This is a genomic window from Burkholderia sp. BE12 (assembly GCF_002959955.1).
In the GTDB taxonomy this organism is placed as follows: domain Bacteria; phylum Pseudomonadota; class Gammaproteobacteria; order Burkholderiales; family Burkholderiaceae; genus Burkholderia.
The window spans coordinates 1-100,700 of the sequence record NZ_PREY01000027.1 but is presented as its reverse complement, the minus strand read 5'-3'; the positions used below and the strand labels follow the sequence as shown (position 1 = coordinate 100,700).

Genomic DNA, 100,700 nt, shown 5'->3' with positions numbered 1-100,700 from the left:
CCGGCATCCCGTGTCACGGTGGCCTGCCGCAGCACCTTGACCGAATTTTAGTTACGCTTATTCTTTCGATCATCCCGGATAATTCGAACGAGCCATGCAATCCAATGGAAAGATCGCGCGAGGAAGCCTCGACGACCTGTCCGCCTTCGCGACGGTTGCGAGGACGCGGAGTTTTACGCGCGCGGCGGCCGAGCTCGGGGTGTCGAATTCGATGCTGAGCTATACGATCAAGCGGCTCGAACGGCGGCTCGGCATCGTATTGCTCGGACGGACAAGCCGCAGCGTCGCGCCGACAGAGGCGGGCGAGAAGTTGCTGCTGACACTCGAGCCGGCGTTGCAAGCCATCGACGCCACATTGGGCGAGTTGGGCCGCGCGCGCGACCAGGTCGCCGGTACGCTGCGCATCACCGCGACAAGACAGGCTTATGAGGCCGTTATCCGGCCCGTGCTCGACACGTTCGGCAACGCGCATCCCGACGCGGTCGTGGAGGTCATCATCGACTACCGATTTCGCGATATCGTGGCAGACCGCTTCGATGCCGGCATCCGGCTCGGAGAGAAATTGCAGAAGGACATGGTCGCGCTGCCCGTCGGGCCCGCGCTCCGGATGGTGGTCGTCGCCTCACCCGCGTACCTGGCGCGGTGTCCGGCGCCGAGGACGCCGGAAGACCTTGCCACGCACCGTTGCATCAACTATCGGATGGTCTCGGCAGATACGGTGTATGCCTGGGAGTTCGAGCGGGATGGCCGGCCACTGAAGATCGCCGTTTCCGGGCCGCTCACGTTCAACGAGCCGGACCTCATGCTTCACGCCGCAGCGGATGGGCTCGGGGTCGCTTATGTCCTGGAACACGAGGCGGCGGACTGGCTTGCGTCTGGACGGCTGGTCCGTCTGCTGGACGACTGGATGGCGCCCTTTCCGGGCTTTTATCTTTACTACCCGTCCCGCAAGCAGATTTCTCCCGTGCTGGCGGCACTCCTGACGCTTTTGCGCGCGCGACGACCTTCGTAGCCTCAAGCGCATCCATGGCCCGCCTCGGTTTTGCAACGCCTGACATTTGATGATCAGGTTTCAGTCGTCGCAAGGGGGGCGCGTGAGCGCTTCGACACGGCGACGCGTGGCGTCGGGATCCGCAATCCAGTCGCGAGAGAAGCCGAACGGGCATTCGGCGACGCCATTCGCGCCATCGCCGGAATGAATCGTGCCGGTATAACCGCGATGCCTTCCAGCGCCGCTTGAGAATCACAGTCGATGCAAAAATCGCCGACCGGTCGATGCGGATCCCATTCGATCGACGAACCTAGCAGCACGTCGAGCGGATGCACTTCGGAGCCGTCCGCGTTGCGGGCCCTTCCCAGCGTCAACGCGTCGGTCGGTACCGCGGCGGTTGCATCGCTGTCGAATCCGCGAAACGACGACAGCGCACGCTTCATCTGCGTCACATACTGAACCTGGTTGAAGCTATCGAAGCACTGAAACTGGTTTACGAATGCGATCGGTGCCCGGCGCGCCGTAGTGCGCGTGCAACGTCGCCTCATCGAGGCTCTCAAGGTACGCGCGGTACTGCGCGAAGTCGGCGGGCGTCAGGCGCAGCAGCGGCCGGGAGCGGCGATCATCACGCCGAGCGCCCGATCCACATCGGCCAGGATCCACCGCGCCCTCCGGCGGATGGCTGCCGCGGCGCATCGGGGCTGGAATCGCCTGAAAGCCTTACCCAGCAACGCGCTACACGATCCGGATACATTGAAATACAAAATATCGCATGCGATTTAATCGAACACGCTTGACGTAAGCGGCCACCAAGCGGAAACTGCATCGCATGCGATCGAATCGCATCTGAAACAAACACCCAACCGACGGAGCAAACGATGAGCAAGATCGACAAAGTACTGTACACGGGCAAGACGCATACGACTTCCGGCGGCCGCGACGGCGCGGCGCGCAGTTCCGACGGTCGCCTCGACATTCAGTTGTCGTCGCCGGGAAGCGCCGGCGCCGGCACCAACCCGGAACAGCTGTTCGCGGCCGGCTGGTCGGCCTGCTTCATCGGCGCGATGCAGCTTGCGGCGCGCGCCGCGAAGGTGACGCTGCCGGCCGATCTCGCGGTCGACGCCGAAGTGGATCTCGGCACGGCGGGCAACGCGTACTTCCTGCAAGCCCGGCTGAACGTGAGCGTGCCGGGGCTCGAGCGCGACGTCGCGCAACGCATCGTCGACGCCGCGCACCAGACTTGCCCGTATTCGAAGGCGACGCGCGGCAACATCGATGTCGACATCCGGATCGCCTGAACGTTGCATCGGGTGGCCGAGCGCCGCCACCCCGAATTCCCGATTCCTTTTCCATCGAGGTGAAACATGAAAACCCAATTGATCGCTGCCCTGCTCGTCGCTGTTTCGGCTGCCGTTGCCGCTCCGGCGTTTGCCAACGAATCCACCGTGACGCGTGCGCAGGTGCGCGCCGAACTCGCGCAGCTTCAACAGGCCGGCTATCCGCTGAACCGTGCGACCGACGCCACTTATCCGAATGATCTCCAGGCCGCGCTGACGCAGATCCACGCCGACGCAGCCGTCGCGACTAACGCCGCGACTGCCGGCTACGGCAGCGACGGCGACACCGCGACGCAATCCGGCCGCCGGCATGCCGTCAGCGTGGCCGAGCGCTCGGTGTACTTCGGTCACTGAGCACCACGCCTGATACGTGAACCCTGATTCCTTTTATCCCTGATTCCATTTTGTCGAGGTGAATGATGAAAACCCGCTTGATCGCCGCCCTTCTCGTGGCTGTTGCCGCTTCCGCCGCCGCACCGGCATTTGCCGACGAAGCCGTCGTGTCCCGCGCGCAAGTCCGCGCGGAACTCGTCCAGTTGGCACAGGCCGGTTATCGGCCGGGCCGCGCGAACGATCCGCACTATCCGGACGACCTGCAAGCCGCGTTGACGCGCATTCATGGCAGCAACGCGTTGGCGGCCGATACGGCGGCATCCGGTTACGGCAACGATGCCGCTGCCGCTACACAGTCGGGCAGCCGGCCGGCGACACGAGTCGCCGAACGCTCGATCTACTTCGGTCATTGAACGAACGCGCGAGCGGCGCCGATGGCCGGCGTGCGGTGCGCCCCCCTGAATTCCCGAATCCCTGTCGAGGTGAATGATGAAGACCCAACTGATTGCCGCCCTTCTCGTTGCCGTGTCGGCCTCCGTCGCCGCACCGGCCTTTGCCGGTGAAAGCACCGTCACGCGTGCGCAGGTGCGGGCCGAACTGGCCGCGTTGCAGCAAGCCGGCTACCAGCCGAATCGCCCCAACGATCCGAACTACCCGGACAATATCCAGGCCGCGCTGAACCGGATTCGCGACGACGGCGCCGTCGCGGCCGATACGCAGGCAGCCGGTTACGGCAGCGATGCCGGCGGCGCCACGCAGTCCGGCAGCCGAAATACGGTGCGCACCGCCGAGCGCTCGATCTATTTCGGCCATTGAGCGCGGTACGGCGCATTCGGTCGCCGAAGCCCATCATATAAAGCGCATGCGATGTAATCGCGTGCGCTTTTTGTTTGCGTTGCGCTGGTCTGCGTCGCCAGCGCTACCTGTTCGCCCTGTCCGGGATTATTCTGTGCGGCACCTCATCTTTTCCCCAAGGAGCCGCCGATGCCGGACGTCATGACCGGAAACGCGACAGGCGCTACGCACGTACTGGACCGGGTCGTCTGGAATGCGCTCACGGGCAGGCAACGCCGTTTTGCGCTCGGCGAGGGTCGCGCGCTGCGGTTCCCGACGGCCATCGCGCCGTTTGCCGCGATCGACGACACAAGCCCGGCGTCGTTCGACGCACTGCGCGGGCTGATCGCCGCACACGGGCCGGCGGCGCTCGTCACGCCGGATGAGATCGAGCCGCCCGCGGGAATGTCGGTGATCCGGCGCGCGACGTTGCTTCAAATGACCTGGCAAGGGACGCTCGATGCGGCACACGAAGCGGGGCATGTTCCGCTCGCCGAAGCCGACGTGCCTGACATGCTCGCGCTGACCGCTGCCGCGCAGCCCGGCCCGTTCGGCCCGCGCACGTTCGAGCTCGGTCACTACATCGGCGTGCGCAGCGACGGCCGGCTGGCCGCGATGGCCGGTCCGCGGATGCAGGTCGATGGATATACCGAGATCAGCGCCGTCTGCGTGGATGCCGCGTTTCGGCGGCAAGGGCTGGCGGCGCGGCTGATCCGGTCGTTGATCGCGACGATCGGTGCGCGTGCGGAAACGCCCTTCCTGCACGTCCTCACGACGAACCAGGTGGCGATCGAGCGCTATCTCGCGCTCGGTTTCGTCGTCCGTCGCGAGATGCACCTGCTGGTGCTGGACGATGCGCGTGCGTGACAATGCGGCCGGCGCGATTCACGCGTCGGCCGCTTGCCGTGCCTGAGTGTTTTTATGTTTCGGTCGACCGGATCAGGTTGCCGCGCAGCGCGACGATCGCCTTCTGCACCTTGGCGAACTCGTCCGGCTTCAGCCCGGTGGCTTCGACCAGGTTCATGTCGAGCCCCTTCTCGCGCACGCGGCGACCGCTCTTCGTCAGGCTGACGAGCACCTGGCGTTCATCGGACGGATCGCGATGCCGCTCCAGATAGCCCATCGCCTCGAGCTTCTTCAGGATCGGCGTCAGCGTATTGGATTCGAGGAACAACTTCTCGCCGAGCTGGCCGACGGTCTGGTTGTCCTGCTCCCACAGCGCAATGATCGTGATGTACTGCGTATACGTGAGGCCGAGCTCGTCGAGGATCGGCTTGTATGCCTTGCCGAACGCGAGGTTCGCCGAGTAGATCGCAAAGCACAGGAACTCGGACAGCTTCGGCGTGGCGGGCGACGGGGTTTCGGTCGGTTTCATGGACTTCCTCCAGCGACGCGAATGGTCGCAGACAACCGCATTATATATCGCATGCGATCTTATCGGAAGCATGATAATCGGTGCCGACAGGCTGAGGCGTCGCGCGCTCAGCCCGGCTTGCGGCGCTTGCCGGTTTGCTGACGGCTGACCGACAGCAACGTGCACTGCACCGGATGCGCGATTTCGGTCGCGATCCCGCCCGCGGCAAACAGCAGGATCATCAGCCAGCGTTTCATGCATCCTCCACGACCGAGAGGCTTGCCCCATCGGCGACCGTCGCGTCGAGCGCATACGGATCGACGCCGTCGAGGCAGCCGAGATTGACGCGCCAGCATGCCGGGTCCTTGCGGGTCTGGTGGAACGGATAGACGCCGCACCGGCTGCAGAAATAGTGACGGGCCGTGTGCGTATTGAAGCGATAGCTCGTCAGCGCGCCCTCGCCTTCGACGATCGTCAGGTTGGCGGCGGCGAACATCGGGCTCATCAGCGCGCCGCGCCGGCGGCACAGGCTGCAGTTGCAGCGCACGGCCGGCGTAATGGCCGTGCGGACTTCGAATTTAACGGCCCCGCAATGGCAGGATCCTTTGAACCAGGTAGCAGACATGATGGACTCCAAAACGGTCATGTCTGCTTTATAGCGAACCCGCGCGCGAGCGTTGTATTGCACTGTATCGGCGATCCGCGCAGATACAGGACATTGCAAATCCGCGGCGCGCGATCAGTCCAGCACGTGCTGCATCCGCTCGATTGCCTCGCGCATTTCGCGTTCGAGCGCCGCGAACAGCTCGGCGGCCGGCAGCGCGCGAACCAGCGGCGCCGCCTGCCCCGCCCATTGCGCGCCATAGCCGAATTCGCCCTTCGCCTTCGCGGCCGCATGCAGCGCCTTGCCCGCATCGTATGCGATCGGATACGCGGGCGTGGCCGGCGCGTGCGGGTCGTCGCCGAGCGCGGTCAGCCGGTTCGCGATGCCGCGCGCGACGCGGCCCGAGATCGCGCGCGTGAACGTGGTGTGGCGCGCCGCATCGCCGAGGATCGCGCGGCGATAGCCGTCGTCGATCGACGTCTCCGGGCACGCGACGAACGCGGTGCCGAGCTGGGCGGCCTGCGCGCCGAGCGCGAGCGCGGCGGCAATGCCTGCGCCGTCCATGATGCCGCCGGCGGCAATCACGGGCAGCGCGCATTCGCGCACGATCAGGCGCGTGAGCGCGAACGTGCCGAGGCGATCGTCGTGCGCGGTCGAATCGAACACGCCGCGATGGCCGCCGGCTTCGATGCCCTGCGCGACGATCGCGTCGATGCCGGCGGCGGCGATCTGGCGGGCCTCGTCGAGATTCGTCGCAGCCGCGAACAGCGTGATGCCCGCACGCTTGAGAGCGGCGATCACGCCTGCGGACGGCAGCCCGAAATGGAAGCTGACGACCGCCGGCTTTTCCTCGACGAGCATCGCCTGCATCGCGTCGTCCGCGACGAAGCTCGTGTAGATCTCCGACAGCGACGCGGGCGGCGCCGCGCCGTACGCGCGGAACGCGGGGGCGAGCCAGTCGAGCCATGCGCGCTCGACGGCCGCGTCGGCTTGCGCCGGACGGTGGCAGAACACGTTGATGTTGAATGGCCGGTCGGTGAGCGCGCGCGTGTCGCGGATCATCTTGCGCGCGCCGGCGGCGTCGGTCGCGCCGACGCCGAGCGAGCCGAGCCCGCCCGCGTTCGAGACGGCGGCCGCCAGCGCCGGCGTGCTGACGCCGGCCATCGGCGCCTGGATGATCGGGGCGCGGATGCCGAGCGTGCGCAACAGGGTTGTCCGGTGGTCGGTGGGTTGATTCATGTCGCTTGTCTCCTGATGGCGGCCGAAGCGTCGGCCGCACGTATCGCATGTCCGGTTTCATCCCTAGAATAGCGGACGGAGAAACCGCGTCCAAGGCCGTCAGCGTGCAGCGTTCGTCGAACGCTTCGCCGACATTCAGGCGGTTTGGCCGAATAACGAACAACATCATTACAACATTCATGAAAAGAAGAACATTTCTCGCGCTGCCCGCCGTGGCGGCGTCCGGCATGCTGGCCGGCTGCGCCGATTTCGGTCCCGTCACCAAGGAATGGATGAAGGATTCGAAATACGACGAAACGTTGTCGACCTTCCTGATTACCTCCGACGGCAAGCAACTCGTCGTGCTCGGCAAGCGGTATCACTACATCTTCGAGATGCCGCCGGGTCTCGCGACCGTGCTCACCGCACCTTATCGCACGAAACTGCGCACGGCGTTCGACGATTTCGACGCGCATGGCGACACGATCACCGGTCATTACACGATGAGACTGAGTCGTTCGGATGCGCCGGTCGGCTCCGACATTCGCAACCGTGCGGTCGCCGATGGTTTCAAGGAGAACTCGGGCCACCTGGAGTCGGAAGGCACGATCAGCGGCAAGCGCTATCTGCCGAACGACGTTACGCCATCGGCGGTCCCGCAGGCGTTCAATCACGAGTATGGCGTCACGGTGACGGAGAAGCTGTCGGCCGTCGGCAAGGGCGCCAAGCTCGCCCTGTCGCCGATCGCGATGGCGGCGGACGGCGCGCTGGGGCTGCTTGGCATCGCGCTGTTCCCGATCGCGTTGACGGCCTTCATCATCGTCGCGAGCTAAGGGGGGATCCATGATGAAATCCCCTGCTCGACACCTGTTCCGGATCGGCTGCATGGCCGCTTGCCTGGCATTCGCGCAACACGCCGTCGCCGAAGACGACTGGGACGCCGCTCGTCATGTCCGCACCGACTGGGTGTTCGCCTCGATGAAGCAAAGCGACGTGCGGCCGACGCTCGATCGCGCACTGGAGGATCAGGTGCGCTGGGCCGACCTGCCCGGCAATGCACCCGATGCCGGCGCGTTCCGCTGCACGAAGCTCGCGGTGCCGCCGCCGTCGGCCGCTGCCCAGGCGGCGTTCGACGCAGCGCCGTCGTCGCGCGGTCGCGATGCCGACAAGGCGTACGCGAAAGCCGCGTCGCTCGGCTCGTGGCGCGCGGCGGCACGTCTCGTCAACAGTTCGCTCGAAGACGAGGATTGGGAAGGCGCGCAGCCGGCGGTCGCGTGGCTGCTTGCGCATCACGTGCCGGCCGGATACAACAAGCTCGCGGACGTGATGCAGGCGATGTCGGGCTACGACGGCGACACGCCCGGCGAACGCATGAGGGGAATGATCGCGTCGTTGCGCTGGCGCGCGGCGCGTGAGGGCGACCCGGTCGCGCAGATGGAGATGGCCGATCTGTTCGAGAAGGTCGGCCACGACGAGCGCGTTGCCGCGCTGCGCGCGTGTGCGACGCAGCAGAATCCGGAACTGAAATGACGCGCGCACCGGTACGCCGCCGGTGACGGCCGGCGTACCGGTGCGCGACAGGTTCGTCGTGTTCTCCCGGAACACGATTTCAGCGGTGCTGCGCAAAGCGATCCGACGACACGAGCCTCATGGTTTTCCCGGCCCGGCCGGCTGCGCGCGAGCACATCGTGTCCGGCGCGCCACTCTCCGCCATGCAGGCTGCAACGGCCTGTCGCGCGAAGTCGGACTGTCGCGCGCGCCCCACCCTTTCTGCTCAGGAAAGGATGCTTGAAAGATCCGCAATTATCACGTGCCGCCGATTTGCCCACCATGTGTCGGACGATCGGCGCTGCCCGCATGGCCGGCTCTTGCACGAGCCCGGCGATGCCTGTCCCGCCGCGTCGAGCGGCCGACGCGTTACGCCGGCCGCGACCGGCCGGGCCCCGCGCCACCGCCTATCGATAATCAGGAGACACGATGAACAGCCAATCCCTCGACCTCGGCGACCATGCCGGCGGATCCGAATCCGCCCGGCCACCGGCCGCCTCCGCAGGCGCCGGCGCTGATGCGGCGGCCCTTCCCGGCCGCTGCGTCACGCTCGGCGATTTCATGGACGATCTGCCGGTCGGTGCGTTGCATCGATTCGTCGTCTGGGTGATCGGCATCGGGTTGTTCTTCGACATGTACGAGATCTTTCTCGTCAGTACGATCGGCTCCGCGTTGCAGCACGAATACGGGCTGAGCCGGCAAAGCGCCGATTTCAAGCTATTGCTGGCGTCCGCGTTCATCGGCATGTTCGTCGGCGCGATGTGCCTGGGCAGCCTCGCCGACCGTATCGGCCGGCGCAAGGCGTTCCTGCTTACCCTCGGCTGGTACAGCGCGTTCTCGCTGGCCGGTGCGTTTTCGGTGAACGCCGACATGCTCGTCGCGTGCCGGTTCCTGACCGGCATCGGCGTCGGCGCGATCTATCCGGTCGCCGACAGCTTCCTGTCCGAAATCCTGCCGAAGGACAAGCGCGGACGGCTCGCCGCGTGGGCCTATACGACTTCGTATGTCGCGGTGCCGCTCGTCGGCTTTCTCGCGCTGTGGCTGAACCCGCTGCAGGTGGCGGGCGTGGCCGGCTGGCGCATCATCCTCGCGATCGGCAGCCTCGGCGCCGTGTACGTGCTGCTCGTCCAGCACCGGCTGCCGGAAAGCCCGCGCTGGCTGCTCGCGCAAGGCCGCACGGCCGACGCGCACGCGGCGCTGCGGCGTTTCGCGGAAAGTGCGGGCGTGCGCGTGCCCGAACACTTCGCGGAACCGGTCGAGCCACAGCGGCCGCTCGGGCTCGGCGAGCGCATCGCGCTACTGCGCCGCCAACCGTATGGCGCACGCTACCTGATGCTGGCGATCTTTCACCTGCTCCAGGGGTTCGGTTATTACGGGTTCGGCACGCTGGCCGGCACGGTCGTGAAGAGCCGCGGTTTCGACGTGACGGACAGCACGCTGTTCATTGCGTTGTCGTTCGTCGGGTATCCGATCGGGTCGCTGCTGTCGATTCCGCTGCTCAACTGGATCGAGCGCCGCACGCTCGTGATCGTGTCGATCCTGTCGATCGCGGTGTTCGGGCTGTGCTTCGCGTATTCGGGCAATACCGTGCTGATCGTCGGCTTTGGATTCCTGACGACGTGCGCGTCGAACGTGTTCAGCAATGCATATCACGTGTACCAGGCCGAGATCTTCCCGGCGCGCGTGCGCTCGACGGCGATCGGCAGTACCTATGCGCTGTCGCGCATCGTCAGCGGCGCGCTGCCGTTCGTGTTGCTGCCGGTGCTCGGCAACTACGGCGCGGGCGCGATGTTCGGCGTGATTTCGGTCGCGCTCGGCATCGTCGCCGTCACGCTGCGCGTGCTCGGGCCGCTGACCACGCGGCGCAGCCAGGACGACATCAATCCGGTGTAACGCGGCGATCGGCGCGGAGCGCATGAAAGGCGTGCGCGACGCATCGCGTTTTAGCGCACTTACCGCGCGGACATGAAATCGAACAGCTTCGCGACGTCGGTCGTCAGCACCGTGCCCGCCTTCACGCCGACCCACAGCGTGCGCGTCGCCCACGCGTCGTCGAGCGTCACGACACCGAGCCGGGCCGCCCGCTCGCCGGTCACCGCATCGCGCGGCAGCACGCCGATGCCGAGGCCGGCTTCGATCATCCGGCTCACGCCGTCGAAATTCGATACCTGGATCCGCAGCTTCAGCGAGCGCTCGGCCGCGAACGCAGCGTCGGTCATGCGCGTGAGCAGCGAGCTGCCGTCGCTCAAGCCCACGTAGTCCTCGTCGAGCGTATCCGCGAAGCGGATGCTGTCGTGCGCGGCGAACCGGTGCGTGCGCGGCACGAGCAGCACGAGTTCGTCGCGCCGGTACAGGCGCCGTTCGATGCCGGGCGCCGGCACGTTGTCGGCGAATACGCCGAGATCGGCCTTGCCCGACGCGAGCGCGTCGACGATCTCGTGGCTCAGCCGCTCCTCGAGACTGACCTTGATGCCGGGATTGTCGGTGAGGAACGCGGCGAGATCGGCGGGCAGGAACTGGACGATCGCCGACGTGTTGGTCCATACGTGGATGTGGCCGCGCACGCCGGCGACGTAGTCGCTCATCTCGTGCGCCATCCGGTTGACCTGCTCGATCACCTTCGCCGCATGATCGAGCAGCGCGCGGCCCGCGGGCGTCAGCTCGACGCCGCGCGCATGCCGGACGAACAGCGCGCTGCCGGTCACGCTTTCGAGTTCGGCAATGCGCTTGCTGACCGCGGACAGCGTGAGCTGGCCGTGTTCGGCCGCCTTCGTCAGGCTGCCGTGCTCGGCGACGAGCGCGAACACGCGCAGCGACTGCAGATCGAAATGAAGCGGGTTCACCATGTCGAGGTCCTGGAAGGCCGTGCGGGGGACGCGGTCGGCGCGCCGGCCTGACGCCGATCATACGCCGCGCCAGGCGCGTGCGATATGGCGCGGCTAGCGCGGCGCGACGGCGTGCAATGCGGCGAGCATCGCGCCGTCCGGCGTCGCGAGATCGTCGAGCACCGCGAAGTGCTGCATGCCGGGCAGCCACGCGCGGGCGATCCGCTCGCCGGCGGCTTCGCACGCCGTCGCGTATTCGTCTGCTTGCCGGATGAGTTCGGGTAGTTCGGCGTCGCCGACCGCAACGACGGTCGGCGCGCCGCGCCCGATGTGATGCAACGGACTGCATGCGTCGACTTCGTGCGCGGTGAGCTGCAGTTTGTCGTTCAGGCAGCACAGCGCGATCGGTTCGAGATCGACGAGCGGACTGATCGCGAGCGCCGACACGACGGCCGGATGCGCGCGATGCATGGCCGTCAGGTGGCCGCCCGCCGAATGGCCGCTCAGGTGGATCGGCCGTCCCGAGATACCGAGGCCGGCGGGGTCGGCCGCGAGATGGTCGAGCAGCGCGCCGATCTCGCCGACGATATCGGTCATCGTCGCGACCGGCGCGAGCGTGTATTCGGCGAGCACGACGTCGTAGCCGCGTGCGAGCGGCCCGCTCGCCGCATACGCGAAATCCTCTTTCGTGCAGTGCTGCCAGTAGCCGCCGTGGATGAACACGAACAGCGGCGCGTCGGGCCGCCCGCACGGCAGCCAGTCGAAGCGCTGCGCGGGTTGCGCGCCGTAACGCAGGTCGCGGCGGCCGGGCGTCGCCGCGTACAGCGCCGCGCTGCGCGCCTGACAAGACGCGAGCAGCGCCGGGAAATCGGGAACAACCTTCGTGTTCAGGTACGCGGCGTCGAGCGCCGCGCGGTCCATGCCGCGATAGAGGATCGTCATTCGGGAAGCGCCTGGATCGGGTTGCGGATGCGCGGCGGGTTTGTCCGGTGCGCGCGGCGAAGGCGGCGGCCGGGCCGACGCCGTTGCGCCATTATCCGCAGCGCGGCCGCGCACGGCTATCCGGAATCGGCGGGCGCGGCGCCCGCCTGTCCGCTTTCGGCGAAGGACTGTCGCGCCGTGCGCGCAGCGTGCCGGTGCTCGGGCGGGCGGCCGAACCGTGTTCGTCAGATCAGCTCGGAGATTTCGATCAGGTTCAGGTCCGGGTCGCGCACGTAGACGGAGCGGATCTTCTGCGTCGCGCCCGTGCGTTCGACCGGCCCTTCGATGATCGGCCAATCGAAGCGCCGAAGGTGCGCGATCACGTTGTCGAGCGGGACCGACGCGATGAAGCACAGATCGAGCGCGCCGGGTACCGGCACATGCGCTTTCGGCTCGAATTCCGCGCCGCGCACGTGCAGGTTGATCTTCTGGTTGCCGAAACGGAACGCGAGCCGGCCCGCGCCGAAGGTTTCGAGCTGCATCTGCAGCACCTCGGTGTAGAAATGCTTCGTCCGTTCCGGATCGACGCAGGTCAGCACGAGATGATCGAGACGGTCAATCAGCGCCATGGAATTCGCTCCTGTTCCCGTTCATGTTCAGAAAGCGCGTTGCGCGGACATGTCGCCGGCGTCGGCACGCGGCGGCGGATGAAGGTCCGAGCGGCGCCCGGCCTTCAGGATCTGGCTCGGCACGTCATGCCCGATCAGCGCGGGCAGCCGTGCCGACACGGCGAGCACCGCCGCGAGATCGACGCCCGTATCGTAGCCGTCGAGTTCGAGCATGTGCACGAGTTCCTCCGTGCAGGCGTTGCCGGTCGCGCCCGGCGCATAGGGGCAGCCGCCGAGCCCGCCGAGCGACGCGTCGAAACGGTCGATGCCGGCGTCGAGCGCGGCGAGCGTGTTCGCGAGCGCCATCCCGCGCGTGTTGTGGAAGTGCAGCGTGAGCTGCAATGCGCCGAAGCGCTCGCGTGCGCGGCGGGACAATTCGCGCACCTGCGACGGAAACGCCATGCCCGTCGTGTCGCACAGCGTGAAGCCGTGCACGCCGAGATCCGCGAAGCGCTGCATCCACGCGAGCACCGTTTCGGCCGGCACGTCGCCCTCCATCGGGCAACCCATCGCGGTCGACAGCGACACGTTGATCGCGACGCCCGTGCCGCGCACCGCGTCGATCACGTCGCGCAACTGCGCGAACGACTGCTCGCGCGTCATCCGCAGGTTCGCGCGGTTGTGGCTCTCGCTCGCCGACATCACGAGGTTCACTTCGTCGACGCCGCACGACAGCGCGCGCTCGGCGCCGCGCACGTTCGGCACGAGCACCGTATAGACGACGCCCGGCGCGCGCGCGATGCCGTGCATCACGGCCTCCGCGTCGCGCAGCGCGGGAATCGCCTTCGGCGACGTGAACGACGTGACCTCGATCTTCGCGTAGCCGCAGGCGCTCAGCGCGTCGACGAGCGCAATCTTGTCGTCGGTGTCGACGAACGCCGCTTCGTTCTGGAAACCGTCGCGGGTCGCGACTTCGTGGAGATGGATTCGTTGCGGAGGGTGGGTCATGGCTTCGTCCCGGTGGCTGTTTCAGATCACGCCGCGCGTGCGCCAGTCGTCGCGCGTCGCCGCATCGATGCCGATCGATTCGAGCACCGCATCGGTATCCGCGCCGAGCGCGGGCGCCGGCCGCTCGATGCGTCCGGGCGTGGCGTCGAGTTTCGGCACGATACCCGGCACGAGCACGGGGGTGCCGTCGGGCAGCGCAGCGTCGACGATCATGTCGCGCGCACGGTAGTGCGGATCGGCCGCGATGTCGGCCACGTCGTAGATGCGCCCGGACGGAATGCGCGCGTCGTTCAGCGCGGCGAGCACGTCGTCGAGGTCGTGGCGGGCGCTCCATTCGCCGATTGCCGCATCGATGCGCGCGACCTGCGCGACGCGCCCGTCGTTGTGCGCGAGCGCCGGATCGTTGCCGAGATCGGGCCGGCCGATGAGTTCCATCAGGCGCCGGAAGATGCTGTCGCCGTTGCCGGCGATCAGCGCGTACCTGCCGTCGCGGCAGCGGTATGCGTTGGTCGGTGCGATGCCCGGCAGGCTGCTGCCGGCCGGCTCGCGCACCGCGCCGAACGCCGCATATTCGGGCAGCAGGCTTTCCATCATGTTGAATACCGATTCGTACAGCGCGACGTCGACGACCTGCCCGTTGCCGCCCTGCCGTTCGCGATGCCGCAACGCGAGCAGTACGCCGATCACGCCGTGGAGCGCCGACAGCGAATCGCCGAGCGAGATGCCGACGCGCACCGGCGTGCGGCCCGGCTCGCCGGTGAGGTGGCGCAGGCCGCCCATCGCCTCGGCGATCACGCCGAAGCCGGGGCGGTCGCGATACGGGCCCGTCTGCCCGAAGCCCGACACGCGCAGCATCACGAGCCCCGGGTTGATCGCGGACAGCGCGTCCCAGCCGAGCCCCCAGCCTTCGAGCGTGCCGGGCCGGAAGTTTTCGATCAGCACGTCGGTTTCGGCGACGAGGCGGCGTACGACGTCCTGCCCTTCGGGCGTGCGCAGGTTGAGCGTGAGCGAGGTCTTGTTGCGCGATTGCGCGGCCCACCAGACCGACGTGCCGTCGTGCAGCAGCCGCCATTTGCGCAGCGGATCGCCGGTGCCGGGCGGCTCGACCTTGATGACGTCCGCGCCGAATTCGGCGAGCATCCGGCCCGCGAACGGTCCGGCGATCAATTGGCCGAGTTCAAGCACGCGGATGCCGTCCAGGGGGCGTGTCATGACTGTCTCCGATGAAATCGTGTTGTCGATGACGGCGATCATGACGGCGTTCGCTCACGGCGAAAATCGATCGATGGTCAACCAGCCTTTCCGAAACGGAAAAGGTGTGCGACGACGCGAGCGCGACGTCGGCGGCGAGCCGCGGCATGTCGTATGACACGTACAAACAGAACGGCCCCGCTCGATTGCTCGAAGCGGGGCCGACCGAAGGCGGGGCTGTTGAATGCGGGGCTGCTTACGCCAGCGACTCGGCACGTAACGGGTTCGTGCATCCGTCCTGTGTTGCGGCCGGCCCCGGATACCTGATGGACGCTACGTCAAGCATTCGGACCGGCGGTGACGCGGAGCAAGTCCGAACAGCGGAAAAGCCGCTCAGTAAGCGGACATCTCGACGCAAGGATCGACCTTGGACGGCGAGCAGATGACCGAGTACTTGGCGCTCTCGCGCATCAGCGCTTCGCCTTCGTGCAGCGCGATCTTGATCTCGGGGTGACGCTCGTACGCGAGGAAGGCCGAGCACACGACGGCGGACATCACGACGACGGAAAACACAAATTTTTCAAGGGCTTGGAAACGTTCAGGCATGATTTGACCTTTCTCTCAGCCTGTGATTATACCTTGAGATAAGGGTTTTCCCTATAACCCTGCCCGCATACCGAGGATGCATTCAAACGAGATAGGCGCGGTGCTCGCGCCCTTTTTTATCGGAAAAATGCGGCGGTGCGGCCGGCGAGGCCGATGCCGTCGATCCGGGAGAAAGGAACGAAGGCTTACCGTCCGCGCATCACTGCGGCACCGACGCGCCGCTTGCCGCATTGCCCGGCCACGCCTTGCCGATATGGTCGATCAGCGACTTCGCGGTGCCCGTCACGAGCGCCGCGTCGACGCCCGACGTCTGCCACGAGCCGTCGGCCGCCTTCACGAAGGTCAGGTTCGCGCGCGACGGCGAGTAATCGGCGTTGCGCCACGTGACCACGACGTCGCACGAATACGTGCGATCGCCGAGTTTCTTGCAGTCGCCGTCGGGTTTCGCCGAGACGACGTCGGCCGACACGGGCAGCGGCTGGCCGAACAGCGCGTTCAGGCCGCCGTGGTTTTCCGCTTCGAGCGCGCGGCGCACGGCGGCATCGACGTCGCTCGATCCGGGACCGTCGTGGAGCAGGTTGCAGGCGGCCAGCAGCGTCGAGGCGCCGGCGAGTGTCAGCAGCGTTTGAAACTTCATGGATATCCGTCGATCGGGTGAACGCCGCGTAGTCTGCAACGTCCGCGTGTCATGCGCGGTATCCATTTGTAACCAATTGCACGCTGCCTGGCGACCTCGTGCGATCGTACGACGCCCTCGCCTCGCCTACTGCCGCTCCTGCTTCACGCGGCTCACAAGCTGGGTCGGACTGACGAACTGCAGCGCGATCACGACCCACACGAGCGTGATGGCCATGTAGATCATCGCCATCGCGTCGATCGACTGCGGCGCGCGCACGCCGGTCGAGAACACCGCGTAATACAGCGCGACGACGAGCGTCTGCGTGCTCGGGCCGGCGGTGAAGAACGTCAGCTCGAACATCCCGATCGTGCGCACCAGCACGAGCAGCCCGGCCGCGAGCATGCCCGGCACCAGCAGCGGCAGCAGCACGTAACGGAAATAGCGCCACGTGTTGGCGCCGAAGATGCGCGCGGCGGCTTCGAGGTTCGGATCGATCTGCTCGATGAACGGCGTCATCACGAGGATCACGAACGGCAGCGCCGGCACGAGGTTCGCGAGGATCACGCCCGGCAGCGTACCCGCGAGCCCGATCTTGTACATCACGGTCGCCATCGGGATCCCGTACGTGACGGGCGGCACCATCAGCGGCAGCAGGAACACCAGCAGCGCGAAGCGCTTGCCGCGGAACTGCACGCGCGCGAGCGCATACGCGGCGGGCACGCCGAGCGCGATCGACAGCAGCACGACCGCGCCGACCACCTCGACGGTCACCCACAGCACGCTCGCGAGCTGGAAGTCTTCCCACGCTTTCGCATACCAGTGCAGCGTGAAGCCCTGCGGCAACGGCGTGCCGAACCAGCGCGTCGCGACCGAGTTCACCGCGACGGTCGCGATCAGCAGCATCACGTTCAGCAGGAAGAACGCCATCAGCGCCCAGACGAGCGCCTTCCACGCGCGGCCGGCGAGGTTGCTTCTCATCCGGTGCGGCTTCCCCGTATCGACGGGCCGCGCGTCGGGTGCGTCGTGCTTCGGCGGCCACGTGCGAGCGGCATGATTGTCGGTCGCCATCAGCCCTTGCCTCCCGTCACCGCGCCCGTATAGAAGAAGCGGCGCGCGCCGAGCATCGACGCGACCACCAGCAACTGCACGAAGCCCATCACGATCGCGATCGCCGACGCGAGCGAATAGTCGTAGCTTTCGAACGCGGCTTCGGCGGCCGCGATCGAGATCACGCGCGTCGGGCCGGCCGGCGCGCCGAGCAGCACGGCCGACGGAAACACCGAGAACGCCTGCACGAACGACAGGCACGCGGCCATCGTGAGCCCCGGCACGAGCAGCGGCAGGTAGATCTGGCGAAACTGCTGCCACGGGTTCGCGCCGAGCGTCGCGGCCGCGCGCGCGAGCGTCGGGTCGATGCCGCTGATGTACGACAGCATCAGCAGGAACGCGAACGGAAACCCGGACACGATCAGCGACAGCAGCACGCCCCAGTAGTTGTGCGTGAGGCGCACTTCGTCCGTGTACAGGTGCAGCCCCTGCAGCGCCTGCGGAAACCAGCCGTTCGGCCCGAAATACGTGAGCATCCCGTCGGCGACGAGCACTGTGCCGAGCGTGACGGGAATCACGAGCAGCGTCGTGACGAACTTCTGGTACGGCGAATTGCGGCGCAGCGCGAACGCGACCGGCACCGCGATGCCGACGTTGAGCAGCGTCGCCGGCACCGCGAGCTTCAGCGTGACGAGCACGGTCGGCCACATCGCGGTGTCGGTGAAGAACTGCACGTAGTTCGCGAGCGCACCGCCGCCGTTCATCGGCTGGAACGACAGCACGAGGCCGTACGCGAACGGATAGATGAACAGCGCGGCGATGAATGCGAGCGCCGGCGTGACGAGCCAGGCTTTCGCGTCGCGCGGCGCGCCGCCGGTCGCGAGCGTGCTCATGCGGCCTCCGGGCGGGACGCCCACGTGCATGCCCCCTGGCGCAGCCCGTTCATCGCACGTCTCCCGCATAGACCAGCGTACGTGCCGGCGCCACGCGCAGCCGCAGCGGTTCACCTTCGGTGAACTCGCCGGCCATACAGGCCCAGATCGCGCCGAACGGAGTGACCGCGCGGATCAGCGAGTCGCGGCCGCCGTACTCGACCGTCTCGACGGTCGCGTCGAACGCATTGTCGGCGCCTTCTTCCGCGCGCTCGATGTCGTCGGGGCGCAGCGCGACCACGACGTCCTTCGCGTCGAAGCCGGCCATCGGCACGCCTGCGAGGCGCACGCCGCCCGACGCGACGCTCACGTGATCGCCGGCCATTCCTTCGAGCGTAAATGGCAGCACGTTGCGATAGCCCATGAAGCGCGCGACATGCAGGTTGTGCGGGCGCGTGTACACGTCCTTCGGCGACGCGACTTGCTGCACGACGCCCTCCTTCATCACGACGATGCGGTCGGCCATCGACAGCGCCTCGTCCTGGTCGTGCGTCACGTAGATCGTCGCGCGTTCGAGCTGCGTGTGGATGCGGCGGATCTCCGCGCGCATCTCGATGCGCAGTTTCGTGTCGAGGTTCGACAGCGGCTCGTCCATCAGCACGAGCGGCGGCTCGATCACGATCGCGCGCGCGATCGCGACGCGCTGCTGCTGCCCGCCCGACAGTTGCCCGGGCAGCTTGCCTTCGTGACCGACGAGCTGCACGAGCTCGAGCGCCTGCTGCGCGCGCCGCCGCGTTTCCTGCCTCGGCACGCCGCGCATCTTGAGGCCGAAGCCGACGTTGTCGAGCACCGACATGTGCGGAAACAGCGCGTAGTTCTGGAACACCATCCCGAAGCCGCGACGCTCGGGCGGCAGCACGTCGATGCGCGTATCGTCGAGCCAGATGCCGCCGCTCGTGAGCGGCTGCAACCCGGCGATGCAGTTCAGCGCGGTCGATTTGCCGCAGCCCGACGGGCCCAGCAGCGCGATGAACTCGCCGCGCCGGATCTCGAGGTCGAGCCCGTTCAGCGCGGCGACCTGCGCGCCTTGCGCATTGGTGAAACTGCGGCACACGCCGTCGAGCCGCAACCGTTCGAAACTGTGCTTCATTCCACGAACTCCATCGACGCGGGCGCCGCGGCGCCCGCCGGTTCAGGCGTCACTTCGACTTCTGCGAACCGATCTCGCGATCCCACTTCTGGAACGCGGCGACCATCGCCTGCGCGCTGAGCGGCTGCACGTGCGGGCGATCGGCGAGCAGCTTCGCGTATTCGGGGCGGCCGAATTTGTGCACGACTTCCTGGCTGTGCGCGGGCGCCATCTCGAGCGTCACGCCCTTCACCGCCGGGCCCGGATAGAAGTACCCGTCGTCGTAGGTCATCGCCTGCTGCGCCGGCTCCAGCAGGAAATTCATCAGCTTGTACAGCACGTCGAGCTTTTCCTTCGGCACGCCCTTCGGGATCACCATGTAGTGCGCGTCGTTGACCCAGGTCATGTTGTCGAACGCCTGGATCTTGAATTCGGCCGGCACGATGCCGAGCGCGCGCGGGTTGAGGTCCCAGCCCGTGACGGTCACGGTCATGTCGCGCGTGCCTTCGCCGAGCTCCTTCATCACCGCCGACGTGCCGCCCGGGTAATACGGCACGCAGTCGTTCAGCGCCTTCAGGAACGCCCAGGTCTTGTCCCAGCCGTTGATCGGATCCTGCGGATTCTTGTCGCCGAGCACGTACGGCAGCCCCATCAGGAACGTGCGGCCCGGGCCCGAGTTCGCCGGGCGCGCATAGATCAGCTTGTTCGGGTGCGCCTTGCACCACGCGAGCAGTTGATCGGGCGTCTTCGGCGGATTGCTGACCTTCGCCGGGTTGTATTCGAGGAGCGGGCCGGCCGGCATGTAAGTGACTTCGAGGCCGTAGCCCTGCGCGAGATCCTGCATCTTGCGCGGGCCCGGCGCGTACTTGTCGAGTACGCCGGGGAACGCGGCCGCGTTGTCGGGCAGGAGCTTCTGCCACAGGTTCTGCTCGATGCCGGCGGCGAGCGCGTCGGTGCCCGTCAGCACGAGGTCGATGTCGGAGCGCCCCGCCCCCTGCATCGCCTTGATCTTGCCCGGCAATTGCGGCGCGGGTGCGTTCGTGAACGTGACGTTCGCGACGAGATTCGGGTTCTTCTCCTTGAACGCCTCGATGGCCTTCTGCGTGAGCTGCAGGTTGCCTGCGACGTCGACGATGTTCAGCGATACGGGGGCTGCAACGGCCGCGGCGGCCGACAGCGCGAAGCCCAGTGCGAGTGCAATCCGGCGGACACGGCGAGCGATCGGGGTGGTGTTCATGTCTCCTCACTTCGGTCGGTGGATGGGACCTTTCTTGTCAGGAAATCATGACGGCGTTATACGATGTCGGTCAACAAAAAACCGCGGAAGGTGGGGCGGGACTTTCCCTGACAAAAGGCTTCCGTTTGTTGATGAATTGCGTGACGACTTGATTGAGTCGGGGTCGGGGAGCCGTTTGCGGAGCGTGTTAGGACGTCGTATCTCGATGCAAGACGAAAACGCATCGGACCGTATGCGGCCGTCAGCCGACGGAGACGCGTTGCTCGCCCGTGGCTTGCGGCACCCATCGTGAGCGGCGCCGAGCACGGCTATCACGCTGAGCGGCCGGTGCCGACCGTCGCCTGCATCGATTTCCCGGATCGGCTACAGTGGGCGCTTTCGGCGCGCTCCGCCCCGCCGCCGCGCCGCGAACCGTGCGCGAGCGCGGCGGCACGGGCGGGCGCGGATCATTCACTTCGACGAGCGAACCTTCATGCCCGACCTGTCCGCCTTTCCGATCACGCAAAAGTGGCCGGCCCAGCACCCCGACCGTCTCCAGCTCTACTCGCTGCCGACGCCGAACGGCGTCAAGGTGTCGATCATGCTCGAGGAAACCGGCCTGCCGTACGAGCCGCACCTCGTGCGCTTCGACACGAACGACCAGTTGTCGCCCGAATTCCTGTCGCTGAATCCGAACAACAAGATCCCGGCGATCATCGATCCGAACGGCCCCGACGGCAAGCCGCTGCCGCTGTTCGAATCGGGCGCGATCCTGATCTATCTGGCGGACAAGACGGGCCAGCTGAATCCGCAGGATCTCGCGGGCCGCTACGAGACGATCCAGTGGGTGATGTTCCAGATGGGCGGCATCGGGCCGATGTTCGGCCAGGTCGGCTTCTTCCACAAGTTCGCCGGCCGCGACTACGAGGACAAGCGTCCGCGCGAGCGCTACGTCGCCGAATCGAAGCGCCTGCTCGGCGTGCTCGACGCGCATCTCGCGAACCGCGAGTGGGTGATGGGCGACGCCTACACGATCGCCGACATCGCGATCTTCCCGTGGGTGCGCAACCTGATCGGCTTCTACGAAGCAGGCGATCTGGTCGGCTTCAGCGAATTCCGGCACGTGGCGCGCGCGCTCGACGCGTTCGTCGCCCGTCCGGCTGTCGCGCGCGGGCTCAATATCCCGGCGCGCGGTTAAGACCGGGCAGCAACGCGGGCTCGCTGTGTGGGGCCCGCGCGCGGCTCGAGCCGGCCCGCCCCATTGCGCGGCGGGCAGTTTTTTGCCCGCGCGGTGCGCCGACGTCACGCATCCGGCGGCGCTACTTTCCGTCAGGCGCTTCCGGCGCAGGATTTTCCAGCCCCGCCAGCAGCTTTTCCGGCAGTTGCGACAACTGCGCCTGTTCCAGCCGACAACGGCCAGCAGCGCTCGCCAGCATCTCGCGGACCTGACGCCCGCATGGGTCGCGATGGCGTGCCTGTGTGTCGCGCTATTCGCGCTGGCCGCAGGGTTTGCGCCGAAGCTGGCGCGGCACGCGGCGCGGATCTGAGCGACGCCGCGGGCCGGGCGCTGGCGCGTTCAGCCCGCGCTCGCGTACAGCGTCGAATCCGCGAACCCTTCGGCGTCGAGCACGCGCCCGATCAGGATCAGCGCGGTGCGCTCGATCTGCGTGCCCTGCACCTTGCCGACGATGTCGGCCAGCGTGCCCGTCACGCGTTCCTCGTCGGGCCAGCTCGCGCGATAGATCACCGCCACCGGGCAATCGGCGCCGTAATGCGGCAGCACTTCGTCGACGATGCGCGCGAGATGGCGCACGCCGAGATGGATCGCGAGCGTCGCGCGATGCGCGGCGAGCGCGCCGAGCGCTTCGCCTTCCGGCATCGTCGTCTTGCCCGCGAAGCGCGTGAGGATCACCGTCTGCGCGACGCCGGGCAGCGTCAGTTCGACGCCGAGCGTCGCCGCGCACGCGGCCGTGGCCGTCACGCCCGGCACGATTTCGTATGGAATCCCGAGCGCTTTCAGGCGGCGGATCTGTTCGCCGATCGCGCCGTACAGCGACGGATCGCCCGAATGCACGCGCGCGACGTCCTGCCCTTTCGCATGCGCGGCGGCGAGCAGCGCGACGATCGCATCGAGATCGAGTTCGGCCGTGTTGACGACCTGCTCGGCGCAATGACCGTCGAGCACGGCGGCCGGCACGAGCGAGCCCGCATACAGGATCACCGGACACGTGCGCACGAGGCGCTGGCCCTTCACCGTGATCAGCTCCGGGTCGCCGGGGCCCGCGCCGATGAAATACACCGTCATCGAAATTTCTCCGTCAATTCGTGGGATGACCGCTGCGTCGCGTCAGACGCGCGCGGCCGGATCGAGTGCGTCGACGAGCGCCGTGACCGAGTCGAACGCGCGATCGGCATCGGGCAGCGGCGGCCGGCGCAGCATCACGACCGGCAGCCTGCGTTCGCGCGCGACCTCGAGCTTGGCCTCGGTGGCCGCGCCGCCGCTGTTCTTGCTGACGACGACGTCGATACCCGCCAGCGCGAACAGCGCGCGCTCGCCGTCGGGCGTGAACGGCCCGCGCGCCGCAACGACCTGCGCGCGGGCATTGCCGGGGTGGGCATCGAGGCAGCGCACGAGCCAGAACTGGTGCGGCGGAATCGCATCGAGATGCGCGAGCGGTTCGCGGCCGAGCGTGAACAGCGGCCGTTTGAACGGGGCAAGCGCGGCCTCGATGCCGGCCCAGTCGTCGACCATGCGCCAGTCGTCGCCCGGTTGCGGCGTCCACGGCGCACGGCGCAGCGCCCATAGCGGCACGCCTGCATCGCGCGTGGCCGCCGCCGCGTTCGCGCTGATTTGCGCGGCGTACGGATGCGTTGCGTCGAGCACGAGGCCGATGCCGGCGTCGCGAAGATATGCGGTCAGCCCCGCCGCACCGCCGAAACCGCCGACGCGCACGTCGCAGCGCAAGTCGTCGGGCGCCTTGCCGAGGCCGGCGAGACTATAGACATGATGCGGACCAAGCGCGCGCGCGATTTTCAGCGCATCGCCGGTGCCGCCGAGCAGCAGGATGCGCGGGCTCATCGCGCCTCCCCGACGAAGCGGCCCTGCCGGTCGATCGCGAACATCTCGACCGCGACCGACGGCGGCACGATGTCGCGCGCCACCTGCAACGCGTGCGCGCAAACGAGATCGCCGAGCGGCACTCCGTCGGCCCGCGCCAGTTTCAACGCTTCCTGGCTCGTGTTCGCGGCGCGCATCGCGGCCTGCAGCGCATCGCTCGCGCCGGCTTCGGCCGCCCACTGCGCGAGCAGCGGCAGGTCGATGCTCGAATGGCGGCTGTGCAGGTCGAGATGGCCGGCCGCGAGCTTGCTCAGCTTGCCGAAGCCGCCGCACATCGACAGGCGCGCGACCGGCGCGCGCCGCAGGTGCTTGAGCACCGCGCCCGCGAAATCGCCCATCTCGATCAGCGCCATGTCGGGCAGACCGTAGTGCGCGCGCATCGCGTCCTCGCTCGCGTTGCCCGTGCAGGCGGCGATGTGCGCGATGCCGTTCGCCCGCGCGACGTCGATGCCCTGATGAATCGACGCGATATAGGCCGAACACGAAAACGGCCGCACGATGCCGGTCGTGCCGAGGATCGACAGCCCGCCGACGATGCCCAGGCGCGGGTTCATCGTCTTCAGCGCGAGCGCCTCGCCGCCCTCGACGCCGATCGTTACGTCGAAACCGCCCGCGTAGCCCTGCTCGGCGGCGAGCGCTTCCAGGTGCGTGGTCATCATCTGGCGCGGCACCGGGTTGATCGCCGGGTCGCCGACCGGCAGCGTCAGGCCCGCGCGCGTGACCGTGCCGACGCCCGGCCCCGCATGAAAGCGCACGCCGGGCGCCGCCGCGAGCGCGACGCGCGCGAAGATCAGCGCGCCGTGCGTGACGTCCGGGTCGTCGCCGGCATCCTTGATCGTGCCGGCTTCGGCGCCGTCGGCCGTGGCGCGGCAGAATTCGAGCCGCATCATCACGCGTTGTCCCTTCGGCAGCACGATCTCGACCGCGTCGTCTGTGCGGCCCGTGAGCAGCAGCCGCGCAGCAGCGAGCGACGTCGCGGTCGCGCAGCTGCCGGTCGTGTAGCCGAAGCGCAGCGGCGCGGGCCGTTCGGGGGTTTCGTCGCGCATCACGCGTCCATTGGGTTCGTTGCGTTCGACGGATTCGACATGGTCGACGAGTCGGCCGCATCGGGCTTGCGCACGTCGTACAGCGTGACCGGCAACGGCTGTCGCCACGTGTCGAAGCGGCCGAGCGGTTCGGCATGCGCGAGCGACACGCGCGTGAGCGTGCCGCCATGCGCATCGCGCCACGCGGCGAGCGCCGTTTCTCCCTGCAGCGTGACCGCGTTCGCGACCAGCCGCCCGCCGGGTTTCAGCGACGCCCAGCAGGCGTCGAGCACGCCGGGCGCCGTCGCGCCGCCGCCGATGAAGATCGCGTCGGGCGTGGCGAGCCCCGCAAGCGCATCGGGCGCCCGGCCCGCGACGAGTTGCAGGCCCGGCACGCCGAGCGTATCGCGGTTGTGTTCGATGAAGCGTTGCCGCTCCGCATGCGCTTCGATCGCGATCGCCTGGCACGATGGATGCGCGCGCATCCATTCGATGCCGATCGAGCCGCTGCCCGCGCCGACGTCCCACAGCAGTTCGCCGGGCGCGGGTGCGAGGCGCCCGAGCGTCATCGCGCGCAGGTCGCGCTTGGTGAGCTGGCCGTCGTGGCGGTACGCGTCGTCGGGCAGGCCGGGCGTGAGCGCGCGGCGCGGCGCGTCCGGGGCCGCCCGGCAGTCGAGCGCGACGAGATTGAGCGCGGCCGTTTCGGCGACGCTCCAGTCTTGCGCGAGGCCATCGATCCGTCGTTCGAGCGGGCCGCCGAGGTGTTCGAACACGCTGACGCGCGTCGGCCCGAAGCCGCGAGCGGCGAGTTCGGCCGCGACGGCGGCCGGCGTGCGGCCGTCGGCGCTCAGCACGAACAGGCGCCGGCCCGGCAGCAGGTGGCGGGCCAGCATCGCGAGCGGACGCCCGACGAGCGACACGGCGCCGACGTCCTGCAGCGCCCAGCCGAGGCGTGCGGCCGCGAGCGACAGCGACGACGGCGCGGGCAGCACGCGCCATTCGTCGGGAGAAAGCGCGCGGGCGAGCGTCGCGCCGACGCCGAACAGCATCGGGTCGCCGCTCGCGAGCACGCACACGGGCGCGCCGCGGCGCGCGAGCAGCCCCGACAGGTCGAACGGCGACGGCCATGCTTCGCGCGTCGCCCTCAGCCGCGCGGGCAGCATGTCGAGATGCCGTTTCGCGCCGACCACGTGCGTCGCGTCGAGCAGCGCGCGCCGCGCGTGGCGTCCGAGCCCCGCGTAACCGTCGTCGCCGATGCCCACTACCGTCAGCCACGCCGTCATGCATCCTTCCCCATCGTTCGATTTCATCGTGTCGCCGCTCGGCCGTGAAAGCGCCGATGCGGCCAGCGCCGATGCGGTCGTCCGCATTGCAAAAAACGGCATGGTACCGTGTTCCACCCCGCGTTTCATCTGCCCGCCCGTTCGCGCCCGACCGTTGCCGGCTTCGCCCGCCGCGAACCGCCAGCCGATCGCGAATCGTGGCCGAAATCGGGTATCCTACGGCCGTTCGTTCGCCGGTGCCCTTCGGGGCCGAAGAGGGAACACAGGGCGCCTCGCGCGCCGCTGTGGCTGCCCCCGCAACTGTAGACAGCGAGCCGATCCCCCTCATGCCACTGGTTTCACCGGGAAGGCCGGGAGCCGGCGCCGACCTGTCAGCCAGGAGACCTGCCGGCCAGAAAGTGCGTGCGTGCCAGTCGGCGTCGGGCGGGGTGTACCGATGCGTTGGCCGCGGCGCCACACTGTTCCGGTATCCCGTTGAGTTCCGCTCCCGATTCGATTCCTGCGTCGCCCGTCGTGCGCCCGTCGGCCTGCCCGGGGCTCGCGCGCGTGGTCGCGGCCGCCGATGGCGGACTGTGCCGGATCAAGCTGCCAGGCGGCCGGCTCCACGCGCGCCAGGCGCGCGCGATCGCCGCCGCCGCGCGCCTGTACGGGTCCGGCGCGATCGATGCGACCAATCGCGCGAATCTCCAGCTGCGCGGCATTCGCGACGGCGTGGCCGATGCGCTGATGCGCGCGTTGCTCGATGCGGGGCTCGGCCCGCGCACAAGCGCTGACGACGCCACGGCCGATGCGGTCGACACGGCCTCGCTCGCAGCGAGCGACGACGTCCGCAACGTGATGGTGAGCCCGCTTGCCGGGCACGACCCCGCCGCCCTCGTCGATAGCTACGCGCTCGCCGTGCCGCTGCTCGACATGCTGGCGAGCGAGCCGCGCCGCGGCGAATTGTCACCGAAATTCTCGATCCAGCTCGACGGCGGCGAAACGGTCGCGGCGCTCGATCATCCGCACGACATCTGGCTGGCCGCGTGGCGCCGCGGCGACGGCGCGGTACGCCTCGCGGCGGGGCTGGCCGGCTGTCCGCCGATGGCGCGCGGCGACCGGCCCGCTTCGGTCGACGTGTCGGCCGATCAGGGCGTGGCACTGGTTCGCGCGCTGCTGCTCGCGTTCCTCGATCTCGCGCCGGCCGACGTCACGCGGATGCGCGCATTGCTTGCGACGTGCGGCGAACGCGCGCTGCTCGAGCGCGCCCGGCACTACCTGCCCTTCCCGCTCGCGGCCGATCCGGCGCTTGCCGCGTGGCGGCGCACGCGTGTCGACCCTGCGTTGCGTTTCGGCGCGCACCCGTCGCGCGATACGGCGCGTTGCAGCATCGGCGCGCAATTCGCGCTCGGGCGGCTCGACGCGGCGCAACTGGCGCAGCTCGCCGCACTGGCCGAAGCCGACGGCGACGGCACGCTGTCGATGACGCCGTGGCAAGGCGTGTTCATGCACGGCGTGCCGAACGCGCGCGCGGCCGCGACGCGCGAAGCACTCGCGTCGCTCGGCCTCGTGTGCACCTCGACCGACCCGCTGGCGACGCTCGTCGCCTGCACCGGCAGCACGGGCTGCGCGAAAGCGCGCGCCGACACGAAACACGACGCGCGCGCGCTCGCCGCGCGCGTCGGCCATCCGCTCGACGTGCATCTGACCGGATGCGAGCGCCATTGCGCGCTGCCGCACCCGGCCGCACATACGCTCGTCGCGGTGGCGCCCGCGCATTACGACCTTTACCGGCGCGACGCGGCCGCGGGCCTCGGCGCCCCCCTCGCGCGCCATCTGACGATTGACCAGGTCGCGGTCCGACTCATGGACGCGCGGCACAGCCAGGACACCACCGATGCTTGACTACATTCGCGACGGGCAGGAAATCTACCGCCAGTCGTTCGCGACGATTCGCGCCGAGGCCGACCTGTCGCGGGTTCCGCCCGATCTCGAGAAACTCGCGGTGCGCGTGATCCACGCGTGCGGGATGGTCGACGTCGTGTACGACCTGCGCTTCTCGGACGGTGCCGGCACGGCCGGCCGCGCGGCGCTCGCGGCCGGCGCGCCGATCCTGTGCGACGCGAGGATGGTCGCCGAAGGCATCACGCGCGCGCGGCTGCCTGCGGCCAACCGCGTGATCTGCACGCTCGGCGAGCCGGAGGTGCCCGATCTCGCGCGACACCTCGGCACCACGCGTTCGGCCGCCGCGCTCGAACTGTGGCGCCCGCATCTCGCGGGCAGCGTCGTCGTGATCGGCAATGCGCCGACCGCGCTGTTCCATCTGCTCGACATGATCGACGCCGGCGCGCCGCGCCCCGCGCTGATCGTCGGGTTCCCGGTCGGCTTCATCGGCGCGGCCGAATCGAAGGCGATGCTCGATGCCGACAGCCGCGGCGTGCCGTACGTCGCGCTGCTCGGCCGGCGCGGCGGCAGTGCGATGGCCGCCGCGGCGGTCAATGCGCTGGCAACGGAGGTCGAATGACGAGCGCGCGCGGACGGCTGTTCGGCGTCGGGGTCGGCCCCGGCGATCCCGAACTGATGACGATCAAGGCGCTACGCGTGCTGCAGGCGGCGCCCGTGGTCGCGTATTTCGTCGCGAAGGGCAAGAAAGGCAACGCGTACGGCATCGTCGAGGCGCACCTGCTCGACGGGCAGACGCAACTGCCGCTCGTCTATCCGGTGACGACCGAGGCGCTGCCGCCGCCGCTGTGCTACGAGACCGTGATCGCCGATTTCTACGACACCGCGGCCGAGATCGTCGCGGCGCACCTCGATGCAGGCCGCGACGTCGCGGTGATCTGCGAAGGCGATCCGTTCTTCTACGGCTCGTACATGTACCTGCACGACCGCCTCGCGCCGCGTTACGACACCGAGGTGATCCCGGGCGTGTGCGCGATGCTCGGCGGCACGGCCGTGCTCGGCCAGCCGCTCGTCTATCGCAACCAGAGCCTGTCGGTGCTGTCGGGCGTGCTGCCCGAGCACGAACTGCGCGAGCGGCTCGCGCGGGCCGATGCAGCGGTCGTGATGAAACTCGGCCGCAATTTCGACAAGGTGCGGCGCGTGCTCGACGAACTCGGGCTCGCGAAGCGCACGCTGTACGTCGAGCGCGCGACGATGGCGAACCAGCGCATCGTGCCGCTCGACGAGGTCGATCCGATGGCGTCGCCGTATTTCTCGCTGCTCGTCGTGCCGGGGGAAAAATGGCAAGGATGACGACACCGCCCGCGATCGTGATTCTCGGCGCGGGCGCGCTCGATACCGCGCGACGGATCCAGGCGCGTTACCCGGGCGCCCGTGTGCACGGCCTCGCATCGCGCGTCGACGCCGACGTGCCGTTCGACGAACTCGGCGCGCACCTGCGCGAACTCTATGCGCGCGGCTTGCCGATCGTCGCGCTGTGCGCGGCCGGCATCGTGATCCGCTGCCTCGCGCCCGCACTCGCCGACAAGGGCGTCGAGCCGCCGGTGCTCGCGGTCGCGGAGGACGGTTCGGCCGTCGTGCCGCTGCTCGGCGGGCTGACGGGCGTCAACGCGATCGCGCGCGACATTGCCGAATGCGTCGGCGTCGCGCCGTCGATCACGACGAGCGGCGAACTGCGCTTCGGCGCGTGCGTGCTCAATCCGCCGGAAGGCTATGCGCTCGCCGATCTCGCGCAGGGCAAGCGCTTCGTGTCCGACCTGCTCGCGGGCGCGTCGACGCGCATCGACGGCGCCGCGCCTTGGCTCGACGCGGTTGCGCTGCCGCGCGATGCCGCGGCGGCGCACGCGATTCGCGTGACGCCCGACGCGTGGCGCGGCGCGCGCGACGAACTCGTGATTCATCCGCGCAGCGTGGTGGTCGGCGTCGCCGCGGATGCCGTGCATGCCGACGACGCGCTGGCCGTGCGCATCGCAGCCGCGCTCGACGCGCAGGGTCTCGCGCGGCTGGCGCTCGCGGCCATCGTCGCGCCGGCGTCGGCGATCGGCGACCCCGCACTGGAAGAAGCGGCGAGCACGCTCGACGTGCCGCTGCGTTTCATCGATGGCGATAGCGACCACGACGCGGCCGCCGATGCCGACGCCGCCACGCTGCTCGGCCGCGCGTTGCGCGTCACCTACACGATGCGTGCGGCATCGCACGGTCTCGCGTGCGCGGTCGCGTCGCATCCGGTCGACCCGGCCACGCTCGGCCGCGCACGCGGCCGCCTGACGGTGCTCGGTCTCGGCCCGGGCGGGGCCGCATGGCTCACGCCGGCCGCGCGCACGGCGCTCGCGGACGCGACCGACATCCTCGGCTATACGACCTACGTGAACATGGCCGGCCCGTTTCGGGCGGACCAGCGCGTGCACGGCACCGACAATCGCGAGGAAATGCAGCGCGCGCGCCATGCGTTCGAACTGGCGGCCGAGGGCCGGCGCGTCGCGGTCGTATCGTCGGGCGACCCCGGCGTATTTGCAATGGCCGCGGCCGTGCTCGAAGCGCTCGACGAAGCGCGCGACCCGCAATGGGCCGCGGTCGACCTGCGCGTGGAGCCCGGCATCTCGGCGTCGCTCGCGACGGCCGCACAGGCCGGCGCGCCGCTCGGCCACGACTTCTGCGCGATCTCGCTGTCGGACAACCTGAAGCCGTGGGACGTGATCGAGACACGCTTGCGGCATGCGGCGCAAGCCGATCTCGTGATGGCCTTCTACAACCCGATTTCGCGCGCGCGGCCGTGGCAGCTCGACCGCGCGCTCGATATCGTGCGCACGCATCGTGCGGCCGACACGGTGGTCGTGCTCGGCCGCGACATCGGCCGGCCGGGCGCGACGCTTTCGACGACGACCCTCGGCGCGCTACGCGGCGACCAGGTCGACATGCGCACGATGGTGATCGTCGGCTCGTCGACGACGCGGCGCTTCGCGATCGGCAACGCTCGCGAATGGGTCTACACGCCGCGCTGGTATCGCTGAATGCCGCCGCGCCGGGCGCGGCGCGCATACCGCATCCGGCGGCGCTCTCGCGTGAATGCGAATACGCGCGCACCGGTCATCGGCATGCCGGCGCGTCGCCGGTTCGCTGGAACCGGTCCATGCGCACCGCGTCGCGCAATCGGTCGGAAAAAGTGCCCGCCTGCGTTTCGAAATACGACCGAATCGGCAAATTCGTTACGTATCCGGAATCGAATAACAAAAAGAAGAACACCTAAATTCCCTATTCGCCGCGAATCCTCCAAGATAGGCACGCCGCCGACGGGGCACGTGCCTGCCCCGTCGGCGGCGATACGCAGGCCAGCGTATCCCTCTTCCATTTGGAGAACACAGAATGAACAACAATGTGTTGCCGCATTTCGTTCCGCGTGCGTTTGCCGCGGGTTGTCTGCTCGCGATGGCGAGCGTGTCGCAAGGTGCCGGCGTCTATGCGCCCTATGTCGACGTGACGCTTTATCCGACACCGCTGGTCGATCAGATCGGCGTGCGGCAGGGCATCCAGCAGTTCACGCTCGCGTTCGTGGTCGCGGGCAACGGCTGCGCGCCGTCGTGGGGCGGCGTGCAGCCGATCGGCAACGGCGCGAGCGGCGGCCTGCTGACCGCACTGTCCACGTCGATCGCGAGCTACCGCGCGAAAGGCGGCGAAGTCGCCGTGTCGTTCGGCGGTGCGAACGGCACGCCGCTGATGCAGGCGTGCTCGACGGTCCCCGCGCTGAAAACCGCATACCAGACGGTGATCGATACGTACGGCCTCACCCATATCGACTTCGACATCGAGGGCGCGTCGCAGCAGGACACGGCGGCGGTCGTGCGCAACTTCCAGGCCGTCGCGCAACTGCAGGCCGACTACGCGGCGAAGGGCAAGCCGCTGCACGTGACGCTGACGCTGCCGACGATGCCGACCGGGCTCACGCAGGACGGCGTGAACGTCGTCAACGCGGCCATCGCGAACAAGACCGCGTTCGATGCGGTCAACGTGATGGCGATGGATTACGGCCCGGCGAACCTCGACATGGGCGCCGCGGCGATCAGCGCCGCGCAGGCGCTCTACTCGCAGCTCGACACGGCGTTCAAGTCGGCCGGCCAGCCGAAAACCAATGCGCAGCTGTGGCAGATGGTCGGCGTCACGCCGATGATCGGCGCAAACGACGTGCAGGGCGAAACGTTCACGCTCGCGAATGCGCAGACCGTGCTGAACGCGGCAGTCGCGAACGGCTACGGTTTCTTCGGCAACTGGTCGGTCGGCCGCGATCAGGCGTGCCCGTCCGGCGGCACGTATGCGTCGCCGACCTGCTCGGGCGTCGCGCAGCAGCCGTACGCGTTCGCGGCGATCTTCAAGAAGCTCGATGGCAAGTGGGGAGCGGGCGTGACGCAGGATCCGAACTACGGCGGCGGCTCGGACGGCGGCACGCCGCAGCCGGGCGCACCGTGGGCGGCCGGTCAGGTCTATACGGCCGGCGCGACGGTCACCTACCAGGGCACGACGTATCAGGCGCAATGGTGGACGCAGGGCGACGTGCCCGGCCAGGCGGCCGTGTGGAAGCCGGTCGGCGGCGGCACGCCCACGTGGTCGGCGACGACCGCCTACTCGGGCGGCACGTGCGTGACGTATCAGGGCGCGAAGTATTGCGCGAAATGGTGGACGCAGGGCGACAACCCGAGCGCGGGCGGCGTGTGGGTGAAGTCGTGACGTCGTAACGGGCTGGCGCGTGACGCGCGGCGGGTCGTTTTCGGCGTGGCAGGACCGCACGCCGGCGGCGGCCCGCTGCCGTCTTCGGCGGGCGCCGCTGCCCTACCCGCGCGCGTGCTCGGCCAGCAGCCGCGCCTTCGCGTCGACGAGCAGCGCCGCATGCGTGTCGCGATGCTGGCGAATCCGCTCGGTCGGCCCGACGACCGACAGCCCGTACCAGTCGCCGTCGAGCGTCAGCGCGACCGCGATCGCCGACAGCTCGGGCGCGCTCTCGCCGAAGTTCTCCGCCCAGCCGAGTTCGCGAAACCGCGCGGTCTGCGCGACGAGCGCCGGCAGGTCGGCCACCGTCGCGTCGGTGAAGCGTTCGAACGGCAGTTGCGCGCCGAGCGCCTGCTGCGCATCGCTTGCGAGTTCCGCGAAGATCGCCTTGCCGATCGAGTTCGCATGCAGCGGGCGCAGCTCGCCCGGCTGGCGCGTATAACGGATCGCCTGCTCGGATTCGACGACGTCGAGGTACGTGACCGACGCGCCCTGGATCTTGCCGAGTACGGCGGTTTCGCGGCTCGCGTCGCGCAGCGCGACGAGGTGCGGATGGACGATGTCGACGACCGGATCGGTCGCGTCGATCGCGGCGGCGACCGTCTGCAGGCGCCGCGTCGGATAGTAGCCGCCGCGCTTGCGCACTTCGTACAGATAGCCGCGGCTCACGAGCGTGCGCGCCATCGCGAGGCAGCTCGACGCCGGCACATTGAGCAGGCGCGCGAGTTCGGTCAGCGGCAGCGGCCGCTGTTCGGCGGCGAACAGCTCGAACAGGTCGAGCGTGCGGGCAACGAGTTTGACGTCCATGACGAGCGCTTGATTCGGAACGGGAAACCGCGCGCGGGGCGAGCCGCCGCGCATCAGTACGACTTCGGCAGCCCGAGCACCTTCTCCGCGATGTAGCACAGGATCAGTTGAGGACTCACGGGCGCGAGCCTCGGAATCATACACTCGCGCAGGTAGCGCTCGACATGGTATTCCTTCGCATACCCCATCCCGCCGTGCGTCGCGATCGCCGTCTGGCAGGCCTGGAACGCGGCTTCCGCGCCGAGGTATTTCGCCGCGTTCGCCTCCGCGCCGCACGATTGGCCCGTGTCGTAGCGCGTCGCGGCCTTCATCACCATCAGCCACGCGGCCTCGAGCTGCATCCACGCCTGCGCGAGCGGATGCTGGATCGACTGGTTCTGCCCGATCGGCCGGCCGAATACGACGCGCTCGCACGCATACTGCGTCGCGCGGCGCAGCGCGGCCTGCCCCAGCCCGATCGCCTCGGCGGCGATCAGGATCCGTTCGGGGTTCAGGCCGTGCAGCAGATAGCGGAAGCCGTCGCCTTCGTTGCCGATCAGGTCGTCGCGCGACACGCGCAGGTTGTCGACGAACAGCATGTTCGAATCCACCGCCTTGCGGCCCATCTTCTCGATTTCGCGCACTTCGATGCACGAACGGTCGAGGTCGGTATAGAACAGGCTCAGCCCGTCGGTCGGCTTCGCGACCTGGTCGAGCGGCGTCGTGCGCGCGATGATCAGCATCTTGTTCGCCACCTGCGCGGTCGAGATCCAGATCTTGCGCCCGCTCAGCACGTAGTGGTCGCCGTCGCGGCGCGCCTGCGTGGTCAGGTGCGTGGTGTCGAGGCCCGCGTCGGGCTCGGTCACCGCGAAGCACGCCTTGTCGCGTCCGGCGATCAGCGGCGGCAGGAAGCGGGCCTTCTGCGCGTCGTTGCCGAACACCTGCACCGGGTTCAGCCCGAAGATGTTCATATGGACGGCCGACGCCCCCGACAGGCCGGCGCCCGATGCGCTGATCGTGCGCATCATCAGCGCCGCCTCGGTCATCCCGAGCCCGGCGCCGCCGTAGGCCGGATCCATCGCGATGCCGAGCCATCCGGCGTCGGCGAGCGCCGCGTGGAAATCGGCCGGAAACCCGCCCGCGCGATCGCGTTCGAGCCAGTAGTCGTCGCCGAAGCGCTCGCAGATTTTCTCGATCGCGCTTTCGATCGCGCGCTGGTCGTCGGTCAGGTCGAACTGCATGGACTGCTCTCCCGGCAAGCGTGAACGGCCGCGCCGCTCACAATGGAAACACGCCCGTCGCGACCGCGGCGAATACCATCAGCACGGTGGCGGCGAACAGGAACGGAATCGTGAATTTCTGATGCTCGGCGAGCTCGACGCCGGTCAGGCCGACGATCAGGAACGTCGCGGGCGTGAGCGGGCTTACCGGAAAGCCCGTGGTCATCTGGCCGAGCAGCGCGGCCTGCGCCATCTGGATCGGCGGCACGCCGAGCAGCTTGCCGCTTTCCGCGAGCACGGGCAGCACGCCGAAGTAGAACGAATCGGGATCGAACAGCAGGCTGAGCGGCATCGACAGCAGCCCGAGCACGAACGGCATGTGGCGCGCATGCTCGACCGGCACGTGCGCGACGACGACCTCGGCCATCGCCTTCAGCATCCCGGTGCCGGACATGATGCCCGTGAACGCACCGGCCGCGAGCAGTACGCTCGCCATCATCAGCGCGGCCTTCGCATGCGCGTCGATCCGCTCGCGCTGCGCCTGTACGTCCGGGTAATTGATCACGAGCGCGGCAACCGTGCCGAGCATGAACATCACCATCGGGTCGACGATGCCCGACACCAGCGTGACGAGCACGACGAGCGTCAGCGCGACGTTGATCCCGAATCGTCCCGGCCGGCGCAACGCGCGTTCGGCGTCGGTCAGCTCGCGCGGCGCGATCGCGAGCGACGCCGCGCCGGCACGGTCGAGCCCGAGCCGTTTCGCCTCGCGCACGCCGAGCACGTAGGCGGTGCCGAACACGAACGCGAGCCCGACGATCTGCACCGGAATCATCGGCGTGAAAATCGCCGAACCCGGAATGTGCAGCGCGGCCGACGCGCGCAGCATCGGCCCGACCCACGGCAGGAAGTTGACGCCGGCCGCCATCGACGCGACGCACGCGAGGATGCGGCGATCCATCCCGAGACGCGTATAGAGCGGCATCATCGCGGGCAGCGTGACGAGGAACGTGACCGCGCCCGAACCGTCGAGATGGATCAGCAGCGCGAGTAGGGCCGATCCCATCACGATGCGCGGCGGATGGCAGCCGATCACGCGCAGCACGCCGGCGATGATCGGGTCGAGCATCCCCGCGTCGGTGAGGATTCCGAAAAATAGAATTGCAAAAACGAACATCCCGGCGATCGGACCGATGTTCTGTACGCCGTGCACGACGAACTTGCCGGTCTGCAGCCCGAAACCGGCCGCGAGCGACGCGGCCACCGGCACGACGATCAGCGCGACGAGCGGCGACAGCCGCTTCGTGATGATCAGGCCGAACAGCGCGACGATGGCGACCGCGCCGATCCATGCGAGCATGATGCGTCTCCTCTTCAGCCGGTGCGCAAGTCGGTGCGTGTCGACGCGCGGGCCGGCGTGATGTGCGAATGATGATGTGTCGGCGCGCACGGCCATGCGCCGCGGTGCGGCGCGGCCGGCAGCCGCGATGCCGGTCAGGTCCGGCGGTCGTCGTCGTTGTCGTTGCCTTTTTCGTCCGCAAACACCTGCGCCGCATGTTCGTTCAGCGCAGGCGGCGGACGCCGGTACGTGGCCGGCGTGCGGCCGAGCTTGATCGGCGACGCGATGCCGCGATGCCGGCCCAGCTCGACCTTCATCCGCCGATGCGCGACATGCGGGTGGTCGAGCGCCGCATCGAGCCCGAGCACCGGCGCGCACGGCACGCCGCGGCGCATCAGTTGCTCGGCGAGCGCGGCGCCGTCGTGCGCGGCCAGCGCCGTTTCGAGCAGCGTGCGCAGCGCGGCGCGGTTCTGGCTGCGCGCGCGGTTGTCCGCGAAACGCGGATCGTCGAGCCACTCGCGTGTGCCGAGCACGTCGCACAGCGCGGCGAACTGCCCGTTGTTGCCGACCGCCAGAAAGATATCGACGCCCGCCGTCGGAAAGCTGTCGTACGGCGTGATGTTCGGATGCGCGTTGCCGGTGCGCACGGGCGCCTTGCCGGAATGGAAGAAGTTCGGCGTATGCGGATGGAGGATCGACAGCGCGCAGTCGAACAGCGTCGATTCGACGAACTGGCCGCGGCCGCTGACGTCGCGTTCGCGCAGCGCCATCAGCACGCCGAGCGCCGCGTTCAGCCCCGTGACGAGATCGACGATCGGCACGCCCACGCGCAGCGGCGCACCGCCGGCTTCGCCGTTGACGCTCATCAGCCCCGCGAGCGCCTGCACGGCCGCGTCGTAGCCCGGCAGCCCGCCGAGCGGGCCGTCCGCGCCGAAACCCGACACGCGGCAATGGACGAGGCGCGGAAACTGCGCATGCAGCGCGTCGAACCCGAGCCCCCAGCGCTCCATCGTGCCGATCTTGAAGTTCTCGACCAGCGCGTCCGCGTGTTCGAGCAGCCCGAGCAGCCGCTCGCGATCGGCCGGCTGCGTCAGGTCGAGCGCGATGCCGAGCTTGTTGCGGTTCACGCCGAGGAAGTACGACGCGGTGTCGCCGTCGAACGGCGGGCCCCACGTGCGCGTCTCGTCGCCGGACGGCGGTTCGATCTTGATCACTTCCGCGCCGTGATCGGCGAGGATCTGGGTCGCGTACGGCCCGCCCAGCACCCGCGACAGATCGATGATGCGCAATCCCGCCAGCGCGCCCTGCTGCTCGTGTTCCGCCATGCGTCTCGCTCCTGGTTCCGGTTGATCGGACTGCCGGTTCCGGCGGCCCGGCGCTTGCGGCGCGGCTGCTCCGGATTCGGTGAATAATTCTTGTGCGTGAATTTATATTCACACTCAGGAATTATGTTGTCAAGCCCGGATGGACCCGGCTGCCGCGCCGACCACATCGGCATGCGCAAGTGGCACACACCGAACGCACGCCGGTTGCGGTCGCGCCCCGCCGTTGGCTAAGCTGGCGGGCAATATTCATCCTCACCAATACAAGGCGGAATTTTCATGAAACGGTTATGGCTGGCGGCCTTCGTGCTGGCGTCGACGCTGGGCGTCGCGCACGCGCAAAACCAGACTTTCCACTTCGGCGAAGGACAAACCGGCATGCCGGGCGCGGCGCCACACGCTGCCGCGCCGGCGGCTCGGCCCGCGCCCGCACGCCGGCACGTCACAGCGCCGTCTCCTCATCACCGGCGTGCGGTTCACAAGCGCCGCCATTCGCGCCGCGCGAAGCCGGCGCGCAGCGGGATCTACACGCAAGCGTGAGCTGTCGTCCGTGGCGCGGCCAAGTGCACGCGACTGTCACGAACGGCAGGTAACATCGGCGCGGCGGCTTGCATGCCGTCGCCGCCTGCTGCCGGACCCCGCGCCGCCGACGTGTCTTTCCTCCACGATTCAGCACCTGTTTTGCCAGAACATGAGCACCGGGCCGGATACCCTCGCCGTCATCAAGGAACGCGCCACGATCGTGTGCCGCCAGCGCGGCAGCGTGCTGCTGGTCGCGCGCACCGCGGCGCGCTGGTCGCTGCCGGGCGGCACGATCCGGCGCGGCGAGACGCCGCTCGAAGCGGCGCAGCGGGAACTCGCGGAGGAAACCCGGCTGGAGGGGCTTGCGCTCGACTACGCGGTGCAGTTCGGCGGGCTGACGAAGCTGCATCACGTGTTCGTGGCCGACGTGCCGGCGTACCTGACGCCGCGCGCGAGCAACGAGATCGCCCGCTGCAAGTGGTTCACCGTCGACCGGCTCGACACGCTGCGAGCCAGCGTGCCGACGCGCAAGATCATCGAGTTGCTGCGGCTCGACTGTTTTTCCGCGTTCGTGAGCGGGCCGCTTCGCTGAGGTCGACGCCGGCTCGGGTTCCGAACGCGGCGATTACGCGCGCAGGAACGGGCCGGCCTTGCGTTCGAGCAGCGCGACGAGTTCGGGTTGCATGAACGCGTAGCGGTCGGGGATGTCGAGGCAGACGATCTTCCGGTGCTTCAGATGCGCGCCGAATTGCGCCGACAGGCGCGCCTTGTGCGCGTGCTCCATCACGAACACGATTTCCGCCCAGTCGAGTTGCTCGACGGACAGCCGTACGTCCGCGTCGGGCGCGAGGCCCGCGGAGTCGGTTTCGATGCCGGGCCACGCGGCGAACACCGCTTCGGCCGTCGGGCTGCGTAGCCGGTTGCGGCTGCAGATGAACAGTGCCCGTGTCATGTCGCTTCGCGGCCGCCCGAGCGGCCGGGTCAGCCTTGCGGAATCGTGCCCGGCCGGACGTACGCGAGCATGTGCGGCACGTAATCGGCCTTGCCGAGCTCGACGCCGTGATGGCGCAGGATCGCGTATGCAGCGATCGCGTGGAAGTAGAACTGCGGGAGCGCCCAGTCGCGCACGTACTGTTCGCCCGTCATGTCGAACGCGATCCCGTTCGGCAGTTCGAGCGTGATCGGCAGCGCTGCGCCGCCGTCGAGCGCATCCGGCGCGAGTTCGCCGAGAAAGGCAAGCGTGCCGGCGATGATCGCCTGCGCATCGTCCGGCGAACCGGGTTGCGCATCGGCGTTCCAGCCCGCTTCGCGCAAGGCCAGCAACGCCGCCGGCAGCGGCTCGCCGCGCAGCCGGTGGACCGGCTCCATCGCCTGGAAACACGAGAAGCGCACCTGGGCGGCGAGCGGATACATGTCGGGCGCCAGCCTCAGCGTCATCACCGCGTCGGGTTCGCCGCCGGCGGACTGCCGGTGCGCGACGGCCTTGTCGAGCCACGCGGACTGCGCGCGCAGCATCTGGGTGTAGGTCGGAACGAGAAGTTGGGTCGGTGACACGCGTGCGCTCCTGTTCTGGGGTTCGCGCAACACGATAGCAGCGTCGGCGCGAACCTGCATCCTGGCCGGGCGCCGCCGTGTGCCGTCACGGCTTGCCGTGACGCGCCACGAACCGGTCGAATTGCGATGCGAACGCCTTGCCGTCGCGCGCGCTGAACGGCGCCGGCCCGCCCGTGTCGATGCCCGCGCTGCGCAACTGGTCCATCATCGCGCGCGTCGACAGGCGTTCCTCGATGTTCTCGCGGCTGAACCAGTTGCCGCGCGGGTCGAGCGCATGCGCGCCCTTGTCGAGAACGGCGGCGGCCAGCGGGATGTCGGCCGTGATCACGAGATCGCCGGGTTCAGCCAGCTCGACGATGCGCGCATCGGCCACGTCGAAGCCGGCCGGCACCTGCACGGCCTTGATGAACGGCGACGGCGGCGTGCGCAGAAACTGATTCGCGACCAGCGTCACGTGGATCTCGGCGCGACGCGCGGCGCGAAACAGCATGTCCTTGATGACGGCGGGACACGCGTCGGCATCGACCAGTACTTGCATGGCGGGGGTTTCCAGTGGGCAGAAGCGGGAGCAGAAGCGGCGATCATAGCGCACCGCCCGCCGGCCATCAGCCGGCGAGATCCATGCGAAGCGCGTCGGCCGTCACCCACTGCGCGCCCCACGCCGCGGCGAGCCGCACGCCCTGCCCGATCGGCACGGCCGCATCGTCAAAGTCGACGAACACGACGTGATCGGCCGCCGCGGGTTTGGCCGGCGTGTCGCGTGTGCGCCCGTCGGACAGCACCCACAGCCAGCGCGCTTTGCCGGGCTCGCGCCGGGCCGCGCGGGCGAGCAACTGCGCGACGGCCGCGATGCCGTCCGCGAGCGGCGTGCCGCCGCCGCCGTCGACCGGCTCGAGCCAGCGCGCATTCCACCAGCGCGGCACGGCCGGGCCGAAGCGCCGCGCGGCGCCGTTGCCGCCGAAGCAGACCAACGCGGTTTCGACGCGCGCGCGCGCGGCCTGGTCGAAATACGCGACGATCAGCCCCTTCGCGAGCGCGAGCCGGTCGCGCGACAGCATCGACGCCGAACAGTCGAGCACGAAGCAATGCAGCGCGTGCGGCGTGCCCGCGCGTTTGCCATAGCGCAGATGATCGCGATGCAGCGGGCCGCCGCGCTTCGCGGCGAGCGTCGCCGGCCATGCAATGGCAGTGCCCGCGCGCACCGTGCCCGGCACACGCGCCGCTGCGCCTGACTGCCATCGAGGACCGCGAATCGCGTTCGCGGCGGCGCCGGCTCGATGGCTCAGCGTTTTTTTAGCGGCAGCGGCACCACGCTTTTCACGTCGCGCAGCCCGACCGGTTCGGGCGGCAGGTAGCCCCAGTCGCCCTGCGATGCCGACGCGTCGGCCTTCGTGTGGCCCGTTTCGGGCGGTCGGTCGTCGGGCCGCTGGCGCGGCTCCGGCGGCGAACGGTCGTCGCGTTCGCGATCGTGTTGCGACGACTGGTGCGACGGCGGCGGTCCCGCGTGGCGCCGGTGCCGCAGCACGGCTTCGGCCACGCGCTCCACGTGCGACACCGTCACCGCCGCGGCCTGTTCCAGCGCGGCCAGCGCACGCGCGGCGCGCAGCATCACGAGATCGGCACGCAACCCGTCGACGGCCGCGTCGATGCACAGCGCGCTGACGCGCGCATGGACCGCATCGTCGAAATCCAGCGCCGGCAGCCGGGCGCGCGCCGCGTGAATCCGCTCCGCGAGTTCGCGCTGAGCGGACGTGTGATGCGCGCGAAACGCGTCGGGATCGAGATCGAACGCGAGTCGCGCCTTCACGATCCGCTCACGCTGCACGGCGTCGAAGCAGTTCTCCAGTTCGACCATCAGCCCGAAGCGGTCGAGCAACTGCGGGCGCAGCTCGCCCTCCTCGGGATTCATCGTGCCGACCAGCACGAAGCGCGCGTCGTGCGCGTGCGACACGCCATCGCGCTCGACGATGTTCACGCCGCTCGCGGCGACGTCGAGCAGCGTGTCGACGAGCCCGTCGGCGAGCAGGTTCACTTCGTCGACATACAGCACGCCGAGATGCGCGCGCGCCAGCAGGCCAGGCCGGAAGCGCACGCCGTTTTCGGCGAGCGCATGCGCGAGATCGAGCGTGCCCGTCACCTGCTCGTCGCTCGCCGACAACGGCAGCGTGACGAACTGCCCTTCCGGCAGCAGCTCGGCGAGGCCGCGCGCGGCGGTCGATTTGGCGGTGCCGCGCGGCCCGCTGACGAGCACGCCGCCGAGCGACGGGTCGATCGCGGCAAGCAGCAGCGCCTGCTGCAACGCGCCCTGCGCGACGAGCGCCGCAAACGGAAAAACCGCGCGGGCGCGGTGCGTCGTCGGATCGGTCATCGCCGTCCCCCTTCCTGGAGTTGTTCGCTCTCGAGCCAGACCGATTCGATCCGTTCGCGATAGTCGCCCGGCTGCTGCCACAGGCCGCGCTGCATCGCCTCGACGAACCGTTCGCAGATGCCGTGCAGCGCCTTCGGATTGTGCCGTTCGAGGAATGCGCGCGTGTCGTCGTCGAACAGGTACGCGTCGGCGACGAGCGCGTACTGGTGATCGGACAGCACGCGTGCGGTCGCGTCATAGCCGTACAGGTAGTCGACGGTCGCGGCCAGCTCGGCCGCGCCCTTGTAGCCGTGGCGTTTCACGCCGTCGAGCCATTTCGGGTTGACGACGCGCGAGCGGATCACGCGCGCGATTTCCTCGCGCAGCGTGCGCATCTTCGGCGCGGCCGGGTTCGCATGGTCGCCGTGGTAGAGGCTCGGCTGCTGTCCGGACAGGTGGCGCACCGCCGCCGTCATCCCGCCCTGGAACTGGTAGTAGTCGTTCGAATCGAGGATGTCGTGCTCGCGACTGTCCTGGTTCTGCACGACGACGTCGATCGCGGCCAGCCGTTCGCCGAACACGTCGGGCGCGGCGTCGCCCGCGCTGTTCTGCGCGTACGCATGGCCGCCCCATTGACGGTAGGCGTCCGCGAGATCGGCGTCGGTCTGCCAGCGGCGCTGGTCGATCAGGTCCTGCAGGCCCGCGCCGTAGCTGCCCGGCCGCGCGCCGAACACGCGCCAGCCGGCGCGGCGCCGCGCTTCGTCGGGCGCCACGCCCTGCGCGATCCATTTCGCGCGTTCGCGCTCGATGCGCGCGCGGATCGGGTTCAACGCCTCGGGCTCGTCGAGCGCGGCGACGGCCTGCACGGCCGCGTCGAACAGGTGCATCAGGTTCGGGAACGCATCGCGGAAGAAACCCGACACGCGCAGCGTCACGTCGATGCGCGGCCGGTCGAAAATCTCGATCGGCAGGATCTCGAAGTCGGTCACGCGATGGCTGCCGTGCGCCCATTTCGGCCGCACGCCGATCAGCGCGAATGCCTGCGCGATGTCGTCGCCGCCGGTGCGCATCGTGGCCGTCCCCCAGACCGACAGCCCGATCGCGCGCGGATAGTCGCCGTGATCCTGCAGATGGCGCTCGATCAGTTGCTGCGCGGATTTCAGGCCGAGCGACCACGCAGCCTGGGTGGGCACCGCGCGCGTATCGACCGAGTAGAAGTTGCGGCCCGTCGGCAGCACGTCGGGACGGCCGCGCGACGGCGAGCCGCTCGGCCCCGGCGGCACGAAACGGCCGTCGAGCCCGCGCAGCAGCTGACGCATTTCCTCGCCGCCGCAGGCGTCGAGCGCGGGCAACAGCATCGTGCGCACGCGTTCGATCACCGCGAGCGTATGCGGCCATTCGCCGGGCGGCGTCGTATCGGTACCGCGATTGCCGCCAGTGGCCGCACACAGCCCGTCCAGCCATTGCTGCGCAAGCCGTTCGAGCCGCTCGCGCGTATCGCCCGCATGGCGCCACGGCGACGCGTCGAGCGCTTGCAGAACGGTGGGCCGCGGCCCCGTCCACGGCGCGGCCCAGTCGGCCGCGAGCGGGTCGAAATCGTCGCCGAGCGCGAGGTCGCGCGCGAGCGCGCCGATCAGCCCGGCCCGTTCGCCCTTGCCGTCGCCGACCGGAAAACGGGCGAGCGCGAGCAGCGTGTCGCGCCGCTGACGCTCGACCGGCGACGCGCCGAACACGTGCAGCCCGTCGCGAATCTGTGCTTCCTTCAACTCGCACAGCCATGCATCGACCCGCGTGAGTAGCGCATCCTCGTCGCCCGCGTCGCGCGGCGGCGACACGCTCAGCTCGTCGTGCAGTCGATGCTCGGCGATCGTCGCGAGGATCGTCTTGCGCAGCAGCTTCGCGCGCCGCGCATCGACCATCAGCGCTTCGTAGTATTCGTCGACCTGCCGTTCGAGATCCTGCAGCGGGCCGTAGTTTTCCGCGCGCGTGAGCGGCGGCATCAGGTGATCGACGATCACGGCCTGCGCGCGGCGCTTCGCCTGGCTGCCCTCGCCCGGATCGTTGACGATGAACGGATACAGGTGCGGCAGCGGCCCGAGCGTGAGGTCGGGCCAGCACGCGTCGGACAGCGCGACGCTCTTGCCCGGCAGCCATTCGAGATTGCCGTGCTTGCCGAGATGGATGACCGCGTCGACGCGATACGCATCGCGCAGCCAGAAATAGAACACGAGATACGCATGCGGCGGCACGAGCTCCGCATCGTGGTAGCTCGCGTAGTCGTTGTCGTCGCGCGAGCGCGACGGCTGAATGCCGACGAACACGTTGCTCGCGCGCCAGCCGGCGATCGTGAAACGCCCTTGCCGCAGCGTCGGATCGGCTTCGGGCGGCCCCCAGCGCGCGTTCAGCGCGTCGCGCACGGCCGCCGGCAGCCGCGCGAAATGCGCGACGTAGTCGGCCAGCGGGAAGCTCTGGAACGACGGTCGCAACGCATGCACGGCCGCGTCGTTGGTCACGCCTTCGGTGAGCCGCGCGATCAGCGCGTCGCCGTCGGGCGGCAGGTCGGCCACCGTATAGCCCGCGTCGCGCAGCGCCGCGAGCACGCGCAGCGCGGAGGCCGGCGTGTCGAGCCCGACGCCGTTGCCGATGCGGCCTTCGCTTTGCGGATAGTTCGCGAGAATCAGCGCGATGCGCTTGTCGGCATTTTCCAGCGTGCGCAGCCTGCACCAGCCGCGCGCGAGCGCCGCGACGAACGCGATCCGCTCGGCATCCGGCTGGTAGCGCACGACGTCGACCTCGGTATGCGGGCAGCGATACGCGAGCCCCTTGAAGCTCACCGCGCGCGTGACGATGCGCCCGTCGACTTCGGGCAGCGCGATATGCATCGCGATGTCGCGTGCGTGCAGGCCCTGGTTGTCGGCCACCCACGCGTCGCGATTGCCGCCGGACAGGATCACTTGCAGCACCGGGGCGTCGCCGGCGAGCACGTCCGGCTCGGCAGCGTCGATAGCGCCCGCGGCGAACGCCGTCGTATTCAGCACGAGCGCGACGTCGTGCGTGTCGCAGAGTTGCGTGATGACCTCGCGGCTCACCGCGTCCTTCAGCGACGTCACCGCGATCGGCAGCGGATTCAGTCCTTCGCCGATCAGCGCGTCGGCCAGCGCGTCGAACACGGCCGTGTTCGCGGCCTGCCAGTGCGCGCGATAGAACAGGATCGCGACGACCGGCGCGCCGGGCGTCCAGCGCGGCCGCCAGTCGTCGACGCTCGCGCGGTCGCGCGCCGGGTGATACAGCGCGGCGGCCGGCAGCGGGCGCGGCGGTTCGGGCTCGTCGCCGAACCCGAGCGTGTGAAACGCGATGCTGCGCAGCAGTGCGTCGGCGTTGTGCACGCCGCCTTCGCGCAGATAGCGCCACCATAGCCGGCAAAGGTCGGCCCCGACCGTGCTCTTCGCGACGAGGTTCGGGTCCTCCTGCAGGTCGCCCGAGAACATCGCGAGCCGTTGTCCGCGCTTCGACGCGAGCGACACGGCTTGCTCGATGCCGTACGGCCAGTACGCTTCGCCGCCGAGATGATCGATCACGACCGTCTTCGCGTGACACAGCACGTCGTCGACGTAGAAATCGACCGACGCCGGCTGCCGCAGGAACGTGACGTTCGCGAGCCGCACGCTCGGGAACCCGGCCGGCAAGTGCGGCACGACGCTCGCGAGCAGCGACAGCGTCGTGTCGGCCGAACTCAGGATCACGATGTCGGCCGGTTGCTGATCGATCCGGACGACGCCCTGCGTATCGTCGACGAAGCCGCCCGGCGTGGTGCGCAGCAGATGCATCGTGCGTTACGCCTGTTGCGGCTCGGCCGCGCACGCGGCGTCGAACGCGCGTTGCAGCGCGGCCGCGTCGAGATCCTCGCCGATCAGCACGAAGCGGCTCGCGCGCGTTTCGCCGTCCTGCCAGCGGCGATCGAAATAGCTGTCGAAGCGGCGGCCGACGCCCTGGATCACGAGCCGCATCGGCGCGCCGGGCAGCGCGGCGAAGCCTTTCGCGCGGTAGATCGTGTGCGCTTCGACCACACGCTGCAGCGCGGCGATCGTCGCTTCGCGCGTGCCGGCGTCGCCCGACACGACCACCGAATCGAAATCGTCGTGATGGTGATCGTGATCGCCGTCGTCGGCCGAGCCTACGCCGGCCGCACCATGATGGTCGTGACGCAGGTGGATCGTTTCCTCCGACGCCGATTCGAGGCCGAGCAGCATCGCGAGGTCGAGCTCGCCGCGCGTCGCGCGCACGATCTTCACCTGCGGCGGAATCTCGTCGCGGATCGCGGTTTCGATCCGCGCGAATTCGGCGTCGCCGACGAGGTCGGCCTTGTTCACGATCACGAGATCGGCGGACGACAGTTGATCGGCGAACAGTTCGTGCAGCGGCGATTCGTGGTCGAGGTTCGGATCGGCGCGGCGCTGCGCGTCGACGGCCTGCGGGTTTTCCGCGAACTGGCCGCTCGCGGCGGCAGGCCCGTCGACGACGGTCACGACCGCGTCGACCGTGAAGCTGTTGCGGATCGTCGGCCAGTTGAACGCCTGCACGAGCGGCTTCGGCAGCGCGAGGCCCGACGTCTCGATCAGCACGTGGTCGATGTCCGCGCGGCGCTCGACGAGCGCTTCCATCACCGGATAGAACTCTTCCTGCACGGTGCAGCACAGGCAGCCGTTCGCGAGTTCGTACAACTGGCCCGATGCCTCGCCCGGTGCATCGTCGCAGCCGATGCCGCAGCCCTTGAGGATTTCGCCGTCGATGCCGAGCTCGCCGAATTCGTTGACGATCACCGCGATGCGGCGGCCTTCGGCGTGCTGCAGGATATGGCGCATCAGCGTCGTCTTGCCGCTGCCGAGAAAGCCCGTGACGATCGTGACGGGAAGCTTGCGTAGGGTCATGGTAGGTCCTGTGACGGAAATGGAATCAGGCCGGGATCGTCGCGTCGGGGGCGGCGCGGCCATTCATGAGGCGGGACGCGGGAAGGTCGCCGCGCAGTCCGGCCGGACAGCCGCAGGACGAGCGGGACAACGAATCGGGCATGGTGCTTCCTTGCGAACGGTCGACATCGTGAATGCCAACACGGCTGCCGCCGGCCCCGCCCGCGCCGCCTGCCGTTCGCCGCGCCGGCCGGGCACGTGCGCGGCGGCGGATGGGCGAAGGAAGCGTCGAACACCGGGCGTCGGGCCTGCTGCGGCCGTGGACGATGCGCCGCCTCCCCGCGGCGCTGAACCCCAACGTTTAGGCCGGTATCCGGGCTGACGAACACGCCGCTTCGCCTTCCCGGATACGCGCGGCATCCAGTGGCGGTCGTCCGCATGCGCACGGCATGCGGCGAAGCGGCGCTGTATCGCGCTGCGCGCGACACGTTCGCTTACCGTTGCGGGGGCAGCACAGGTTGGCTCGACTGCGGCGCAGGCAGGCTCCCTGTTTCCCGTTTAACTGCGTGCGCCGGAGCGGCGCGCGCGAGCACCAAAACGCGTGCGAGTGTAGGCGGCGGTGCGGGGAGCGTCAAGGCGAGCGTCCGGCGGCGAACGCGAATGATTGTCGTTTTCAATTGCGTGAGATAAACTTCGCCCGACAACGACGCCAACAAACGCGCAACGGTCATGTGAGGCAATCACTCAGTTATCCTTAAATTCTCATGTCGAAACGACAGATATCGGGGCGGCGTTTTCCTTTGCTTGCCCTGTCGCTGTGCTCGATCGCCGGCGTTGCTGCCTGCCCTGCCGCGGCGGCCGAGTTCGACGACGAACTGCCCGCGCTCGAGGTGCGCAGCCGACGCCATCCGAACGATCCGCGCGTCGAAAGCGTGACCACGGCGACCCGCACCGCGAGCGATCCGCGTGACGTACCGCAAACCATCGACAGCGTCCCGGTCGAGGAAACGCTGTCCTATGGCGGCCGCACGCTTGCCGACGCGCTGGCCGGCGTGCCGGGTGTGTCCAATACGTCGGATACGCGCTTCGATTCGTTCCGCATTCGCGGCTTTTCCGCCGCGGGCGACCTGCTGCTCGACGGCATGCGAGACGACGCGCAATACGTGCGCAGTCTCGGCAATATCGAACGCGTCGAAGTGCTGAAGGGGCCGGCGGCGGTGCTGTACGGGCGCGGCAGCGGCGGCGGCGTCATCAACCGGATCACCAAGCAGCCGTTGCCGGAAAACTTCGGACATGTCTCGGCGGCAACCGGCAGTTATGGACGGCTCGGCGCCTCGGTCGATCTCAACCGGATGCTGTCGAGCGCATGGAGCATGCGGCTCAATGCAGGGCGCGAACACGCAGGCAGCTTCCGCGACCACGTCGACGGCACGCGCCAGTACGTCGCGCCGTCGATCAAATGGCAGGACGCGCGGCGAAGCTGGCTGCTGCAGTTCGAATACGACACGTACGAACGCGTGCCCGATCGCGGCATGCCGGCGCCGGTCGCCGCGGTCGACGCGGCCGGCAGGCCGTTCGCGTTCTCGCTGCCGTCCGCGCCGCGCGCGACCTTCTTCGGTACGGCGGGCCGCGACACCATCCGCGACCAGAACATGAACTGGCGCTCGGTCTTCACGCACGTGCTCGACGGCGACTGGAAACTGCGCCATACGCTGGGCGTGCTGGACTTGCGCAGCACCTTCGACAATACCTACGTCACGCAAAGCTATGTCACGAAGCCGCGCGACTACCGGCACGTGCAACGTGCGCGCTACCTGCAGGACATGACGCATCTCAACGTGCAGACCGGCATTGAACTGAGCGGCAAAGTCGCGACCGGCCCCGGCTTGCATCATCTGCTGTTCGGCATCGAATACGGCTGGCAGAAACGCTCCCCGACGCTCTGGCAGGCCGGCGCGGCGCCGGTCCCGATTACCGGACCGGACCGTCTCGCACCGGTCGGTTCGCCGCCGCGCCCGTATGCGATGAATCGCCATCGCGTGAGCGACTACGCGATCTTCGCGCAGGATCGCATCGACCTCGGGCGAGCGTGGAAACTGCTCGGCGGCCTGCGCGGAGAACGCTTCGACGTCGATTCGACCAATGCGCTGAACGCGCTGCATGCGCGGCGCACGACGACGGCATGGAGCCCGCGGCTCGGCGTCGTATGGTCGCCGGCCGGCGCGCACAGCGTGTATGCGTCGTACAGCAAGAGCTTCGCGCCGGTCGGCGGCGATCTGATCGGCATCACGCCGGACGCGCGCGGCAACACCAACGATCTCGGCCCGCAATACAACCGCCAATACGAGATCGGCGTGAAAAGCGACTGGCGCGATGGTGCGCTGAGCACGACACTCGCGCTGTTTCAGCTCGATCTGTACAACCGCCGCGTCGCCGATCCAGTTCGGCCAGGCTTTTTCGACCTCAACGGCCTCGAGCGCAATCGCGGCCTGGAACTGGGCGTCGCCGGCCGGCTCACGGGCGACTGGTTCGTCCGCGGCGGCATCGGCTGGCAACACGCGCGGGTGGTCGACGCCGAGCCGAAGTACGCGGGCAAGCGCTCGGCGGGCGTGTCCGGGTCGAACGGCAGCTTGTTCGTGAGCCATGCGCCGCTGCGCGGGTTTTTCGCCGAACTCGGGCTGGTGTACGAGGGAGCGCGTTACGCCGATCGCGACAACCTGCTCGAACTGCCCGCATACGTCCGCTGGGACGGCAAGGCCGGATATCGCACGCGCGACTTCGAGGTGACGCTGGCGGTCGTCAATCTCACCGATCGCGACTACTACGCGAATGCGACGGGCCTCGCGCAGATCATGCCCGGTTCGCCACGCACGTTCACGCTGACGGCGGCGTACAAGTTCTGACCTCGCGGGCCGCGCCGGCGCCCCGCGCAAGCGGCCGGCCGGGCGGTTCGTGCGTTGCACGCCTGTGCTATCGTATGCGCCGCGTTCGGTGCTCGCATGCGCATTCCGTGCATGCAGTTAAACGGGAAACAGGAGGCGGATATCCGCCCGGCCTGTGCTGTCCCCGCAACGGTACGCCGCCCGCGCAACGCGCTTTCCCGCGCGTGCGCCCAGACCGCCCGCGATGCCACTGCCCTTGAACCGGGCGGGAAGGCTGCGGCCTGGCAAGCGGCCAGCCCGGATACCGGCCGACGCAAGGGGCGAGCGCGATGCTCGCCGAACGCCCGATCCGCGGGGGACGGATGGGGTGCGCATTCCACCCGCGTTCGCGCGGGTTTCGCCCGATCCGTCATGCACTGCCAGCCCGCCGGCCGCCGATGTGCCGCCCGCCTTCCCCGTTCCACCGCTTCGACACGGTGCGCGCCGTGCCGCGCGCGATGAGCCGCGCATGGCTCGTCGGCGCCGGCCCCGGCGACGCCGACCTGCTGACGCTCAGGGCCGTGCGCGCGATCGGCGCGGCCGACGTGCTGCTCGTCGACGACCTCGTGAACCCCGACGTGCTGCGCCATGCGCGCGCCGATGCGCTGATCGAGCACGTCGGCAAGCGTGGCGGCCATGCGTCGACGCCCCAGGAAGCGATCGTCGCCGCGATGCTCGCGCATCTGCGCGCGGGCCGCAGCGTCGCGCGGCTCAAGGGCGGCGATCCGTTCGTGTTCGGCCGCGGCGGTGAGGAACTGGTCGCGCTCGGCGCGGCGGGCTTTCCGGTGGAAGTCGTCAACGGCATCACCGCGGGCATCGCCGCGCCGGCCGCGCTCGGCATCCCGGTCACGCACCGGGGCGACGCGCAGGGCGTGATCTTCGTCACCGGGCACGGCGCGGGAGCCGACGAGCCCGACTGGCACGCGCTAGCGGCGACGCGCATGACGCTCGTGATCTACATGGGCATCCGCCGGCTCGACGCGATTGCCGCGGCGCTGCGCGACGGCGGCCTGCCCGGCGCTACGCCGTGCGCGGCAATCGAGAACGCCACGCGCCCCGAACAGCGCCACGTGCTCGCGACGCTCGATACGCTCGTCGAGCGCGTCGGCGCGGCCGGTATCGGTTCGCCGGCGATCGTCGTCATCGGCCGCGTCGCGGCGCTCGCCGACGATCCGGCGGTGCGTGCGGCGCTCGGCGGTCGCGCATGATGCGCGTCGCGCTCGGCGTCGGCTTTCGCGCTGGCGTCACGGCCGCGCAACTCGATGCCGCGATCCGCGCCGCACTCGCGCGCTATCCGGCCGCCGAACCGGCGCTCGTCGCGACGCTCGCGGACAAGGCACTCGCCCTTGCGCTGCGCACGCTGTGCGCGCGCCGTGGCTGGCCGCTCGTCGCGTTCGATGCGGCGCAACTCGCGAGCCGTCCGGAACTGGCCGCGAGCGGCCCGTCGCACGCCGCGCTGGCCCGCTTCGGCATCGCGGGCGTGGCCGAGCCGTGTGCGCAGCTCGCGGCGCCGCGCGGCCGGCTGCTCGGCCCCAAATCCATCCGGGACGGCGTGACGGTCGCGCTCGCCGGCCCGCTCTGAACCCATTGTTTCGCTTTCGACAGGACGATTCCCGATGAAGACCGATTCCGAATCCCATCAGCGGATGGCCGAACGCCGCCGCGCCGGCCACGAGAAGAAGCAGGCCGCCGCCACTCAGGAAAAGGGCCTGCTGATCGTTCATACCGGCAACGGCAAGGGCAAGAGCACGGCCGCGTTCGGGATGGCCGTGCGCGTGCTCGGCCACGGCATGCGGCTCGGCGTCGTGCAGTTCATCAAGGGGGCGCTGCACACGTCCGAGCGCGACTTCCTCGGCGCGGTCGCGGAATGCGATTTCGTGACGATGGGCGACGGCTATACGTGGAACACGCAGAACCGCGACGCCGACGTCGCGACCGCCCGCAAGGGCTGGGACGAGGCGCGCCGGATGATCGAAAGCGGCGACTACCGGATGGTGATCCTCGACGAGCTGAACACCGTGCTGAAATACGAATACCTGCCGCTCGACGAAGTGCTCGCGACGCTCGTCGCGCGTCCGGAGTCGGTACACGTCGTGGTCACCGGGCGCCACGCGCCCGATGCGCTGATCGATGCGGCCGATCTCGTCACCGAAATGCGGCTCGTCAAGCACCCGTACAAGGAGCAAGGCGTGAAGGCGCAGCGCGGCGTGGAGTTCTGAGCATGCCGGCCTGCCCCGCGCTGTTCGTCAGCGCGCCCGCGTCGGGCCAGGGCAAGACGTCGGTGACGGCCGGCCTCGCGCGGCTGCACCGCCGGCTCGGCCGCCGCGTGCGCGTGTTCAAGACCGGGCCCGATTTTCTCGATCCGATGCTGCTCGAACGCGCGAGCGGGGCGAGCGTGCATGCGCTCGACCTCGGGATGGTCGGCGAGGCCGGGTGCCGCGCACTGCTCGCCGAAGCCGCGCGCGACGCGGACCTGATCCTGATCGAAGGCGTGATGGGGTTGTTCGACGGCACGCCGAGCAGCGCCGATCTCGCGGCCGCGTTCGGCGTGCCGGTCGTCGCGGTGATTTCGGCGAAGGCGATGGCGCAGACGTTCGCGGCGATCGCATTCGGGCTCGCGCGGTTCCGGCCGGGGTTGCCGTTTCACGGCGTGCTGGCCAACCGCGTCGGCTCGGCACGGCACGCGGAATTGCTGCAACAGGCGTTGCCCGACGAACTACGCTGGCTCGGACACGTGCCGGCCGATGCGGGCATCGCGCTGCCGGAGCGGCATCTCGGCCTGCATCAGCCGGCCGATATCGACGATCTCGACGCGCGGCTCGATCGCGCGGCCGATGTGCTCGCGCGGACGGCGCTGGCCGATTTGCCGCCGGCCGTCGCGTTCGCGGAACCGGACGTGGCCGTGCCGCTGCCGCGCGCGCTCGCCGGCAAGCGGATCGCGGTGGCGCGCGATGCGGCGTTTTCGTTCATCTATCCGGCTAATCTCGCGCTGCTCGATGCGCTCGGTGCGGCGCTGCGATTTTTCTCGCCGCTCGCCGACGAACCCGTGCCCGACGATTGCGATGCGCTGTTTTTGCCGGGCGGCTATCCGGAACTGCATGCGGCAACGCTTGCGGGAAGTGCAACGACCGTGCGGACGATTCGCGCCCATGCGGCAGCCGGCCGGCCGATCGTCGCGGAATGCGGGGGGATGGTGTATCTGTGCGAGTCGCTGACCGATGCGGACGGCTCGACGACGCCGATGCTCGGCCTGCTGCCGGGGCATGCGACGATGCAGCGCCGGTTCGCGGCGCTCGGCATGCAGCAGCTCGATACGCGCACCGGGCCGATGCGCGGTCATACGTTCCACTATTCGCGGCTCGCGACGCCGCTGGAACCGGTCGCGAGCGCCGCGCGCCCCGACGGCGCGCGGGGCAGCGGCGAAGCCGTCTATCGCAGCGGCGCGATCGTCGCGACGTACATGCACATGTACTGGCCGTCGAATCCGGATGCGGTCGTGGCGTTGTTCAGCGGCGATGCGTTCTAGATAGTTCGATGCGGCGCGCGGATCGAGGCCGCACAAGTCATACCGGGATGGTGGGCCGCTTTGCGACGATCGCACCGCTCGACGTGTGCGGCTACGGATGTCGTTCGATGTCCATCCGCTGATGCAGGACCCGAAGCATATCGATCGTGTCATTCGTTTCACGATAGAACACGACGTGAGCGCCAACGGCATACCGGACATACCCATCCCGAACAATGCAGGTCCGCGCATTCGGCCGCTCCGGCAACCTCGTCTCCGTTACACGAGGAACGCCTCCGCCAGCTTGACCCAGTACGACGCGCCGGTCGGCAGCACCGCATCGTTGAAATCGTAGCCGGGGTTGTGCACCATGCAGCCGCCCTCCCCGTCACCGTTGCCGATGATCAGGTAGCACCCCGGCCGTTTTTCAAGCAGGAATGCGAAATCCTCGCTGCCGGTGAGCGGCACCATCGCGTCGATCAGATTGGCTTCGCCGACCCATTCGCGTGCGACGCCGCGCGCGAACGCCGTCATCTGCGCATCGTTCACGAGCACCGGGTAGCGGCGCTGGTAGTCGATCGTCGCACTCGCGCCGAACACGGCCGCCTGCGCATGCACGACCTCGTTGATGCGCGTTTCGAGCAGGTCGCGCACCTCGGGCTTCAGCGCACGCACCGACAGGCGCATCTGCGCGCGATCGGGAATCACGTTCGGCGCCTCGCCCGCATGGATCGCGCCGACCGTGATGATCGCCATGTCGAGCGGCGACACGTTGCGCGATACGATCGTCTGCAGCGCGACGACGATGTGCGCGCACACGACGACCGGATCGATTGCCCGGTGGGGCACCGCGCCGTGACCGCCGCGGCCCTGCACGTCGATGACGACGGTATCCGACGACGCCATGAACGACCCGGGCAGGAAACCGAATTTGCCGGTCGGGAAGCCCGGCATGTTGTGCATCGCGAAGATCGCGTCACACGGAAATTGCTCGAACAGCCCTTCGTCGAGCATCTTCTTGGCGCCGCCGAGCCCTTCCTCGGCCGGCTGGAAAATCAGGTTCAGCGTGCCCGAGAAGCGGCGTTCGCGCGCGAGGTGTTTCGCGGCTGCGAGCAGCATCGCCGTGTGGCCGTCGTGGCCGCATGCGTGCATCTTGCCCGCGATCGTGCTCTGGTACGGCAGGCCCGTCGCTTCGTGGATCGGCAGCGCGTCCATGTCAGCACGCAGGCCGAGGCGTTGCTTGCCGTCGCCGACTTTCAACTGGGCGACGACGCCGGTACCGCCGAGCCCGCGATGCACGGTGTAGCCCCACGACTGCAATTGCTGCGCGACGAGATCGCTCGTCGCGAATTCCTCGAATCCCAGTTCGGGGTGGGCGTGGATGCGATGCCGAATCTCGATCATTTCGTCGGCAAGGCCTGCGGGGATCACGCTGTGCGTCACGGTGTCGTCTCCTGATGTGCGATGGGGAACATGCAGGCAACGATAGTCGATTCGGCAGCAACCGGGCAGACGGAAAGTCGTCGCGGTAGCAACTGATGGTTGCTATATGGCCATAAGGCTTACGGTACGGGGGGCCCGGCCGTCCGGACGAGTGCCGCGGACGATCCGGGCGCGCGAAACTGTGCGTTCACCGAGATTTTTCGTGCGGGAGTGCGTGGTCGTGGTCGTTCGTGTACCGGAAATACTGCCTTTACCTCAGTGGCTTATGAGATTTTGTTCACTCTTTGACGATTGTACATTTTTTGTGTACGCTGATAAAAAAGTGAACAAGCGATCCTCGTCGATGCCCAGGAATACCACTCTCCCGATGTCGGAACAGCAGGTGCTCGACGAAGCGTGCGCCGCGTTCGGCCGCGTAACCCGGCGCGTCAGTGCGCGGCCCGTGCGCGTGCCGGCGCCATACCGCGCGCGTGCCGACGCGATGATCCGCTTCGACGTGGCAGGACAGGTCGTGGAGATGCCGGTCGCCGTGAGCCTTCGTGTCGAATCGCTGGCGGACGCGCTCGCGGAACTGCGTCGCCGCGGCGGCGGGACCGCACACGCCTCCGGCGAGCGGCCGCTGATGCTGGTCGCGCCCTACCTTTCCGCCGAACTGGCCGCCAGCCTGATCGACCAGGGTATCCCGTTTCTCGACACCGCCGGCAACGTATGCCTGATCCAGCCGGAAGCGACCGTCATGATCGCGGGCCGGCCGAAACCTGCCCGCGCGCCGCGCCGGCAGGCGTCACGCGCGACGACGCCGAAGGGGCTCGCCATGATGTTCGCGCTTGCGACGCAGCCGGGCCTCGTTGCGCAGCCGTATCGGGGGATTGCGGCCGCGTCGGGCGTCGCGCTCGGCACGGTCAATCTCGCGATGGACGATCTGATCGCGCGCGGCCTCGTCGGGCAACGCCGCAACGGCGAGCGCCTGATTCCCGACTGGCCGCGCTTCGTACAGGAATGGGTCGCGCTGTACCCGAGCCGCTTGCGCGCGAAGCTGTCGAGTCGCCGGTTTGCCGGCCTCGCGCCCGACTGGTGGCGCGGCTTCGATTTCGCGGCTTTCGATGCGCAACTCGGCGGCGAGCCGGCGGCCGATCTGCTGACGCATGATCTGAAGCCGGCCGCGATCACCGTCTATACGCACGGCGCCGTGCCGAACCGCCTGCTGCTGCAGGGCCGCCTGCGTCCCGACGCGCGCGGAGACGTCGAAATTCTCGAAGCGTTCTGGCCGCGCTCGCCGGCGCTCGACTGGCGCGAGCAAGATGTGCCGCTCGTGCCGCCGCTCCTGATCTATGCGGATCTCGTCTCGTCCGGAGACAGCCGCAATCTTGCCGCCGCCGAACACATCCATGACCGATACCTCGCCCACCCGCCCGCTTGAAGTCGATGCGAGCCGGCCGCTCGAGCCGGCGGCCGTGGCGCTGCTGCAGTCGGTCGGCGCGGCCTGCGCGCAACTGGACGCGGCATTCGTCGTGGCCGGCGCGACCGCACGCGACATCCTGATGTGGCATGTCCACGGCATCCGGCCGGTGCGTGCGACGCGGGACGTCGACGTCGCGGTGTGCGCGATCAGCTGGCCGTTCCATGCACGGCTCGTCGATGCGCTCGTCGCGACCGGACGATTCGCCCGCGCGCCGAAGCATCAGCAAAAACTGCTGTTCGACAGCGGTACGCAGGGGTTTCGCACGGAACTCGACCTGGTGCCGTTCGGGCCGCTCGAAGCGCCGCCCGGCGAAATCGCATGGCCGCCCGGCGGCGATTTCGTGCTGAACGTGCTGGGTTTTCAGGAGGCGGTCGATACCGCGCTGACCGTGTCGATCGGTGCCGGCATCACGGTGCCGGTGGCGAGCCTGCCGGCGCTCGCGCTGCTGAAGCTGCTCGCGTGGAAGGACCGGCGCGCCCGCCAGAACAGCGACGCGTACGACTTGCTGTTCCTCCTCACGCATTTTCACGATGCGGGCAATCGCGAACGCATCTGGGACGTCGCGCCCGACCTGCTCGAACGATACGGCTTTCAGCCGGAGCTGGCGGCAGCGGCGCTGCTCGCGCGCGATGCGAAGCGAGCCGCGTCGCCGCACACGCACGATGCGGTCCGCGCGCTGTTGTCCGACGAGGCGACTTACGCGACGCTCGGGCAGGACTTGCAGGCCCGCGCGTTCGCGCTGTTGCCGGGTGAATTCAATGACGACGCCGACCGGTATCTCGATGCGTTCCGCAGTGGCTTCCTCGCGGATCCGCCCGTTCGTCGGGCATGACACGCCGCCGCGCGACAGCAATACCATCGTGCATTCACTGCGTCAGGCCGACGCCGCCCAGTCTTCGAGCGGCAACCCCGCGACACGACTGAATTCGCGACTATTGTTTGTGACGAGCACCGCACCGGCTGCAATCGCGTGGCCGGCGATCGATGCATCGTTCGCGCCGATCGGCGTGCCACGTGCGGCAAGGTCGGCGCGAATCGCGGTCGTTGCATCGATCGCCGCGGTATCCCACGACAGCACGCCGTCCAGCCGCGCGACAAAGCTCGTCACGAGTTCCGCATGCTTCGGTGATGCCTTTCTGCCGACCGCACCGAACCGCATTTCGGCATAGGTCACGGCCGACACGACGATCCGGTGCTGTGCGTTGACGCACGACTGCAACCGCGACAGCACCACGGGCGGCCGCTCGCGCATGATGAACGAACAGATGTTCGTATCGAGCATGTAGAGCGTGGTCACCGGCTGGACTCCGTCGGCGCATCGGCGTCGCCGGACAGGTCGAAGCGACCGGACTCGATGACGGCCGGGCGTTCGGCAAGGAAATCGGCATCGGCCAGCGGTTCGTTCGCGAACGACAGCCACGTGGGACGTACCGGCCGCAACAGCAGCGTATCGCCCTCGCGGCGGATCTCGAGTTCCGTGACGCCCTCGAACTCCATGTCCTTCGGGATGCGGATTGCCTGGTTACGGGCGTTCTTGAAAATGGAAACGGTGCGCATGAGCCACTCCATGGGAGTACGATGCGCCCATTGTAGACATATGCTGGCATATGTCAATTTAGCGGGATGCGAATCTGCCGCTGCGTCCCACGTTGCCGAGGATGTCTGATTCATGCTGCCAGCCTGTCGTCGAGGAGAGGAGCGATCCATTCTTCATGACGCAGGCCGCGCCGTCCATATACCGGACGGCCAACGCATGTGCATCGCAAGGCCGCGCACACCGTCGTCGCACCGACGCTGCGCGCCGCCCCCGTCATGGCAACCGGAAAGTGTCAAAGAACGTGTCGCGCTCGATCACGGTGAGCGCCGCGCGCTTGTGCGGGAAATCGAACTCCTTCAGCGTGTAGAACCCGAGTCGATGCATGTACGCGATATGCCGCACGTGGTCGACGCGCGGCTCGCCGACGAGCCGCTGCGTGCGCGGTTCGTCGACGAACATGTAGTGCAGCACCCCGCTCCACCACGCATGCAGCTTGCCGGCGCTCTGGAAACGCGAGTCGCCGATCAGCAGGTGCAGCCCGCGATCGTAGTCGTGCGCATCGTAGAACGGCGCGAGGCGGTCCTCCTTCGCCCAGTAGAACTCGAAATAGCCGAACGGCGTGTCGTCGAAATAGCCGATCGTCGGGTGCATGTGCGGATCGGCCAGCCGTTCGGCGAGATACGCCGCATGCTCGTCGCGCGTGCCGCGCTGGTCCCAGAAATGCGCGACACGGTCGAGGTTCATCCAGTGGCTGAACAGGTCCGCGTGTGCGTCGACGTCGACGGTGCGCAGGCTGAACGTCATGCCGACCTGCGGCATGGCGCGGGCGTAAATCTCGCCGGCCGGCGACGGCGGCCGCACCGGATGCCGGTGGCCGTTCGTGATCGCGTAGCGCAGCGGCATCCCGCCCGACGCAGGCGCCTTCAGCCACGGCCGCGGATTCTGCCAGAACGTCGTGCGCGACACGGTGAGCCGCAGCGTGTCGCCCGCGACCTGCGCGCCGTCGATCACGCCTTCGCGCACCGCTCGCGCCACGTATGACGCGACGGCCCCCGCACTGGCGCCACGGAGCGGCACCGAGATCGTTGCCGCGTCGTACCGCGTGTCGGTGTTGAACAACGGGACGAACGCCGCGAGCAGCCCGTCCGGCGAGTCGTCGGGGCGCCATGCGTCGAGCGTGTGCTCCGCAACCTGCGTCGCCTGGTCATGGGCGGCACCATCGAGCGCCGCGGCCACTTCACCTTCGACGGCGTCGGCTGCGCCGGCCGGTTTCGTCAGCGTGTCTTGCATCACAGTGCTCCCGCGTCGTGGCGATCGGCGAGCACGTGCAGCCCGCGTTCGAGCGCCGGAAACAGGCTGCGCTGGAAGTTGTTCCAGCGCAGTTCGAGAATCGTGTCGTCCGGCGCGATCGGCGTGTCGAGCACGTCGCAGATCACCTCGCCGGAATCGATACCGTTGTCGACGTAGTGGAACGACGCGCCCGTCATCGTCACGGGCTCGACGGACGACGTCGCGCCGGTGGCCCAGTCGACCCGTTCGCCACGTGCGCCGTGCAGCGCGTCGAGCGTCGCCCACGCGCCGCGCCGCTGGTACGGCGAATCGTCGGCCGTGATGCCCGGATGGATGTTCGCGATGCGCCGGTGAAAGCGCGCGCCCGGCCGCACGAGTTCGTCGAGGATCACGAGCAGCCCGTCGAGCACGACGATGTCGGCGTCGAGTTCGAGCAGGCGCTCGAGCAGGCGGCGCTCGAATGCCTGTTTGCCGGCCACGCGCTCACGTGCATCGCGCGGCAGCCGCCGGTACGTCGACGCAATCGTGCAGAACAGTTCGTCGACGGGGCGGCCTTGCACCGTCAAGCCTTCCGGCAGAATCCACGGGCGGCCCGGCGTGCGCGCGAACCCGTAATCGGCCACTTTCGCGCGGTCGGCCGGCGACCCGTCGTCGTCGTCGACGATCACGCCCTGGAGCGTGTAGCGTTCGCCGAGCGGCGAATCGTTCAGGCGCTCGACGAGGAATTCGAGCGGCGCCTTCATGTAGCGCGTGCCGCCGCGATAAGCGACCGGCTGGCCGGCACGATCGGCCGCGCCGTTGCGCAGCGACTGGATGTAGACGAGATTTTTCTTCGGCATGGATGCGTCGTGGAAAAAAGCGGACGAAGGCGCCGCGGCCGGCCCGCGCCGGCCACGAAGGCCGGCCGGCGCGCCGCGGCGCGCGACGTCACCAGTTGTATTTCGCGGTCGCGATCACCGTGCGGTCGGTCCCGAAAATGCAGACGTTCATCGACTGGCAACCGCTGATGTAATGGCGGTTGAACAGGTTCGTCCCGTTCACGGCGAAGCGCCAGTTGCGCGTGTCGTAATGCAGGCCCGCGTCGAACAGCGTGACGCTCGATACCGTGAGCGAGTTGTCGGCCGCACCGGCCGACGCGCTCTGGTAACGAATGCCGCCACCGAGGCCGAAGCCGGCGAGCGGCCCCGTGTGCCACGTCCAGTCGGTCCACAGCGACGCCATCTGGCGCGGACGCGGAATGTCGACCGGCCAGTTGTTCACCGTACCGTCGTTGGCCTGTACGTTCTTCACGTCCTGATAGACGTACGACGCGATCACCGACAGGTTCCGCGTGACCTTGCCGGTCGCGCTCAACTCGATCCCGCGCGAACGCACCTCGCCCGTCTGCACCGACTTCGTGCCGGTATTGTCCTGGCTCGGCAGCGCCGGCGTGAGCACGTTGGTCTGGTTGATCTGGTAGATCGCCGCGTTCAGCATCAGGTTCTTGCCGGGCGGCTGCCAGCGCAGGCCGGCCTCGATCTGCTTGCCGCGCGTCGGCTGCGGCAGCCCGCCGCCGAGCAGGTTCACACCGATCAGCGGATTGAACGACGTGGCGTAGCTGATGTACGGCGACAGCCCGTAATCGCCCTGATACGTGAGGCCGACGCGGCCGGTGAACGCCGTGACGTCCGCTTTCGTCGACGTACCGGCCGCGCGGTCGTCCATCCGCATGTTGACCCAGTCCTCGCGGCCGCCGAGCGTCAGCGTCCAGCGGTTCCATTTGATCTGGTCCTGCGCGTACAGGCCGAACGTGTTCATCGTCGTGTACGTGTTGGTGCGGAACGTGGAGTCGGGCGTGAACACCGCCGTCGTGACGGGCGTGTACACCGGGTTGTAGAGGTTCAGCGTCGGCGCGGCGGCCAGCCATTCGCTGTCGGTCGCGGTCTGGCGGTTGTACTGGAAGCCGAGCAGCAGCGTGTGCTGGAGCGGCCCCGTCGCGAAGCGGCCCTCGAGGTTGTTGTCGATGTCGAAGCGGCTGTAGTTCATCTGGAACACGCCGGCCCAGCGCGACACGTCGGTCGTGCTGCCGTCGACGAAGCCGTTGCCGAACACCGAACCGTTGTCGAGCGACAGATGCATCAGGCGCGTGTTCTGACGGAACGTCCAGGCCGGCGTCAGGTTGCGCTCGAACTGGTAACCGACCGACCACTGCTTCTTGCGGTAGTAGTTGAAGTCGCCGTCGCCTTCGTAGATGTCCTTGTTGATCTGCCCGTTCGGGTTCGGCAGCACCGTGCCCTGCGCGGGCAGGAAGTTCGACGAGATGTCGCCCCAGTCCTGCAGGTACGTCGCGGACAGCGTCAGCGACGTATCCGCGTCCGGGCGCCAGCGGAACGACGGCGCGAGCGCGACGCGCTGGTCGTTGTTCGGGCCGGTCAGTGCGTTGCCGTCGCGCGCGACGCCGACGAACCGGTACGCATACTTGCCGTCCGGATCGAGCTTGTCGCCGACGTCGATCATGAACTGCTTGCGCGCATAGTTGCCGATCTGCACACCGGCTTCGCGCACGCGCTCGCCGTCGGCGAGCTTGGTGTGCACGTCGATGATCGCGCCCGGATCGCCCGCGCCGTACAGCACCGAGGTCGGCCCGCGCAGCACGCTGATGCTGTCGATCATGTACGGATCGACGCGCCAGCTCGCCAGGTTGATCGTGTTCGGCACCTGCAGCCCGTTCACGTACGCGGTCGGCGTGAAGCCGCGCAGCGCCGCGTACCAGTCGGAGCGGTTGTCCGACCCGTACGACGAGAAGCCCGGCACGTAGCGCAGCGCCGCGTTCACGTCGGTGGCGCCGGTCATCTCGATCTGCTGCGCGGTGACGACGTTGATCGTCTGCGGGATCTCGTTGAGCGGCGTATCGGTCTTGGTGCCGGTCGTGCTGCGCTTCGCGACGAGCCCGACCGTGCCGTCTCCTGCCGAGGCCGCGTTGACGGTGATCGCCGGCAGCGTGCCGTTTTGCGCGCCGGTCGACGTATTCGCCGTCGCACCGTCTTGCGCACTGCTGGCCGGCGCCGCGGCGCCTGCGTTCACGGCCGGCGCCGTCTGGGCGTAAGCGTGCCCTGCCGCCGCCGTACCGAACGCCACGCTTGCCGCGGCTGCGATCGCACGCAAACGCGTGCCTGTTGCCCACTCCATCTTCTTCTGCTCCACTTTTTTCATGCGGTCTCCGACCGCGCCTTTGTCAAAGAGCGAAAGCCATCCGGCCCGCGCTCACCCCGTTGTTCGGTCGTTTTTCATGCGTTGCCCGGGCCGCGCCTTCGTCATGCGCGGGCGCGATCCCGTCTTCGAGCGACGCGCAGATTTCGTCCGCGCGGCGCGCCAGTACCGACAGCAGCGTGTCGGACAGGCCGTGGCTGTCTTCGCAGCAGCCTTGCAGATAGATGCGCGGCGCGAAGTGCTCGGGCGTCGCGAGCAGGTAGTCGCGCGTCACGTCGCCGCGCGTGAGCGCATCGCCCAGATGCGGCGCGAGGCCTTCGAGCAGCGCCGAATGCGTGTCGCGGCGGTAGCCGGTCGCGAGCACGAGCGCGTCGAAGCGCTCGACGCGCGTGGCGCCGCTCAACCGGTCGCGCAACGTCAACTCGATGCGGCCGTCGGCGGTGCGCACCGCGGCCTCGATCGCGCTGTTTGCGAGCAGCGCATGACGCGGCGTGCCGTCGATGCGCTGCAGGTAAAGCATTTCGTAGATCTGCTCGATCAGCGGCCGGTCGACCACCGCGTAGTTCGTGTCGCGATAACGCTCGAGCAGCGCGCGGCGCGCGTCGTGTGGCTGCGCATAGACGACGTCGGTGAATTCGGGGCTGAAGATTTCGTTGACGAACGGGCTGTCGTCGGCCGGCTTCAGGGCGCCCGCGCGCATCACGAGGCTTGCGTCGACGTGCGGGAAGCGGCGCGCGAGGTCGATGAACACCTCGGCCGCGCTCTGCCCCGCCCCGATCACCGCGACGCGGCGGCGCTCGCCGTCGGGCGATGCGACGAGCCGGTCGATATCGGTCAGGTAAGACGACGAATGGATCACGCGGTCGCGGCCGAGCGCGGCGAACGCATCCGGAATCGCCGGCGTGCCGCCGACGCCGACCGACAGCGCCCGCGTGACGCGCTGGCGCTCGTGGCCGGCCGCGTCGCGCGACAGCACGCGCAGTGCGTCGATTCTCGCGCCATCGCCGCGCACGGGCTCGATTCCCAGCACGGTCTCGCTGTAATGGACGCGATCGTCGAACGCCTCGGCAACCCAGCTCAGGTAGTCGTGGAATTCGACGCGGGTCGGATAGAAGTTCTTCAGGTTGACGAATTCGTTCAGCCGGCCGCGTTCGAACAGGTAGTTGATGAACGTGTAGCGGCTTTTCGGATCGCGCATCGTGACGAGATCCTTCAGAAACGAGATCTGCATCCGGCAGTCGTCGAGCAGCATCCCGCGATGCCAGCCGAACTCCGGCTGGCGCTCGACGAAGCAATGGGCCAGCGTGTGCGCACCGCCGCGCTCCGCGAGGCGCACGGCCAGCGCCAGATTCGACGGCCCGAAGCCCACGCCGATCAGGTCGAATACGGTTTCTCTCTGCATGTCTCAGCTCCCTTGTCGATGAATCCGGCCCGTCAGACGTGACGGCCGGAGAAGAACGTCTCGCGCAGCGTGCGCATCCACAGCGGCTGCGCATCGGCCAGCGCGAGGCGGCGCTGCCGCGCGAAGCCGTGCCGCGCGAGATGGTCGGCAACCCGCGTGTGGCCGGCCGGAACGGCACAGCCGACCGCTTCGGTACGCAGGTCGTCGAGAAACAGGTAATGCACGACGGACGGCAGCCAGCCGGCCACGCGGTGCGGGCCGCGCCAGCGCGGCTCGCCGACCAGCATCCGCAGCCCGCGGTCGTAGTCGCACGCCGCGACGTGCGGCGCGAGCGCGTCCTCTTTCAGCCAGAACGCTTCGAAATACGCGAACGGCTCGCCGTCGAAACAGCCGACGAGCGGCGTGACGTGCGGATCGGCTTCCTGCGGGCCTTGCACGCCGCATCGCGCGGGTCGTGCGGCCGGCCAGCCATCGCGTACACGCGGCTCGTCGAACCAGCGCGCGAGCCGCTCGGCGTCCTCCGCCGGCTGCCAGCCGCGCAGCGTGAAGCGCACGCCGAGCGCCGGCAGATCGCGCGCGTAGACGTCGCCGCGCGGTGCGGGCGGCCGGCGCGGATGACGTCGGCCGTCGGTGATCGTCGGCAGCGTCGCGCACGGCAGAGGCGCGCCGATGAGCCACAGATCGGCCTGTTGCGCCCAGCCGTCGCGCACGCAGCGGCCGCCGTCGGCGAGGACGCCGCTCGCGCGCAGCGCGTCGAGCGCGACCGCCGGCCACGCGGCCGGGTCGAGCCGGATCGCGGCGTGGCGCGCGCTGTCCGAAAACGCCGCGGCCAGTGCGGCCAGCAGCGCCCGCCGCTGGTCGGCCGGCGCCGCGCGATGGTTGTAGGCGACGAGGCGCAGCGCGCCGTCGTCCGCGAGTTGCGCGCGCAGCAACTGCGCGCCGATCCCGTCGCCCTGCGCGACGCGGATCTGCGCGCCGTCGCGCACGGCGAACAGGCCGTCCGCGAACGCGAGGCGGTAGGTATCGAGCATCGTGAATCCGTCCGGACGCACCTCAGCCAGCATGGCGCGCCTCCTGTCCCGTTTTCGTTTTCGCTTGCGCATCGAGCCGCGCGCCGAGCGCCGCGAGCGTCGGCGCCGCGAACACGTCGGCGACCGTCAGCGTGTGACCGGAACGGCTTGCGGCGTCGACGAAGCGCACGACGTCGAACGATGTCACACCGGCTTCGAACAGGTCCGTATCGGGCTCGGGAGCGGCCGTCGCGAACGTGTCCGACCACAGCGCGGCGAGCACGGCGGCGGCATGCGACGGCATTGCGTGGGGCCGTGTTGCGCCGCTGGCGCGTGCGTTGAACGCAGCGTGCGTGTCGGCGCGCGCATCGGGCGCGCCGAGCGCGGCTTCCGACGCACCGGCGAAACGCGCGACTTCGTCGTGATACAGATCGACGAGTACGTCGACGAAATCGCGCGCGAGCAGTTCGTCCGCATACGAGAACGCGGCGCTCACGCGGCCGTCCGGATGCTCGACGACGTCCAGCTCCAGCGTGAACACGACGCGATGGCGCACGTCGTCGAATTCGGCCAGCGACAGGCCGGCCCAGTCGCGCGCGGCCGCACCGGTCGGGCGCAGGTAGTTGAACATCACCTGGAACAGCGGATTGGCCTGCGCGGCACGCGGCGCGCGCAACGCGGCCACGACGTCGGCGAACGGCACGTCGGCATGCGCATACGCGGCGAGCGCCGTGTCGCGCACTTGCGCGAGCACGTCCGCGCGACGCGCGGCCGGGTCGATCCGCGTACGCACGACGACCGAGTTGATGAACAGGCCAAGCGCCGCGCGGGCCGCGTCGCCCGTAAGCTCGCGCGTCGATGCAAGCACGCCGACCGGCTGGTCGGCCGCGCCCGTCGTGCGGAACAGCGCGGTGTTGAGCGCCGCGTGCAGCAGCATCGGCAGCGTGGCGTGCGCGGCCGACGCGGCGTCGCGTGCGGCGCGAATCAGTTGCGCATCGAATTCGAACGCGATGCGGGCCGCGCGCCATTGCGGCAGGGCCGGCGCGTCCGCGCGCTGCGGCAGCACGCGCGACGGCAGATCGGCCAGTGCGTCACGCCAGTACGCGACTCGGGCCGGATGGCACGGCGCGGGCAGCACGAGTGGCACGGCCGGTTGAGCGGCTTCGTCGACCGGTGCTACGTCGCCGCGCACACGGGCGACGTAGCGGGCGCGCACCGCGTCGAGCCACAGCTCGATCGATTCGCCATCCGACACGATGTGGTGAATCGTCACCGACAGTACGTGATCGTCCGCACCGAGCCGCAACACGCGGGCACGCCACAGCGGCGCGTCGGCCGCGAGATCGAACGGCGCGAGCGCATCCGCGTCGGTCAGCGCGACCGCGCGGGCCAGCGCATCGTCTTGGGCCGACAAATCGATCATCGGCAGATCGACGGCGATGTCTGCCTCGATCCGCTGGCCCGGCAGCGTACCGTCGCGAGCGACGAGCCGCGCGCGCAGCGCCGGATGCACGGCCGCCGCATCCGAGAACGCCGCGCGTAGCGCATCGACGTCGAGCGGACCGCGCACGCGCAGCGCGACCGGAATGTTGTATGCGGCGCTGTCCGGCTGCGCGCGCCACAGGAACCACAGGCCGAGTTGCGCGGGCGACAGCGGCCACACGCCGTGCGCATCGGGTTTGGCGACCGCGACGCCCGGCGCCGCGGCACCGGCATGTGCCGCACGTGGCGCGTCGGCCACCTGCAGTGCGTACTGCGCGAGCACCGGCGCCTCGAGCAGCGCGCGCACCGGCACGTCGCGGCCGAGCCGTTCGGCCACCCGCGTCGCGACGCGCACGGCGGCGAGCGAATGGCCGCCGAGATCGAAGAAGTGATCGCCGCGGCCGACGCGCTCGAGATTCAGCACGTCGCACCAGATCGCCGCGAGCGCGGCTTCGTCACCGTCGTGCGGCGCCTCATATGCCCGTTCGACACGCACGGGCGCCGGCAGCCGCGCGCGGTCGACCTTGCTGTTCGCGTTGCGCGGCAGCGCGTCGAGCACGATCAGTTGCGCGGGCACCATGTAGTCGGGCAGCGTGCGGCGCAGGTGCGCGTCGAGCGTCGCGGCTTCGACCGGCTGCGCGGCTGCCTGCGCCTCGGCGGTCAGTTCGACGTACGCGACGAGCTGCGCGAGCGCGCCCTGCCCGTGCACGACCGCGCATGCTTCGCGTACCGCGTCGTGCGCGGCGAGCTGCGCTTCGATTTCGCCGAGTTCGATGCGCAGGCCGCGCAGCTTCACCTGGTGATCGACGCGGCCGATGAAATCGAATACGCCGTCCGCGCGACGCCGCACGAGGTCGCCGGTACGGTACAGTCGCGCGCCCGGCGCGCCGTACGGATCGGGTACGAAGCGCTCGGCCGTCAGCGCGGGGCGGTCGAGGTAGCCGCGTGCGACGCCGATCCCCTCGCCGCCCAGATACAGTTCGCCGATCACGCCGACCGGCAGCGGATGCAGCCGCGCGTCGAGCACGTGCGCGGTGCGCGCGCCGACCAGCGTGCCGATCGGCAGATACGCGGCGTCGCCGAGCTTCGCGAGATCGTCGCCGGGACGGAACATCCACAGCGTCGGCGTGATGACCGTTTCGGTCGGGCCGTAGCCGTTGACCACGCGCACGTTCGGCAGCGCACGGCGCAACATCGCGAACGCCTCGCGCGACGTCGCCTCGCCGCCGACGGTCAGCGAACGCAGCGTCGGCGGCGCGCCGTGCGCGAGCGCCCATTCGGCGAGCTGTGCCGCGCAGCCGGGCGGCACGTAGGTCATCGTCACGCCGTCGCGGATCATCATCGCGCAGGTCTGCGCGGGCGGCCACAGTACGTCGGCCGTCACCGACACGGCGGCGCCCGACATGTATTGCGAAAACCAGCCCTCGTGCGCGCCGTCGAAATTGACCGACTGAAACAGCAGGAACACGTCGTTCTCGCCCGCGCCATAACGCTCGGCGATCGCCGCGCAATGCAGCGCGAACGACGCATGGTCGACGATCACGCCTTTCGGCTTGCCGGTCGAGCCCGACGTGTAGATCGCGTAGGCTGCATGGCCCGGCAGCACGTCGGGCAGCGCGACACCCGCGGCTTCGTCGAGTGCATCGATTTCGTCGGCGCGCCACACGCGCAGTTCCGGCAGCTCGGGCAGCGACGCGGCGCTCGCGGCGTCGGTCAGGACGTGCACGATGTTCGCGTCGCCGACGATCTGCGCGAGCCGTTCGCGCGGATGAGCCGGGTCGAGCGGCACGAACGCGGCGCCCGACTTCAGCACCGCGATCAGCGCGACGAGCAGGTCGACCGAGCGCTGCAGCGCGACGCCCACACGCATCTCGGGGCGCACGCCGGCCGCCACCAGATGGCGCGCCAGGCGAGCCGCGCGTGCATCGACTTCGCCGCGCGTCAATGCGCGATCGATATCGGCGACGCCGCGTGCATCGGGCCGCGCGCGTGCATGCGCCGCGATGCGTGCATGCACCGGAACGAACGGCTCGGCAGCGCTCGCGCCGGCCGGCGCGTTCCACGCGAAGAGCTGTGCGCGCTCGTCGGCAGGCAGCCAGTCGAGATCGCCGATCGACTGATCCGGGCGCGCGAGCGCATCGGTCAGCAGCGTGACGAAGCGCGCGGCCAGCCGGGCGATCGCATCCGCGTCGAACAGGTCGAGCGCGTAGATGAAGGCGGCGTCGAAGGTGCCGTCCGGTGTCGCTTCGACGGACAGCGTCAGGTCAAATTTCGCGGACGGCGTACCCGACGGCAGCAACACGGCCGACGCCGCGCCGAGTGCCGGCAGCGCGCGGCGTTCGCCGTACGCGGCCATCACCTGGAACAGCGGATGGTGGCTGGCGCTGCGCGGCACGCCGAGGGCGTCGACCACCTGCTCGAACGGCACGTCCTGGTGCATCTGGGCGTCGACGAGCGCGCGCTGCGTACGCGCGACCAGCGACGAGAAATCGCCGTTCGCGGGCACGTCGACGTCGATCGCCAGCGTGTTGACGAAGAAGCCGATCAGGCCGGCGACTTCCGCGCGCTCGCGGTTCGCGGCCGGCACGCCGACGCAGATCCGTGCGTCGCCGGTCGCGCGCGCCAGCAGCGCGTCGAGCGCCGCGAGCAGCACCGCGAACGGCGTCGCGCCGGACGCGGCCGCGAATGCGCGCAACTGCGCACCGAGGCGCGCGTCGAGTGAAAACACATGACGCGCGCCGCGCGCACTGCGCCGCGCCGGCCGTGCAGTCGCGCCCGGCAGCGTCAGCACGCCGCGCTGCGGATCGAGCCGCTCGCGCCAGAACGCGAGCTGACGGTCGCGCTCGCCGGCGTCGAGCCAGCGGCGCTGCCACAGCGCATAGTCGGCGTACTGGATCGGCAGCGGCGCGAGCGGCACCGGCTCGCCCGACGCATACGCGCGATAGAACGCCGCGAGTTCGGACAGCATCACGCCCGACGACCAGCCGTCCGACACGATGTGATGCACGGTCAGTGCGAGCCAGTGATGCGTCGCGTCGAAGCGAATCAGATGCGCGCGCACGAGCGGCGCCGTGCCGAGATCGAACGGTTCGGCTTCGTCGGCCATTGCGACCGCTTCCGCGCCCGGCACGCGCTGCGCATCCGGCAATGCGTCGAGATCGGTTTCGCGCCACGGGCAGCGCAACGGCGCGTGGATCGTTTGCGTGACGCCGTCCTGCGCTTCGTCGAAGGTCGTGCGCAGCGCTTCGTGGCGCGCGATCAGCGCATCGCATGCAAGGCGAAGCGCATGCGCGTCGAGCGGTCCCGTCAGCGCCAGGCGCTCGGTGATGTGATAGGCGTCGGGCGTATCGATCAGCCGCGCGTGCAGCCACAGCCGCGTCTGCGCGAACGCCGCCGGCACGCGGTCGCCGCGCGCCGTGCGCGGCGGGATCGGCAGTACGCGGAAGTCGATGCCGGCCGCGCCGAGCTTGTCGATGAAGACCGCGCGCTGCGCGTCGGGCAGTTGCGCGAAACGCGTCGCGAGCGCGAGCCAGTCGGGTTGAACCTTCGTCATCCGTCGTCCTTATTGGGTTTCCAGTTCGCCGAGCAGCGCATCGATCGCGCTCGCCGCATCGGTCGCGCCGCGTGCCGCGCAGGCCGCGTCGATCGCTTGCGCGCAGCGCGCCAGCGTGCGCGTGTCGAACAGCGTGCGCAGCGGCAGCGCGAGCCCCCAGTGCAGATTGGCCTGCGCGTGGGCCTGCGTCGCGAGCAGCGAGTGGCCGCCGAGCAGGAAGAAATCGCCGTCGCGGCCGATCGCGTCCACGTGCAGCACGCGCTGCCAGATTTCGGCGAGCGCCCGCTCGGTATCGGTCGCGAGTTCGACGGCTTCGGTCGCTTCACGCACCGGCGCGGGCAGCGCATGGCGGTCGCACTTGCCGTTCGGCGTGACGGGCAATGCATCGAGTTCGATCAGCTGCGACGGCACCATGTACGCCGGCAGCTGCGCACGCAGTGCGTCGAGCAGCGCCGCGCGGTCGAGCGGGCCTGCGTCGCCTCGGGAGACATAGCCGACCAGTTGCTCGTCGCGCACGATCACGACCGCATCGTTGACGCCCGGCGCCGCGCGCAGCAGCGCCTCGATCTCGCCCGGCTCGATTCGCTGGCCGCGCAGCTTCACCTGCGTGTCGACCCGGCCGAGGTAGTCGAGCGCGCCGTCCGCGCGGCGGCGCGCGAGGTCGCCGGTGCGGTACATGCGTGCGCCCGGCACGAACGGATCGGGTACGAAGCGCTCGGCCGTCAGCGCCGGACGGCCGAGATAGCCGCGTGCGAGGCCCGCGCCCGCCAGATACAGTTCGCCGGTCGCGCCGGCCGGCACCGGCTGCCACGCGGCATCGAGCACGTGCAGTTGCAGGTTCGCGATCGGATGGCCGATCGGCACCGCGACCGCGTGCGCGTCGTCGGGGCCGCAGGTCCAGTGCGACACGTCGATCGCGGCTTCGGTCGGCCCGTACAGGTTCACGAGCGTCGCGTTCGGCAAGAGGCGGGCCATCTTCGCGACGAGTTCGGGCGCCAGCGCCTCCCCGCTCGCGACGACCAGGCGCACGCTGTCGCATTGCGCGGCGGCCGGGAAATCGTCGAGATGGGCGGCGAACGCGGCGAGCATCGACGGCACGAAATGCAGCACCGTCACGCCGTGCGCATGGATCGCGGCCGCGAGACGCGCCGGATCGCGATGGTCGCCCGGCGCGGCGATCGCGAGCTTCGCGCCGATCGCGAGCGGCCACACGAATTCCCACACCGACACGTCGAAGCCGAACGGCGTCTTGTGCAGCACGACGTCGTCGCGCGTCAGCCGGTATGCGTGCTGCATCCACGCGATCCGGTTCGCGAGCGCGCCGTGCGTGTTGCCGGCGCCCTTCGGCTTGCCGGTCGAGCCGGACGTGTAGATCAGGTACGCGAGCTGGGCGTCGTCGATCGTAGTGGCTGCATCGTCCACATCGCCCGCTTCGTCGGCCAGCAGATCCGCCACCGTCAGCAGTTGCGTCTCGGCACCCTCGCCCAGCGCGGCCTCGACCTGCTCGCGCAGATGCGCCTGCGTGATCGCGACGGCCGGCTGCGCGTCGCGCAGCAGGTAAGCGATGCGCTCGGCCGGATAGTCGGGGTCGACCGGCAGGTACGCGGCGCCGGCCTTCAGCACGCCGACGAGCGCCATCACCATGTCGAACGAGCGCTCGACGCACAGCGCGACCGGCGTGTCGGGCTGCACGCCGTGCCGGCGCAGCGCGGCGGCGATGCGCGACGTGCCGGCGTCGAGTTCGCGATAGGTCGCGCGCTGCACGCGGCCTTGAGCGTCCGCATATTCGAGCGCGATCGCGTCGGGCGTCGCGCGTGCCGCGTCGACGAATTGCAGGTGCAGCGGCTGCCGTCGTTCCATCGGCCAGGTACGCGCGGTGTCCTGCGCGCGCAGCAGCGCATCGCGGGCCGCATCGTCGGCGATCGACAGCGTGCCGAGCCGCACGTCCGGCGTACGGGCCAGCGCATCGAGCGCGCAGGCGAAGGCGCGGTGCCAGGTCTCGACCTGATGCGCGTCGATGCGCGCGGTGTCGTAGCCGTAGTCGATCGTCAGTTCGGCGCCGCTTTCGATCACGAGCGTCAGCGCGAAATCGGTCGATTCGATGCTGCGGATGTCGCTCAACGCCAGCGCACGCGGATCGCCATCACGCGCGGTGTCGTCCACCGGATAGTTCTCGAATACGACCAGCGTATCGAACAGTGCGCCGCCCGCCCCGCGCGCCCAGCGCTGGATGTCGGCCAACGGCGTGTGTGCGTGTTCGGCGGCGGCCGCGTTCTCGCGCTGCAGCGTTTGCAGCCAGTCGGCCGCACGTTGCTGCGGCGCCGGCGCGGTGATCACCGGCAGCGTGTTGATGAAAAGACCGAGCACCGAGTCGACGTCCGCGAGCGCATCGGGACGGCCCGCGACGGTTGCGCCGAACGCGACGGCCGGCTGGTGCGTCATCCGCTGCAGCGCAAGCGCCCATGCGCCCTGCACCAGCGTGTTGACGGTCAGTTTCAGCACGCGGGCCGTCTGCGCGACACGTGTCATCGTGTCGGCATCGAGCGTCGCGCGCCACGTGACCATCTCGGCGTCCGCGCGGTCGGCCGTGCGTTCCGCAATCAGCGTGGGCGCGTCGAGCCGTGCCAGGCGCCCGGTCCAGAAGCGCTCGTCGGCGTCGCGCTCGCGCGTGCCGAGCCATGCGATGAAGTCGCGATAGCGCAGCGCCGGACGGCTCGCGAACGGCGACACGGCATCGGGGTCGCGGTAGTCGCGCAGCACGTCGGCGAGCAGGCGAGCGGTGCTCCAGCCGTCGAGCAGCACGTGGTGACGCGTCCATACGACACGCCATGCGTCGTCCGTCACGCGGATCAGCGTGAGCCGCATCAGCGGCGGCTCGCGCCAGTCGAAGCCGCGCGCGCGGTCGGCCGCGAGCCACGCGTCGAAATCGGTGTCGAGCGTGTCGCCGCGCGTGCGCCAGTCGAACTGCTCGACCCGCATTTGCGCGTGGCGATGCACGCACTGCAGCGGCGCGGCTTCGTCCGGCATCACGCTCGTGCGCAGGATGTCGTGACGCGCGACGGACGCATCGAACGCGGCCGCGAGCCGGTCAGCGTCGAGCGCCGTGGCGGTCGCGACGAGCTGGTTCACGTAGCTCGCGTGGCCGGGCGCGAACAGCGCATGGAACAGGATGCCCTGCTGCATCGGCGACAGCGGATACACGTCGTCGATCGTGCGCCAGTCGAGCGGCGCGCGTTCGATCGCGGCCTGCGTGAGACCGGCGGCCTGCGCGAGCGGGAAATCGCCCGGCGTCGCGCCGGCGCCGCGATGCGCGACGCGCGACGCGCATGCATCGACGAGTTCGCGCAGCGCGGCCGCGAAGCGTTCGGCGAACGCGTCGATCGTCGCGCGTTCGAATTGCAGCGCACCGTAGACCCAGTGAACCTTCAGCGTGCGCGCGCCGTCGCCGTCCGTGTCGAGGTACGCATGGATCGCGAGCGTATTGCCGAGCGGGCCTTGGGGATCGCGCTCGACGCCGGTGCCGCCGAAACGCGGGACGAGCGTTGCATCGCGCGGCGCGTCGAACTGGCCGAGATAGTTGAACGTGACGCGCGGGCGCGGCACGGCGGCCAGCGTCGCGCGCGTCGCCGCATCGCCGTAGCATGCGAGCACGCCGAAGCCGAGTCCCTTGTGCGGCACCGCGCGCAGCGTGTCCTTGACCGCGCACAGCGTGTCGCGAACCGTCGCTTCGACCGGCAGCGTCACCGGGTAATGGCTCGTCAGCCAGCCGATCGTGCGGCTGGCATCCGCGTCGTCGAACAGCGCCTCGCGGCCGTGCCCTTCCAGTTCGACCCGACACGATGCGGCGCCGCGCGCGCCGGCCAGCGCCAGCGCGAGCGCCGCGCCGAGCAGCTCGATCGTCTGCGTGCGATAGGCCGCGTGCGCGTCGGTCAGTGCGGCGCGGGTCAATGCCGCGTCGATCGTCTGCACGACGACGGCCGCATCGGCGTTCGTCGCCGCTGCGTCCGGGTGATCGGGCACGATGTCGCTGCCGTGCGCCATGCCGGCCCAGTAGGCGGCTTCGGCGGCGAACGGCGACGCCGGCTCCGTTGCGGCGCGGGCAAGCCGTGCGGCCCATGCGTCCGCGCGCAGGCCCGGTTGCGACAGGCGGATCGACGTGCGCTCGCATGTGGCGCGGTAGGCCGTGTCGAGGTCGTCGAGCAGGATCCGCCACGACACGCCGTCGACGATCGCATGGTGAATCGCGAGATAAAGTCGCGTCGAACCGTCCGGCAACCGTGCCGCGCACGCGCAGGCGAGCGGCCCGCTGCCGAGATCGAGACGGCGCTGCAGCGCATCGAAGCGCGCCAGCGCGTCGGCTTCGTCGCGTGCGGCGACTTCGACGAACGGCAGCGCGTCGTACGGCTTCGCCGCATCGCTCGCGTGCCACGTGCCGTCCGCGCCGCGTACGAAGCGCTGACGGAATGCGTCGTGATGTGTGAGCAACGCGTCGAATGCGCGTGCGAACGCATCCGCGTCGAACGCGCCGCGCACATCGAAAGACACCGACTGGTTCCAGTGGCCGCGGCGCGGGATATCGAGCGCGAAGAAGCGCTGTTGCGCGGGCGTCAGGATCGGCGTGGCAGCCGGCGCGGCAACGGCAGGCGCGACTGCGCCTGCAAGCTGCACGGCGACGGCCGTGTCGTCCGTTTTCGCGATGCGAGCGAGTTCGGCGACGGTCGGCCCGTCGAACAGTTGCTTCGGCGTGAAGCGCACGCCGCGCTTGCGCGCACGGGCGATCACCTGCAGCACGAGGATCGAATCGCCGCCGAGTTCGAAGAAATTGTCGTCGCGGCCGACCTTCGGCGCCTTCAGCACGGCCTGCCAGACGTCGGCGAGGACCGTCTCGACCGCGCCCCGCGGCGCATCGCCTGACGCGACCGCGACCGGCACGGCCGCCAATTCGCGCAAGGCCGCGCGGTCGATCTTGCCGTTCGCCGTCACCGGCAGGCGCGCCAGGGCGACGAATTGCGCGGGCACCATGTAGTCGGGCAGCTTGGCGGCGAGCGCGGCGCGCACCGCGGCTTCGTCGAATGCCGTGCCGTCGCGCATCACGACGAACGTCGCGAGCCGCAAGCGGCCATCTTGCTCGATCGCGAGCGTTTCGGCCTGCGCGATCGGGCCGGCCGCACGCACGGCCGCACTCACCTCGCCCGGTTCGACGCGGTAACCGCGGATCTTCACCTGGTCGTCGATCCGGCCGAGGAATGCGAGACGGCCGTCCGCGCGCAACCGCACGCGGTCGCCCGTGCGATACAGCCGTGCGCCGGGCGTGAACGGATCGGGCACGAAGCGCTCGGCGGTTTGCGCCGGACGCCCGAGATAGCCGCGCGCGATGCCCGGCCCACCCAGATACAGCTCGCCCGTCGCGCCGGCCGGCACGCAGGCGCCGAACGCGTCGAGCACCAGCGCGCGCGCATTCGGCAGCGGCAGGCCGAGCGGCACGCCGCTCGCGGGGTCGCGCGCGTCGGCGGCAATCGACGCCGTGTTGCACGCGATCGCGCCGACCGTCGCTTCGGTCGGCCCGTAATGGTTGATCACGCGGCAGGCCGGCGCGAGCGCGGCCAGCCGTGCGACGAGGGCCCACGTGAGTGTTTCGCCGCCCGTGACGAGCGCGTGGCGCGGCAGCACGTCGGCCGGCACGCGCGCATCGAGCAGCGCCTGCAGGTGGCTCGGCACGATCTTCAGCACGCCGACGTCGCGACCCCGCATTTCGTCGGCGAACCGATCCGGATCGAATGCGCACGCGGCCGGCAGCAGATGCAGCGTGCGGCCCGCGCACAACGCGCCGAACAGCGTCGTGTGGCCGAGATCGGCGGCGACGGTCGAGACCATCGCGAACGACGCGTCGGGTGCGAACGCGAGTTCGTCGAGCATCCCCTGCACGTAGTCGGCCAGCGCGCCGTGCGAGACGACGACGCCCTTCGGCGTGCCGGTCGACCCCGACGTATAGATCAGGTACGCGCCCTGTTGCGGGTGCGGCACGACGCGTACGCCGGCCGCATGGGCGAGCGTCGCGTCCTGCGCGAGCGCGTCGACGTCGAGCGGCTGTGCGTCGAGGCCGGCCGGCCATGCGACCGGCTCCGCGACGAGCGCCCAGCGCGCGCCGCAGTCCGCAGCCGCCGCGGCGAGTCGCGCGGCCGGCTGCGCGGGGTCGAGCAGCACGGCCAGCGCGCCGGCTTTCAGCGCGCCGAGCAGGCCGACGACGAAACGCGCCGAACGCTCGATGCAGACGACGACCGCCGCTTCGGCAGCCACGCCGCGTTGCGCCAGCGCCCGCGCGATGCGGTTCGATGCGTCGTCCAGTTCGGCGAACGTCAGCGAAGTCGATGCGTCGGAAAGCGCGATGCGATGCGGATACGCGGCCGCCTGCCGTGCAAATGCGGCGACGATGTCGGCATGCTCGATACGCAGCGCACGGCCGTCGCGCGGCTGGCGCGACGCAGCCGATGCATCGCACGGCAGCGCGGCCGTCGTGTGCCGCGGATCGCGCGCGGCCGCGCCGACGAGCGCCGCATAGCTGTCGAGCCACGCACGCGCGGTATCGGCATCGATGCAGTCGGTCGCATAGGCCGCGACCAGTTCGATCCCGTTCGCGTCGTCGGTGAAATCGAGCGCGAAATCGAAGCGTGCGGCGAGATCGGGCCCCGGCGTCGCGACCGCCGTGGCGCCCGGCAGCACGCTGTCGTGCCGCGCGTCGAACTGCTGCGCGAACTTCACTCGCAGCCATTCGTCGCCGCGCTTGACGGGCGGCTTCACCGCGTCCACGACGCGCTCGAACGGCACGTCCTGGTGCGCGACCGCGTCGAGCGCCGCGGTACGCGCCGCGTCGACGAGCGCGCGGAACGGCAGCGTCGGCGCCACGCGTACGCGCAGCGCGACCGTATTCAGGAAAAGACCCAGCAACGCGCGCGTTTCGGGGCGCTGGCGATGCGCGACCGGCACCGCGACGACCACGTCCGTTTCGCCGGTCAGGCGCGACAGCCACGCGTCGAGCGCGGCCAGCAGCACCGTGAAGACAGTGGCCTGTGCGTCGCGTGCAAGTTGCCGCACGTCGGCCGCGACCGCATCGGGCAGGCGCACCGACACGCGTGCGCCGTGCAGCGTGCGTACCGCGCCCGGCTGGCGGTCGACCGGCAGCGCGAGCGGGCCCGGCACGTCGCGCAGCGCGCCGCGCCAGTAGTCGAGCTGGCGCTCGCCCTCGCCGCCGGCCAGCACGTCACGCTGCCAGTCCGCGTAGTCCGCGTACTGGATCGGCAATTCGGGCAGCGACGGTTCGCGGCCTTCGGCATACGCGCGGTACGCAGCCGACAGTTCGTCGAACGCGCAGCGCGAACTCCAGCCGTCGGTGATTGCGTGATGCGCGGTCAGCAGCAGGCGGTGACGATCGTCGGCGAGCGCGATCAGCGTCGCGCGCAGCAGCGGGCCGCGCGCGAGGTCGAACGGCTCGGCCGCATCGCGCTCGGCGAGACGGGCGGCTTGCGCGTCGCGGGCGGCGGGCGGCTGGTCGCGCAGGTCGACCGCGGTGATCGGCACCGGCAGATGCGCATGAATCCGCTGCATCACGACACCGTCGTCGTTGTCGACGAGCGTCGTGCGCCATGCCTCGTGACGGCCGATCACGTGATCGAGCGCACGCTGCAGCGCGTCGCGGTCGAGCACGCCGTCGATCGTCCAGTGTGCGGCGATGTGATACGCGGCGCTTGCGTCGCGCGTTTGCGCGAGCACCCAGAAGCGTTGCTGTGCGAGCGATGCTGCACGGTCGATGTGCGGCGCACCCGATGTGGCCGCATCGGCCGGCGCACGGCGCGCGGCAATCGCGGCCAGCGATTCGCCGGTCTCGGGTTCCGCACGGTCGACCGTTTCGGCCAGTTCGGCGAGCGCTGGATCCGCGAACAGCGTATCGAGCCGCAGATTCACGCGCACGGCGGCACGGATCGCGGCCTGCAACTGCATCGCGGCGAGCGAATCGGCGCCCAGCGCGAAGAAGCGATCGTCGCGCGACGGCGTGACGTCGAGGCCCAGCAGCGTCTGCCAGAGGCCCGCGATCCGCTGTTCGGTCGGCGTGCGCGGCGCATCGCCGGCAGCTTGCGTCGCGTCGCGCGCGGCGGCGATCCGCTCGCGCAGCGCGGTACGGTCGAGCTTGCCGTTCAGCGTGTACGGCAGCGCATCGCAACGCACGAACCGGTGCGGTTGCCACGCGGCCGGCAATTGCGCGGCCACGTGCGTCTTCAATGCGGCATCGTCGGCCGGCGCGCGCAGCGCGACGCACGCAATCAGCCGCGTCGGCCCGTGGGCGGTGTCGGCTACCACGGCCGCGTCGGCCACGGCCGGGTGCGAGCGCAGGCATGCGGCGATTTCCGCCGGCTCCACGCGCACGCCGCGCACCTGAACCTGATCGTCGAGGCGGCCGAGATAGTCGAACGCGCCGTCGTCGCGCACGCGTGCGAGGTCGCCGGTGCGATAGACGCGCGCGCCGGGTTCGCCGTGCGCATCGGGAATGAAACGTTCGGCCGTGAGCGCCGCGCGACCGTGATAACCACGGGCGACGCAGACGCCGCCGAGCAGCAGCTCGCCCACCCCGTCGGCTTCGGCGCCGCCGATGCGGGCGACACGCGGGCCGATCACGCGGCCGATCGGCAGCGACGCATACGCGTCGTCCGCGGCCAGCAGCGGCGTTTCGCCCGGCTCGACCGGCCACAGCATCGGCGAGATCACGGCCTCGGTCGGCCCGTAACCGTTGATCAGGCGGACTGCCGGGAACGTGCGGCGCACGAATTCGAACGCCTGCTGCGGCAGCGCTTCGCCGCCGAACGCGAGTACGCGCAATGCCGGCGGCACGCCGTCGCGTGCGGCGACGGCTGCGAACTCGCGCAGGTAAGCCGGCGGAAATGCCGCGACGCTGACCGCTTCGCGCACCATCAGCGCATGCGCGGCGTCCGGCGCGAACGGCTGCGGCGGCGCGACGACGATGCCGGCGCCGACCGCGAGCGGCGCGAGCCAGCATTCGTGCGCGGCGTCGAAATTGACCGACGCGAAATGCAGCAGACGGTCGCCCGCCTCGATCGGCAGCGCGGCCGCGAGCGCGTCGCAATGCGCGGCGAGCGGCCCGTGCTCGACGACCACCGCCTTCGGCGTGCCGGTCGAGCCCGACGTATAGATCATGTATGCGGCCGAACGCGGATGCACGGCCACGGTGTCGTCATCGAACGCATCATCCTGCGCGACGCCCGATGCATCGGCCGTCGCATCGAACGCGTGTTCGAACGGCGTGCCGAGCGCCGCCCGGCCGGCCGCGTCGACGATGCCGTGCCGCAGTTGCGCGTCCTGCACGATCCAGTCGAGGCGTGCGCTCGGATGGCGCGGATCGAGCGGCACGAATACGCCGCCCGCCTTGAGCACGGCCAGCAGCGCGACGAACAGTTCGCACGAACGTTCGACACACACGCCGACCCGCACTTCGGCGCCGACGCCGGCCGCGCGCAGTTGCCGGGCGAGTTGCGATGCACGTGCGTCGAGCGCGCCGCGCGACAGGCGCAGGTCGTTCTGGAAAGGCACCGCGATGGCGGGTGCGTCGGGCGCGAGGCGCGCCAGTTCGCGGATTCGGTGATGCAGCGCAGTCGGGAAACTCGTCATGTGCGTGAAGTCCTTCGGTCCGGCCGCTTCGGCCAAGTCTCGGGGCCGCTTGGGGCGGCTTCACTGGTGTGACGAACGGCGCGGCCGATTTTTTACCGTTTTGCACGCAAAGTGCGTGCGGTCGATTTTTTTGACGATGGGGCTAAATATTTGCGCGGCCCGTTCGTCTATCAGGGAGGAAAGCCGCAACGGCGCCCGTTCCGCCCGCGGCTTTCGCGTCAGATTTTTCGCTTCCCGCGTTATTACCCGCCTTCCCTTTACCGACGTTGCCGATGACAGCCGCCCACGAGCCTTCTTCCCCGCCGTCCCTCGACGCTTCCCCCGGCCGCCCCGCGGCGCGCCTGATCCTTGCGCTGCTGCGCGAAAGCCGCGTGTCGCTCACGCTGGCGCTCACCGCATGCGTGCTGAACGGCGTCGCGAGCGTGCTGCTCGTCGCGACGCTGAACCGCGCGCTGTCGCAACCGGGCGCGGCCGATGCGTCGCTCGCGTGGCGCTTCGCCCTGTGCGCGGTGATCGCGCTCGTCACGCGGATCGTGTCGGGCACGCTGTTTGCCCGCCTGTCGCAGGACACGATGGCGCGGCTGCGCGTGCATCTGGCGCGGCGCGTCGGCGCGGCCGAATTGCGCGACATCGAACGAATCGGCGCCGCGCCCGTGCAGTCGGTGCTGACCGACGACGCGACCAACGTGTCGATGCTGTTCTTCGCGTTGCCGAACCTGGTCATGCACGGCTCGATCGTGTTCGGCTGCCTCGGCTATCTGGCGTGGCTGTCCTGGCCCGTGTGCGTGCTGGCGCTGGCCGCGATCGTCGCCGGCTCGCTCGGCTATCACACCGGCGACCGCCGCGCGATCGCGTCGCTCGAAGCCGCCGGCCAGGCGCAGGACCGCCTGTTCGGCTATCTCGGCTCGCTGTTCTCCGGCGCGAAGGAGCTGAAGCTGCACGATGCGCGCGCCCGCCAGTTCGTCGACGGCCAGCTCGGCGCCGCGATCGGCGAAGTGCGCGACCACCGCCGCCGCGCGTTCAGCGCGTATGCGGTCGGGGTCGGCTGGATCATCTTCCTGTTCTACGTGTTCCTTGGCGTCGCGTCGTTCTGGCCGCAGCTCGGCGTGCATGCCGACCCGGCCACGGCCGCCGGCTACGTCGTCGTGTTCCTGTTCATGCTCGTGCCGCTCGACGGACTACTGAACAACCTGCCGACCGTCAACGCGGCGCGCGTGTCGCTCACGCGGATCGAAGGCGTGATGGCCGAATTCGGCGCGCTGCGCACGGTGCCGCCCGCGGCCGATGCGCCCGACGTGCCGCCGGCCGGCGCGGTCACGCTGCGCGGCGTCACGCACGCGTATTTCCACGAGCGCGACGAACGGATGTTCAGCATCGGGCCGATCGACCTGACGATCAAGCCGGGCGAGCTCGTATTCATCGTCGGCGGCAACGGCAGCGGCAAGACGACGCTCGCCAAGGTGCTGACAGGGCTTTACGAGCCCGAGCAAGGCACGATCGAGGTCGACGGCCGCACGATCGGCTGGCGCGAGCGCGCGGCCTATCGGCAGCGCTTCAGCGCGGTGTTCAACGATTTCCACCTGTTCGATGCGCTGCTCGGCATCGTCGACCCGGACGATCCGTCGCGCGCGCAGGCCGATGCGCGGGCGAACGCGCTCGTCGCGAAACTCGCGCTCGACCACAAGGTGAAGGTGGTCGACGGCGCGTTCTCGACACGCGCGCTGTCGACCGGGCAGCGCAAGCGGCTCGCGCTCGTCGTCGCGTACCTGGAGGATCGTCCGTTCTATCTGTTCGACGAATGGGCGGCCGACCAGGATCCGTCGTTCAAGGCCGTGTTCTACGAGCAACTGTTGCCCGAGCTGCGCGCGCGCGGCAAGGCCGTGATCGTGATCACGCACGACGACCGCTACTTCGACCTCGCCGACCGTCTGCTGAAGCTCGACAACGGGCGCATCGTCAGCGACACGCAACCGGCGCGCCTGCGTGCGCAGGATGGCGTTGATGCGCTGAGCGCATAAAGCAACAGTCGATCGAAAAATCGCCGACACGCTGCACTGGCAGTGTGTCGGCGATCGTCGTTTCGGCGGGGAATCGGGCTGACGTGCGGCGAAAAGGAAAACGCAAGTCACTCGTCGCCAAGCGAGCACAACGCCTTGCCGGTTAGCGCGGCGTCCTCCAGCGGCATCCTCCGCGCACTCAGCGCACGGACGGCAGCTTCAACATCGTGTCGGTCATCACGTCGGCCAGCTTCAGCGCCGACATCGGTCCGCCGAAGCCCCAGATGTTGCGCTCGATCAGGGCGATCCGGTGCGCCTTCAGCGCGGGCACGAAACGCCACACCGGCGAATCGAGTTTCGTCGACAACGGCACGTCCATCCCCGACGCGGTCACGAACAGCACGGCGAGATCGCGCTGCCGCAGTAGATCGGCCGACGTCACGTACAGCGTGCCTTCCCGCGTCGGCTTCTTCGGCCACGGGTCGAGCCCGAGCGCCCGCGCGAGGCCCGCGGACGTGCTGTTGCCCGTATAGGCCCAGTAACGATCGGGCAAGCCGAGATCCTGCAGCAGCGCGACGCGCTCGCCGTTGCGGCCCGCGGCCGCGAGCCGCGCCGCATTGCGCGCGATGCCGGCGTCGAGTTGCGCTTCGACGGCCTGCGCGCGCGCGTCGCGCCCCGTGACCGCGCCGATCGTCCGGAAGATCTGCCGCATCCAGTCGAGCTGCGTGACGAGCACGCCGCCTTCCGACACGTTAGGGCTGAACTGGAACAGGATCGTCGGCGCGATCCGGTCGAGCGCATCGAAGATCGGCGCATGCCGGAAACCGACACCGATGACGAGATCCGGCTTGACCGCCGCGATCGCCTCGAGCCCCGGCTCCTGCCGCGAGCCGATGTCGGTCACGTGCGCGAGCTGCTCGCTCCGGTAGCCGAGCCAGCCCGGGTAGAACGCCGTATCGGCCATCCCGACCGGCACGATGTCGAGCGCGATCACGCTTTCCGCGAACATGAAGTCGAGCGCGACCACGCGCCGCGGCCGCACGGGCATCGTCGCGCTGGCCTGCGACACGACGGGATTGCCGGCCAGCGACACGGCGCGTTGCGTGCCGCCGGCGACCGAGGTCGCGGAAACGGCCGCCGCCGATGCTGAGAACGCGCCGCAGCACGCGGCCCCGAGTGCACCAAGCGCGCCGAGTGTACCGAGCGCGTGCCGCCGGCCGATGCGCGTCACCGGATCGCGTCCTGCTCGGCCAGCGCCGCGTCGTCCATCGTCAGTAGCAGGGGGCAGCTTCCACACAGTTGCGTTTCTCCAGGGATTTCGTAGCGCAGGCAGCACACGCGGCGCGCGCGAAACGGCGTCGGCAGCAGCGGCGAGCGCGGCACCGCGTCGCGCACCGGCATGCGCAGCGGATTCGGCTCGCCGTGCACGCAGGTCGAACCGAACAGCCAGTTCGCGTCGCCGACGGGATCGGCCGCGCACGACAGCGAACGGCAGGTAGCGAGCAGATAGTCGAGCAGATTGCCCGCGTTGCTCCACAGCACGCGCGGCGTGACGCGCCCCATCGCCGCGAGCAGATCGATCACCGCGCCGAGATGCGCGATGAGCCCGGCATAGCGCGGCTCGGGATCGTCGCACGGCGCACCGAGCGCATCGTTCGCGAAATACAGCGCGGCCGGCATCCCGTCGTCGAGCGCGACGAACGTGCGCTCGGGTGTCATGTCGAGCGGCCGGCCGAGCGTCAGCGCGGCGACGACACCGGCCGGCACCGCGCGGCCGAAATAATATTTGCTCCATTGCGACATCAGCGCCCGCGCGTGCTGCGTCGGATCACCGCCGTAATGGTCGACCATCGCGCCGAGCACGGCATCGCGATGCGCGGGCAACGCGCTGACGGGCACGACGATGCGGCCCGACGCGTGCGCATCGTCGGGCATGCCGAGCCACACGACGTCGAGGTGTTCGGCGAACGGCTGCGGCGCGAATGCCGAAAAGCGCGTGGCACGCGCGCCGTCGAGCGACGGCGTCATCGCCCCGCGCGCCGGGCGCGGCGCCCCTCGAGAATCAGCAGCCCGAGCAGGTACGGCGCGCCGATCAGCGCGGTCAGCACGCCGGCCGGCACTTCGCGCGGCGCGACGACGGTGCGCGCCGCGAGATCCGCGACGCCGAGGATCAACGCGCCGCACGCCGCCGCGAGCCACAGCCGCGTGCGATGCCGGCGCGCGCCGAGCATCGTCGCGACGTGCGGCGCCATCAGCCCGATGAAGCCGACCGGCCCGACCGCCGCGACCGCCGCACACGCGGCGAGCGTCGCGATCGTCAGCGCGAGCGGTCGCAGCGCCGCCACCGGCAGACCAAGCGCGGCCGCCTGATCGTCGCCGAGCGCGAGCATGTCGAGCGGTTTCGCGAGCCACGCGAACACCGGCACCGCGAGCACGCACCATGGCAACAGCATCGATACCTCGCCCCAACCGCGGCCATACGTGCCGCCGACGAGCCATACGACGAAGCGCGCGGGCTGCACGCTCTCCTGCGTGATCAGCCATTGCGCGAGCGTGGTCCACAACGCGCCGATCACGATGCCGGTCAGCGCGACCGCGAGCGGCGCGTAGCGATGCCGGTGATTCAGCGCGAGCGTGATCGCGAGCGACAGCCCGCCGCCGATCAACGCCGCGGCGGCAAGCGTCACGTGGCCCATCAGCGGCCACGTCGACAACGCGAACAGCGTGACGAGCCCCGCGCCCTGCGTGACGCCGAGCACTTCGGGGCCAGCGAGCGGATTGCGCACGACGCTCTGCATCGCGACACCGCTGACGGCCAGCAACGCGCCGGCAAGCAGCGCGCACAGCAGGCGCGGCATGCGCAGGTCGATCAGCATGCGCGCGAGCGCATCGTGATCGGACAGCGCGGCCGACCAGCGCGCGGGCGACAGCCATTCGGGGCCGGCCGACACCCCGACAAACACCACGAGCGCGGCGGCAACGACGAACAGCGCCGTGCGCAGCGGCCAGCCGAGCCGTTCGAGCCAGCCGACGAGCCGCGTCGATCCGCCGCCCGCCGCGCGTTCGGCATCCGCGTGCAGCACGCCCGACCACGCGGCTCCGCGCCGGATCATCGCGAGCATCAGCGGCGTACCGACCAGCGCGATCGCGACGCCGGTCGACAGCGTCGCGTCGAGGCCCGACGCGAGCACCGCGCTGTCGGTGACGAGCACGAGCGCGCCGCCGGCGAGCGCCGACAGCGGCACCAGCACGCCGAGCCGCGCCGCGCGCGCGCCGCGCACCTGGCGCAGCAGGTTCGGCGCGACGAGGCCGACGTACGACAGCGGGCCGGCGATGCTGACGGCCACGCTCGTGAACGCGACCGCGACGACAGTCGCGGCGAGTCGCGCCGCATCGACGCGCACGCCGGCCGCGGCCGCCGCATCATCGCCGAGCATGAGCGGATTCAGCGGCCGGATCACGAACGGCAGCGCGACCAGCGGCACGACAAGCCAGCGCGCGGCGAGCGCGAGGCCCGTCGCGCCCGGCTGGTACAGGCTGCCGTTGGTCCACAGCGCGGCGCCCGCGATGTTCTGCTCGAAGAACGCGAGCACGAGCGTCGACAGTGCCGCGAACAGCAGCATGCACACGCTGCCCGCGAGCACGAGCCGCAACGGCGTCGCACGCCAGCCGCCCGCCGCGACGATCGCGCACGCGGCGGCGGCGAGCCCGCACACGAACAGCAGCGGCACCGACGCGACGCCCGCCAGCGCCGGCACGAGCATCGCCGCGAGCAGGCCGAGTTGGGCCCCACCCGTCACGCCGAGCAGGTCGGGCGACGCGAGCGGATTGCGCGTGAGCGACTGGAACAGCGCGCCGGCGATGCCGAGGCAAGCACCCGCGACGAGCGCGGCCGCGACACGTGGCAGATTGAGGTCGAACAGGAATACGTGCGCGAGCGACGCAGCATCGCTGCCGGGCGCCGCATCCCACCACACGCGCAGATCGGGGGCAATCCGCAGCGCCGCGAGCAGCGCGATCAACGCGACGAGGCCGAACGCGATCGCACCGGCCCGCCCCGTCGTCGCCCCGTTGCCCGTCGCCGCGAGGCGCTTGCGCATCGCGAACGTCGTCATACGGCTAGATCCCGATCGAAGACGCCGGCCGCCTGCGGCGCGCCGTCGGTCGACGGCCCGTAGGCCGGCACGCACATCGGTGCGCCCGTGCGCGGGTGCGCGAGCTTCAGCATCTCGACGCCGAACGCCGCGCGCAGCCTCGCCGGATCGAGCATCGCGTCGGGCGTGCCCTGCGCGACGAGGCGGCCCGCGCGCATCAGCACGATCTCGTCGCTGTATGCGGCCGCCTGGTTCAGGTCGTGCAGCACCCACACGATCGTCAGCCCGCGCGTACGGTTCAGCGCACGCAGCGCATCGAGGATGTCGAGCTGGTGATGAATGTCGAGATAGGTCGTCGGTTCGTCGAGCAGCACGATCGGCGCCTGCTGCGCGAGCGCCATCGCGATCCACGCGCGCTGACGTTCGCCGCCCGACAGCGCGCCGACGTCGCGCTCCGCATCGTCGGCGAGGCCGCTCGTCTGGAGCGCCTCGTCGATGGCCGCATGATCGATCCGCGACAGGCCGCGCAGGAAGCCGCCGTACGCATAGCGCCCATACGCGACGAGCTCGCGCACCGTGAGGCCCGACGGAATCTGGTTGAACTGCGCGAGCATCGTCAGCTCGCGCGCGAGCGCGCGACGGCGAAACGACGCGAGCGGCTTGCCGTTCACTTCGACATGGCCGGCGCGCGCGGGCTGCAGGCCCGCCAGCGTGCGCAGCAGCGTGCTCTTGCCGCAGCCGTTCGGTCCGCACAGCGCGGTGACGCGGCCGGCCGCGATCGACAGGTCCAGCCCGTCGATCACGACATGGTCGCGATATCCCACCGACAGCCCGCGCGCGGCAAGCGCGGCGGTACTACGCGTCATCAATCCTCCGTTCGGTCGCGCGGGACCGTGTAACTCCGCGCCATCGCGACGACGACCTTGCGCGGCCCCTCGAACGGGTCGCGTGCATGCGCGGTCAGCATGTTGTCGAGCATCAGCACGTCGCCGGTGCGCCACGGGAATACGATGCGCTGCTGGTCGAGCACGCCGCGGATCTCCGCGAGCGCGTCGGCCTCGAGCGGTTCGCCGTCGCCGTAATACACGTTGCGCGGCACGTTCTCGAGCCCGACCGCGTCGACGAGCGCTTCCTGCATGTCGTCGTCAAGCGCCGACAGGTGAAACAGGTTCGCCTGGTTGAACCATACGCGCTCACCCGTATGCGGATGGCGCGCGACCGCCTGGCAGCGCTCACGCGTGCGCAGCAGCAACTCGCCGTCATCGTCGGTGCGCCACGCGCATTCGATGCCGCGCGCCGCGCACATCCGCTCGACGTCGGCCGGCTCGTCGGTGCCGAACGACTGCTGCCACGGCAGATCGAGCCCCTGCCCGAAATTGCGCACGTACAGCAGCTCGCGCTTCTCGAAGCGCGCGACGAGCGCCGGATCGAGTGCGCGGTACACGGCACGGCTGTCCGCGATCGGCGTCGCGCCGCCCTTCGGCGCGGCGAGCGCGCAGTGGAACCAGATCCGCAGCGGCCATTCGCGCGTGTACGACTGCTCGTTGTGCAGCGGAATCGCGCGGTGCGGCGGGTATTCGGTCGACGTGTAGACAGCGCCTTCCACCTGGGTGCGCGGCGTCGATGCGTATTCATAGCCGATCAGCGGATCGCCGAACGATGCCGCGAATTGCTGGAACGCGTCGATCGACGGCACGCGAAAGCCCGTGAACAGCACGCCGCCCGCCCGTTCGAGCGTGTCGGCCGCGATCTCGCGCGCCAGCGGCGCGACGTCGTCGATCGACATTCCGTCGTTGCCGCGCGGCGACACGACGGTGGGCAGCCCCGGCTCGATACGCAGGTCGTCGAGCGTCGGCAACGAAAGCAAGGTCATGCAACGTCCTCTTCAGGTGGCGCGCCGCACCCGCGGCGCTGCAGGTCACGACGCGCGCGTCGCGCGCTCGCCGTCCATCGCGCGGCGCAGGCTCGCCGGGCGCATGTCGGTCCAGACGGCCTCGATGTGCGCGAGACAGTCGGCCTTCGGGCCGCTCACGCCCACTTCGCGCCAGCCGGCGGGCACGGGCCTGAACGTCGGCCAGATCGAATACTGTTCTTCGTCGTTGATGACGACCGTATAGACGAGATCGTCGGTGTCGGCGGAAGGCGTCGGGGCTTGCGTCATGATCGGAAATCGCTGGGCGGTTGAAGGAGGCGAAGCGGCGGATGCGGCCGCTCCTGTCTGATAGACGGTTGGCCGGCGCGTTTTTTTACCGTCGCCGCGCGCGCCCGCCCAGGAACACCGGGCATGCGACGCCGCGATGGCATGCGTCCAGGCATTCCGCGCAGTGGCGTTCCGCATCGCGCACCATGAAATGCACGAGCGTCTGCGACACGTTCAGCGCGCGCGCCGCGGTCTGCAGCGTCTCCTCGCGCAGCCGCACCATCTCGAATGCCGCACGGCTGCGCGCCGGCAGGTCGTCGAGCGCGGCCCACACGCGCCGCAGCGTGTCGCGCGTCATCAGCGCGGCTTCCGGCGTCGGCTCGGGCGACGGCACGTCGAAGCCGTCGTCCTCTTCCGTGTGATAGACGTTTTCCAGGCTCTGCCGGCGGCATGCGTCGATCGACGCGTTGCGCACCATCCGCGTCACGTACGCGACCGGCTGGCGTACCGCGTCCTGGTTCGGGAATTCGACGAGCTTCACGAACACGTCGTGCACGACGTCCTCCGCGCGGCTCGCGCAACCGACGAAGCCGCGCGCGACGTTGACGAGCATCGCGCGATGCGAGATCAGCACGTCGAGCAGCGCGCCCTGCGCACGAGGCTCGGACGCCCGGCGCGCACGCGGCGCGGCGCGCGGCGGCAGATCCGGATAACTGCCGAGGAACGGGTTTGCCGCTGTCGCCGCCCGTCGGTCGAGCACTTCCGCCATGGCCATCGATCTGCTCCGTCAAATTCCGAGATAACGGAATTTAACGTAAACGCAAATCATTCTCAATCTGATTACCAGATACCCATTCCAGCTGTCAGGATTTGTCTGAATAATTGACGGGATCGGGGTTCGGGCAACCGTGATCGTGCGATGCCGGCCGCGACATCCCATAAGCTTTCGACATGAAAGGCGCCCGGCAATGCCGGATCGCCCGGCGGACGGCTTGCGACCGACTGTCGGCGCCGGCCGCCCATGCATGCGTCAATAGATGAACAACCGGATCGTCGCCGTCGCATCGAACCGTCCGATCTTCGGTGGCCCGAAAGACTTCAGCACCGCGTCCATCAGCACGCTCTGATTCATTACGTTGGACGGGAATTGCGCCAGCGTGAACTGTTCGTTGAACGGAATCGACTTGCCCGCGCTGTCTTCGATCCCGATACCGAAGTTGCTGTCCTTCGCGGGCACCAGCAAGCCGTTCCGAACCGGATAGCTCGTTTCGAAGTACCCGTCGACCCGTACCGCGACGTTGCATTTCTTCGTCAGCGACAACGAGAACCGCTTGCGCGGCACGGCCGGCAGGAACCCGTTGCCGACCGCCTGCACCTGGCCGAAATTGACGATGCCCGGTTCAGGCGTCACGAGCACGTCGACGAAGCACGGCGTCGGCTTGAGGTTGCGCAGGCCGCTCAGCCGGTACTGGAAGCTCGGGCTGTACGCGTTCAGCCCGAACTCGCCGTCGAACTGGAACACCGTATAGATATCGCTCGGCGGCTGGACCCAGTTGCCCTTCTTGCGGACTACAACCTGGTAGTCGATGCTGATGCGCGTCTGCTGGCACCGCCCGCGATCGAAGTCGTACTTGCTGCACGGCGGCACCGCATACCCGGTGAATACCCCGCCGCCGCGATTGCTGGTCTTGTCGAAATAGTCGATGCCCTTGTAGCGGATACCGATCTCGAGCCCCCATGCGGCGGGGTTCGTGCGATTCGGGTTCGCGTAAAAGTAAATATTGTCGACCACCTTCAGGCTGCCGGCGTCGCCCAGGTCCTTGTAGCAGTACCCCGACGTCGTACGCACCGGCGAGACCCAGATCACGTAGCCATCGGGCGCATCGGTCGGATACGACGCAACCCCGCCGATCGGCTCGGTCAGCGAAGTCGCACCGCTGTTGGTCAGGCAGCGCAATGCCCAGGCGGGCTGCACGGCCACGATCAGCAGCGCGAGTACGGCCCAGCGCAGCCACTCCACTGGCAACCCCCGTTGACGCACTGCCCCGCTCATTTCTTCACGCTCTTGCACACACCCGCGTCGCACGCATACTCGACCGCCACCTGGCCGCCGTAATCGTCGATATGCGTGACGAACAGCGTCGACGGCGTCGCCGCCTTGAACGGCACGTCGGCCGTGCTCATCGGGCTCACCATCACCGGGTCGATCGGCACCGGCGCTTTTTGCGCGCCCGTGTTCACGGCGACCACCGTCACGTGGTACGGCGTCGGGTTGTCGAACACCAGCGTGTGCGCGGCCGCATCCACCCGCAGCGTCATCGGCAGCGTCCAGTCCTCGTCGCGCGCGGGCTGCACGGCCTTCGGCCGATAGAACAGCTTCATCTGCGTGTGCAGCGCGATCTGCAGCGTGTTCGGCGTATCGGTCTTCGGCGGCACTTCGCGGATGTTCAGGTAGAACACCGTTTCGCGATCGGCCGGCAACTGCGCACCCGGCAGCTTCGCGATCCGCAGCACGTTGCGCTCGTTCGCCTCGACCCGCTGCAGCGGCGGCACGACCATCAGCGGCGACGTGATCTTGTTGCCCTTCGCGTCCTCGAGCCACGACTGCACGAGATACGGATACGTCGTGCTCTTGTTGGTGATCGTGACGATCGCGGCCTGCTCGCCTTCGTTGAAGATCACGCGCGTGCGGTCGGGCACGATCGCGGCATGCGCCGCGCCTGCCAGCACCGCTCCGACGGCCGCGAACACGCACAGCGCGCGCCGCGGGAAAGAAAGGGAGAAAACGTTCTTCATCGCTGGATCCATGGAAATCAACGTTCGACCCGCGCGGCCGCCGCATGCGACTCGCCGGGTGTCCGGCACGTCATCGGAATCGGCGTGCCTTCGAGTTGGAGTTGGTTCGGCAGTGCGTCGATCGTGCAGAGCGTGCGTTCGCCCGCCCGCACCGCCAGCGTGGATTTCGGCTGAACCTGGGTCAGGAACGCCGCACCGCCTTCGCCGACGATGCCGAGTTCCCTGCCGTTCGCCGCGTCCTGCACCGACGCACCGAACGGCAGCGGCTTGCCGGCCGCGTCGGTCAGCGTCAGGTACAGGTTGCTGCCGCGCGCGGCGGAAAACTTCACGAAGCCGATCGCGCCGTCGGTCAGCACCATGCGCTGGATCGGGTTCGTCACCTGCACTTCGAGCGGCAGCTTCTCGACGTTGACGGTCGCCTCGTACACGTTGTACGGCGAGATGCCGTCGAGCACCGCATAGCCGCGCGAATCGGTATGCGTGAGCGTGCCGGACAGCGGCACGTCGGGCACGCCGTCGGTCGACACCAGCAGCCGCGTATCGCCCGCATTGCCGTTCGCGTGCGCGGACACGCCGTACTGCGTCGCGACGAACGAGCCGTCGACTTCGAGCGACGCGGCCGCATACGCATTGGCGAGCGTCGACGCCTGCGCGGTGAGCTGGTACGCCGAGGTGCGCTGGCGGTAGCTCGCGTTCGCCGATGCGCGGCCGTCGGTTGTGCCCGCATTGACCTGGTACGCGCGGCCGGCCGGATCGTCGTAGATGTAGCCGGCGTTCACGCTGGTGCTGCCGCCGCCCGTCGTCAGGTTCGACGTGACGGTGTGACGGCCGCCGATCGGCAGCGTCGCGGTGACCGAGAACTGGTTGCCGCTCGCGCCCGCACTCTGCGTGCGGAATGCCGACACGCTGACGTTCAGGTTGCGCAGCGTGCCGATCGAGAACGCGCGCGTGAGCGTCAGGCCCACGCGCTGCTCGGACGAGCGTGCCCAGTAGGTCGTCTGGTCGTACGAGAAATAGGTCGACGTATCGCCGAAGCGCTTCGACAGCGTCGCCGAATAGCGCTGCTTGCTGTTGGCGAGGCCGTACGCGGTGGGGTCGCCCGAGAATTGCGCGAAGTTGGTGTACTCGCGCTCGGAGAAGCGATAGCCGAAAAAGCGCACGTCCGCGTCGAGCCCGTCGAAGTGCTTCGAATAGTTGATGCGATACGAGTTGCCGTTGCGTGTCGCGCCGTTCCACCACAGGCGTGCCCGCGCGTGCGTGACGTCGGCCGACACCGCGCCGAAGGTGCCGAAATCGCGGCCGACGCCGAGCGCGACCGACGTGTAGCCCGACGCCGCGATGAAGCCGCCATAGGCGGTGACGTCGAACGGCAGGCCGTACGCGATTTCGCCGAAGCCGAAGAACGGCGTGATGCCGGCGCCGCCGAACAGGCGCGGCTTGCCGACCGCGGCCTTGTAGCGCAACTGGCCGGTGCGCGCGAGGAACGGCACGGCGGCCGTCGTCACCTGGAAGCGCTGCACGCTGCCGTCCTCTTCCTCGACCGCCACGTCGAGCGTGCCCTGCACGCTCGTATTGATGTTCTGCAGCGCGAACGCGCCCGGCGACACGCGCGTCACGTACAGCACGCGGCCGGCCTGCGACACGGTCACGGTCGCGTTGGTGCGCGCCACGCCCGAGATCAGCGGCGCATAGCCGCGCAGCGACGGCGGCAGCATGCGGTCGTCGCTGCGGATCGACGCGCCCGTGAGCGCGAACGTGTCGAAAATGTCGGAGCTTAGATAGTCGTCGCCGAACGTCACCGTCGACTGGATCGACGGCAGCGCGCGAAAGGCATAAAGCCGGCTGAAGCGGAACGTGCGGTCCGCGTACGCCGTATTGCCCACGTTCGATTGCGCCTGGTAGTCGCCGCGAAAACGCCACGCATCCCAGTTCGCGCCGACCGTCCCGTAGGCCTGGATCGAATTCGTCTGCCCGCCGCTCGCGCCGAAGTTGCGATTCGTGTTCGCGATCACGCGATAGTCGAGCATCGCGCCGGGAATCCCTTCGGACCAGTGGTCCGGCGGCAGGTAAGTCGAATCGGTGAATTCGAGCGCGGCCTGCGGAATCGTGATCTTGAGCCGCCCGTCGCTTTTCAGGTAACGCACGGTCGCCCCTTCGATCGCAGCCAGGTCGACGCAACTGCCGCCCCGGAAGCGCGGCAGGTCCTTGACCAGCGACGGCTTCAGGCCGAACCGCGCGACGAGCTCCGCTCGCAGGCACGGCTTGCCCGCGCCCGTCGCATCGACGGCCACGAATTCGATCGGCTGCAGTCCGAGGTACAGGTCGTTGACCTGCACGTCGAGCATGTACTCGCCGGGCAACGTGAAGTCCGGCTGCGAGAACTGCGACAGGTCGACGTTGCTCGTTCCGTCGATGTCGAGGAACGACGAATTGAATTCCGTCGCATGGCTCTGGCTGCCGACGACCAGCACGGAGACGCAAAGGAAGGAATGTCTGATTCGCACGCGGCGCTACCGGGAGTCCGAGGAGAAGAAAGGAAGGGAAAATGAACGAGGAAGGGTGCGTGCACCCTTCCCCGGTGCGGCGGCTTACTGGTAACGGACAGTGAAGTTCGCGACGCCGTCGGCGGTACCCGGCGTCACGCCGGCTGCCGTCGCTTCGTACATCGCCGCGAAGCGCGCGGTGTTCGTGCCGTTCTGCAGCAGCGTCGGCGCCTTCTGCTCGGCGCCGTTGTCGAGGTATTCGCCCGACGCGGCCTGCAGGCGGATGCCGACATTGCTTGCCGAACCGATCGTGGCGAGCAGCTTCGGCTGGCCGGCGCTCGACGTGCCCGTGAACGTGAAGTACGCGTTCTGCGCGATGCTGGTGTCGCAGTCGGTCAGCTTGATGTCGAACGACACCGGATCCGACTTGTCGCCGGCTTGCTTGAACTTGTTGGTGGGCACCTTGCCGAGCTGCACGGTCTGGTTGACCGAGTTCGAATCGATGCCGCATGCGCCCGCGACGATCTCGCCCGTGAAGTTGATCGTGCCGGTGCCCGCCGCGAAGGCCGAGGTGGACAGGGCCGCGAGTGCGACAGCGCTCAGGATGGATTTTTTCATGACGTTTCCCGTAAGGAGTGCAAATGGAATGGATGACGTGGCGGACACAAACGGCAGCGTGTGGTGGCTCCCGTCCGACACGAGGCGGCATTATCGAGATAACCGTGAAAGATTTCTGTAAATCATTGTCAAATGCATCTGACAATGTTCGATTTACCCCTCTAGAACCTCATTATTTCCTTTCCATTTTCAATTGCGAACTTTTTATCCGCAGTCCTTTTTGATTTTCAGGAACCGATTGAAGATTAAGGGAATTTCTTGCCGATAATCGTCTCCACCGTGCCCCTCTTTGTTGGCAGAGGCTTGCGCCAAACCTCCGCTCAAAGGACAAAACATTGTCCAGTACCGCCATCGTTGTCCGATCGCAACGCGGATATCGAATCATTTTCAACTGACAGGAAATTAACGACGGCATTTCACCAATACGGATTTATCGCGCAAACGATTGCGAAAAAATACAAACGTTTTACTGCGACACTTTGCCGCCACCATTGATTCCAATTCATTGATTAATTCGGTCGTCAATTACCGATCGGGAATCGCCCGCCTGCGCGGCCGCCGGAACACGCGTGGCATGCCGGATAGGATGAGATGGAAAAGGAAGAGACGCAGCACACGTGTGCGCCGCGGGCGACACGATTGGTCTATGGATGCGGGCGGCGGCGGAAGCAGCTCTTGCTCCTGCCTGGAGATGAAAGCGAAGCCTGGACCAGTGAAAGGAAGCGCCGATGAAGATCGGCAGTACCGCGGGCAGCGCGCCCTGCAGAAGCGGCGGCCGCACGTCGAATCGTACGGCCGCCGTCAGGTCGCCCGACACGCCGCGGTGTCAGGCGACCAATCGCACATCACGCGGAAGCCGCGGCCTCCGCCGATGCCGGCGCCCAGCCGCCGCCGAGCGCACGGTACAGCGCGATCGCGTTCGCGAGCCTGAGCTGCCTGAGCCGGATCAGCTCCTGCCCCGACTCGTACGTGCTGCGCTGCGCGTCGAGCAGTTCGAGATAGGTGGCGACGCCGCCCGCATAGCGACGCTCCGCGAGCTTCAGCCGCGCGCCGTCCGCCGCATACACGTCCTGCTGCGCGGCAAGCTGCCGGTCGATCCAGTCGCGCGCGGCGAACGCATCGGCCACTTCGCGAAACGCGGTCTGCACCGCCTTCTCGTATTCGGCGACCGCGATGTCCTTGCGCGCGTGCGCGACGTCGAGGTTCGCGCGATTGCGTCCGCCCGCGAAAATCGGCAGCGTGATACGCGGCGCGAACGTCCATACACTCGTGCCGGCCGCGAACAGGTTCGAGAACGCGTCGCTCACGGAACCGTAGTCGGTCGTCAACGCGATGCGCGGGAAGAACGCCGCGCGCGCCGCGCCGATGTTGGCGTTCGCAGCCTTCAGCCGCGCCTCGGCCTGCCGGATGTCCGGCCGCCGTTCGAGCAATTCGCTCGGTGCGCCCGGCGCCACGGGTGCGATCGACAGCGTGTCGAGCGCGGTCGCGTCGTCGGGCACGTTGCGCGCGAAATCGCCCGCCAGCAATTGCAGCGCCCGTACGGCCTGCGCATGCTCGCGCTGCAGCGCGGCCTGCGACGCGCGCGCGGACGCCACCAGCATCTCGGCCGAGCGCAGCTCGATCGCGTCGCTCGTGCCGGCGGCATAGCGGCGTTGCGTGAGCGCGGCCATCCGCTCGCGCGCATCGAGCGTGCGCTGCGCCAGCGCACGTTGCTCGTGCAGCGACCGCTCCGATACGTACGCGCCCGCCACTTCGGCGATCACGCCGATGCGGACCGTGCGCTGCGCGTCGGCCGTCGCGAAATATTCCGCGAGCGCCGCGTCGGACAGGTTGCGCACGCGGCCGAACAGGTCGAGCTCGTACGCGCTGACGCCGACGCCCGCGCGATACAGCCCGCTGATCGCGCTTTCGCGCACGACGGGATCGTACTGGCGCGCGCGCTCATACCCGAGCTGCGCATCGACCGACGGCATCAGGTCCGCGCGCTGCACGCCGTACAGCGCGCGCGCTTCCTCGAGCCGGCCGGCCGCGATCCGCAGGTCGCGGTTGTTCGCGAGCGCCGCGTCGATCCACGCCTGCAGCGCCGGATCGGTGAAATACACATGCCAGTCGTCGAGCAACGCGGCATCCTGCGCGGCGGCCGGTTCGGCCGCCGGCACGGTATTGCCGTCGCCCGGCGCATAGCTCGCCGGCACCGGCGCCGCCGGGCGCTCGTAACGCGGCGCGAGCGAGCACCCGGCGAGCGCGAGCGCGGCCGCCAGCACGACCTGAACCCGCCGCGCGGCGCGTACGTTCAGCGCAAACATCATGGTTGCGAACCCTCCATCGTCGCCGGCCGCGACCCGCCGCGCCGGCGCGGGCCGACGTCGAACAGGCGGCCGACGATCACGAAAAACAGCGGGACGAGAAACACCGCGAGCACAGTCGCCGTGATCACGCCGCCGAGCACGCCAGTGCCGATCGCCATCTGCGCGCCGGACGCGGCGCCCGACGCGAACGCGAGCGGCAGCACGCCGACGCCGAACGCGAGCGACGTCATCACGATCGGCCGCAGTCGCAGGCGCGCGGCCTCGAGCGCGGCGTCGACGAGCGACATGCGCTGCGCCACGAGATCCTTCGCGACTTCGACGATCAGGATCGCGTTCTTCGCGGACAGCCCGATCGTCGCGATCAGCCCCACCTTGAAATAGATGTCGTTCGGCATCCCGCGCAGCGTCACGCCGAGCACCGCGCCGATCACGCCGAGCGGGACGACCAGCATCACCGCGAACGGAATCGACCAGCTCTCGTAGAGCGCCGCGAGCGCGAGGAACACGACGAGCACCGACAGCGCGAACAGCATCGGCGCCTGCGCGCCCGACAGCCGCTCCTCGAACGACTGCCCCGACCACGCATGGCCGATGCCGGCCGGCAGCGTCGCGGCGATCCGCTCGATCGCGCTCATCGCCTCGCCGCTGCTGTGGCCCGCCGCGGCCGAGCCGTTGATCGTGAACGACGGATAGCCGTTGTAGCGCGTGAGCTGCGGCGGCCCGAGCGTCCAGTGCAGCGTCGTGAACGCCGCGAGCGGCACCATCTCGCCGCGCGCGTTGCGCACGCGCAGCTTCCTCACGTCGTCCGGATCGAGCCGGTGCAGCCCGTCGGCCTGCACCATCACGCGCCGCACCTGCGTGCCGTGCATGAAGTCGCCGATATAGTCCGAGCCGAACATCACCGCGAGCGTCGTGTTGATCTCGTCCATCGACACGCCGAGCGCGGACGCCTTCGCGCGATCGATGTCGAGCTTCAGTTGCGGTGCGTCCTGCGTGCCCGCGAACATCAGGTCGGTGAGCACGCGATCCTTGCCGCCCGCCGCGAGCAGTTGCTCGCGCGCGGCACTGAACGTCGCGTAGTCGAGCCCGCCGCGATTCTGCAGCCGGAAGTCGAAGCCGCTCGACGAACCGAGATCGGGCAGCGCCGGCGAGTTCATCGCGAACACCGTCGTGTTCGGCGTACCCGCGAAGCGCTCGTTGATGCGCGCGACGATCGACTGCACGTGATCGAGCGCGGCCTTGCGCTCCTTCCAGTTCTTCAGCGTGACGAAGATCATCCCGCCGTTCGGCCCTTCGCCGTACAGGTTGAAGCCGCCGAGCGCATACGTATAGGCGGCCGGCTCGTCGCGGCGGATGCTCGACTCGACCCGGCGCACGCTCTGCATCGTTTCCGCGAGCGGCGTGCCTTGCGGGCGAATCACCATCACCATGAAGTTGCCCTGGTCCTCGTCCGGCAGGAACGCGGTCGGCAACTGCGTGAGCATCAGCGCGGCGGCCGCGGTCAGCGCGCCGTACACGACGAGCCAGCGCAGCGGCTTCTTCAGCATCGTGCCGACCCGCGTCGCGTAGCGCTGCGTCGCGCGCGCGACGAAACGGTTGAACCAGCCGAAGAAGCCGCGCTTCTCGTGATGGCCGCCGGACACCGGCTTGAGCAGCGTCGCGCACAGCGCGGGCGTCAGCGACAACGCGAGGAAGGCCGAGAAGCCGATCGATACCGCGAGCGACAGCGCGAACTGCCGGTAGATGTTGCCCACCGCGCCGCCGAAGAACGCCATCGGCACGAATACCGACGTCAGCACCACGGTGATCCCGACGATCGCGCCGCTGATCTGCTTCATCGCCTTGACGGTCGCGTCGTAGGGCTGGAGCCCTTCCTCGACCATCAGCCGCTCGACGTTCTCGACGACGACGATCGCGTCGTCGACGAGGATGCCGATCGCGAGCACCATCCCGAACATCGTCAGCACGTTGATCGAAAAACCGGCCGCATACATCACGCCGAACGTGCCCGCGAGCGCGACCGGCACGACGAGCGTCGGAATCAGCGTCGCGCGCAGGTTCTGCATGAACAGGAACATCACGAGGAACACCAGCACGCCGGCCTCGATCAGCGTCGTGACGACCTTGTTCATCGACACGCGCACGAACGACGACGTCTCGTATGGGATCTGGTATTTCACGCCCGGCGGGAAGTACGCGGACAGCTCGTCCATCGTCGCGCGCACGCGCTTCTCGGTGGCCACCGCGTTCGAGCCAGGCGCCAGCTTGATGCCCATCCCGGTCGCGACCTTGCCGTTCACGTACGACGGATAGTTGTAGTCGTTGCCGCCGAATTCGACGCGCGCGACGTCGCGCAGGAACAGCGCGGAGCCGTCGGCCCGCGCGCGCAGCGCGATCGCACCGAAATCGGCCGGTGTCTTCAGCGGCGCGTCCGCGAATACGGTCGCCGCGATCGGCGCGCTGTCCGGCACCGCGCTGCGGCCGATGTCGCCGATGGTCACGCGCGCGTTGTGCGCCCGCACGGCCGACGCGATGTCCGATGCGGTGAGGCCGTGCCCGGCCAGCTTCACCGGGTCGGGCCAGATCCGCATCGCATATTCGGCGCCCCAGAACTGCACCTTGCCGATACCCTCGACGCGGCGCAGCGCCTGCACGACGTTCGCCGACGCGTATTCGCCGAGCTGCACGGCGCTCATCCGGCCATCGTCGGACGTCAGCGATACGACGAGCTGAATGTTGTCGGCGGCCTTCTCGACCTGGATGCCGTCGCGGCGTACGGGCTCGGGCAGGCGCGCATCGACCGTCTTCAGCCGGTTCTGCACTTCGACGGCCGCGAGATCGGCGTTCACGCCCTGCTTGAACGTCAGGTACAGCGACGCGGCCCCCGCGCTGCTCGTCGCGGACGTGTACAGCAATCCCGGCGCGCCGTTCATCTCGCGCTCGATCAGCGCGGTCACCGATTCCTCGACGACCTGCGCGGACGCGCCCGGGTACGTCGCATAAATGCTGACGACGGGCGGCGCGATGTCCGGGTACTGCGCCACGGGCAGCGCGCGGATCGCGAACAGGCCGCCCAGCATGATGAAGATGGCGATCACCCACGCGAAGACGGGGCGATCGATGAAGAAACGTGCCATGTTGGTTTGAACCGGTCAGGTTTGACGGGCGGCCGCCTGCGAAGCGGCCGCTGCCGGCGCCGCCTTCGACGGCGGCGCCTTCTCGACGGGCTTGACGACCGTATCGGGTGCGAACTGCGCGGCGTCGTCGACGATCACGCGCTCGCCGCCCGCGAGGCCGCGCGTGATGCGCCAGTCATGGCCGCTCATCCGGTCGGCCGTGACTTCGACGTCCTTGACCTTGCCGTTCGCGTCCACCACGCGCACCGACGTACGGTCGGTCGTGCGCAGCAGCGCGTCGCGCGGCACGAGGATCGCCCGCTGGTCGACCGCCGTGTCGAGTGCGATCCGCACATACGCGCCGGGCAGCAGCTCGCGCTCCGGGTTCGGGAACAGCGCGCGCATCGCGACGGTATCGGTGGTCGGATCGACCGCGAGATCGCTGAACAGCAGCTTGCCCTTCAGCGAATATGCGGTGCCGTCGGCACGCAGTAGCGTGACCGCGACGTCGTGCTGCGCGATGCCCGTCGCGCGCCCGCTCTTCACCGCGCGACGCAATGCGTCGACGTCGGCGGCCGGCTGCGAGAAGTTCACGTAGATCGGATCGAGCTGCTCGACGGTCGTGAGCGGCGTCGCCTGGTCCTGGCCGACGAGCGCGCCCTCGGTCACGAGCGCGCGCCGTGCGCGGCCCGCGATCGGCGCGGTGACGGTCGCGTAGTCGAGCTGCAGTTGGGCCCGCGCGAGTTCGGCCTTCGCCGATGCGACCTCGGCCTTCGCCTGCGCATCGGCCGCGACGGCCTCGGTGTGGTCGCGCTCGCTCACCGCGCGATCGCGCACGAGATCGTCGTAACGGCGGCGCTTGTCGACCGCCGCGAGCGCGGCGGCCTGCGCCTTCGCGAGCGCGCCCTGCGCGGCGTCGCGCGCGGCCTTCAGCGGCGCGGGATCGATGCGGAACAGCACCGCGCCCTGCTTCACTTCCTGGCCTTCCTCGTAAGTACGTGCGGTGACGATGCCCGCGACCCGCGCGCGGACCTCCGCCTGCCGGTATGCGTCGAGCCGGCCCGGCAGTTCGACGGTCATCGGCACGGCCGTCGGGCGTACCGTCACGACGGTGGCCTGCTTCGCGGTCTCGGGCGCCGCGCCCTTGTCGCTCTTTCCGCATCCGGCCACGGCCAGCAAGGCCGCGAGCGCGAACGGCGCCAGCCGCATGCGGCGCCACAGGGTGCGTTTGTTATTCATGTTCTGACCTCGGATCATGCGCCGCCGATACAATGCGGCGGCTCAGGGTGGCCGATTATAATCAGTCACGACTGATTAAATACATGCCGCTTCAATCCGGCCCCCGCATTGTCTCAATAAAACGACAGCGAACTGTAAGGAACTTCACGACATGGCCCGCAAGACCCGGGAAGAATCGCTCGCCATCAAGCACCGGATCCTCGACGCCGCCGAGCTCGTGCTGCTCGAGCGAGGCGTCGCGCAAACCGCGATGGCGGACCTCGCCGAGGCCGCCGGGATGTCGCGGGGCGCCGTCTACGGCCACTACCGCAACAAGATGGAAGTGTGTCTGGCGATGTGCGATCGCGCGTTCGCGCGCACCTCGGAAGGTTTCGATGCGGGCGACGGCCTGCCGCCGTTCGCGACGCTGCGGCGCGCCGCGTCGCACTACCTGCAGGAATGCGGCGAGCCGGGCCCCATGCAGCGCGTGCTCGTGATTCTCTATACGAAGTGCGAGCAGAGCGAGGAAAACGGCGCGCTGCAACGGCGCCGCATGCTGCTCGAGCTGCAGATGCTGCGCATCACCAAGGCGCTGCTGCGTCGCGCGATCGCGGCCGGCGAAGTCGCCGCCGATCTCGACGTGCATCTGGCCGCCGTCTATCTCGTGTCGCTGCTCGAAGGCGTGTTCGCGTCGATGATCTGGACCAACCGGCTGCGCGGCAACCTGTGGAACGACGCGGAGGCGATGCTCGACGCCGGTTTCGACGCCGTCCGCACCTCCGCCGCCCTGCGCCGACGCGCGCAAAAATTGCCGGCTTGACGAAAATCGTCGTAACAAATGCTGATTTAACCCAACTTACCGCACTGCGAAACGAATGAGCTGACCCCCTTTAAAATTTTTAACGTTTCGCGGAACATCGGTAGACTGACGCTGTCATCTTTCTTTAGCGTCTTCGTGATAACCGGGTTCGACCCGGTATGCACGCCGCCGTTCGAAGCGGGCCCGCCCCGCGCGTTGGGTCGAACGGAAACGACACAGGCCCCTGGCGGGGCCTGTTTTGTTGCACGCCCGCCGCC

84 protein-coding genes, 2 pseudogenes and 3 riboswitches are annotated in these 100,700 nt (G+C 69.1%); of the genes and pseudogenes, 29 read left to right on the top strand and 57 right to left on the bottom strand.

Going from position 1 to position 100,700, the window contains the following annotated elements:
- Positions 1–94: 94 nt before the first annotated feature.
- Positions 95–1,012: a LysR family transcriptional regulator gene (locus C4B30_RS26200; RefSeq protein ID WP_230469134.1), complete on the top strand. Its 918-nt coding sequence runs from the start codon at positions 95–97 to the stop codon at positions 1,010–1,012.
- 60 nt (positions 1,013–1,072) lie between these two features.
- Here C4B30_RS26200 and amiE read toward each other — a convergent pair.
- A pseudogene (gene amiE, locus C4B30_RS35920) lies at positions 1,073–1,222 on the bottom strand (aliphatic amidase); the annotation flags it as partial.
- Positions 1,223–1,869: 647 nt separating this feature from the next.
- On the opposite strand from amiE, the gene C4B30_RS26185 reads away from it, so the two are divergent.
- The 5 genes from C4B30_RS26185 to C4B30_RS26165 all read left to right on the top strand — a co-directional run bounded on the left by C4B30_RS26185 (position 1,870) and on the right by C4B30_RS26165 (position 4,362).
- Complete coding sequence (locus C4B30_RS26185; protein ID WP_027784477.1) at positions 1,870–2,289, top strand: organic hydroperoxide resistance protein; 420 nt, start codon at positions 1,870–1,872, stop codon at positions 2,287–2,289.
- A gap of 66 nt (positions 2,290–2,355) precedes the next feature.
- Complete coding sequence (locus tag C4B30_RS26180; protein WP_027784476.1) at positions 2,356–2,682, top strand: DUF4148 domain-containing protein; 327 nt, start codon at positions 2,356–2,358, stop codon at positions 2,680–2,682.
- Between the two features lie 65 nt (positions 2,683–2,747).
- The gene (locus tag C4B30_RS26175; protein WP_027784475.1) at positions 2,748–3,074 is read left to right on the top strand and encodes a DUF4148 domain-containing protein; all 327 of its coding nucleotides are present in this window, start codon (positions 2,748–2,750) and stop codon (positions 3,072–3,074) included.
- A 73-nt stretch (positions 3,075–3,147) separates the two neighbouring features.
- Positions 3,148–3,477: a DUF4148 domain-containing protein gene (locus C4B30_RS26170; RefSeq protein WP_034185417.1), complete on the top strand. Its 330-nt coding sequence runs from the start codon at positions 3,148–3,150 to the stop codon at positions 3,475–3,477.
- A 168-nt stretch (positions 3,478–3,645) separates the two neighbouring features.
- A complete protein-coding gene (locus C4B30_RS26165) occupies positions 3,646–4,362 on the top strand; it encodes a GNAT family N-acetyltransferase (protein WP_027784473.1) in 717 nt (238 codons plus the stop codon).
- 52 nt (positions 4,363–4,414) lie between these two features.
- On the opposite strand, the gene C4B30_RS26160 is transcribed toward C4B30_RS26165, so the two are convergent.
- The 4 genes from C4B30_RS26160 to C4B30_RS26150 all read right to left on the bottom strand — a co-directional run bounded on the left by C4B30_RS26160 (position 4,415) and on the right by C4B30_RS26150 (position 6,692).
- The gene (locus tag C4B30_RS26160) at positions 4,415–4,870 is read right to left on the bottom strand and encodes a MarR family winged helix-turn-helix transcriptional regulator (RefSeq protein WP_089500189.1); all 456 of its coding nucleotides are present in this window, start codon (positions 4,868–4,870) and stop codon (positions 4,415–4,417) included.
- A gap of 107 nt (positions 4,871–4,977) precedes the next feature.
- Entirely contained in the window at positions 4,978–5,106 is a 129-nt protein-coding gene (locus tag C4B30_RS36115; protein WP_267896641.1) for a hypothetical protein, read from the bottom strand.
- Positions 5,103–5,474 (bottom strand): GFA family protein, encoded by a 372-nt coding sequence (locus tag C4B30_RS26155; RefSeq protein ID WP_027784471.1) that lies wholly within the window; start codon positions 5,472–5,474, stop codon positions 5,103–5,105. The genes C4B30_RS36115 and C4B30_RS26155 overlap by 4 nt, the downstream gene beginning before the upstream one ends.
- A gap of 114 nt (positions 5,475–5,588) precedes the next feature.
- Entirely contained in the window at positions 5,589–6,692 is a 1,104-nt protein-coding gene (locus C4B30_RS26150) for an NAD(P)H-dependent flavin oxidoreductase (protein ID WP_027784470.1), read from the bottom strand.
- Positions 6,693–6,739: 47 nt separating this feature from the next.
- On the opposite strand from C4B30_RS26150, the gene C4B30_RS26145 reads away from it, so the two are divergent.
- The 3 genes from C4B30_RS26145 (at position 6,740) to C4B30_RS26135 (ending at position 10,112) form a co-directional block, all read left to right on the top strand.
- Entirely contained in the window at positions 6,740–7,504 is a 765-nt protein-coding gene (locus C4B30_RS26145; RefSeq protein WP_234015462.1) for a 5-formyltetrahydrofolate cyclo-ligase, read from the top strand.
- Positions 7,505–7,514: 10 nt separating this feature from the next.
- The gene (locus tag C4B30_RS26140) at positions 7,515–8,201 is read left to right on the top strand and encodes a hypothetical protein (RefSeq protein WP_230469132.1); all 687 of its coding nucleotides are present in this window, start codon (positions 7,515–7,517) and stop codon (positions 8,199–8,201) included.
- A 447-nt stretch (positions 8,202–8,648) separates the two neighbouring features.
- Positions 8,649–10,112: an MFS transporter gene (locus C4B30_RS26135; RefSeq protein WP_027784467.1), complete on the top strand. Its 1,464-nt coding sequence runs from the start codon at positions 8,649–8,651 to the stop codon at positions 10,110–10,112.
- 59 nt (positions 10,113–10,171) lie between these two features.
- Here C4B30_RS26135 and C4B30_RS26130 read toward each other — a convergent pair whose 3' ends face one another.
- The 5 genes from C4B30_RS26130 to C4B30_RS26110 form a co-directional block, all read right to left on the bottom strand.
- A complete protein-coding gene (locus C4B30_RS26130; protein ID WP_027784466.1) occupies positions 10,172–11,065 on the bottom strand; it encodes a LysR family transcriptional regulator in 894 nt (297 codons plus the stop codon).
- Positions 11,066–11,158: 93 nt separating this feature from the next.
- The gene (locus C4B30_RS26125; protein ID WP_027784465.1) at positions 11,159–11,986 is read right to left on the bottom strand and encodes an alpha/beta hydrolase; all 828 of its coding nucleotides are present in this window, start codon (positions 11,984–11,986) and stop codon (positions 11,159–11,161) included.
- 224 nt (positions 11,987–12,210) lie between these two features.
- The gene (locus C4B30_RS26120) at positions 12,211–12,594 is read right to left on the bottom strand and encodes a VOC family protein (protein WP_027784464.1); all 384 of its coding nucleotides are present in this window, start codon (positions 12,592–12,594) and stop codon (positions 12,211–12,213) included.
- A gap of 27 nt (positions 12,595–12,621) precedes the next feature.
- Entirely contained in the window at positions 12,622–13,581 is a 960-nt protein-coding gene (locus C4B30_RS26115) for a hydroxymethylglutaryl-CoA lyase (protein WP_027784463.1), read from the bottom strand.
- Positions 13,582–13,602: 21 nt separating this feature from the next.
- On the bottom strand, positions 13,603–14,793 hold the full coding sequence (locus tag C4B30_RS26110) for a CaiB/BaiF CoA transferase family protein (protein WP_027784462.1): 1,191 nt from the start codon (positions 14,791–14,793) through the stop codon (positions 13,603–13,605).
- Between C4B30_RS26110 and C4B30_RS35420 the strand changes: the two genes are divergently transcribed.
- Positions 14,792–14,950 (top strand): hypothetical protein, encoded by a 159-nt coding sequence (locus C4B30_RS35420; RefSeq protein ID WP_155257358.1) that lies wholly within the window; start codon positions 14,792–14,794, stop codon positions 14,948–14,950. The two genes, C4B30_RS26110 and C4B30_RS35420, sit on opposite strands and share 2 nt — an antisense overlap.
- A gap of 215 nt (positions 14,951–15,165) precedes the next feature.
- Here C4B30_RS35420 and C4B30_RS26105 read toward each other — a convergent pair whose 3' ends face one another.
- The 6 genes from C4B30_RS26105 to C4B30_RS26080 all read right to left on the bottom strand — a co-directional run bounded on the left by C4B30_RS26105 (position 15,166) and on the right by C4B30_RS26080 (position 20,282).
- A complete protein-coding gene (locus tag C4B30_RS26105; protein WP_027784461.1) occupies positions 15,166–15,378 on the bottom strand; it encodes a hypothetical protein in 213 nt (70 codons plus the stop codon).
- Between the two features lie 199 nt (positions 15,379–15,577).
- Positions 15,578–16,015, bottom strand: a complete 438-nt coding sequence (locus C4B30_RS26100) for a hypothetical protein (protein WP_027784460.1) — start codon at positions 16,013–16,015, stop codon at positions 15,578–15,580.
- A gap of 126 nt (positions 16,016–16,141) precedes the next feature.
- Positions 16,142–17,065: an ABC transporter permease gene (locus C4B30_RS26095; RefSeq protein WP_027784459.1), complete on the bottom strand. Its 924-nt coding sequence runs from the start codon at positions 17,063–17,065 to the stop codon at positions 16,142–16,144.
- On the bottom strand, positions 17,065–17,937 hold the full coding sequence (locus tag C4B30_RS26090) for an ABC transporter permease (RefSeq protein WP_027784458.1): 873 nt from the start codon (positions 17,935–17,937) through the stop codon (positions 17,065–17,067). Before C4B30_RS26090 ends, C4B30_RS26095 begins: the two co-directional genes overlap by 1 nt.
- A 49-nt stretch (positions 17,938–17,986) precedes the next feature.
- A complete protein-coding gene (locus C4B30_RS26085) occupies positions 17,987–19,066 on the bottom strand; it encodes an ABC transporter ATP-binding protein (protein ID WP_027784457.1) in 1,080 nt (359 codons plus the stop codon).
- Positions 19,067–19,115: 49 nt separating this feature from the next.
- Positions 19,116–20,282, bottom strand: coding sequence for an ABC transporter substrate-binding protein (locus C4B30_RS26080; protein WP_027784456.1), 1,167 nt, complete (start codon positions 20,280–20,282; stop codon positions 19,116–19,118).
- A gap of 472 nt (positions 20,283–20,754) precedes the next feature.
- Here C4B30_RS26080 and C4B30_RS26075 point away from each other — a divergent pair, with 472 nt between their 5' ends.
- A complete protein-coding gene (locus C4B30_RS26075) occupies positions 20,755–21,459 on the top strand; it encodes a glutathione S-transferase N-terminal domain-containing protein (RefSeq protein WP_105133129.1) in 705 nt (234 codons plus the stop codon).
- A 223-nt stretch (positions 21,460–21,682) separates the two neighbouring features.
- Positions 21,683–21,808, top strand: a pseudogene (locus tag C4B30_RS26070) (MFS transporter); the annotation flags it as partial.
- Positions 21,809–21,837: 29 nt separating this feature from the next.
- Here C4B30_RS26070 and cobM read toward each other — a convergent pair.
- The 4 genes from cobM to C4B30_RS26050 are packed head-to-tail and all read right to left on the bottom strand — an operon-like array spanning position 21,838 to position 25,687.
- Positions 21,838–22,566: a precorrin-4 C(11)-methyltransferase gene (cobM, locus tag C4B30_RS26065; RefSeq protein WP_027784454.1), complete on the bottom strand. Its 729-nt coding sequence runs from the start codon at positions 22,564–22,566 to the stop codon at positions 21,838–21,840.
- A gap of 42 nt (positions 22,567–22,608) precedes the next feature.
- Positions 22,609–23,340 carry a cobalt-precorrin-6A reductase gene (locus tag C4B30_RS26060; RefSeq protein WP_027784453.1) on the bottom strand — a complete coding sequence of 244 codons (732 nt, stop codon included), beginning with the start codon at positions 23,338–23,340 and terminating at the stop codon, positions 22,609–22,611.
- Complete coding sequence (locus C4B30_RS26055) at positions 23,337–24,425, bottom strand: cobalt-precorrin-5B (C(1))-methyltransferase (protein WP_027784452.1); 1,089 nt, start codon at positions 24,423–24,425, stop codon at positions 23,337–23,339. Before C4B30_RS26055 ends, C4B30_RS26060 begins: the two co-directional genes overlap by 4 nt.
- Complete coding sequence (locus C4B30_RS26050) at positions 24,425–25,687, bottom strand: bifunctional cobalt-precorrin-7 (C(5))-methyltransferase/cobalt-precorrin-6B (C(15))-methyltransferase (protein WP_027784451.1); 1,263 nt, start codon at positions 25,685–25,687, stop codon at positions 24,425–24,427. The genes C4B30_RS26055 and C4B30_RS26050 overlap by 1 nt, the downstream gene beginning before the upstream one ends.
- A gap of 217 nt (positions 25,688–25,904) precedes the next feature.
- Positions 25,905–26,093: riboswitch (cobalamin riboswitch) on the top strand.
- A gap of 107 nt (positions 26,094–26,200) precedes the next feature.
- Between C4B30_RS26050 and cobG the strand changes: the two genes are divergently transcribed.
- From cobG to C4B30_RS26020, 6 genes are all read left to right on the top strand, one after another.
- On the top strand, positions 26,201–27,571 hold the full coding sequence (gene cobG / locus C4B30_RS26045) for a precorrin-3B synthase (RefSeq protein ID WP_027784450.1): 1,371 nt from the start codon (positions 26,201–26,203) through the stop codon (positions 27,569–27,571).
- On the top strand, positions 27,564–28,190 hold the full coding sequence (locus tag C4B30_RS26040) for a precorrin-8X methylmutase (RefSeq protein ID WP_027784449.1): 627 nt from the start codon (positions 27,564–27,566) through the stop codon (positions 28,188–28,190). The genes cobG and C4B30_RS26040 overlap by 8 nt, the downstream gene beginning before the upstream one ends.
- Entirely contained in the window at positions 28,187–28,921 is a 735-nt protein-coding gene (locus C4B30_RS26035) for a precorrin-2 C(20)-methyltransferase (protein ID WP_027784448.1), read from the top strand. The genes C4B30_RS26040 and C4B30_RS26035 overlap by 4 nt, the downstream gene beginning before the upstream one ends.
- A complete protein-coding gene (gene cobJ / locus C4B30_RS26030; protein WP_027784447.1) occupies positions 28,918–30,639 on the top strand; it encodes a precorrin-3B C(17)-methyltransferase in 1,722 nt (573 codons plus the stop codon). The genes C4B30_RS26035 and cobJ overlap by 4 nt, the downstream gene beginning before the upstream one ends.
- Entirely contained in the window at positions 30,609–30,875 is a 267-nt protein-coding gene (locus C4B30_RS26025) for a hypothetical protein (RefSeq protein WP_027784446.1), read from the top strand. Before cobJ ends, C4B30_RS26025 begins: the two co-directional genes overlap by 31 nt.
- A 116-nt stretch (positions 30,876–30,991) precedes the next feature.
- Positions 30,992–32,347: a chitinase gene (locus C4B30_RS26020; RefSeq protein ID WP_027784445.1), complete on the top strand. Its 1,356-nt coding sequence runs from the start codon at positions 30,992–30,994 to the stop codon at positions 32,345–32,347.
- Between the two features lie 102 nt (positions 32,348–32,449).
- On the opposite strand, the gene C4B30_RS26015 is transcribed toward C4B30_RS26020, so the two are convergent.
- From C4B30_RS26015 to C4B30_RS26000, 4 genes are all read right to left on the bottom strand, one after another.
- Complete coding sequence (locus tag C4B30_RS26015; protein ID WP_027784444.1) at positions 32,450–33,193, bottom strand: IclR family transcriptional regulator; 744 nt, start codon at positions 33,191–33,193, stop codon at positions 32,450–32,452.
- Positions 33,194–33,246: 53 nt separating this feature from the next.
- A complete protein-coding gene (locus C4B30_RS26010) occupies positions 33,247–34,413 on the bottom strand; it encodes an acyl-CoA dehydrogenase family protein (protein WP_027784443.1) in 1,167 nt (388 codons plus the stop codon).
- A gap of 37 nt (positions 34,414–34,450) precedes the next feature.
- Complete coding sequence (locus tag C4B30_RS26005; RefSeq protein WP_027784442.1) at positions 34,451–35,752, bottom strand: CitMHS family transporter; 1,302 nt, start codon at positions 35,750–35,752, stop codon at positions 34,451–34,453.
- A gap of 134 nt (positions 35,753–35,886) precedes the next feature.
- Positions 35,887–37,056: a CaiB/BaiF CoA transferase family protein gene (locus tag C4B30_RS26000; RefSeq protein ID WP_027784441.1), complete on the bottom strand. Its 1,170-nt coding sequence runs from the start codon at positions 37,054–37,056 to the stop codon at positions 35,887–35,889.
- 276 nt (positions 37,057–37,332) lie between these two features.
- Between C4B30_RS26000 and C4B30_RS25995 the strand changes: the two genes are divergently transcribed.
- Both C4B30_RS25995 and C4B30_RS25990 read left to right on the top strand, forming a co-directional pair.
- Positions 37,333–37,593, top strand: a complete 261-nt coding sequence (locus C4B30_RS25995; protein ID WP_027784440.1) for a hypothetical protein — start codon at positions 37,333–37,335, stop codon at positions 37,591–37,593.
- A 151-nt stretch (positions 37,594–37,744) separates the two neighbouring features.
- Complete coding sequence (locus tag C4B30_RS25990) at positions 37,745–38,167, top strand: NUDIX hydrolase (RefSeq protein WP_027784439.1); 423 nt, start codon at positions 37,745–37,747, stop codon at positions 38,165–38,167.
- Between the two features lie 33 nt (positions 38,168–38,200).
- Here C4B30_RS25990 and C4B30_RS25985 read toward each other — a convergent pair whose 3' ends face one another.
- From C4B30_RS25985 to cobW, 7 genes are all read right to left on the bottom strand, one after another.
- Positions 38,201–38,527, bottom strand: a complete 327-nt coding sequence (locus C4B30_RS25985; protein WP_027784438.1) for a low molecular weight protein tyrosine phosphatase family protein — start codon at positions 38,525–38,527, stop codon at positions 38,201–38,203.
- Between the two features lie 29 nt (positions 38,528–38,556).
- Positions 38,557–39,189 (bottom strand): DUF1993 domain-containing protein, encoded by a 633-nt coding sequence (locus C4B30_RS25980; protein WP_034185416.1) that lies wholly within the window; start codon positions 39,187–39,189, stop codon positions 38,557–38,559.
- A gap of 25 nt (positions 39,190–39,214) precedes the next feature.
- On the bottom strand, positions 39,215–39,667 hold the full coding sequence (locus C4B30_RS25975; RefSeq protein WP_027784436.1) for a YaiI/YqxD family protein: 453 nt from the start codon (positions 39,665–39,667) through the stop codon (positions 39,215–39,217).
- Between the two features lie 67 nt (positions 39,668–39,734).
- Positions 39,735–40,343 carry a vWA domain-containing protein gene (locus C4B30_RS25970; RefSeq protein ID WP_027784435.1) on the bottom strand — a complete coding sequence of 203 codons (609 nt, stop codon included), beginning with the start codon at positions 40,341–40,343 and terminating at the stop codon, positions 39,735–39,737.
- A gap of 68 nt (positions 40,344–40,411) precedes the next feature.
- Complete coding sequence (locus tag C4B30_RS25965) at positions 40,412–41,497, bottom strand: ATP-binding protein (RefSeq protein ID WP_027784434.1); 1,086 nt, start codon at positions 41,495–41,497, stop codon at positions 40,412–40,414.
- A complete protein-coding gene (gene cobN, locus C4B30_RS25960) occupies positions 41,494–45,303 on the bottom strand; it encodes a cobaltochelatase subunit CobN (RefSeq protein ID WP_027784433.1) in 3,810 nt (1,269 codons plus the stop codon). The genes C4B30_RS25965 and cobN overlap by 4 nt, the downstream gene beginning before the upstream one ends.
- A 6-nt stretch (positions 45,304–45,309) precedes the next feature.
- Positions 45,310–46,404 (bottom strand): cobalamin biosynthesis protein CobW, encoded by a 1,095-nt coding sequence (cobW, locus tag C4B30_RS25955; RefSeq protein WP_027784432.1) that lies wholly within the window; start codon positions 46,402–46,404, stop codon positions 45,310–45,312.
- 326 nt (positions 46,405–46,730) lie between these two features.
- A riboswitch (cobalamin riboswitch) is annotated at positions 46,731–46,995 on the bottom strand.
- Positions 46,996–47,147: 152 nt separating this feature from the next.
- Here cobW and C4B30_RS25950 point away from each other — a divergent pair.
- From C4B30_RS25950 to C4B30_RS25930, 5 genes are all read left to right on the top strand, one after another.
- A complete protein-coding gene (locus tag C4B30_RS25950; protein ID WP_027784431.1) occupies positions 47,148–49,286 on the top strand; it encodes a TonB-dependent receptor in 2,139 nt (712 codons plus the stop codon).
- A 68-nt stretch (positions 49,287–49,354) separates the two neighbouring features.
- Positions 49,355–49,592, top strand: a riboswitch (cobalamin riboswitch).
- Between the two features lie 110 nt (positions 49,593–49,702).
- Positions 49,703–50,512 carry a uroporphyrinogen-III C-methyltransferase gene (gene cobA, locus C4B30_RS25945; protein WP_175888550.1) on the top strand — a complete coding sequence of 270 codons (810 nt, stop codon included), beginning with the start codon at positions 49,703–49,705 and terminating at the stop codon, positions 50,510–50,512.
- Complete coding sequence (locus tag C4B30_RS25940) at positions 50,509–50,886, top strand: cobalamin biosynthesis protein (RefSeq protein WP_027784429.1); 378 nt, start codon at positions 50,509–50,511, stop codon at positions 50,884–50,886. Before cobA ends, C4B30_RS25940 begins: the two co-directional genes overlap by 4 nt.
- A gap of 34 nt (positions 50,887–50,920) precedes the next feature.
- On the top strand, positions 50,921–51,523 hold the full coding sequence (cobO, locus tag C4B30_RS25935) for a cob(I)yrinic acid a,c-diamide adenosyltransferase (RefSeq protein ID WP_027784428.1): 603 nt from the start codon (positions 50,921–50,923) through the stop codon (positions 51,521–51,523).
- 2 nt (positions 51,524–51,525) lie between these two features.
- A complete protein-coding gene (locus C4B30_RS25930; RefSeq protein WP_027784427.1) occupies positions 51,526–52,830 on the top strand; it encodes a cobyrinate a,c-diamide synthase in 1,305 nt (434 codons plus the stop codon).
- A gap of 91 nt (positions 52,831–52,921) precedes the next feature.
- Here the strand turns inward: C4B30_RS25930 and C4B30_RS35915 are convergent, their stop codons facing one another.
- Positions 52,922–53,077: a type II toxin-antitoxin system RelE/ParE family toxin gene (locus C4B30_RS35915; protein ID WP_230469130.1), complete on the bottom strand. Its 156-nt coding sequence runs from the start codon at positions 53,075–53,077 to the stop codon at positions 52,922–52,924.
- 11 nt (positions 53,078–53,088) lie between these two features.
- Complete coding sequence (locus C4B30_RS25920) at positions 53,089–54,252, bottom strand: M20 aminoacylase family protein (RefSeq protein WP_105133127.1); 1,164 nt, start codon at positions 54,250–54,252, stop codon at positions 53,089–53,091.
- A gap of 343 nt (positions 54,253–54,595) precedes the next feature.
- Here C4B30_RS25920 and C4B30_RS25915 point away from each other — a divergent pair, with 343 nt between their 5' ends.
- Together C4B30_RS25915 and C4B30_RS25910 are read left to right on the top strand one after the other, a co-directional pair.
- Positions 54,596–55,672, top strand: a complete 1,077-nt coding sequence (locus tag C4B30_RS25915; protein ID WP_027784425.1) for a type IV toxin-antitoxin system AbiEi family antitoxin — start codon at positions 54,596–54,598, stop codon at positions 55,670–55,672.
- A complete protein-coding gene (locus tag C4B30_RS25910) occupies positions 55,641–56,546 on the top strand; it encodes a nucleotidyl transferase AbiEii/AbiGii toxin family protein (protein ID WP_027784424.1) in 906 nt (301 codons plus the stop codon). Before C4B30_RS25915 ends, C4B30_RS25910 begins: the two co-directional genes overlap by 32 nt.
- A gap of 42 nt (positions 56,547–56,588) precedes the next feature.
- On the opposite strand, the gene C4B30_RS25905 is transcribed toward C4B30_RS25910, so the two are convergent.
- The 9 genes from C4B30_RS25905 to C4B30_RS25865 all read right to left on the bottom strand — a co-directional run bounded on the left by C4B30_RS25905 (position 56,589) and on the right by C4B30_RS25865 (position 78,852).
- Positions 56,589–57,011 carry a PIN domain-containing protein gene (locus tag C4B30_RS25905; RefSeq protein WP_027784423.1) on the bottom strand — a complete coding sequence of 141 codons (423 nt, stop codon included), beginning with the start codon at positions 57,009–57,011 and terminating at the stop codon, positions 56,589–56,591.
- Positions 57,008–57,271, bottom strand: coding sequence for a type II toxin-antitoxin system VapB family antitoxin (gene vapB, locus C4B30_RS25900; protein ID WP_051421414.1), 264 nt, complete (start codon positions 57,269–57,271; stop codon positions 57,008–57,010). The genes C4B30_RS25905 and vapB overlap by 4 nt, the downstream gene beginning before the upstream one ends.
- 253 nt (positions 57,272–57,524) lie before the next feature.
- A complete protein-coding gene (locus C4B30_RS25895) occupies positions 57,525–58,541 on the bottom strand; it encodes a GNAT family N-acetyltransferase (RefSeq protein WP_027784422.1) in 1,017 nt (338 codons plus the stop codon).
- On the bottom strand, positions 58,541–59,380 hold the full coding sequence (locus tag C4B30_RS25890) for a N(5)-hydroxyornithine transformylase PvdF (RefSeq protein ID WP_027784421.1): 840 nt from the start codon (positions 59,378–59,380) through the stop codon (positions 58,541–58,543). Before C4B30_RS25890 ends, C4B30_RS25895 begins: the two co-directional genes overlap by 1 nt.
- An 88-nt stretch (positions 59,381–59,468) precedes the next feature.
- Complete coding sequence (locus tag C4B30_RS25885; RefSeq protein WP_027784420.1) at positions 59,469–61,733, bottom strand: TonB-dependent siderophore receptor; 2,265 nt, start codon at positions 61,731–61,733, stop codon at positions 59,469–59,471.
- A gap of 22 nt (positions 61,734–61,755) precedes the next feature.
- Positions 61,756–63,132 carry a lysine N(6)-hydroxylase/L-ornithine N(5)-oxygenase family protein gene (locus C4B30_RS25880; protein ID WP_027784419.1) on the bottom strand — a complete coding sequence of 459 codons (1,377 nt, stop codon included), beginning with the start codon at positions 63,130–63,132 and terminating at the stop codon, positions 61,756–61,758.
- 32 nt (positions 63,133–63,164) lie between these two features.
- Positions 63,165–64,196, bottom strand: a complete 1,032-nt coding sequence (locus C4B30_RS25875) for a GNAT family N-acetyltransferase (RefSeq protein ID WP_027784418.1) — start codon at positions 64,194–64,196, stop codon at positions 63,165–63,167.
- A complete protein-coding gene (locus tag C4B30_RS25870; RefSeq protein WP_027784417.1) occupies positions 64,186–69,177 on the bottom strand; it encodes a non-ribosomal peptide synthetase in 4,992 nt (1,663 codons plus the stop codon). Before C4B30_RS25870 ends, C4B30_RS25875 begins: the two co-directional genes overlap by 11 nt.
- A gap of 9 nt (positions 69,178–69,186) precedes the next feature.
- The gene (locus C4B30_RS25865; protein WP_027784416.1) at positions 69,187–78,852 is read right to left on the bottom strand and encodes a non-ribosomal peptide synthetase; all 9,666 of its coding nucleotides are present in this window, start codon (positions 78,850–78,852) and stop codon (positions 69,187–69,189) included.
- 272 nt (positions 78,853–79,124) lie between these two features.
- Between C4B30_RS25865 and C4B30_RS25860 the strand changes: the two genes are divergently transcribed.
- The gene (locus C4B30_RS25860; RefSeq protein WP_027784415.1) at positions 79,125–80,870 is read left to right on the top strand and encodes a cyclic peptide export ABC transporter; all 1,746 of its coding nucleotides are present in this window, start codon (positions 79,125–79,127) and stop codon (positions 80,868–80,870) included.
- Between the two features lie 178 nt (positions 80,871–81,048).
- Here the strand turns inward: C4B30_RS25860 and C4B30_RS25855 are convergent, their stop codons facing one another.
- From C4B30_RS25855 to C4B30_RS25785, 14 genes are all read right to left on the bottom strand, one after another.
- Positions 81,049–82,080, bottom strand: coding sequence for an ABC transporter substrate-binding protein (locus tag C4B30_RS25855; protein ID WP_027784414.1), 1,032 nt, complete (start codon positions 82,078–82,080; stop codon positions 81,049–81,051).
- Entirely contained in the window at positions 82,077–82,877 is an 801-nt protein-coding gene (gene fhuF / locus C4B30_RS25850) for a siderophore-iron reductase FhuF (RefSeq protein ID WP_027784413.1), read from the bottom strand. Before fhuF ends, C4B30_RS25855 begins: the two co-directional genes overlap by 4 nt.
- Positions 82,874–84,964 carry a Fe(3+)-hydroxamate ABC transporter permease FhuB gene (gene fhuB / locus C4B30_RS25845; protein ID WP_027784412.1) on the bottom strand — a complete coding sequence of 697 codons (2,091 nt, stop codon included), beginning with the start codon at positions 84,962–84,964 and terminating at the stop codon, positions 82,874–82,876. The genes fhuF and fhuB overlap by 4 nt, the downstream gene beginning before the upstream one ends.
- Positions 84,961–85,809, bottom strand: coding sequence for an ABC transporter ATP-binding protein (locus C4B30_RS25840; protein ID WP_027784411.1), 849 nt, complete (start codon positions 85,807–85,809; stop codon positions 84,961–84,963). Before C4B30_RS25840 ends, fhuB begins: the two co-directional genes overlap by 4 nt.
- On the bottom strand, positions 85,809–86,816 hold the full coding sequence (locus tag C4B30_RS25835) for a TauD/TfdA family dioxygenase (protein WP_027784410.1): 1,008 nt from the start codon (positions 86,814–86,816) through the stop codon (positions 85,809–85,811). The genes C4B30_RS25840 and C4B30_RS25835 overlap by 1 nt, the downstream gene beginning before the upstream one ends.
- 45 nt (positions 86,817–86,861) lie before the next feature.
- Entirely contained in the window at positions 86,862–87,104 is a 243-nt protein-coding gene (locus C4B30_RS25830) for an MbtH family protein (protein ID WP_027784409.1), read from the bottom strand.
- An 85-nt stretch (positions 87,105–87,189) separates the two neighbouring features.
- Positions 87,190–87,858 (bottom strand): RNA polymerase factor sigma-70, encoded by a 669-nt coding sequence (locus C4B30_RS25825; protein WP_027784408.1) that lies wholly within the window; start codon positions 87,856–87,858, stop codon positions 87,190–87,192.
- Between the two features lie 255 nt (positions 87,859–88,113).
- Complete coding sequence (locus C4B30_RS25820) at positions 88,114–89,136, bottom strand: fimbrial protein (protein WP_027784407.1); 1,023 nt, start codon at positions 89,134–89,136, stop codon at positions 88,114–88,116.
- Positions 89,133–89,879 carry a fimbrial biogenesis chaperone gene (locus tag C4B30_RS25815; RefSeq protein WP_027784406.1) on the bottom strand — a complete coding sequence of 249 codons (747 nt, stop codon included), beginning with the start codon at positions 89,877–89,879 and terminating at the stop codon, positions 89,133–89,135. Before C4B30_RS25815 ends, C4B30_RS25820 begins: the two co-directional genes overlap by 4 nt.
- Before the next feature lie 17 nt (positions 89,880–89,896).
- Entirely contained in the window at positions 89,897–92,350 is a 2,454-nt protein-coding gene (locus C4B30_RS25810; protein WP_027784405.1) for a fimbria/pilus outer membrane usher protein, read from the bottom strand.
- Positions 92,351–92,467: 117 nt separating this feature from the next.
- A complete protein-coding gene (locus C4B30_RS25805; RefSeq protein WP_027784404.1) occupies positions 92,468–92,980 on the bottom strand; it encodes a fimbrial protein in 513 nt (170 codons plus the stop codon).
- An 845-nt stretch (positions 92,981–93,825) separates the two neighbouring features.
- Positions 93,826–95,286 carry an efflux transporter outer membrane subunit gene (locus C4B30_RS25795; protein WP_027784403.1) on the bottom strand — a complete coding sequence of 487 codons (1,461 nt, stop codon included), beginning with the start codon at positions 95,284–95,286 and terminating at the stop codon, positions 93,826–93,828.
- On the bottom strand, positions 95,286–98,426 hold the full coding sequence (locus C4B30_RS25790) for a multidrug efflux RND transporter permease subunit (RefSeq protein WP_027784402.1): 3,141 nt from the start codon (positions 98,424–98,426) through the stop codon (positions 95,286–95,288). The genes C4B30_RS25795 and C4B30_RS25790 overlap by 1 nt, the downstream gene beginning before the upstream one ends.
- Before the next feature lie 15 nt (positions 98,427–98,441).
- On the bottom strand, positions 98,442–99,644 hold the full coding sequence (locus C4B30_RS25785; RefSeq protein ID WP_027784401.1) for a MexX/AxyX family multidrug efflux RND transporter periplasmic adaptor subunit: 1,203 nt from the start codon (positions 99,642–99,644) through the stop codon (positions 98,442–98,444).
- Between the two features lie 151 nt (positions 99,645–99,795).
- Between C4B30_RS25785 and C4B30_RS25780 the strand changes: the two genes are divergently transcribed.
- Positions 99,796–100,443, top strand: a complete 648-nt coding sequence (locus C4B30_RS25780; protein ID WP_027784400.1) for a TetR family transcriptional regulator — start codon at positions 99,796–99,798, stop codon at positions 100,441–100,443.
- Between the two features lie 26 nt (positions 100,444–100,469).
- On the opposite strand, the gene C4B30_RS35910 is transcribed toward C4B30_RS25780, so the two are convergent.
- A partial coding sequence (locus tag C4B30_RS35910; RefSeq protein ID WP_234015461.1) for a hypothetical protein occupies positions 100,470–100,700 on the bottom strand: 231 nt, incomplete at its 5' end.

Coding starts and splice junctions, on each gene's coding strand:
- C4B30_RS25880 (WP_027784419.1), bottom strand. CDS start 63,132: ATGCAGAGAGAAACCGTATTCGACCTGATCGGCGTGGGCTTCGGGCCG.
- C4B30_RS26125 (WP_027784465.1), bottom strand. CDS start 11,986: ATGACGATCCTCTATCGCGGCATGGACCGCGCGGCGCTCGACGCCGCG.
- C4B30_RS25835 (WP_027784410.1), bottom strand. CDS start 86,816: ATGACCTTGCTTTCGTTGCCGACGCTCGACGACCTGCGTATCGAGCCG.
- C4B30_RS25910 (WP_027784424.1), top strand. CDS start 55,641: ATGACCGATACCTCGCCCACCCGCCCGCTTGAAGTCGATGCGAGCCGG.
- C4B30_RS26075 (WP_105133129.1), top strand. CDS start 20,755: ATGCCCGACCTGTCCGCCTTTCCGATCACGCAAAAGTGGCCGGCCCAG.
- C4B30_RS26130 (WP_027784466.1), bottom strand. CDS start 11,065: ATGGTGAACCCGCTTCATTTCGATCTGCAGTCGCTGCGCGTGTTCGCG.
- C4B30_RS26005 (WP_027784442.1), bottom strand. CDS start 35,752: ATGCTCGCATGGATCGGCGCGGTCGCCATCGTCGCGCTGTTCGGCCTG.
- C4B30_RS26090 (WP_027784458.1), bottom strand. CDS start 17,937: ATGAGCACGCTCGCGACCGGCGGCGCGCCGCGCGACGCGAAAGCCTGG.
- C4B30_RS26040 (WP_027784449.1), top strand. CDS start 27,564: ATGCTTGACTACATTCGCGACGGGCAGGAAATCTACCGCCAGTCGTTC.
- C4B30_RS25875 (WP_027784418.1), bottom strand. CDS start 64,196: ATGCTGGCTGAGGTGCGTCCGGACGGATTCACGATGCTCGATACCTAC.
- cobO (WP_027784428.1), top strand. CDS start 50,921: ATGAAGACCGATTCCGAATCCCATCAGCGGATGGCCGAACGCCGCCGC.
- C4B30_RS26185 (WP_027784477.1), top strand. CDS start 1,870: ATGAGCAAGATCGACAAAGTACTGTACACGGGCAAGACGCATACGACT.
- C4B30_RS25950 (WP_027784431.1), top strand. CDS start 47,148: ATGTCGAAACGACAGATATCGGGGCGGCGTTTTCCTTTGCTTGCCCTG.
- C4B30_RS26120 (WP_027784464.1), bottom strand. CDS start 12,594: ATGGCGCTGATTGACCGTCTCGATCATCTCGTGCTGACCTGCGTCGAT.
- C4B30_RS25965 (WP_027784434.1), bottom strand. CDS start 41,497: ATGACCGATCCGACGACGCACCGCGCCCGCGCGGTTTTTCCGTTTGCG.
- C4B30_RS25825 (WP_027784408.1), bottom strand. CDS start 87,858: ATGGCCATGGCGGAAGTGCTCGACCGACGGGCGGCGACAGCGGCAAAC.
- C4B30_RS25795 (WP_027784403.1), bottom strand. CDS start 95,286: ATGTTTGCGCTGAACGTACGCGCCGCGCGGCGGGTTCAGGTCGTGCTG.
- C4B30_RS26155 (WP_027784471.1), bottom strand. CDS start 5,474: ATGTCTGCTACCTGGTTCAAAGGATCCTGCCATTGCGGGGCCGTTAAA.
- C4B30_RS25865 (WP_027784416.1), bottom strand. CDS start 78,852: ATGACGAGTTTCCCGACTGCGCTGCATCACCGAATCCGCGAACTGGCG.
- vapB (WP_051421414.1), bottom strand. CDS start 57,271: ATGCGCACCGTTTCCATTTTCAAGAACGCCCGTAACCAGGCAATCCGC.
- C4B30_RS26135 (WP_027784467.1), top strand. CDS start 8,649: ATGAACAGCCAATCCCTCGACCTCGGCGACCATGCCGGCGGATCCGAA.
- C4B30_RS26100 (WP_027784460.1), bottom strand. CDS start 16,015: ATGAAGTTTCAAACGCTGCTGACACTCGCCGGCGCCTCGACGCTGCTG.
- C4B30_RS26140 (WP_230469132.1), top strand. CDS start 7,515: ATGATGAAATCCCCTGCTCGACACCTGTTCCGGATCGGCTGCATGGCC.
- C4B30_RS25820 (WP_027784407.1), bottom strand. CDS start 89,136: ATGAGCGGGGCAGTGCGTCAACGGGGGTTGCCAGTGGAGTGGCTGCGC.
- cobJ (WP_027784447.1), top strand. CDS start 28,918: ATGACGACACCGCCCGCGATCGTGATTCTCGGCGCGGGCGCGCTCGAT.
- C4B30_RS26055 (WP_027784452.1), bottom strand. CDS start 24,425: ATGCGCGACGAAACCCCCGAACGGCCCGCGCCGCTGCGCTTCGGCTAC.
- C4B30_RS26170 (WP_034185417.1), top strand. CDS start 3,148: ATGATGAAGACCCAACTGATTGCCGCCCTTCTCGTTGCCGTGTCGGCC.
- C4B30_RS26160 (WP_089500189.1), bottom strand. CDS start 4,870: ATGAAACCGACCGAAACCCCGTCGCCCGCCACGCCGAAGCTGTCCGAG.
- C4B30_RS26000 (WP_027784441.1), bottom strand. CDS start 37,056: ATGGCGGAACACGAGCAGCAGGGCGCGCTGGCGGGATTGCGCATCATC.
- C4B30_RS26200 (WP_230469134.1), top strand. CDS start 95: ATGCAATCCAATGGAAAGATCGCGCGAGGAAGCCTCGACGACCTGTCC.
- C4B30_RS35420 (WP_155257358.1), top strand. CDS start 14,792: ATGACTGTCTCCGATGAAATCGTGTTGTCGATGACGGCGATCATGACG.
- C4B30_RS26080 (WP_027784456.1), bottom strand. CDS start 20,282: ATGAACACCACCCCGATCGCTCGCCGTGTCCGCCGGATTGCACTCGCA.
- C4B30_RS26050 (WP_027784451.1), bottom strand. CDS start 25,687: ATGACGGCGTGGCTGACGGTAGTGGGCATCGGCGACGACGGTTACGCG.
- C4B30_RS26095 (WP_027784459.1), bottom strand. CDS start 17,065: ATGGCGACCGACAATCATGCCGCTCGCACGTGGCCGCCGAAGCACGAC.
- C4B30_RS25840 (WP_027784411.1), bottom strand. CDS start 85,809: ATGACGCGTAGTACCGCCGCGCTTGCCGCGCGCGGGCTGTCGGTGGGA.
- C4B30_RS26025 (WP_027784446.1), top strand. CDS start 30,609: ATGGGTCTACACGCCGCGCTGGTATCGCTGAATGCCGCCGCGCCGGGC.
- C4B30_RS25930 (WP_027784427.1), top strand. CDS start 51,526: ATGCCGGCCTGCCCCGCGCTGTTCGTCAGCGCGCCCGCGTCGGGCCAG.
- C4B30_RS26060 (WP_027784453.1), bottom strand. CDS start 23,340: ATGAGCCCGCGCATCCTGCTGCTCGGCGGCACCGGCGATGCGCTGAAA.
- C4B30_RS25985 (WP_027784438.1), bottom strand. CDS start 38,527: ATGACACGGGCACTGTTCATCTGCAGCCGCAACCGGCTACGCAGCCCG.
- C4B30_RS25980 (WP_034185416.1), bottom strand. CDS start 39,189: ATGCAGGTTCGCGCCGACGCTGCTATCGTGTTGCGCGAACCCCAGAAC.
- C4B30_RS25940 (WP_027784429.1), top strand. CDS start 50,509: ATGATGCGCGTCGCGCTCGGCGTCGGCTTTCGCGCTGGCGTCACGGCC.
- C4B30_RS26165 (WP_027784473.1), top strand. CDS start 3,646: ATGCCGGACGTCATGACCGGAAACGCGACAGGCGCTACGCACGTACTG.
- C4B30_RS25975 (WP_027784436.1), bottom strand. CDS start 39,667: ATGCAAGTACTGGTCGATGCCGACGCGTGTCCCGCCGTCATCAAGGAC.
- C4B30_RS26010 (WP_027784443.1), bottom strand. CDS start 34,413: ATGCAGTTCGACCTGACCGACGACCAGCGCGCGATCGAAAGCGCGATC.
- C4B30_RS25885 (WP_027784420.1), bottom strand. CDS start 61,733: ATGAAAAAAGTGGAGCAGAAGAAGATGGAGTGGGCAACAGGCACGCGT.
- C4B30_RS26145 (WP_234015462.1), top strand. CDS start 6,740: ATGTCCGGTTTCATCCCTAGAATAGCGGACGGAGAAACCGCGTCCAAG.
- fhuF (WP_027784413.1), bottom strand. CDS start 82,877: ATGACGCCGTCGCTCGACGGCGCGCGTGCCACGCGCTTTTCGGCATTC.
- C4B30_RS26105 (WP_027784461.1), bottom strand. CDS start 15,378: ATGCCTGAACGTTTCCAAGCCCTTGAAAAATTTGTGTTTTCCGTCGTC.
- C4B30_RS26035 (WP_027784448.1), top strand. CDS start 28,187: ATGACGAGCGCGCGCGGACGGCTGTTCGGCGTCGGGGTCGGCCCCGGC.
- cobN (WP_027784433.1), bottom strand. CDS start 45,303: ATGCATCTGCTGCGCACCACGCCGGGCGGCTTCGTCGACGATACGCAG.
- C4B30_RS25990 (WP_027784439.1), top strand. CDS start 37,745: ATGAGCACCGGGCCGGATACCCTCGCCGTCATCAAGGAACGCGCCACG.
- C4B30_RS25780 (WP_027784400.1), top strand. CDS start 99,796: ATGGCCCGCAAGACCCGGGAAGAATCGCTCGCCATCAAGCACCGGATC.
- C4B30_RS25995 (WP_027784440.1), top strand. CDS start 37,333: ATGAAACGGTTATGGCTGGCGGCCTTCGTGCTGGCGTCGACGCTGGGC.
- C4B30_RS26085 (WP_027784457.1), bottom strand. CDS start 19,066: ATGAAGCACAGTTTCGAACGGTTGCGGCTCGACGGCGTGTGCCGCAGT.
- C4B30_RS25915 (WP_027784425.1), top strand. CDS start 54,596: ATGCCCAGGAATACCACTCTCCCGATGTCGGAACAGCAGGTGCTCGAC.
- C4B30_RS26180 (WP_027784476.1), top strand. CDS start 2,356: ATGAAAACCCAATTGATCGCTGCCCTGCTCGTCGCTGTTTCGGCTGCC.
- C4B30_RS36115 (WP_267896641.1), bottom strand. CDS start 5,106: ATGAAACGCTGGCTGATGATCCTGCTGTTTGCCGCGGGCGGGATCGCG.
- C4B30_RS25860 (WP_027784415.1), top strand. CDS start 79,125: ATGACAGCCGCCCACGAGCCTTCTTCCCCGCCGTCCCTCGACGCTTCC.
- C4B30_RS25805 (WP_027784404.1), bottom strand. CDS start 92,980: ATGAAAAAATCCATCCTGAGCGCTGTCGCACTCGCGGCCCTGTCCACC.
- C4B30_RS26020 (WP_027784445.1), top strand. CDS start 30,992: ATGAACAACAATGTGTTGCCGCATTTCGTTCCGCGTGCGTTTGCCGCG.
- C4B30_RS26015 (WP_027784444.1), bottom strand. CDS start 33,193: ATGGACGTCAAACTCGTTGCCCGCACGCTCGACCTGTTCGAGCTGTTC.
- C4B30_RS25830 (WP_027784409.1), bottom strand. CDS start 87,104: ATGACGCAAGCCCCGACGCCTTCCGCCGACACCGACGATCTCGTCTAT.
- fhuB (WP_027784412.1), bottom strand. CDS start 84,964: ATGACGACGTTCGCGATGCGCAAGCGCCTCGCGGCGACGGGCAACGGG.
- cobA (WP_175888550.1), top strand. CDS start 49,703: ATGTGCCGCCCGCCTTCCCCGTTCCACCGCTTCGACACGGTGCGCGCC.
- C4B30_RS25790 (WP_027784402.1), bottom strand. CDS start 98,426: ATGGCACGTTTCTTCATCGATCGCCCCGTCTTCGCGTGGGTGATCGCC.
- C4B30_RS25895 (WP_027784422.1), bottom strand. CDS start 58,541: ATGCAAGACACGCTGACGAAACCGGCCGGCGCAGCCGACGCCGTCGAA.
- C4B30_RS26110 (WP_027784462.1), bottom strand. CDS start 14,793: ATGACACGCCCCCTGGACGGCATCCGCGTGCTTGAACTCGGCCAATTG.
- C4B30_RS26150 (WP_027784470.1), bottom strand. CDS start 6,692: ATGAATCAACCCACCGACCACCGGACAACCCTGTTGCGCACGCTCGGC.
- C4B30_RS25870 (WP_027784417.1), bottom strand. CDS start 69,177: ATGACGAAGGTTCAACCCGACTGGCTCGCGCTCGCGACGCGTTTCGCG.
- cobM (WP_027784454.1), bottom strand. CDS start 22,566: ATGACGGTGTATTTCATCGGCGCGGGCCCCGGCGACCCGGAGCTGATC.
- C4B30_RS25890 (WP_027784421.1), bottom strand. CDS start 59,380: ATGCCGAAGAAAAATCTCGTCTACATCCAGTCGCTGCGCAACGGCGCG.
- C4B30_RS25785 (WP_027784401.1), bottom strand. CDS start 99,644: ATGAATAACAAACGCACCCTGTGGCGCCGCATGCGGCTGGCGCCGTTC.
- C4B30_RS26175 (WP_027784475.1), top strand. CDS start 2,748: ATGAAAACCCGCTTGATCGCCGCCCTTCTCGTGGCTGTTGCCGCTTCC.
- C4B30_RS25815 (WP_027784406.1), bottom strand. CDS start 89,879: ATGAAGAACGTTTTCTCCCTTTCTTTCCCGCGGCGCGCGCTGTGCGTG.
- C4B30_RS26115 (WP_027784463.1), bottom strand. CDS start 13,581: ATGACCCACCCTCCGCAACGAATCCATCTCCACGAAGTCGCGACCCGC.
- cobW (WP_027784432.1), bottom strand. CDS start 46,404: ATGACCCTACGCAAGCTTCCCGTCACGATCGTCACGGGCTTTCTCGGC.